This is a genomic window from Flavobacterium saliperosum (assembly GCF_900100625.1).
In the GTDB taxonomy this organism is placed as follows: domain Bacteria; phylum Bacteroidota; class Bacteroidia; order Flavobacteriales; family Flavobacteriaceae; genus Flavobacterium; species Flavobacterium saliperosum.
Genome location: NZ_FMTY01000002.1, coordinates 114,945 through 230,287, shown reverse-complemented (window position 1 = coordinate 230,287; position 115,343 = coordinate 114,945). Strand labels below are relative to the sequence as shown.

110 protein-coding genes and 1 tRNA gene (2 of these 111 cut by a window edge) are annotated in these 115,343 nt (G+C 38.2%); 56 read left to right on the top strand and 55 right to left on the bottom strand.

The window, feature by feature from the left end; genetic code table 11:
* From BLQ05_RS04510 to BLQ05_RS04495, 4 genes are all read left to right on the top strand, one after another.
* Positions 1-1,720: the 3' portion of an acyl-CoA dehydrogenase family protein gene (locus tag BLQ05_RS04510; RefSeq protein WP_023576512.1), read on the top strand. Its footprint begins 77 nt before the window's first position; the window shows 1,720 of its 1,797 coding nt (coding positions 78-1,797); the start codon falls outside the window, past its left edge; the stop codon is at positions 1,718-1,720.
* Between the two features lie 136 nt (positions 1,721-1,856).
* The gene (locus tag BLQ05_RS04505) at positions 1,857-2,381 is read left to right on the top strand and encodes a superoxide dismutase family protein (protein WP_035654560.1); all 525 of its coding nucleotides are present in this window, start codon (positions 1,857-1,859) and stop codon (positions 2,379-2,381) included.
* 2 nt (positions 2,382-2,383) lie between these two features.
* Positions 2,384-2,953 carry a YdeI/OmpD-associated family protein gene (locus BLQ05_RS04500; RefSeq protein WP_023576510.1) on the top strand — a complete coding sequence of 190 codons (570 nt, stop codon included), beginning with the start codon at positions 2,384-2,386 and terminating at the stop codon, positions 2,951-2,953.
* Positions 2,954-3,029: 76 nt separating this feature from the next.
* On the top strand, positions 3,030-4,229 hold the full coding sequence (locus BLQ05_RS04495; protein WP_035654525.1) for an LETM1-related biofilm-associated protein: 1,200 nt from the start codon (positions 3,030-3,032) through the stop codon (positions 4,227-4,229).
* A gap of 31 nt (positions 4,230-4,260) precedes the next feature.
* Here the strand turns inward: BLQ05_RS04495 and can are convergent, their stop codons facing one another.
* From can to BLQ05_RS04475, 4 genes are all read right to left on the bottom strand, one after another.
* Entirely contained in the window at positions 4,261-4,896 is a 636-nt protein-coding gene (gene can / locus BLQ05_RS04490; protein WP_035654558.1) for a carbonate dehydratase, read from the bottom strand.
* A gap of 93 nt (positions 4,897-4,989) precedes the next feature.
* Entirely contained in the window at positions 4,990-6,654 is a 1,665-nt protein-coding gene (locus BLQ05_RS04485; RefSeq protein ID WP_023576507.1) for a SulP family inorganic anion transporter, read from the bottom strand.
* Between the two features lie 84 nt (positions 6,655-6,738).
* Positions 6,739-7,023, bottom strand: coding sequence for a hypothetical protein (locus BLQ05_RS04480; RefSeq protein ID WP_023576506.1), 285 nt, complete (start codon positions 7,021-7,023; stop codon positions 6,739-6,741).
* Between the two features lie 89 nt (positions 7,024-7,112).
* Positions 7,113-7,592 carry a Dps family protein gene (locus tag BLQ05_RS04475; protein ID WP_023576505.1) on the bottom strand — a complete coding sequence of 160 codons (480 nt, stop codon included), beginning with the start codon at positions 7,590-7,592 and terminating at the stop codon, positions 7,113-7,115.
* Between the two features lie 107 nt (positions 7,593-7,699).
* Between BLQ05_RS04475 and BLQ05_RS04470 the strand changes: the two genes are divergently transcribed.
* Positions 7,700-8,641, top strand: coding sequence for a LysR substrate-binding domain-containing protein (locus BLQ05_RS04470; RefSeq protein ID WP_023576504.1), 942 nt, complete (start codon positions 7,700-7,702; stop codon positions 8,639-8,641).
* 53 nt (positions 8,642-8,694) lie between these two features.
* Here BLQ05_RS04470 and BLQ05_RS04465 read toward each other — a convergent pair whose 3' ends face one another.
* From BLQ05_RS04465 to BLQ05_RS04445, 5 genes are all read right to left on the bottom strand, one after another.
* A complete protein-coding gene (locus tag BLQ05_RS04465) occupies positions 8,695-8,895 on the bottom strand; it encodes a hypothetical protein (protein ID WP_035654523.1) in 201 nt (66 codons plus the stop codon).
* A 234-nt stretch (positions 8,896-9,129) separates the two neighbouring features.
* Complete coding sequence (locus tag BLQ05_RS13865) at positions 9,130-9,327, bottom strand: hypothetical protein (protein WP_035118459.1); 198 nt, start codon at positions 9,325-9,327, stop codon at positions 9,130-9,132.
* 130 nt (positions 9,328-9,457) lie between these two features.
* The gene (mnmC2, locus tag BLQ05_RS04455) at positions 9,458-10,120 is read right to left on the bottom strand and encodes a tRNA (5-methylaminomethyl-2-thiouridine)(34)-methyltransferase MnmC2 (RefSeq protein ID WP_023576501.1); all 663 of its coding nucleotides are present in this window, start codon (positions 10,118-10,120) and stop codon (positions 9,458-9,460) included.
* A 3-nt stretch (positions 10,121-10,123) separates the two neighbouring features.
* Positions 10,124-10,567 (bottom strand): hypothetical protein, encoded by a 444-nt coding sequence (locus BLQ05_RS04450; protein ID WP_051365753.1) that lies wholly within the window; start codon positions 10,565-10,567, stop codon positions 10,124-10,126.
* Complete coding sequence (locus tag BLQ05_RS04445; RefSeq protein ID WP_023576500.1) at positions 10,567-11,064, bottom strand: DUF4920 domain-containing protein; 498 nt, start codon at positions 11,062-11,064, stop codon at positions 10,567-10,569. Before BLQ05_RS04445 ends, BLQ05_RS04450 begins: the two co-directional genes overlap by 1 nt.
* Before the next feature lie 304 nt (positions 11,065-11,368).
* Between BLQ05_RS04445 and BLQ05_RS04440 the strand changes: the two genes are divergently transcribed.
* Positions 11,369-12,436 (top strand): branched-chain amino acid aminotransferase, encoded by a 1,068-nt coding sequence (locus tag BLQ05_RS04440; RefSeq protein WP_023576499.1) that lies wholly within the window; start codon positions 11,369-11,371, stop codon positions 12,434-12,436.
* Between the two features lie 141 nt (positions 12,437-12,577).
* On the opposite strand, the gene BLQ05_RS04435 is transcribed toward BLQ05_RS04440, so the two are convergent.
* Positions 12,578-12,961 (bottom strand): pyrophosphohydrolase domain-containing protein, encoded by a 384-nt coding sequence (locus BLQ05_RS04435; RefSeq protein ID WP_023576498.1) that lies wholly within the window; start codon positions 12,959-12,961, stop codon positions 12,578-12,580.
* 74 nt (positions 12,962-13,035) lie between these two features.
* On the opposite strand from BLQ05_RS04435, the gene BLQ05_RS04430 reads away from it, so the two are divergent.
* Both BLQ05_RS04430 and BLQ05_RS04425 read left to right on the top strand, forming a co-directional pair.
* A complete protein-coding gene (locus BLQ05_RS04430; RefSeq protein ID WP_023576497.1) occupies positions 13,036-13,224 on the top strand; it encodes a hypothetical protein in 189 nt (62 codons plus the stop codon).
* 41 nt (positions 13,225-13,265) lie between these two features.
* Positions 13,266-14,339 carry an SRPBCC family protein gene (locus tag BLQ05_RS04425; protein ID WP_023576496.1) on the top strand — a complete coding sequence of 358 codons (1,074 nt, stop codon included), beginning with the start codon at positions 13,266-13,268 and terminating at the stop codon, positions 14,337-14,339.
* A 32-nt stretch (positions 14,340-14,371) separates the two neighbouring features.
* On the opposite strand, the gene BLQ05_RS04420 is transcribed toward BLQ05_RS04425, so the two are convergent.
* The 3 genes from BLQ05_RS04420 to BLQ05_RS04410 form a co-directional block, all read right to left on the bottom strand.
* Positions 14,372-15,088: a tRNA threonylcarbamoyladenosine dehydratase gene (locus tag BLQ05_RS04420; RefSeq protein ID WP_023576495.1), complete on the bottom strand. Its 717-nt coding sequence runs from the start codon at positions 15,086-15,088 to the stop codon at positions 14,372-14,374.
* 49 nt (positions 15,089-15,137) lie between these two features.
* A complete protein-coding gene (locus BLQ05_RS04415; protein ID WP_023576494.1) occupies positions 15,138-15,773 on the bottom strand; it encodes a TatD family hydrolase in 636 nt (211 codons plus the stop codon).
* 104 nt (positions 15,774-15,877) lie between these two features.
* A complete protein-coding gene (locus BLQ05_RS04410) occupies positions 15,878-16,468 on the bottom strand; it encodes a DUF1684 domain-containing protein (RefSeq protein ID WP_035654553.1) in 591 nt (196 codons plus the stop codon).
* Positions 16,469-16,578: 110 nt separating this feature from the next.
* Between BLQ05_RS04410 and BLQ05_RS04405 the strand changes: the two genes are divergently transcribed.
* From BLQ05_RS04405 to BLQ05_RS04385, 5 genes are all read left to right on the top strand, one after another.
* Positions 16,579-17,793 (top strand): MDR family MFS transporter, encoded by a 1,215-nt coding sequence (locus BLQ05_RS04405; RefSeq protein WP_023576492.1) that lies wholly within the window; start codon positions 16,579-16,581, stop codon positions 17,791-17,793.
* A gap of 140 nt (positions 17,794-17,933) precedes the next feature.
* Positions 17,934-18,860 carry an ABC transporter ATP-binding protein gene (locus BLQ05_RS04400; protein WP_023576491.1) on the top strand — a complete coding sequence of 309 codons (927 nt, stop codon included), beginning with the start codon at positions 17,934-17,936 and terminating at the stop codon, positions 18,858-18,860.
* The gene (locus BLQ05_RS04395) at positions 18,850-21,072 is read left to right on the top strand and encodes a redoxin family protein (protein ID WP_162147783.1); all 2,223 of its coding nucleotides are present in this window, start codon (positions 18,850-18,852) and stop codon (positions 21,070-21,072) included. Before BLQ05_RS04400 ends, BLQ05_RS04395 begins: the two co-directional genes overlap by 11 nt.
* A 364-nt stretch (positions 21,073-21,436) precedes the next feature.
* On the top strand, positions 21,437-21,796 hold the full coding sequence (locus BLQ05_RS04390; protein WP_023576488.1) for a BlaI/MecI/CopY family transcriptional regulator: 360 nt from the start codon (positions 21,437-21,439) through the stop codon (positions 21,794-21,796).
* Between the two features lie 4 nt (positions 21,797-21,800).
* A complete protein-coding gene (locus tag BLQ05_RS04385) occupies positions 21,801-23,708 on the top strand; it encodes a M56 family metallopeptidase (RefSeq protein WP_023576487.1) in 1,908 nt (635 codons plus the stop codon).
* Positions 23,709-23,981: 273 nt separating this feature from the next.
* Here BLQ05_RS04385 and BLQ05_RS04380 read toward each other — a convergent pair whose 3' ends face one another.
* A complete protein-coding gene (locus tag BLQ05_RS04380; RefSeq protein ID WP_035654522.1) occupies positions 23,982-24,374 on the bottom strand; it encodes a response regulator in 393 nt (130 codons plus the stop codon).
* A gap of 349 nt (positions 24,375-24,723) precedes the next feature.
* The gene (locus tag BLQ05_RS04375) at positions 24,724-25,395 is read right to left on the bottom strand and encodes a response regulator (RefSeq protein ID WP_035654549.1); all 672 of its coding nucleotides are present in this window, start codon (positions 25,393-25,395) and stop codon (positions 24,724-24,726) included.
* An 82-nt stretch (positions 25,396-25,477) separates the two neighbouring features.
* Between BLQ05_RS04375 and BLQ05_RS04370 the strand changes: the two genes are divergently transcribed.
* The 5 genes from BLQ05_RS04370 to BLQ05_RS04350 all read left to right on the top strand — a co-directional run bounded on the left by BLQ05_RS04370 (position 25,478) and on the right by BLQ05_RS04350 (position 31,510).
* The gene (locus BLQ05_RS04370) at positions 25,478-26,173 is read left to right on the top strand and encodes a LytR/AlgR family response regulator transcription factor (protein ID WP_023576483.1); all 696 of its coding nucleotides are present in this window, start codon (positions 25,478-25,480) and stop codon (positions 26,171-26,173) included.
* 281 nt (positions 26,174-26,454) lie between these two features.
* Complete coding sequence (locus tag BLQ05_RS04365) at positions 26,455-26,649, top strand: hypothetical protein (protein WP_035654520.1); 195 nt, start codon at positions 26,455-26,457, stop codon at positions 26,647-26,649.
* A gap of 137 nt (positions 26,650-26,786) precedes the next feature.
* Positions 26,787-28,727, top strand: coding sequence for a tetratricopeptide repeat-containing sensor histidine kinase (locus BLQ05_RS04360; protein WP_051365751.1), 1,941 nt, complete (start codon positions 26,787-26,789; stop codon positions 28,725-28,727).
* A gap of 619 nt (positions 28,728-29,346) precedes the next feature.
* A complete protein-coding gene (locus tag BLQ05_RS04355) occupies positions 29,347-31,218 on the top strand; it encodes a peptidase U32 family protein (protein ID WP_035654545.1) in 1,872 nt (623 codons plus the stop codon).
* Between the two features lie 151 nt (positions 31,219-31,369).
* On the top strand, positions 31,370-31,510 hold the full coding sequence (locus BLQ05_RS04350; protein ID WP_023576480.1) for a hypothetical protein: 141 nt from the start codon (positions 31,370-31,372) through the stop codon (positions 31,508-31,510).
* Positions 31,511-31,516: 6 nt separating this feature from the next.
* Here the strand turns inward: BLQ05_RS04350 and BLQ05_RS04345 are convergent, their stop codons facing one another.
* Positions 31,517-32,068 (bottom strand): adenine phosphoribosyltransferase, encoded by a 552-nt coding sequence (locus BLQ05_RS04345; RefSeq protein ID WP_023576479.1) that lies wholly within the window; start codon positions 32,066-32,068, stop codon positions 31,517-31,519.
* Between the two features lie 74 nt (positions 32,069-32,142).
* Here BLQ05_RS04345 and BLQ05_RS04340 point away from each other — a divergent pair.
* The 4 genes from BLQ05_RS04340 to BLQ05_RS04325 all read left to right on the top strand — a co-directional run bounded on the left by BLQ05_RS04340 (position 32,143) and on the right by BLQ05_RS04325 (position 35,680).
* Positions 32,143-32,216, top strand: a tRNA-Arg gene (locus BLQ05_RS04340).
* 273 nt (positions 32,217-32,489) lie between these two features.
* Positions 32,490-34,694 (top strand): sensor histidine kinase, encoded by a 2,205-nt coding sequence (locus BLQ05_RS04335; protein WP_023576478.1) that lies wholly within the window; start codon positions 32,490-32,492, stop codon positions 34,692-34,694.
* A complete protein-coding gene (locus tag BLQ05_RS04330; protein ID WP_035654517.1) occupies positions 34,694-35,077 on the top strand; it encodes a response regulator in 384 nt (127 codons plus the stop codon). Before BLQ05_RS04335 ends, BLQ05_RS04330 begins: the two co-directional genes overlap by 1 nt.
* 27 nt (positions 35,078-35,104) lie before the next feature.
* The gene (locus BLQ05_RS04325) at positions 35,105-35,680 is read left to right on the top strand and encodes a pentapeptide repeat-containing protein (protein ID WP_023576477.1); all 576 of its coding nucleotides are present in this window, start codon (positions 35,105-35,107) and stop codon (positions 35,678-35,680) included.
* On the opposite strand, the gene BLQ05_RS04320 is transcribed toward BLQ05_RS04325, so the two are convergent.
* The 6 genes from BLQ05_RS04320 to gyrA all read right to left on the bottom strand — a co-directional run bounded on the left by BLQ05_RS04320 (position 35,677) and on the right by gyrA (position 43,551).
* The gene (locus BLQ05_RS04320) at positions 35,677-36,354 is read right to left on the bottom strand and encodes an ABC transporter ATP-binding protein (RefSeq protein WP_023576476.1); all 678 of its coding nucleotides are present in this window, start codon (positions 36,352-36,354) and stop codon (positions 35,677-35,679) included. The genes BLQ05_RS04325 and BLQ05_RS04320 overlap by 4 nt on opposite strands.
* Positions 36,355-36,356: 2 nt before the next feature.
* Positions 36,357-37,613: an ABC transporter permease gene (locus BLQ05_RS04315; RefSeq protein WP_035654516.1), complete on the bottom strand. Its 1,257-nt coding sequence runs from the start codon at positions 37,611-37,613 to the stop codon at positions 36,357-36,359.
* Entirely contained in the window at positions 37,613-38,701 is a 1,089-nt protein-coding gene (locus BLQ05_RS04310) for an efflux RND transporter periplasmic adaptor subunit (protein WP_023576474.1), read from the bottom strand. The genes BLQ05_RS04315 and BLQ05_RS04310 overlap by 1 nt, the downstream gene beginning before the upstream one ends.
* A gap of 128 nt (positions 38,702-38,829) precedes the next feature.
* Positions 38,830-39,510 (bottom strand): hypothetical protein, encoded by a 681-nt coding sequence (locus BLQ05_RS04305; RefSeq protein WP_023576473.1) that lies wholly within the window; start codon positions 39,508-39,510, stop codon positions 38,830-38,832.
* A 144-nt stretch (positions 39,511-39,654) separates the two neighbouring features.
* Entirely contained in the window at positions 39,655-40,974 is a 1,320-nt protein-coding gene (locus tag BLQ05_RS04300; RefSeq protein WP_023576472.1) for a tetratricopeptide repeat protein, read from the bottom strand.
* An 18-nt stretch (positions 40,975-40,992) separates the two neighbouring features.
* Positions 40,993-43,551, bottom strand: a complete 2,559-nt coding sequence (gene gyrA / locus BLQ05_RS04295; RefSeq protein WP_023576471.1) for a DNA gyrase subunit A — start codon at positions 43,549-43,551, stop codon at positions 40,993-40,995.
* 264 nt (positions 43,552-43,815) lie between these two features.
* Here gyrA and BLQ05_RS04290 point away from each other — a divergent pair, with 264 nt between their 5' ends.
* The 7 genes from BLQ05_RS04290 (at position 43,816) to BLQ05_RS04260 (ending at position 49,969) form a co-directional block, all read left to right on the top strand.
* Positions 43,816-46,365: an ATP-dependent Clp protease ATP-binding subunit gene (locus BLQ05_RS04290; protein ID WP_023576470.1), complete on the top strand. Its 2,550-nt coding sequence runs from the start codon at positions 43,816-43,818 to the stop codon at positions 46,363-46,365.
* Between the two features lie 76 nt (positions 46,366-46,441).
* The gene (gene rimK / locus BLQ05_RS04285; protein WP_023576469.1) at positions 46,442-47,809 is read left to right on the top strand and encodes a 30S ribosomal protein S6--L-glutamate ligase; all 1,368 of its coding nucleotides are present in this window, start codon (positions 46,442-46,444) and stop codon (positions 47,807-47,809) included.
* 71 nt (positions 47,810-47,880) lie between these two features.
* The gene (locus BLQ05_RS04280; protein ID WP_023576468.1) at positions 47,881-48,384 is read left to right on the top strand and encodes a DUF421 domain-containing protein; all 504 of its coding nucleotides are present in this window, start codon (positions 47,881-47,883) and stop codon (positions 48,382-48,384) included.
* A 4-nt stretch (positions 48,385-48,388) separates the two neighbouring features.
* Positions 48,389-48,922 (top strand): TMEM175 family protein, encoded by a 534-nt coding sequence (locus BLQ05_RS04275; RefSeq protein WP_023576467.1) that lies wholly within the window; start codon positions 48,389-48,391, stop codon positions 48,920-48,922.
* Positions 48,923-48,969: 47 nt separating this feature from the next.
* On the top strand, positions 48,970-49,398 hold the full coding sequence (locus BLQ05_RS04270) for an SRPBCC family protein (RefSeq protein ID WP_023576466.1): 429 nt from the start codon (positions 48,970-48,972) through the stop codon (positions 49,396-49,398).
* A gap of 4 nt (positions 49,399-49,402) precedes the next feature.
* On the top strand, positions 49,403-49,600 hold the full coding sequence (locus tag BLQ05_RS04265; protein WP_023576465.1) for a GldL-related protein: 198 nt from the start codon (positions 49,403-49,405) through the stop codon (positions 49,598-49,600).
* Positions 49,601-49,603: 3 nt separating this feature from the next.
* Complete coding sequence (locus BLQ05_RS04260) at positions 49,604-49,969, top strand: DUF1304 domain-containing protein (RefSeq protein WP_035654515.1); 366 nt, start codon at positions 49,604-49,606, stop codon at positions 49,967-49,969.
* A gap of 28 nt (positions 49,970-49,997) precedes the next feature.
* Here BLQ05_RS04260 and hutH read toward each other — a convergent pair whose 3' ends face one another.
* The gene (gene hutH / locus BLQ05_RS04255) at positions 49,998-51,506 is read right to left on the bottom strand and encodes a histidine ammonia-lyase (RefSeq protein ID WP_023576463.1); all 1,509 of its coding nucleotides are present in this window, start codon (positions 51,504-51,506) and stop codon (positions 49,998-50,000) included.
* Between the two features lie 130 nt (positions 51,507-51,636).
* Here hutH and BLQ05_RS04250 point away from each other — a divergent pair, with 130 nt between their 5' ends.
* Positions 51,637-53,001: a TlpA family protein disulfide reductase gene (locus BLQ05_RS04250; protein ID WP_023576462.1), complete on the top strand. Its 1,365-nt coding sequence runs from the start codon at positions 51,637-51,639 to the stop codon at positions 52,999-53,001.
* Between the two features lie 196 nt (positions 53,002-53,197).
* On the opposite strand, the gene BLQ05_RS04245 is transcribed toward BLQ05_RS04250, so the two are convergent.
* Positions 53,198-54,052 (bottom strand): NAD(P)H-hydrate dehydratase, encoded by an 855-nt coding sequence (locus BLQ05_RS04245; protein ID WP_023576461.1) that lies wholly within the window; start codon positions 54,050-54,052, stop codon positions 53,198-53,200.
* 92 nt (positions 54,053-54,144) lie between these two features.
* Here BLQ05_RS04245 and gcvT point away from each other — a divergent pair, with 92 nt between their 5' ends.
* Positions 54,145-55,227 carry a glycine cleavage system aminomethyltransferase GcvT gene (gene gcvT, locus BLQ05_RS04240; RefSeq protein WP_023576460.1) on the top strand — a complete coding sequence of 361 codons (1,083 nt, stop codon included), beginning with the start codon at positions 54,145-54,147 and terminating at the stop codon, positions 55,225-55,227.
* Positions 55,228-55,370: 143 nt separating this feature from the next.
* Positions 55,371-56,081 (top strand): YebC/PmpR family DNA-binding transcriptional regulator, encoded by a 711-nt coding sequence (locus BLQ05_RS04235; RefSeq protein WP_023571760.1) that lies wholly within the window; start codon positions 55,371-55,373, stop codon positions 56,079-56,081.
* Positions 56,082-56,307: 226 nt separating this feature from the next.
* Here BLQ05_RS04235 and capA read toward each other — a convergent pair whose 3' ends face one another.
* Positions 56,308-57,348, bottom strand: coding sequence for a cysteate synthase (gene capA, locus BLQ05_RS04230; protein ID WP_023576459.1), 1,041 nt, complete (start codon positions 57,346-57,348; stop codon positions 56,308-56,310).
* 82 nt (positions 57,349-57,430) lie between these two features.
* Positions 57,431-59,491, bottom strand: coding sequence for a S9 family peptidase (locus BLQ05_RS04225; RefSeq protein WP_143000910.1), 2,061 nt, complete (start codon positions 59,489-59,491; stop codon positions 57,431-57,433).
* Between the two features lie 138 nt (positions 59,492-59,629).
* Here BLQ05_RS04225 and BLQ05_RS04220 point away from each other — a divergent pair, with 138 nt between their 5' ends.
* Positions 59,630-59,953, top strand: a complete 324-nt coding sequence (locus BLQ05_RS04220) for a YbaB/EbfC family nucleoid-associated protein (RefSeq protein WP_023576457.1) — start codon at positions 59,630-59,632, stop codon at positions 59,951-59,953.
* A 29-nt stretch (positions 59,954-59,982) separates the two neighbouring features.
* On the opposite strand, the gene phoU is transcribed toward BLQ05_RS04220, so the two are convergent.
* The 6 genes from phoU to BLQ05_RS04190 form a co-directional block, all read right to left on the bottom strand.
* Positions 59,983-60,657: a phosphate signaling complex protein PhoU gene (phoU, locus tag BLQ05_RS04215; RefSeq protein ID WP_023576456.1), complete on the bottom strand. Its 675-nt coding sequence runs from the start codon at positions 60,655-60,657 to the stop codon at positions 59,983-59,985.
* A 49-nt stretch (positions 60,658-60,706) separates the two neighbouring features.
* Complete coding sequence (gene pstB, locus BLQ05_RS04210) at positions 60,707-61,459, bottom strand: phosphate ABC transporter ATP-binding protein PstB (protein WP_023576455.1); 753 nt, start codon at positions 61,457-61,459, stop codon at positions 60,707-60,709.
* Between the two features lies 1 nt (position 61,460).
* Positions 61,461-62,339, bottom strand: a complete 879-nt coding sequence (gene pstA, locus BLQ05_RS04205) for a phosphate ABC transporter permease PstA (RefSeq protein WP_023576454.1) — start codon at positions 62,337-62,339, stop codon at positions 61,461-61,463.
* 3 nt (positions 62,340-62,342) lie between these two features.
* Positions 62,343-63,509 carry a phosphate ABC transporter permease subunit PstC gene (gene pstC / locus BLQ05_RS04200; RefSeq protein ID WP_035654513.1) on the bottom strand — a complete coding sequence of 389 codons (1,167 nt, stop codon included), beginning with the start codon at positions 63,507-63,509 and terminating at the stop codon, positions 62,343-62,345.
* A gap of 222 nt (positions 63,510-63,731) precedes the next feature.
* Positions 63,732-64,601, bottom strand: coding sequence for a phosphate ABC transporter substrate-binding protein (locus BLQ05_RS04195; RefSeq protein ID WP_023576452.1), 870 nt, complete (start codon positions 64,599-64,601; stop codon positions 63,732-63,734).
* Positions 64,602-64,778: 177 nt separating this feature from the next.
* Positions 64,779-66,020 carry a porin gene (locus BLQ05_RS04190; protein ID WP_023576451.1) on the bottom strand — a complete coding sequence of 414 codons (1,242 nt, stop codon included), beginning with the start codon at positions 66,018-66,020 and terminating at the stop codon, positions 64,779-64,781.
* Positions 66,021-66,175: 155 nt separating this feature from the next.
* Here BLQ05_RS04190 and BLQ05_RS04185 point away from each other — a divergent pair, with 155 nt between their 5' ends.
* On the top strand, positions 66,176-67,876 hold the full coding sequence (locus tag BLQ05_RS04185; RefSeq protein ID WP_023576450.1) for an RluA family pseudouridine synthase: 1,701 nt from the start codon (positions 66,176-66,178) through the stop codon (positions 67,874-67,876).
* Positions 67,877-68,007: 131 nt separating this feature from the next.
* Here BLQ05_RS04185 and BLQ05_RS04180 read toward each other — a convergent pair whose 3' ends face one another.
* The gene (locus tag BLQ05_RS04180; RefSeq protein WP_023576449.1) at positions 68,008-69,033 is read right to left on the bottom strand and encodes a threonine aldolase family protein; all 1,026 of its coding nucleotides are present in this window, start codon (positions 69,031-69,033) and stop codon (positions 68,008-68,010) included.
* A gap of 47 nt (positions 69,034-69,080) precedes the next feature.
* On the opposite strand from BLQ05_RS04180, the gene prfB reads away from it, so the two are divergent.
* Together prfB and BLQ05_RS04170 are read left to right on the top strand one after the other, a co-directional pair.
* Positions 69,081-70,176 (top strand): peptide chain release factor 2 gene (gene prfB / locus BLQ05_RS04175; RefSeq protein ID WP_143000909.1). Its coding sequence is split into 2 segments (ribosomal slippage): positions 69,081-69,143 and positions 69,145-70,176, totalling 1,095 coding nucleotides; the frame shifts between segments, so codons are not numbered across the junction.
* A 199-nt stretch (positions 70,177-70,375) separates the two neighbouring features.
* A complete protein-coding gene (locus BLQ05_RS04170; protein ID WP_023576446.1) occupies positions 70,376-71,617 on the top strand; it encodes a porin family protein in 1,242 nt (413 codons plus the stop codon).
* A gap of 58 nt (positions 71,618-71,675) precedes the next feature.
* Here BLQ05_RS04170 and glyA read toward each other — a convergent pair whose 3' ends face one another.
* On the bottom strand, positions 71,676-72,950 hold the full coding sequence (gene glyA / locus BLQ05_RS04165; RefSeq protein ID WP_023576445.1) for a serine hydroxymethyltransferase: 1,275 nt from the start codon (positions 72,948-72,950) through the stop codon (positions 71,676-71,678).
* Positions 72,951-73,061: 111 nt separating this feature from the next.
* Between glyA and fahA the strand changes: the two genes are divergently transcribed.
* The 4 genes from fahA to BLQ05_RS04145 all read left to right on the top strand — a co-directional run bounded on the left by fahA (position 73,062) and on the right by BLQ05_RS04145 (position 78,742).
* A complete protein-coding gene (gene fahA / locus BLQ05_RS04160; protein WP_035654509.1) occupies positions 73,062-74,348 on the top strand; it encodes a fumarylacetoacetase in 1,287 nt (428 codons plus the stop codon).
* Between the two features lie 194 nt (positions 74,349-74,542).
* Positions 74,543-75,727, top strand: a complete 1,185-nt coding sequence (locus BLQ05_RS04155; protein WP_023576443.1) for a hypothetical protein — start codon at positions 74,543-74,545, stop codon at positions 75,725-75,727.
* A gap of 157 nt (positions 75,728-75,884) precedes the next feature.
* On the top strand, positions 75,885-76,742 hold the full coding sequence (locus BLQ05_RS04150) for a TolB family protein (RefSeq protein ID WP_023576442.1): 858 nt from the start codon (positions 75,885-75,887) through the stop codon (positions 76,740-76,742).
* A gap of 2 nt (positions 76,743-76,744) precedes the next feature.
* Positions 76,745-78,742 (top strand): N-acetylmuramoyl-L-alanine amidase, encoded by a 1,998-nt coding sequence (locus BLQ05_RS04145; protein WP_023576441.1) that lies wholly within the window; start codon positions 76,745-76,747, stop codon positions 78,740-78,742.
* A 22-nt stretch (positions 78,743-78,764) separates the two neighbouring features.
* Here the strand turns inward: BLQ05_RS04145 and BLQ05_RS04140 are convergent, their stop codons facing one another.
* From BLQ05_RS04140 to ytxJ, 3 genes are read right to left on the bottom strand one after another with little or no spacing between them, the layout of a single operon-like run.
* Complete coding sequence (locus BLQ05_RS04140; protein WP_023576440.1) at positions 78,765-79,334, bottom strand: DinB family protein; 570 nt, start codon at positions 79,332-79,334, stop codon at positions 78,765-78,767.
* 54 nt (positions 79,335-79,388) lie between these two features.
* A complete protein-coding gene (locus BLQ05_RS04135; protein WP_023576439.1) occupies positions 79,389-79,928 on the bottom strand; it encodes a Crp/Fnr family transcriptional regulator in 540 nt (179 codons plus the stop codon).
* A 2-nt stretch (positions 79,929-79,930) separates the two neighbouring features.
* Positions 79,931-80,317, bottom strand: coding sequence for a bacillithiol system redox-active protein YtxJ (gene ytxJ, locus BLQ05_RS04130; protein WP_035654506.1), 387 nt, complete (start codon positions 80,315-80,317; stop codon positions 79,931-79,933).
* A gap of 152 nt (positions 80,318-80,469) precedes the next feature.
* On the opposite strand from ytxJ, the gene clpB reads away from it, so the two are divergent.
* Entirely contained in the window at positions 80,470-83,076 is a 2,607-nt protein-coding gene (gene clpB, locus BLQ05_RS04125) for an ATP-dependent chaperone ClpB (RefSeq protein ID WP_023576437.1), read from the top strand.
* Positions 83,077-83,279: 203 nt separating this feature from the next.
* Here the strand turns inward: clpB and BLQ05_RS13900 are convergent, their stop codons facing one another.
* Both BLQ05_RS13900 and BLQ05_RS13895 read right to left on the bottom strand, forming a co-directional pair.
* A complete protein-coding gene (locus BLQ05_RS13900; RefSeq protein WP_023576436.1) occupies positions 83,280-83,408 on the bottom strand; it encodes a hypothetical protein in 129 nt (42 codons plus the stop codon).
* 3 nt (positions 83,409-83,411) lie between these two features.
* Positions 83,412-83,543, bottom strand: coding sequence for a hypothetical protein (locus BLQ05_RS13895; protein WP_280521607.1), 132 nt, complete (start codon positions 83,541-83,543; stop codon positions 83,412-83,414).
* Between the two features lie 93 nt (positions 83,544-83,636).
* Here BLQ05_RS13895 and BLQ05_RS04120 point away from each other — a divergent pair, with 93 nt between their 5' ends.
* Positions 83,637-84,881: an MFS transporter gene (locus BLQ05_RS04120; protein WP_023576435.1), complete on the top strand. Its 1,245-nt coding sequence runs from the start codon at positions 83,637-83,639 to the stop codon at positions 84,879-84,881.
* Between the two features lie 73 nt (positions 84,882-84,954).
* Here the strand turns inward: BLQ05_RS04120 and BLQ05_RS04115 are convergent, their stop codons facing one another.
* Positions 84,955-85,485: a secreted protein gene (locus BLQ05_RS04115; RefSeq protein ID WP_023576434.1), complete on the bottom strand. Its 531-nt coding sequence runs from the start codon at positions 85,483-85,485 to the stop codon at positions 84,955-84,957.
* 302 nt (positions 85,486-85,787) lie between these two features.
* The gene (locus tag BLQ05_RS04110) at positions 85,788-86,072 is read right to left on the bottom strand and encodes a hypothetical protein (RefSeq protein WP_023576433.1); all 285 of its coding nucleotides are present in this window, start codon (positions 86,070-86,072) and stop codon (positions 85,788-85,790) included.
* 150 nt (positions 86,073-86,222) lie between these two features.
* Here BLQ05_RS04110 and BLQ05_RS04105 point away from each other — a divergent pair, with 150 nt between their 5' ends.
* Positions 86,223-86,771: a GNAT family N-acetyltransferase gene (locus BLQ05_RS04105; RefSeq protein WP_023576432.1), complete on the top strand. Its 549-nt coding sequence runs from the start codon at positions 86,223-86,225 to the stop codon at positions 86,769-86,771.
* A 190-nt stretch (positions 86,772-86,961) separates the two neighbouring features.
* Here BLQ05_RS04105 and BLQ05_RS04100 read toward each other — a convergent pair whose 3' ends face one another.
* Complete coding sequence (locus tag BLQ05_RS04100) at positions 86,962-87,648, bottom strand: OmpW/AlkL family protein (RefSeq protein ID WP_023576431.1); 687 nt, start codon at positions 87,646-87,648, stop codon at positions 86,962-86,964.
* Positions 87,649-87,786: 138 nt separating this feature from the next.
* Between BLQ05_RS04100 and smpB the strand changes: the two genes are divergently transcribed.
* Both smpB and BLQ05_RS04090 read left to right on the top strand, forming a co-directional pair.
* A complete protein-coding gene (gene smpB, locus BLQ05_RS04095) occupies positions 87,787-88,239 on the top strand; it encodes an SsrA-binding protein SmpB (RefSeq protein WP_023576430.1) in 453 nt (150 codons plus the stop codon).
* Positions 88,240-88,304: 65 nt separating this feature from the next.
* Positions 88,305-88,667, top strand: coding sequence for a helix-turn-helix domain-containing protein (locus BLQ05_RS04090; RefSeq protein ID WP_023576429.1), 363 nt, complete (start codon positions 88,305-88,307; stop codon positions 88,665-88,667).
* Here BLQ05_RS04090 and BLQ05_RS04085 read toward each other — a convergent pair whose 3' ends face one another.
* Positions 88,668-89,309, bottom strand: coding sequence for a protein-L-isoaspartate(D-aspartate) O-methyltransferase (locus tag BLQ05_RS04085; protein ID WP_035654502.1), 642 nt, complete (start codon positions 89,307-89,309; stop codon positions 88,668-88,670).
* Between the two features lie 168 nt (positions 89,310-89,477).
* Here BLQ05_RS04085 and BLQ05_RS04080 point away from each other — a divergent pair, with 168 nt between their 5' ends.
* From BLQ05_RS04080 to BLQ05_RS04030, 11 genes are all read left to right on the top strand, one after another.
* Positions 89,478-90,443 (top strand): Gfo/Idh/MocA family protein, encoded by a 966-nt coding sequence (locus BLQ05_RS04080; protein WP_023576427.1) that lies wholly within the window; start codon positions 89,478-89,480, stop codon positions 90,441-90,443.
* A 22-nt stretch (positions 90,444-90,465) separates the two neighbouring features.
* Positions 90,466-91,353 carry a 3-hydroxyacyl-CoA dehydrogenase family protein gene (locus BLQ05_RS04075; RefSeq protein WP_023576426.1) on the top strand — a complete coding sequence of 296 codons (888 nt, stop codon included), beginning with the start codon at positions 90,466-90,468 and terminating at the stop codon, positions 91,351-91,353.
* A gap of 73 nt (positions 91,354-91,426) precedes the next feature.
* A complete protein-coding gene (locus BLQ05_RS04070) occupies positions 91,427-92,647 on the top strand; it encodes a DUF1015 domain-containing protein (RefSeq protein WP_023576425.1) in 1,221 nt (406 codons plus the stop codon).
* A 103-nt stretch (positions 92,648-92,750) separates the two neighbouring features.
* On the top strand, positions 92,751-93,410 hold the full coding sequence (locus tag BLQ05_RS04065) for a YggS family pyridoxal phosphate-dependent enzyme (RefSeq protein ID WP_023576424.1): 660 nt from the start codon (positions 92,751-92,753) through the stop codon (positions 93,408-93,410).
* Positions 93,411-93,511: 101 nt separating this feature from the next.
* The gene (locus BLQ05_RS04060) at positions 93,512-94,873 is read left to right on the top strand and encodes an exonuclease domain-containing protein (RefSeq protein WP_035654496.1); all 1,362 of its coding nucleotides are present in this window, start codon (positions 93,512-93,514) and stop codon (positions 94,871-94,873) included.
* A gap of 120 nt (positions 94,874-94,993) precedes the next feature.
* Positions 94,994-95,833, top strand: a complete 840-nt coding sequence (locus tag BLQ05_RS04055; protein ID WP_035654495.1) for an ion transporter — start codon at positions 94,994-94,996, stop codon at positions 95,831-95,833.
* Entirely contained in the window at positions 95,826-96,752 is a 927-nt protein-coding gene (miaA, locus tag BLQ05_RS04050; RefSeq protein ID WP_023576422.1) for a tRNA (adenosine(37)-N6)-dimethylallyltransferase MiaA, read from the top strand. Before BLQ05_RS04055 ends, miaA begins: the two co-directional genes overlap by 8 nt.
* A 109-nt stretch (positions 96,753-96,861) precedes the next feature.
* On the top strand, positions 96,862-97,662 hold the full coding sequence (locus BLQ05_RS04045) for a CDC27 family protein (RefSeq protein ID WP_218120815.1): 801 nt from the start codon (positions 96,862-96,864) through the stop codon (positions 97,660-97,662).
* A gap of 15 nt (positions 97,663-97,677) precedes the next feature.
* A complete protein-coding gene (locus BLQ05_RS04040; protein WP_035654494.1) occupies positions 97,678-98,409 on the top strand; it encodes an acyl-[acyl-carrier-protein] thioesterase in 732 nt (243 codons plus the stop codon).
* A gap of 58 nt (positions 98,410-98,467) precedes the next feature.
* Complete coding sequence (locus BLQ05_RS04035; protein WP_023576419.1) at positions 98,468-99,148, top strand: peptidase associated/transthyretin-like domain-containing protein; 681 nt, start codon at positions 98,468-98,470, stop codon at positions 99,146-99,148.
* Positions 99,148-99,771, top strand: a complete 624-nt coding sequence (locus tag BLQ05_RS04030; protein WP_074460089.1) for a TonB-dependent receptor — start codon at positions 99,148-99,150, stop codon at positions 99,769-99,771. Before BLQ05_RS04035 ends, BLQ05_RS04030 begins: the two co-directional genes overlap by 1 nt.
* Positions 99,772-99,817: 46 nt before the next feature.
* Here the strand turns inward: BLQ05_RS04030 and BLQ05_RS04025 are convergent, their stop codons facing one another.
* The 12 genes from BLQ05_RS04025 to BLQ05_RS03970 all read right to left on the bottom strand — a co-directional run.
* On the bottom strand, positions 99,818-100,534 hold the full coding sequence (locus tag BLQ05_RS04025; RefSeq protein ID WP_023576417.1) for a response regulator transcription factor: 717 nt from the start codon (positions 100,532-100,534) through the stop codon (positions 99,818-99,820).
* Positions 100,535-100,539: 5 nt separating this feature from the next.
* Complete coding sequence (locus tag BLQ05_RS04020; protein WP_023576416.1) at positions 100,540-102,123, bottom strand: sensor histidine kinase; 1,584 nt, start codon at positions 102,121-102,123, stop codon at positions 100,540-100,542.
* Positions 102,124-102,194: 71 nt separating this feature from the next.
* Positions 102,195-102,779, bottom strand: a complete 585-nt coding sequence (gene coaE / locus BLQ05_RS04015; protein ID WP_023576415.1) for a dephospho-CoA kinase — start codon at positions 102,777-102,779, stop codon at positions 102,195-102,197.
* Position 102,780: 1 nt separating this feature from the next.
* On the bottom strand, positions 102,781-103,779 hold the full coding sequence (locus BLQ05_RS04010; RefSeq protein ID WP_023576414.1) for a glycosyltransferase family 2 protein: 999 nt from the start codon (positions 103,777-103,779) through the stop codon (positions 102,781-102,783).
* A 90-nt stretch (positions 103,780-103,869) separates the two neighbouring features.
* Complete coding sequence (locus BLQ05_RS04005) at positions 103,870-106,416, bottom strand: fibronectin type III domain-containing protein (RefSeq protein ID WP_023576413.1); 2,547 nt, start codon at positions 106,414-106,416, stop codon at positions 103,870-103,872.
* A gap of 110 nt (positions 106,417-106,526) precedes the next feature.
* Positions 106,527-109,649, bottom strand: coding sequence for a T9SS-dependent choice-of-anchor J family protein (locus BLQ05_RS04000; protein ID WP_023576412.1), 3,123 nt, complete (start codon positions 109,647-109,649; stop codon positions 106,527-106,529).
* 123 nt (positions 109,650-109,772) lie between these two features.
* Positions 109,773-110,963: an enoyl-ACP reductase FabV gene (gene fabV / locus BLQ05_RS03995; RefSeq protein WP_035654492.1), complete on the bottom strand. Its 1,191-nt coding sequence runs from the start codon at positions 110,961-110,963 to the stop codon at positions 109,773-109,775.
* Positions 110,964-111,039: 76 nt separating this feature from the next.
* Entirely contained in the window at positions 111,040-112,692 is a 1,653-nt protein-coding gene (gene recN, locus BLQ05_RS03990) for a DNA repair protein RecN (protein ID WP_023576410.1), read from the bottom strand.
* Between the two features lie 37 nt (positions 112,693-112,729).
* Positions 112,730-113,617, bottom strand: a complete 888-nt coding sequence (porD, locus tag BLQ05_RS03985) for a type IX secretion system protein PorD (RefSeq protein WP_035654491.1) — start codon at positions 113,615-113,617, stop codon at positions 112,730-112,732.
* Positions 113,610-114,818 carry a bifunctional phosphopantothenoylcysteine decarboxylase/phosphopantothenate--cysteine ligase CoaBC gene (gene coaBC / locus BLQ05_RS03980; protein WP_023576409.1) on the bottom strand — a complete coding sequence of 403 codons (1,209 nt, stop codon included), beginning with the start codon at positions 114,816-114,818 and terminating at the stop codon, positions 113,610-113,612. The genes porD and coaBC overlap by 8 nt, the downstream gene beginning before the upstream one ends.
* Before the next feature lie 4 nt (positions 114,819-114,822).
* Complete coding sequence (locus tag BLQ05_RS03975) at positions 114,823-115,143, bottom strand: DNA-directed RNA polymerase subunit omega (protein WP_023571803.1); 321 nt, start codon at positions 115,141-115,143, stop codon at positions 114,823-114,825.
* A gap of 6 nt (positions 115,144-115,149) precedes the next feature.
* Positions 115,150-115,343 carry the 3' portion of an outer membrane protein assembly factor BamD gene (locus BLQ05_RS03970; RefSeq protein WP_023576408.1) on the bottom strand. Its footprint extends 601 nt past the window's final position, so only the last 194 of its 795 coding nucleotides appear in the window; its start codon lies off the right edge, out of view — the gene reads right to left on this strand; its stop codon occupies positions 115,150-115,152.

The window sequence follows — 115,343 nt, the reverse complement described above, 5'->3', positions numbered from 1 at the left end:
CAACGAAGAGCAAATCATGATGCGCGATTCTGTTAAAGAATTCGTAGACAAAGAATTATGGGCACATAAAGACCGTTTTGAGAAAAAAGATTACGCTTACACGGAAGAATGCATGAAAAAAGCCGGAGAACTTGGTTTCTTGGGCGTAGCTGTTCCGGAAGAATACGGCGGATTGGGAATGGGCTTCGTAAACACGATGTTAACTTGTGATTACATTTCAGGAGCAACAGGTTCCTTCTCAACAGCTTTTGGTGCTCACACAGGAATTGGTACCATGCCAATCACTTTGTATGGAACCGAAGAGCAAAAGAAAAAATACGTGCCGAAATTGGCAACCGGAGAATGGTTTGGATCTTATTGTTTGACAGAGCCGGGAGCTGGTTCGGATGCGAATTCAGGAAAAACGAAAGCGGAACTTTCTGCTGACGGAAAATCATACAAAATCAACGGACAGAAAATGTGGATTTCCAATGCCGGTTTCTGTCACCTGATGATTGTTTTCGCAAGAATCGAAGACGATAAAAACATTACCGGTTTCATTGTAGAATATGATGCTGCCAATCCAAACGGAATCACGCTTGGTGAGGAAGAGCACAAATTAGGAATCCGCTCCTCTTCAACCCGTCAGGTTTTCTTCAGTGATACCATTGTTCCTGTAGAAAATATGTTGGCTGGTCGAGGCGAAGGTTTCAAAATCGCGATGAATGCCTTAAACGTAGGTCGTATTAAATTAGCGGCTGCTTGTCTGGACGCACAAAGAAGAACCATTTCGGCTTCTGTGAAATACGCTAACGAAAGAATGCAGTTCAACACACCTATCGCAAATTTCGGAGCCATCCGTTCCAAATTAGCGGAAATGGCGGCTTCCTGTTATGCTGGTGAAAGTGCCACTTATCGTGCAGGCGGAAGTGTTGAGGAAAGAATTAATTCTCGTGTTGCGGAAGGAAACTCCCATCAGGAAGCAGAATTGAAAGGTGTGGAAGAATTCGCCATCGAATGTTCTATCCTTAAAGTGGCCGTTTCTGAAGATATTCAGAACTGTTCCGACGAAGGTATCCAAATCTTCGGTGGTATGGGCTTCTCTGAAGACACGCCGATGGAATCCGCTTGGAGAGATGCGCGTATTGCCCGTATTTACGAAGGTACGAACGAAATCAACCGTATGCTTTCCGTGGGAATGTTAATCAAAAAAGCAATGAAAGGTCATGTGGATTTATTAGGTCCTGCGATGAAAGTTGCCGAAGAATTAATGGGAATTCCATCTTTCGATACTCCGGATTATTCTGAATTATTCGCGGAAGAAAAAGAATTGATCGGAAAACTGAAAAAAGCGTTCTTAATGGTGGCTGGTTCCGCAGTACAGAAATACGGTCCGGATTTGGAAGCACACCAACAGTTATTGATGGCTGCAGCTGATATGTTGATTGAAATCTACATGGCAGAATCCACTATTCTGAGAACGGAAAAATTAGCAAAATCAAAAGGTGCTGATAATGTAAAAGAGCAAATCGCAATGGCGCAATTGTATTTGTATCACGCGGTAGACATCATCAATACCAAAGGAAAAGAAGGAATCGCTTCTTTCACTGAAGGAGATGAACAACGCATGATGTTAATGGGATTACGTCGTTTCACAAAATACACAAACATGCCTAACGTAGTAGCTTTACGTGAGACTATCGCTGCTAAATTGGTTGCTGAAAACGCTTACTGCTTTTAATCTTCAGGATTAACTGACTTGAAAATTGGTTTAGTTTGTTTAAAAGCCGCTTCTTGCATTTGCAGAGCGGTTTTTTTATGCTTTTTTAACACTTGACAGGTGTAAAAAATGATTAAATTTGAAAGAAAAAGGAATCATGAGAAAAATTATTTTAGTTGCCCTGGGAGTAGTTGCCTTAACTACCGGATGTAAAACAAAAACCGAAGGAAAAGTCAATGAACTCAAAATTGCTTTAGAACCCAAAAGTGACACCAAAACAAAAGGAACCGTAACCTTCTCGGAAAAAAACGGAACCGTGACATTCACCGCAAACATTTCAGGATTAACACCGGGTATGCACGCCATTCACATTCACGAAAAATCAGATTGTTCTGCCGCAGACGGTTCTTCTGCCGGAGGCCATTGGAATCCAACGTTCAAAAAACACGGAAAATGGGGCGCTGAAGAATATCATAAAGGCGATATCGGAAATTTTGCTGCCGATGAAAACGGAAACGGTAAAATTGTCTTCTCTACGGACGAATGGTGCATTGGTTGCGGAGATGAAACCAAAGACGTTTTAGGAAAATCCATAATCGTTCACCAGGGTGCCGATGATTTTGTTACCCAACCCACTGGAAATGCCGGAGGACGTGTGGCTTGTACGGCTATCATCCGATAACAATGAAAGAAAAAGAGCTGCTCTACTTTAAAAACGATGCCGAATGGCGGGAATGGTTGCATAAAAATCATGACACGTCTGAAGGGGTGCATCTTGTATTTTATAAAGTGGGCAGCGAATTTGAAAGCATGCGTTGGGAAGAAGCGGTTAAAGTAGCACTCTGTTATGGCTGGATTGATTCTACCGTAAGGAAATTAGATGAAGACCGACGCAAACAAACCTTTACACCAAGAAAAGCTAAAAGCGTGTGGAGCAAACTGAACAAATCCTACGTTGAAAAACTCATCGCCGAAAATTTAATGCACGAAAGCGGTTTGGCGAAAATTGAAATCGGAAAACAAAACGGTTCCCGGAATGCGCTTGATCATGTGGAAGAATTAATCCTCCCGGATGATTTACAACAGGCATTTGACAAAAACAAAACCGCTTTTGAAAACTATACCAATTTCAGTTTCACGTATCGGAAAAGTTACCTCTATTGGCTCAACCATGCCAAAAGGGAAGCAACCCGACAAAACCGGATTGCCGAAATCATAAAACTTTGCGAAGCCAACATCAAATCACGGCAATAATTTTTTACGGAAAACTTAACCGTAAGTTTGTATCAGAAGCATAAAAAGGTATAGCTTTGTGGTATAATTCACAACAATGATTAACCCTTCTAGTAACGGTTGGATAGATAAGTTTTTTATGGAGCAAAAACCATTGCTCCTGCCTGTTGTTGTGTATTCGTCTGTCTTTTACACCAATGTTAGAAATACGGGATTCATTTACGGTCATACTGTGGGTTTCGATGTGGAAAAACCTATCAGTACCAAAGGATGGACTTCGGAAGAAATTACCAAAGTTGCGCTATTGAATACGCTTTACGGCGTTTTTGGTTTGGTTACGCATAATGGAAATCCAAAAGATTTTATTGAGCAGACCATTCATTTTTACAGACAAATGAATCCTGAAGGTTTCAGTTTACTGAAAAAAATGCTTCCCGATTCCAGTGCCAGTCATAAATTGGAAGAAATGATTGATGAGCGTGTCCAGACCAACGATAACATCATAAGTAAGAACTTCTCGCATATTTTAACCAATGCCCTGTTGTTTATGGATGTATTGGCATATCGTCAATACCTGCTGCATCAGGAAATCCCTGGAAATTATCTGAAAAAACTGGAAGAGACCATTATCAGTATCGTTTCATTAGCATTAAAAACCAAGTCGGTCAAATCGAATTATGATGATTTACTGATAAAACTTTTCGAATCATCCGTTCGATACACCAAGTTTTCGAAAGTCAACATCGATACTATTGAAATGCTCGAATTGGATTATTTCACTTCCCCTTTAGAAAAAAATTATTTGTTGGATATTGCCGGAATGGCGATGTGGAGCGATGATGTTCTGGAAGAACAGGAAAGTGATTTTTTATACCGATTGGCAGAGTATCTGGAAATTAAAACAGAGTTTGCCACGGAAAGCATTGCATCGATAAATACGTTCATTAAACAATATCAAAAGGAAATTCCGTATTTCAAATATTCCAATCCCGTAAAACATTTCTACGATCAGGCCACGCAAAATGTGGTCGTTTTGATTACGAGAAATAAAAACCGACTGATTAAAGAGCTTTCGCAAAGCGGAGAACTAATGAAATTACTGGCCCTTTCCACAACAAGAGATTTGGACGCCAAAGAGAAGAAAAAAGTAAAGAAACAACTATTGGACATCTGTAAAACGATACCGTCATTAACCATTTTTCTTTTACCCGGCGGTGGCTTGTTGCTTCCGATATTAATCAAATTCATTCCGAAAATGTTACCGTCTGCCTTTAATGAAAATTTAGATATAGAATAAAAAAGTCCCGTGAATCACGGGACTTTTTTATTTAGAATTTCAATTGGTACACATCGTCCAGTTTTTCATTGGAATCGATATTCACGTTCAAATCGGTTACATAACCGGAATTCAATCCGTATACCCAGCCGTGAATGCTTACTTCCTGTCCGGATTTCCAAGCCGACTGAACAATAGAGGTTTTCGCCAAATCGTAAACCTGTTCTTTTACATTGATTTCAACGAATTTATTGAAACGCTCATTTTCATCAATAATGGAATCAAGATACACCCGATGATGTCTGTAAACATCTTTGATGTGACGAATCCAGTTGTCAATAATGCCAATGGAATCATTACCCATTGCGGCTTTCACGCCACCGCAACCATAATGACCACAAACAATTATATGCTTAATTTTCAAGGCATTAACAGCATAATCCAAAACACTTAACATGTTCATATCGCTGTGTATTACCATGTTTGCGATGTTTCGGTGCACAAAAACTTCTCCCGGAGCGGCTCCTATAATCTCATTTGCGGGTACACGGCTGTCGGAACAACCAATCCACAGCAACGGTGGGTTTTGACCTTTTGACAAATCCTTAAAAAAATCTTTGTCAATAGCCAATTTTTCTTCTACCCACTTCTTATTATTATCTAATATTTTCTTATAAAAATCACTCATAACCATAATCTTCGCTTGTATTTATTTAAAACTCATTTAACAAGTCGTTTTACACGACTAATGTACGTTAAATTGTGTAATAGTTGTTGGTATTTAATTTGATGTTAATTCCTCGATTACTTCTTTATGGGAAGAAATTGAGTTGTTTCTGTATTTAATTACCGCATCATGTTCCATAAAAACGTGGTTGTTTTCATTTTTGGAATTTTCCAGTTCATAGGCTTCCTTAAAGCCTATCAGGGAAACTTCTATGTTTTTTTCAACCGCATTAATGGTTCGGAATTCTTTGATTAAATCCAATACATCATGAGCAATGTAAACCGTATCCGAAGCGTTAATAACCACTTTCGAATCTTCCGGAAGATTGCTCAACGTCAGTTTAATGGCCGCTTTGTTTAAAAACGAAACTTCCTGAGCCAAATCGATATGAATCACGTCGCCGTCTTCATATTCTTCTTTTCTGAAATAATAGGCTCTTTTCAGATTTCCCCTTAAAACAAAAAGAATACTGATTACCATCCCTAAAGCAACTCCTTTAAGTAAATCAAGGAATACGACTGCTAAAAGTGTGGCGATAAAAGGAGCGAACTGGTATTTCCCTTTTTCCCAGAAATGCTTGATCGTTGCCGGTTTGGCCAATTTATACCCAACAAGCAATAAAACTGCCGCCAAAGTTGCCAAAGGAATTTTATTTAAAACCATTGGTATCGCTAAAACACTGATCAGCAATAAAGCACCGTGCACAATGGTGGACATTTTAGATTTGGCTCCGGCGTTAACGTTTGCCGAGGTACGAACCACTACAGAAGTCATTGGTAAACCACCCAAAAGCGAACTCATAACATTTCCGATTCCCTGAGCGCGAAGCTCGTTATTGGTGTCGGTATATCTTTTTTGCACATCGAGACGGTCAGCCGCTTCGATACAAAGTAAACTTTCAATTGAAGCTACTATGGCAATCGTGAATGCCACTATCCAAACCTGAGGATTTGTAATGGACGTAAAATCAGGAAAAATAAAAATACTCTGAAATTCGGCAATGGAAGTTGGCACCGGTAAGGAAACCAAGTGTTCTTTTCCAATAGCCAGCGAACTTCCCGTTGCGATAAACACTTCATTTAACAGTACGGCAACTATTACCGCAACCAAAGCACCCGGAACCAGTTTCAGTTTCTTTAAAAACGGAAGTTTATCCCATGCAATCAGAATTATCAATGAAATTACCGTTATCAGTACAGCTCCGAATTGAATATAATCCAAAGCGCCTAATAAAGTTGAAAATGTATTTCCTCCATCAGCCTGAACAAAAGCCTCATCCCCTTCAAAATCTGCATCATACCCCACAGCATGCGGTAGTTGTTTTAAGATAATGATAACGCCAATACCTGCCAACATTCCTTCAATAACATTGGTTGGAAAATAGTTAGAAATACTTCCCGCCTTCAGAAAACCCAATACAATCTGGATTAATCCGGCTAAAAAAACTGCGGTAAGAAAAATATTGAACGCACCAAAATCGGTGATTGCCGTAAGTACAATGGCAGTTAAACCTGCTGCCGGTCCGGAAACGCTAACGTGTGATTTACTTAAATAACCTACCACGATTCCTCCGATAATTCCCGCAATAATTCCGGAAAAAAGAGGTGCGCCGGAAGCCATAGCAATACCCAAACACAACGGTAAAGCTACTAGAAAAACAACCAAACCTGATGCGAAATCAGATTTCAGGCTGCCAAAAAGATTTGTTTTTTTTGTCATAACCCAATAAAATATAATACAATTAATACTTCAAACATCTCAAGATATCTGACTGATAATCAAAACGATTACTTTAAAAATGCATTATATGAATTCGGGTGGAGGAGAGAATATTTCTTCAGAAACGTTATCATGTTTCTGTTCATTATCAATGTTTATGATAACTGACTTTTTATTAAAAATTATAGCCGGAACCTGAAGTATGTCGCCAATACTAAGCGGAATTTCCTTAACTTCTTTATGGATCTCTTCTTCCGAAAAAGAATAGACAATGGAAGTGTCCGCATTACTTTTCATCAACCCAATAATCGTTGGTGTTGCCAAAAAAGTAATGAAAAGTATAAGAACTATGTTAGCTAAAATTTTCACTCTGCGAATGTAGAAAATTATAAGTTGGCTTGAAAATTTATTATGATTATTTTAATACTAAATCTGCGCCATCAGATCAAACGAGTTCACTACATTTCTTCTTCCATCCACGCCTTCATCATCCAAATTGTTTTTTCCTGTTCCTTGATGAAATCACTCATCATCGAATTGGTGCCTTCATCGTCAATTTCACCGGATTGCTTTAAGATAACCCGCTCAATTTTAAGCAATTCCGCTAAGGATATGATAACCAATTGAATGGCTTCTTCATCGTTCGAAATACTTTTACCGACTTGTATCCGTTTGTTCCTAACATAATCTTCAAAAGTATGCAATGGTGTTCCTCCCAAGGTTAGTACCCGTTCGGCAATCAGATCAATTTTTAGCTGACTATCGTTGTATAATTCTTCGAATTTCAAATGCAAATCAAAAAAGCGCTTACCGCGAATATTCCAATGCAGACCTCTTAAATTCTGATAATAAATCTGAAAATTGGACAACAGAATATTCAATTCGGCAACCAAAATCTGTGTTTGTTTTATAGGCAATCCTAAACTATTCATTTTCATGGCCTTATACGTAAATTGATTAGTTATACAAATTTATTCAAAAAAAACGCACAACAAGAATAAATTAAATTGATAGATTTTATAATTTTATCGAAAATACTTATCCGATGACTATTACCCAATTATATTATGTTTTAGCTGTTGCCGAACACAAAAACTTTACCCTGGCAGCTGAAAAGTGTTTCGTAACGCAACCGACACTTTCCATGCAGATTCAGAAGCTCGAAGAAGAACTGGATATTCAGATTTTTGACCGAACCAAAAAACCGATCCAACTGACCGAAATTGGGGCGAAAATCGTTTCACAGGCAAAGAATATTGTGAATGAATCGGGCAGAATCAAAGATATTGTAGATCAGCAAAAAGGGTATTTTGGAGGTGAATTTAAAATCGGAATTATTCCTACCGTAATGCCAACGCTTTTACCCATGTTTTTGAATAACTTCATTAATAAGTATCCGAAAATTAATCTGATAATTGAAGAACATAATACCGAAGAAATCATCAAGCGATTGAAAAGCGGTCATTTGGATGCAGCCATTGCCGCTACCCCGTTGGAGGAAGAAACTATCAAAGAAATTGTTTTGTATTATGAACCCTTTGTGGGTTATTTTCCGGAGAATCACCAAAATATGAGCAAAGCGGAAATTGAAGTGGGCGATTTGGATTTGGACAACATTTTGCTGCTTCAGGACGGACATTGTTTCAGAGACGGAATTTTAAATCTGTGTAAAAATGCCAATGCCAATCACGATAGCCGTTTTCAAATTGAGAGTGGTAGTTTTGAAACCTTAATCAAACTGGCCGACGAAGGCTTAGGAATTACATTGCTCCCTTATTTACATACGCTGGACCTAAGTGAAAAAAACAAAGAAAAACTGCGCCATTTTAAAGAACCGAGACCGGCCCGCGAGGTAAGTCTAATTTATCCGAAAAGCGAACTGAAAATGCACATTATTGATGCGTTGAGAACCACAATTTCCGGTGTTGTAAAAGGAGCCATTGCTTTTCACAACGTACAAATTATCAGTCCATTGTTAAAAAAATAAAAGGAGCCGAAGCTCCTTTTATTTTGGGTTAAGTTTTAGGTAGGGTTATATAGTTAATTTTCATTGATGAGAATCAAACACTGTCGCAGTTCCGGTTTTTCAGAAGTAAAGTACCTCAACCATTTACTTAGTTGTTCAATTTCATACGGCAATAATGTCTTAATTGCTTTTTTTAATTCTTTCATAAAAAGCAAAGGATCAAAGCTCACTCTTTCAAGCACCGATTTGGTGTAATCATAAATCATTCGCGGCATAATCAATCAGTATTTTTGGTTAACTAGGTAAGAACGTAGAGTAAAAGTAAATAAAAACATTTTTACCACAAAGAAAAAAAACAAAAAATTATCGATTAAATGCAATATATCTCGATTAAAAGCGTTTTTCTTTCAAAATAAGCGTTAAAATACTTACATAAAAACTTTTTCATTATTCGCATTGCCAATGTAAAAGAAGGCAAAAAAAAAGGAGCCGAGGCTCCTTTTTAATTATTATTCATTTACATAAATTAAACATTGTCGTAATTCGGGTTTCTCTTTTGTAAAGCTAAGCAACCACTCTGTTAATTGTTCTAACTCATAAGGCAACAGGATTTTCACGGCTTTTTCCAATTCTTTACAAAATAATATTGGGTCGAAACTTACTCTTTCTAAAATAGATTTGGTGTAAGCATACATTGATCTTGACATAATTGCAACTATTAATTGGTTAATGGGGTAAGAACTTATAGTAAATTTATAAAAATATTTTATTATTTTTTAATTCTGCATTAATTATTTATTAACATTAAATATATATCACATTATTTTAACAAAATAATTACTTTTTAACAGCTCTTAACATTTCGCGTTTTCCTGGAGGTCCGGGCAATTTTTCTGTGGAGAAACCAACTTCTATCATTGCTCTTTTCACACTGCCTCTACAGGCATAGGTAACCAATACTCCGTTCGGTTTTAATGCTTCGAACATTTTTTTAAAAATCTCAACCGACCACAACTCGGGCTGGTATTGAAATCCGAATGCGTCAAAGTAAATCAAATCGAAGCGGTTTTTGTCACTTATTTCGTTAAAGTATTGTTGTCTTTTTGTTAAAGTAAATCCTTTGGAAACTACTGTTTTTACGCCCCATTCGGAAGAATGCATCAACTGAAAATCCGTATCAGACTGATTAGCATTCAGTTGCGAAACATAATTCAGTTTTTCGACTTCTTCCGGCAAAATCGGATAAGCTTCCACGCCGGTATAATCGATTGTCAATTTCAATTTTTCGGCTTCCAATAAAGTAACCAAAGCATTTAATCCTGTGCCGAAACCTATCTCCAAAACAGCAACGGACTGTTCCTTAAAAAGTGACAGTCCGTTTTGTATGAATACGTGTTTGGCTTCCTGAATCGCCCCGTGTTTGGAATGGTAGGTTTCCCCCCACTCCTCCATCAGTAATGAGGAAGAACCATCTTCCGTTTGAATAATTTTTCGTTTCAACGTTTATTCGATATAAAGTTTTTTGATCCTCGGAATAGGGCCGCCGCATTTCACCTCATGGCATTTTAAACAAGCATCTACCCCGTTATTAAAGTGCTCTTTGGCATTTTTCGGATCCTTGTAAATCAACTCCTGTTCCTGGATGAATTTCGCCGCCTGTTCCTTAAAGAAATCGTCGTTTTCGCTTTCATCCGTCATTACCGCTTTATGGATCTTCATGAAATGCTGCGGAAACTGACCAATCGTGTCGCCACTTTTGATTCGCTCCTTCAAACGCTGATTGTCAACATACATCTGTTCCATCAAAGCCGCCATTTCTGACATTTCATACATCTCGAATTGCTTCTTTTCGGAAACTTCTTTTTTGACTTCCTCCTTAACTTCGTCCTTTTTATTACAGGATAAAATCAATACAGAAGTAAGTACCAACAATACTATCTTTTTCATTATTTACTGATTAAAACACCATCTGCCATAAAAGAATAGGTAACTTTAGGTGTGGTGATACTGTCAATGGCAGCCTGAGATTTCCCGCCGTCTTTCGCATAATGTTTTTGATCTTCCACCGATTCTACACTCACAAAGGCTTTCCCATTTACGATAGCTTCCTGTTTTCCGGCATTCATCGGTACAAAAAAGGCATAATCCTTAAATTTAACGAAAGTTTCTTTTCCTTCCGCCAAATCCATCGACATCCAGCAGCCCTTTTTCTGACACACTTCTTTGATTTCTGACTTGAACTTTACATTCAAAGTATCCCCTTCTTTCAGATCCTTGAATTTAGCGAACATTTCCTCTTTTGTCAATGCTTCCGCATCCGAAATACTATCTCCGAAAACCGCATATTCCACTTTTGGAGCTTCCGCAATCTTAGCTTCTTCTTGTTTCTTATTGCAACTTACGACAGCTACGGCCAAAACGGCCAAAACGATAACTTTTTTCATCCTATTTATTTTTTTGTCTTTATTATTTGGAATTTCAAAGAAACAAATTAAAATCGATTGGCAAAACGGGCAACGGTTTTTTTCTGCTTATTCCATTAAAAAATAACATTTTAAAGTCAAATTTTGAATAATTAAAAACAAATTGGCAATTCCGCAATCAATTATGCTATTTTTAATCCGACGTTAAAAAACGTGCATTTTTTTGTTAGATTTGCAATGACACAACAGGTTTATTAGCAATTCTAAAATTCCGAATTCCCTAATAAACAGCGATTTAGTGTTTTTAAATACTAATTATTATTCAATGGAATTAACAGCAACAGGCAACATTAAAATTGTTACTGCAAAAGAATCAAAAATAACTTCGGTTGATTTTGACAACTTATCATTCGGAAACATCTTTACAGACCATATGTTGGTTTGTGATTACGACAACGGTGTTTGGGGAGAACCTGAAATCAAACCGTATGAACCATTTACGATGGATCCGTCATCAAGGGTTTTTCATTACGGTCAGGCAATTTTTGAAGGTATGAAAGCTTACAAAGACGAGAACAATGCTATTTGGTTGTACCGTCCGGATCAAAATTTTGAACGTTTTAATAAATCAGCTGTTCGTTTGGCTATGCCGGAAGTTCCGGAAGAAGTTTTCATTGGCGGATTGAAAAAGCTGATTGAAATTGAAAAAGAATGGGTTAAAAAAGGCAAAGGAAATTCGTTATACATTCGTCCGTTCATGATTGCAACCGGACATGGCGTAATTGCTTCTCCATCCAATCAGTACCGTTTCTGTGTAATCCTTTCACCGGCCAGTGCTTATTATTCGGGTGAAGTGAAAGTGGTTATCGCCGATCATTTCAGTCGTGCAGCTAACGGCGGAATTGGTGCTGCAAAAGCGGCAGGAAACTATTCGGCACAATTTTACCCTACGAAATTAGCAAACGAAAAAGGATTTCAGCAAATTATCTGGACAGACGATGCAACGCATACTATGTTAGAAGAAGCAGGAACCATGAATGTTTTCTTCAGAATTAACGACACTTTATATACCGCACCAACCAGCGAACGTATTTTGGACGGAATTACCCGAAAAAGTATTCTTGAATTGGCACAACGTGACGGAATTAAAGTTGAAGTGCGTCCGGTTTTGGTTTCCGAAATTGTGGAAGCAGCCAAAAACGGAACGTTAAAAGAGATTTTCGGAGCAGGAACCGCTGCTGTGGTTAACCCAATTGCAGGTTTCTCTTATCAGGATACTTATTATGAATTACCAAAAATGGAAAATTCATTTGCAGGGGAAATTAAAGAAAAGCTGACTAACATTCAATACAAACTGGCGGAAGATACTTTTGGCTGGACTGTGAAAATATAGTAAGCAAGATTACAGTCAGCAGTTAGCAGACTATAAATGAAAAAGGGAATCAAAATTTGATTCCCTTTTTTATGATTGGTAATTGGCATAAACCCAATACAATATTTTCTTAACTTTTACTTCCTGCTTTCTACTTCCTGCCTACCTCAATATCTGCTCAAAATTCGGTTTGAAATAATTCGGACCTTTCATCACTTTTCCGTCTTCGCGGTAAATCGGTTTTCCATCTTCTCCCAGCTTACTCATATTACTGCGTTGGATTTCGTCGAAAACTTCTTCGATTTTATGTTGTAATCCGTGCTCCAGAATTGTACCGCATAAAATATACAGCATATCACCTAAAGCATCGGCAATTTCAACCAAATCATCATTCTGAACAGCTTCAAGATATTCTTCATTCTCTTCTTTCATTAGGTTGAAACGAAGCATGTTTACCTGTTCTCCCAAGTGACCTTTTGGCGAAAAATTAACGCCTAAACCAAAGGCTTCGTGAAATTCTTTTACGGAATTGATTTGTTTTTGCATATTTATAAAATTTTGCAAGGAAATTAATCAAAAAGAATATTCAAAAAAACTAATTTTGTATAAAAATTCCAACTATGTTTTCAACAGGCCAGCTGTATTTTGCCATTTTCTTCGTTATTGTGTTTGTCTTGGTTATGATTTACGTTTACCGTAAAGATTTGGCACTCCACAAAATTCATTATAAAGGCAGTTTATGGATACTCTTCTTCTTCCTGCTTTTTATAGGAATTTTATTTATAATCAAGTTGGTCCTGAAAGAATAAATAGTGTTATATTTGAAAATTATCATAATTAGAACCCAATTATGCGAATTGTAAAATACATTTTCCTACTCATACTACTTGCTGCCATTGCAGTCTCGGTTTATATTGGAACCCAAAACGGAAATTTTGATATCCAAAGAAGTAAGGTTATCAATGTCCCTCAACCCATATTATATAATTATGTAGACGATTATAAAAACTGGGAAGACTGGGGACCGTGGGCTGAAGAAGATAAAAGCATTCAATACCAATATGCCGGAAAAACCAAAGGCATGGGAGCTTCCTATTCCTGGAAAGGCAAAGATGGTGAAGGTAAAATGAATACCGTTAAGACCATTGAAAACGATAGTCTTTTCCAAAAAATATATTTTGAAGACAGTGAGCCGAATGATATTATTTGGGGCTTTCAGAAAACAGGAAACGGTACCAAGGTAACCTGGAGAATGAAAGGAAAAATGGATTTTATGATGAAATTTTTCGCTTTCTTTAGCGGTGGTGCTGAGAACATGATGGCACCAATGTTTGAAAAAGGGTTGAAAAACATTGATAATATTCTGGTAGGGGAACTAAAAAATTACTCCGTAACCGTTAATGGTTTAACCCGAAAATCAGGAACATATTATATCAAACAAACCTTAACCTGTAAAATTCCGAGTCTGAATAAAAACATGGGAATACTGTTCCGTAAGATTACGAAATTTACAAAAGACAATAATATTACCGTAAACGGAGCGCCTTTTGCTATTTACAACAAGTTTGATACCGTAAACGGAATTGTTACCTTCTCCGCCTGTTTACCGATTGTGGAAGAGATATTCACCTCTGAAGGAAGTGATATCGAAGGCGGACGTTTCTACTCCCATCTGGCTTTAAAAACTACGCTGAAAGGCGATTACTCCCACAGCAAAGAAGCCTGGGATAAAGCCTATGCGGAAATTGCAAAACACAAATGGCTGGAAAATAAATCCGGAAAATACATTGAAGTATACAAAGTTGGTGTGAACCAAACCAGAAAGTCTTCGCAATGGGTTACTGAAATTTACATTCCAATTGTGGAAAAACCCAAACCGATTGAAGTTCCGTTAGCAGTAAAAGATACTACTGCGGTACAATAACAAACAAAAGTCCCCGTTTAGCGGGGACTTTTTTATTTCTTTAATAAATGTTTGACAACCGTTTCGGCGGCATGTAACCCAAATAAAGCCGGCATCCAGCTGTTGGTCCCAAAAAACGATTTTTTAAAATTAGTGCCATCGGTCATTTTCAAACTTGACTGATCCGGTTTTTCAACTGAAAAAACCGCTTTTACTCCGGTTGAAATCCCTTCTTTTTTTAATCGCTTTCGTATTACTTTCGCAAGCGGACAAACATCGGTTTTACTGATGTCTTTCACCACTACTTTACTTGCCTGAAGCTTTCCTCCCGCACCCATATTACTGATGACTTTCACTTTTTTACGTTTGGCGGCAAGAATCAGATTCAGTTTTGGGGTGATACTGTCGATGCAATCCAAAACATAATCGTACTCTGGCGTTACCAATTCGAAAGCTCTTTCCGGGGAAAGGAATTCTTCGATTCGGGTTAACTGTAATTCCGGGTTGATATCCATTAAACGATCACCCACAATTTTAACTTTCGGTTCTCCTACTGTCGAATGCAAAGCCGGTAACTGTCGGTTAATATTGGTAATATCCACTACGTCACCATCCACAATGGTCATTTTTCCAACTCCGGCACGCGCGATGAATTCAGCTGCAAAAGAACCTACACCCCCCATTCCCACAATCAATACGTTGGAATTCCTTAATTTTTCTAATCCTTCTTTTTTAAACAATAATTCGGCTCTTTCTGTCCATTCTGCCATTTTGAAACATTTTGTGCAATGTGATTCCGGTCGAAAAACCGTTCGTTCATTACGGGTTAAAAACTAACTTAAAATTATCCGAGATAATTTGTTCCACATCAAGCTTTTTGATTGATGTAGCCTTTATATATACATCTGCGATGTTTTCTTTGATGGTGTCGGTTTCCAGAAAAAACCGTTCGTTTGGTACCTGTTCAAACACGGAAGCCAATTCCGGGTTTCGCAATAAATATTTCCCGAACGATAAATAAAATCCGTTGTCCAAAAGCGATTTCGCCACTTGTCCATTTTTTGAAAATCCGTGAATAATCATCGGAACATCAATATTTAATCGCTTTTTGATTTCGATTACTTCCTGATACGCGGAAACGCAGTGCAAAATTACAGGTTTTTGATATTTAATTCCTAATGCTAATTGCTTTTCAAAAACTTCAGTCTGAATTTTCAATGGCTTTTCAATTCGTTTATCCAACCCGCACTCGCCTAACGCCAGGCAGTTTTTCTGTTGCAGTTTTTCTTCAATAATTCGTAAATGTTCTTCAACCTTATCCACATCAATATACCACGGATGAATTCCGATGGAAAAATATGGGACTGACGCGTCAAACTCGTTCGGATACTGATTGACAATTTCCAAAACGTCTTTCTGATGGGTATTTTTATGGGTGTGGATGTTGTATTTCATTCTATTTTTTTATTTACCATATAAGTCATATGAGAATTCTCGAAATCTAATTCTTTCTTTTACAAAACTTAAATGACTTATATGTTTCAAAAAAACTCAAAAAGTTAATCATGAAACTTCTTTACGCCCGCTCTCACTTCCACCAACAAATCGTTTTCTTTCGGTGGAATCGGACAGGAATACCCTTCGTTATAAGCACAATACGGGTTGTACGCCTGATTGAAATCAATAGTCATCGTTTCTTTTTCGGACGCTTCCAAATCGATATAACGGCCGCCGCCATAACTTTCCACTCCGCTGGTTAAATCGGTAAACGGAAGAAATAAATGGTTTTTATACTTTTCCATTTTTGACAATTCGATATTTCGGAACACGTTCAGTTTACATTCTTTGCCTTTTAAAGTGAAATGCAACTCGCCGTATTTTACATACAAAGGCGTTCGGCTGCTGGAGGTTTTCATGGCAAATGGCTTTTCTTTTGGTGTTTTTACCAGTTTTGCTTCCACGCAGAAATCCATGTCAACTGCATAAAAATCAAGGGTTTTGAAATGCTCTAAATCCGATTTTTTAAGAGGTGACTCTTCCGGATTGGCATACTCTTTATTGAGTTGTTCCTGAAAAGCTTTTGAGTTTTTTTCGTTGCATTGTGCTGATGCGAGTATTGGAAACAAAAATGTGAAAAACAGTTTTTTCATCGGGATGTATTTTATGCAAAAATAGGTAAAATTCGTATTCCAAAAATTCACATTCATTTAACAACCAACCGCACAATAAGATTCTTAAATTTGCATTTAACGCTTTCCGTATGCTTCAGCTGGCTTTTTCACGCTATATCAACAACTTTAAAGGTTTTTCGAGGGAAATCTGGATTCTGACGCTGATTACATTTATCAACCGAGCCGGAACCATGGTGTTGCCTTTTTTATCTAAATATCTGAAAGAAGACTTGCATTTTTCTTACAGTCAGGTTGGTTGGGTAATGGTTTGTTTTGGAGTGGGTTCTATGGCCGGGTCCTGGCTTGGAGGTAAATTATCCGACAAACTGGGTTTTTACAGGGTAATGATATTCAGTCTTTTTACCAGCGGAATTGCATTTGTTTTATTGCAATATATAACGAGTTTTGTAGGGCTTTGCATCGGGATGTTTTCGATTATGATTATAGCCGATATGTTCCGCCCCGCCATGTTTGTTTCTTTGAGCGCTTATGCGAAACCGGAAAACAGAACGCGGGCACTGACCCTGGTTAGACTGGCCATTAATTTAGGTTTTGCTGCCGGTCCTGCGATGGGAGGATTGATCATCATGAGTTCCGGTTACAAAGGGTTGTTTTGGGTAGACGGAATTACCTGTATCGTTGCCATTTTGATATTCTCGTTATTAGTAAAAGAAAAGGAAAAAACATCGGAACATAAAGATGCGATAATTGAAACTTCCAATAAATCCGTATTCACTGATACGCCGTTTTGGATTTTCCTTTTCATTTGCATGACTTCGGGGATTTTATTCTTCCAATTGTTCACGACTATTCCGCTCTATCATAAGGTTCAGTTCAATTTGACCGAATTTCAAAGCGGCTTGCTTTTGATGATGAACGGATTAATCATTTTCTTTACCGAAATGGCCGTTGTGGGTTATGTGGAAAGAAAGCAAATCGATAAAGTGCGTATTGTAGGTTTCGGACTTTTTGCGATGACTGTCAGTATGTTTTTATTGTTAATCAACACCTGGAGCGGCATATTGGTAGTGATGATGCTGTTTATGACTTTCGGTGAAATGTTCGCCTTTCCTTTTTCGAATTCGTTTGCCATGAGTCGGGCGCCAAAAGGACATGAGGGTCGGTACATGGCTATTTTTACGATGAGTTACAGCTTGGCCCATATCCTGAGTTCCAAAATTGGAATGGAAATCATTGGACGCTGGGGGTATCAGGCTAACTGGTTTTTCATGGGTACGCTTGGACTTATTGCGTTGGGCTTTTCCATTTGGTTGCGAAAACTGCTTTCGCAGGAAAACGATTAGTTTCTTAATTTTTAGAACGTCGATAACTTAACGTTGTGTATTAACTCGTAATTATTTTCCAACAAATTTTTCTTTTACGGTAATTTATTTAAGTCAAAAAACATATTATTTTACTTACTTTAGTAGGCAAAAAAATAATTATGACCGACTATATAATCCAAACTGAGGCGCTCAATTTTCAATATTCCAAGGATAAGAAAGTTTTGGAAAATATTTCCATCAAAGTGCCAAAGGGTTCAATTTATGGTTTTTTAGGTCCCAACGGAGCGGGAAAATCAACCACGATGCGACTACTAACCGGAATCATTCCGGAACAGGGTAACGCCATTAAACTATTCAATCAACCACTTCAAAAACAATTACCATTCGTTTTTTCAAAAGTGGGTTCTTTGGTAGAATCACCCGCACTATACCTTCATTTGAGCGGGATTGATAATCTGAGATATATTGCTAAACTTCGTGGGATTTCAGAAGAAAAAATCCATGAAACACTCGCATTAGTTGATTTAACCCAAGACGGAAAACGTAAAGCAAAACAATATTCGTTGGGAATGAAACAACGTTTAGCTATTGCCATGGCTTTATTGAGTGAACCCGAATTACTTTTACTCGATGAGCCGGTAAACGGCTTGGACCCCAACGGAATTATCGATATCCGAAAACTACTTATCAGACTCAACAAAGAAAAAGGGGTTACCATTTTTGTATCGAGTCATTTACTTAGTGAAATTGAAAAAATGTGTACACATGTTAGTATCATCAATAAGGGAAAACTACGTTTTGAAGGCACCATGCAGGAACTTTCTAAAGCTGCCAGCTTCTGTAAAATTCAAATCACGATTGACGATGCGGAAAATTGGCTGCCGAAACTCGAAAACAGTTATTCCAATGTAAAGATGATTGCTCAAAATCAAATCGTCTTAAACATTCAAAACAAGGAAGCTATTCCTGATTTTATTAAAAACCTGATTGCCCAAAATGCCGCCATTTATGAAGTTAAAATTTTAGACGGACTGGAAGAATGGTTTATGACACTAACTAATGAAAAACGAACTGATGAAAATTAATATTTCCAACTTTATTACCGCACTAAAAGCCGAACATATCAAAAAAAGAGGTACAGGTATGTATTACACCAGCGCTATAATAGGTGCTATTTCGCCGATACTTTTTTTCATTGTTCTTCTCATTGAAAGTACTGACGAAATTAAATCTGAATTGCCGTATAACTATTATTTAAAATTTATTGAAAATACACTGCAGCCTTTTGCTTATTTCTTCTTTCCGTTGCTTATTATTATCACCGTGAGTCGTATCACACAATTGGACCATAAAAATGGTGGCTGGCAACTAATGGAAACCCAACCAACACAAAAATTTTCGATTTATTTCTCTAAATTCTTTACCGTTCTTATTGCCAATACCATTTCAATAATTTTCTTTGTTTTCGTTTCGATACTATGCGCTTGGTTGCTTAGCTTTTTCGTTACCGTGCCTAAAATGGCTATTATGGAGTTTCCTGTAATTGAAATTATTCATACGGGCACGCGTTTGTTTGTGGCATCACTACTGGTTACGATAATCCAATTTATCATTTCGGTCTTAATTTCAAGTTTTATCTGGTCTGTCATAATTGGTTTTTTCGGATTATTGCTAACCATCTTCCTCAAACCTTTTGACTTGGTACCGGTTTGGTATCCTTATGAAATTCTTTCCAAAATAGCCGTAAATCATAAAGGCAGCGATTTAGGATATTGGTTTACTTTTACCGAATATATTAGTGTGACTCTGGGTATCATTTTATTGTACATCGGCTTTAATTGGTATCGTTACAAAACTTTGAAATTAGCCTTTAACAGCCCTTTAAAAATCTCAAAACTGTTTGTTGTAATTTTCTTTTTTGGAGGATTAACCTATTGGTTATTACGTCCCAATCAGATGCCGGATTATGACAAAACCGTTTTTTGTGGTAGGATTGAAAGCAGTGAGAAATTCCAAAACATCTATATTAAAGACAATACCATTCAGGATACTATTGCTGTAATTCCAATTAAAAACAATGAATTCCATTACGTTTTGAAAGAAAAAGTAATCACTGATAATTATACTTTCATAATCGACCATAAATTTCAAGGCAATGTGTTTTTCGGACAACAAGACAGTATTTACCTGGATGGAAAAATTGCTGAATCAAAGTCAGAATTCAAATTGAAAGGGACCCGTTTGGCTGAAAATCAAATGAATGACAACGCTAAAGTAAATTGGAATATGGCTTCCTATTATTTACAGGAAAACGTTAATCTTGATAAACCTCAAATTATTATTGAGGCAATATATAAAGGATGGAAAAAGGAAACTGAAGCAGCCAACACGTTTAAAACTGTTGATAATTATATTCCGAAAAACGATTATACCGAAAGAAGACAGAAGTTAATCACTACAAATTACCTGAATATGTGGAATGACCTTTTGAAAAAAAGATCTGCTTTATACCCTAATGAAAAAACTAACGGAGGACCGCAAATCGTTGAAATACAAAAAAAACTATCCTTAACCGACGAAAGCCTACTTAGCAGTACTGATTATTTCGATTATGTAAAAAGTCAGCTGATTGCCAAGAACAATCAGGACATCGACGAGAACACCAAAGCTGTTTTAGCCATTTCGAAACTGAAAAACGGATCGTTTAAAGACAAAATGCTCTTTTGGCAAATAAGTAAAAGTATTGAAGAAGCTTCAACCAGCAATGAAAGAAACCAATTTGTCGCAAAGTACAATTCGCAATTCAGCAATAACGATTATCGAAAAAAGATTAACAACCTTAACGCAATTGCCGAAAGTTTAGGAAAAGGTAAACCTGCACCCGTTTTTGAAGCCACAAATGTTGACGGAAATAAAGTTTCACTGGTTGGTCTGAAAGGTAAATATGTGCTTATTGATGTTTGGGCTACCTGGTGTGGCCCGTGCAGACAGCAATCGCCTTACTTTGAGAAATTTGCTTTGAAATACAAAAAGGAGAACATTCAGTTTGTAGCGCTCAGTACCGACGAAAATGTGCAGAAATGGTTTATTAGTGCCAAAAGCAAATCGAAAACGGTATTGCAATGGCATACTGATAATTCTAAACTATTCGCTACGAATTATGATTTGGAAACCATACCGAGATTTATATTAATAGACCCGAAAGGTAATTTCGTCAATGCAAAATTACCATATCCAAGTGATGTTTCTTTTGAAATCCTGTTGCGAAAAGCACTGCATTTACCAGAGGAAGGATAATTAAAAAATGTGGAGAAACTGCAACGACGATAACATTAAGCGCATTCCGTAATAAGGGATGCGTTTTTTTTAAATGCAAAAATACGTTCAATAAAAAAGTTAATTAACACTCTAGTAATCAGCGGTTTTAATTATTTTTACAATTCCCAAATTTGTTAAATAAACTATAAAATTCGTTATTTAACTATAAAAATAGTTGCGTAACTAAAAACATAGTTGTAAGTTTGTTCTGTGCTTGAATAATAAGCACGTTTGCGTTAGGGATAGCAGCGGCATCCTTTTGCGAAACGAAGTGTAGCAAAAGATATAGCGGATAGCCCGATTCGCCTTTTTCGGCGAAAACGCCCACTTAAAACAAACAATCATGCAAAAGTTAACCAACAAAGAAGAAGAAGTGATGCACATTTTATGGAAGCTGGAAAAAGCTTTCGTGAAAGAAGTGATGGCCGAAATTAAAGAAGATCAGCCGCATTACAACACCCTATCTACGATAATCAGGAATCTGGAAGAGAAAGGCTATGTGTCGCATAATGCTTTCGGAAATACGCACCAGTACTTCCCTATCGTAACAAAAGAAGACTACCGTAAAGGGTTTATGAACGTGGCTATTGAAAATTATTTCAATAATTCCTATAAAAGCATGGTTTCCTTTTTTGCCAAAGAAGAGAAAATCAGTGCGAAAGAATTGCGTGAGATTTTAGAGATGATCGAACAGAAAAAATAAGCCTATGGAAGCTTTGGGAATTTATCTGCTGAAAGTGAGTGCCTTGATGAGTGTGTTCTATCTGGCGTACTTCTTATTCCTTCGAAAAGAGACATTTTTTACTTCGAACCGATGGTTCTTGCTTGCGGGATTAATCACCTCGTTAGTGTTGCCTTTCATAACCTATACCAAAATTGTTTGGGTAGACCCTGCTCCGTTTACCGATAACTATAGTGTCGTTTCATCGGTTTCCAATTCTGTTCCGGCTCAGGAACCGGCGTTTGAAATCAATTGGTTTCAGGTAGTCTTGGTGCTTTACGGAATCGGGATCAGTGTTTTTCTCCTTAAGTTTCTAATTGATTGTTTCGCAATCAAACAGTTAATCGAAAAACCGAAAGCCATCAAACGAAGTAATTTTTATTTAATTGATACTGAGAAAGTCCAATCACCTTTTTCATTTTTTAATTATATCGTTTATAATTCCAGCGTGCTGAAAGAGGATGAATTGGAAAACATTCTTCATCACGAGAAAGTGCACAGTGCCCAGAAGCACTCTTTAGACATGCTGGTTGCCCAAATCTTCTGCATTGCGTTTTGGTTCAATCCGATTGTATGGCTGTACAAAAAAGCCATTGCACAAAACCTTGAATTCATTGCCGATGCCGAAGCCACAAAACAAATCGACGATATTAAAAGCTATCAGAAAACCTTATTAAAAGTCACAATGCAGTCGCAATGCATTGCAATCACCAATCCATTTTATCAATCATTAATCAAAAAACGAATCGTTATGTTAAACAAAAATCAATCAAGTAAGAAGAATTACTGGAAGTATTTCGTGGTGCTGCCGTTACTGGCTTTCTTCATGTTCCAATTCCAAATGCGGGTTTTGGCGCAAGAGAAATCACTTCCTAAAGTGGAAAACCGCCAGCAAACCAAAAATGTGATCTCGGTGGAAATCGATAAAAATTCTACCGATGCCGAAATTAAAAAGTATGCCGAAATGCTTAAAAACGAGTACGGTGTAACTTTGAAGATTTCCAAAGTGAAACGAAACAGCAAAGGTGAAATTACTGCCATTAAAGTGGAATACAAAGACAAAGACGGCAGAAAAGGCACTTCGCAAACGGAAAGTGATTCCCCTATTCAACCTATTCATTTCTTTAAAGAGATGGACGAAAACGGGAAAGGCGCCATTGGTTTTGGAGCGCCAAAAGAAGTAGGCCCGAGAGAAGGCTTGGCAAGATTCAAAACTATAAAACACCTGAACGAAAACGGCGAGGCAATTCAGGTAGTTGTAGAAGGTGAGGAAGATGGTTTTAACTGGTCGGACGATTTTGACATTCCCACACCACCAGATGCTCCGGCTTTAGAAGACCTTCCTTCACCACCGGATGCACCGGGAACACCACGAACGCCAAAAATGATTAAGAAAAATGTCGTAATCAAACAAAAAGACGGTAAAAAAGAAGTTTGGGTTAACGGTGAAAAAGTGACCGAAGAAATCTTGGGTGCAATCGATGCCGAAAACATAGACAATGTATTTGTTTATAACACTAAGGGAGAAAAAGGTCCAAAAGGCATAAAAGGCAGTAAAAATATCAGCGCTGATGAGATTAAAATAATTCAGGACGGCGATAAAAAAATTATTATTACCACCAGAAACGAAGACGGAAAAAAAATCGTTGAAACCATCGACGTTAAAAAAATATCCGACGAAGTCAAAGCGGAAATGGAACGCATTCGTCCGGAAATCGAGAAAGCGCAAAAAGAAGGCATGGAAGCAAGAAAAAAAGCCATGGAAGAACATAGAGAAGCCATGAAAGCACATAAAGAAGCTATGGAAGTCCACAAAGAAGCTATGAAAGAACGTGAAAAAGCGTTACTGGAAGCACAAAAAGCCAGAGAAGAAGCGGCAAAAGCCCGAAAATAAATTCAAATACAAATCATCAATCATCATCACCCGAGGCATTTGATATTAAGAAAATTTAATTAATTGGAGCGCAGCGGAAATAATCAAAACCAAAAAGACTGTCTTAAACAAGATGGTCTTTTTTTTATCTGGATTACATTTCTATTATAGGTATCAAACAGATAATTATCCGAAAGTAGTTTAAAAATAACTGCAAAATCCATTACCCTAATCATGCAAAAAGTAACGGTTTAAAAAAGCCATATTGATGAGAAATCGCTTTTTGGGGAGACGTTAATTTTCATTACCCTTCATAATATTTTGAATGCTGTCAACGGTTGGTGGTTTGATTAAATAATCGACAACGTAATTATAATCAAGTGCTCTTTTAAAATCAGAGGGATCGATAGAAGAGCTGAGCATGTATATCCTACAGAAATTTTTAATGGTTTTGGGTAATGAATCAAAATGTTTCAAAAATCCGAATCCATCCATTATTGGCATTCTGATATCTAAAAAAATAATTATTGGAGAAAGAAGGGTTGACGAACTTAAAAAGTCAAGTCCTTTTTGTGCATTATCAATTTCTACAATATTACAAAGGCTATTACAACTTTTTATAATTTCTGTTGCTATAAAACGATCTGTATAAGAATCATCAATAATAAGAATAGTCTTTTGTTTCATAATAATTCTTTTTTTAATTGGTAAAAAAGCCTAATGAAAAAATAGAACAAACCTGAATTGATATTGAAATCTTATAAGATGAACAGATACTGATTGATAATCGGATTTTAGCTCCTAATTAAAAAACATATTTAGATTGATCAAAAGCGTAATTCTTCACTAAACAATAAAAATCCAGATTAATAATCCAAACATCTTAATTGTTTCATCTTCATCCATTTCCAAGTTACTCCTACCACTAACTTCTTTACTTTCAAGAGGTAATATTTTAATGATTTCAGGGCAAAATTAACCTCAAAACACCGATAATGACTACGGTTTTTCAAATAAAGAATTACGGTTTTGGGTACTATATTAATTTTAACACTTTACAAACGCTAATTAGCTCATCATCAGAGGCTTTCTGATCCAGAAGATTTCTTTTAATATTCGCTTTTCGTTTTTCAATCGAACTAAGTGACAAATCTATAAAGCTAGGTAATTCTTTTGTTTTAATGCCTTTATCTAAAAGGATGATAATTTGAGTGTCGTACTCATCCCATTTGACATTTTCTTTCAGAAGCGCATTTAATGAATCTTTTATTGTTTTACTGATAAAAATTTCTCCTTTAAGAATATTTCCAAATAAGGAGGGAAAAGTAGCAAAATCGATATCGTTTTTTGAGATGAAACCTTCAGGATGTATGGTTTTGTATACTCTGTTTAGAATTAAAGATTCAGTATGCATGGTAAGCATAATGATTTTACAATCTGGGAATCTTTTTCGGATAATTTTGGCTAAATCGGTTCCGGACAAAATCTTTTCTTCTTCATAGGGAGGAAGACTAATATCTATTAATGCGACATCAAATGTACTACCACTCTTAAAGTTTTGCTCAATACTTTTAAAGGCCGTTTTTAAGTCGGCAGCTTTTTGAAAAGTAAAACCAATCCCTAAAGATGCACTGGAAATCAGATTAATATAAGCATCTGTTGTCATGGGATGATCATCAACGACTAAAATAGAAAGAGTCTCAAACATAGCGCAACCGTAATAATTAGTTAAAAAAACCGTAAGAAGAAATGTCTTAAGGATACTAAATTGCATCAAATTTAATCACAAAGTGCTGAATTCCTATATTATTATTGATGCCACACAAACTTTAGAAAAAAGTTTGAATGAATTTCAACAATTTGATGAGTTTATTTGCATTGGAATTTTCAACGATTATGCAACTGCCTTAAACGCATTATTAGAAAAGAGACCACAATTGGTTTTTTTCCAGTTTTCAAAAGAAATTCCATTGCGCCTGTTACTAGACTTAAAGCAATATGTAGATACCATTCCTTATGTGATTGCTTTGAATCCGAAGAAAAAAAATGCCTACAATGCTATAAAATACGGAGTGATGGATTATATCTTATCTCCGCTAGAACCTACCGAACTACGAAAAACATTTCTGAAATATACGAAACTTTCCAATAAAGAAAAAACCGAAAAATTATCCATCAAATCAAATGGAGACTATCACTTCATTTCTTTGGAGGATATTGTCTATCTCAAAGCAGATAACAATACCACCGATTTCTATCTGAAGAATGGTAAAATAATTTCAGGATTTAAAACCATGAAATTTTTTGAAAACCAATTACCGTTTTATTTTTTCAGAATACACAACAGTTATGTTGTTAATATACATTTTGTAAGTAGGATAAATGTTGGTAAAGCTAATTGTTATTTATTGGATAATACATATAGTCTTCCTTTTTCACGTACATATAAAAACAATATCGACACTATTATCAGAAGAATAGGATAACGTTTTTGTTCGTTACTATCAAAAACCGGTCAGTCACTCTTCGCGTTTAGTAATCTACTAAAGGAACGGAGAAAGATACTTTAGACTACTATTTACGCACTATTTTTGACTTGTTCAAAACAAGAACATCTGAATTCAGATTCATTTTTCAATAAAGGGAATAACAACAAGTTTTGTTAGTTATTGAAAAACTACCGGAAAAGCACTCCCTGTTTTTTCCGAAAACCTTAGTGATACCCAAATATCACAACTACTAATGTTTAATCCTAAATTAATTTTTTATGAAAATCTACTATTTTGCATGCATTATCGTACTAGGTCTTACTTTTAACTCCTGTACTACCGATGAGATTGAAACAACTAACGGCAAACAAACCCAACATGAAAATGTGAATTCTGCTGATTTCGTTAATAGTCCTACGACTACTACTTTAGATGACGGAGAACCAGTCCCTCCGAAAGGAAAAGATAATTAAACCAATAAAAAAAACTATGCGTTGCATAGTTTTTTTTATTTTTGAATAAATTCATCCCACATTTGAAACGTTTCTTCCTCTTCTGCGTCGTTGCTTTTTTTTTGAATTCATGTAATGATAATGATTCATTATACAATGTGGATTCTGTATTAGGCAAAGCGTATCATGATTTACCCGAAACGAGAAAAAGAGATTATCTAGACTCCATTCAAAAAAACATCCAAGTTATAAGTAACGACTCCATTAAAATACAATTGCTGTATAAAGCGGCTGCAGAGTATTACTATCTGAAAGAGAACAAGAGTTCGTTTAAACTAAGTAACCAAATTTATAAGCTATCTCAAAAAAGAAAAGACTCCTTTAATATGGGAAGGGCGCTTTATTACATGGGGGATTGTTATGAGGATTTTCAAAAGGATAGTGCCTATTATTACTATAAAGAATCCGAGAAAATATTTAAACTAATAAAAAACGATGACAGAACCGCAAAAGCCTTGTTCAACAAAGCTCACCTTTTATTCACGGAAGGCAATTATGTTGAAAGTGAAGTTGAAGTAATGAAAGCTTTACAGAAACTGCGGGGAACTGATAACTATGAGCTTATTTTTAAATGCTATTACTTACAATCATCCATTCATATCGAATTAGAAGAGTTTGATAAAGCACTAGAATATCTGAAATTGGCTCAAAAAGCATTGACAGAATTACGAAAAACCAATAAAAATGCCGACTATTTTCACGATTACGATGTAATTGCGATAGTTGCCCTTTGCAACGTATACGATAAAAAAGGGCAATACAACAAGTCTATCGGTGAACTAGAAAAAATAATAACACCGGAATTAAAATCCAAGTACCCAAAGTTATATTCTTCGGTTATAGGTAATCTTTCTTATTCGAAAATGAAGAGTGGCAATTTTATTGAAGCCAAAAAACTCCTTGACGAATCGATTAATCTAACAAAGAGAAATAAAGATGATAAGGGGTATTTGTATAAGACAATTAATTTTGGAGAATACTATTTACTGCAGCACGATACTGCAAGCGCCAATACTTATTTTAAAGAGGCTTTATTTTTAGCCCGAAAACTTAAAAGTGGCAAAGAGGTCTTAAAAGCACTTCACTTTTTATCTGTTTCAGACTATCCCAAAGCTAATTCTTACAAAGATGAGTATGTAAAAGTAAGCGATAGTATTGTAAAACAACAACGAATCAGCAGAGATACGTTTGCACGTATCGAGTATGAAACAAGCAAAATTGAAAACACCAATAAAACACTGAATGACAAAAATTTATTCCTCATTATTGTAATCACCCTGTCGGTTATTCTATTTTTAGTTATTATCATCATTAAAAACAAAATAGCTCAAAAAAAAGAGACTGCATTCCTGGCTCAAAAAAAAGTGGCCGACGAAGAGTTGTTTAATCTTATTAGTGATTTTCAAGTGCAGTTGGTTAAAACCAAAGAAAAAGAACAAAACCGTATTTCAAAAGAATTACATGACGGAATTATGAACCAAATTTACGGGGTCCGACTAAATTTGGGTTTTTTAAACAACCTGGACAATCCGGAATCCAAAGAAAAAAGACTATTTTATATTACTGAACTCCAACGAATTGAAAAAGAAGTTAGAGAGTTGTCGCATGGATTACATACGGAAACCAATTTCACACAGGCCGACTTTGAGTTTTTATTACACGCATTAGTACAGTCTAATAATGAAATTGCCAGTACAAATTTTAGCATAACAGTGACAGAAAAGGTAAATTGGAATGCTTACTCATCTGTAATAAAAGTAAATATCTACAGAATATTACAGGAATTGTTTTTAAATGTTAATAAGTATGCAAAGGCATCAGAATGTACTTTAACAATTAGTTTGAATAACAATTCAATGATAATAGAACTTGAAGATAACGGTATAGGTTTTGAGGTAGTAAACACAACAGAGGGAATTGGTCTTATGAATGTAAAAGCGCGCGCAGCAACAATTGATGCTGAATTTAAAATTATAAGCAAACCCAACAAAGGAACCAAAATTACCTTAACCTTGCCTTCCCCACCCGAAACAGAGTGATTTTGACAAAATAAAGACACAACAAGAAACAATAATGTTTTTAATGGAACACTTCTAGCACTATCAACAACTAATATTATTAATTTTTCTTCAGATTGCTGGCTGTTTTAAACCATATACAACTTGGCGTTTTGCCTTATTAGGCTTAAAAAGAATATGGACTTGTGTACAGCTGCTTTTTTTCAGAAGCAATAAAGCTGTACTCTGGAGTTACAAATCTATAATGAAATTGAACCATATAATAAACTTGGTTTCACCCTATAAAAGAAAAAACTAAGGCTTATTCTTAATATATGATTGATAAATGTATAAGGTGATTTACTAAGTATTTGAAATTCCCGAGTTCATCTTCAATCCAACAATAATGATGAAAATAAAAAAAACAAAAATAACCTTCTTAACAAGATTCAGGGAATTATAAATAATCGTCTTATCTACATATAATTTCAGAAAAAGAAGGCCGTAATTTACCGCTAAAAGTTTCCTTTAGTAACCAATCACACCCCAATTTAAGTGTTAAACAAAAAAAAATGAATCGGAATTAGAAATCTTTGACTTTTTATAAGAAATTTGCAGACTTTTTTTGGGCAACTTCCAAAAAACCAAAGTTATAGAAATGATGAAAAAGAAGATTGAAATTCTATCGCCTGCAAAAGACATACTTACAGGTATAGCGGCAATAAATGCTGGTGCGGATGCGGTTTATATTGGTGCGCCTCAATTTGGTGCGCGTTCCAATGCGAACAATTCTATTGAAGATGTTGCAGCCTTAGTTGAATATGCTCATTTATATAATGTGCAGGTTTTTGTGGTTATCAATACCATTTTATATGATAACGAACTGGAAACGTGTCGCCAATTAATCTGGAAATTATATGACATTGGCGTAGATGCTTTAATCATTCAGGATATGGCGATCATGGAAATGGAGTTGCCTCCTATCGTATTACATGCCAGTACACAAGCCAACAATCGAGATGCTGATAAAATCAAATTCTTAGCCGATGCGGGAATTAAAAGAGTGGTTTTGGCCCGTGAATTAAACTTACACCAAATCAAAGAAATCAGTCAGGCAACCGATGTGGAATTGGAATTCTTCGTTACAGGTGCATTATGTGTATCGTTTAGCGGAAATTGCTATATGAGTGTGGCGAATGGAGAACGTTCTGCGAATCGTGGTTCTTGTGCTCAAAACTGTCGTTTACCGTATAACTTAATCGATGGACATGGCGAAACGTTAATTAAAAACAGCCATTTGCTTTCGATCAAAGATTTTGATGTTTCGGATCAAATTCCAAATCTGGTAGAAGCCGGAATCGTTTCTTTCAAAATTGAAGGGCGTTTAAAAGATATCGTTTACGTAAAAAATAACGTATCGTATTTGCGTAAAAAATTAGATGCTTTCTTAAACGAGAATAGCGATAAATACACGAAAGCTTCTTCTGGAACCTGTACGTATTCTTTCGATTCCGCTTTGGACAGAACTTTTAATCGCGGTTATACCGATTATTTCGTTAACGAAAGACATCAGTCGATTGGCTCTTGGGAAAGTCCGAAATCGAAAGGACAATACATCGGAAAACTGATTAAAACGGTTGGAAACTCCTATGAAATTGAAAACGGACATTTCTTAAATAATGGTGACGGATTGTGTTTCATCAATGAAAACAATGAAGCGGAAGGAATTTACGTGAACAAAGTGGAGAACGGAATTGTGTATCCGAATGTGCTGAAAGAAATCAAAGAAGGCACTTTCATTTACAGAAATAACGATGCGGCTTTCATTAAATTAGTGGAGAGAGAAGACAGTGCGGTTCGAAAAATCAGTACGACTTTAGTCCTGAAAGAAAACGAAACCGGTTTTGAATTGATTGCAACCGATGAAGACGGAAATGTAAGCGTGGCAACTTTGGTTCATCCAAAAGAAAGAACTAAAAACAACGAATCCATTGCTGAAAATTTCAAAACGAACTTAGCAAAAACCGGATTTACTCCCTACACCGCAAACGAAATCACAATTGAGTTTTCAGAAAACTGGTTCCTTCCCATTTCCAAAATCAACGAAATGCGACGAACGGTATACGAACAATTATCGGAAATTCGTTTGAAAAATTATGTTCGAAAAGAACACCAAATGGTAAAAACATCGCATCCTTATCCCGAAACCAAATTGGATTTCATGTACAATGTGGCCAACAAAACCGCGCGTAAATTCTACGAACGTCATGGGGTAACCGAAATTGAAAAGGCATTTGAATTGCAATGGGACCCCGGAAAATCGCGTGTAATGACTACCAAATATTGTATCAAATACGAATTGGAACGATGCCCTAAATACCATCGTGAAAATATGGACAAAAAACTTAAAGAACCATTAGTGCTAAAACAAGGCGAATTAGAATACAAACTGAAATTTAATTGCAAACCCTGCGAGATGGAAATTTGGGAAAAAGATGCCGAGTTCGAAATTGAAGACGATCATATTCATTAAAAACAAAAATGAGGAATGAAAAGAAAAAGTAATCTTCACAAAAATACCCGCATCGATACAAATAATTCGCGATAATATATCATCAAACACAAAAAGACCATCTTAAACAAGAGGGTCTTTTTTTTATACCTTTGTGGCAAATTACCAATTTATGTTCAAAGTATTAGCCAAAATAAACAAACTGTTTTTACCGAGTTTCACAAAACAACGTCTGGATTTGACCAAAGCCAAAAAATGGCAGAAAGCGCTTATCGCCTGGCGTTATTATGTCACTACACGTGCTTTGGAATAACACGGTTTAGGATTTCATATCAGCTACATGGAGTTTGTCATCTGCACCATAAGTCATTGCTGCAAAAATTTCATGGTTCCCCAATTTCGCTCTTCCGTTAAGATACGATAACTCCATCAGGAAATTACACTGTACAATTTCACCACCTAATTTATCCACCAATTCACAAACTGCCTGTGCGGTTCCTCCGGACGCCAAAACATCATCATGAATTAAAACCCTGTCGCCTTTTTTAATGGCATCCGTATGTATTTCTAAAGTATCCGTGCCGTATTCCAGCTTATAGGAAGCAGAAATCGTAGTAAAAGGAAGTTTTTTCGGTTTACGTACGGGTACAAAACCAACATTCAACTCGTGAGCTAAAAGCGTGGCGAAAAAAAAGCCTCTGCTTTCCACACCCACCACTTTATCAATCTTTTTGCCTTTCAAGCTATTGATTAACAACGCCAAACACTCGTTTGTTCCTTCCGGGCTGGATAAAAGCGGGGTAATGTCTTTAAAAATAATTCCTTCCTTTGGAAAATCCTGAATATCACGTATATACTGATGTAACGACATTTTTTTATATTTTTATTTCGATTTCGGTTTGCAAGTTACACAATTCTTTCTATATTTGCACTCGTTAAAAACAAGGCCTCGTGGCGCAACTGAATAGCGCATCTGATTACGGCTCAGAAGGTTACTGGTTTGAATCCAGTCGAGGTCACAAAGCCCTGCTAAGCAGGGCTTTTTTATTGCCTCCCCCCATCTCTAACTTATTAAACCTACCTTAAAAAATCATAATTTACTGATTTTTAGCTATTTTTGCAACATAAAAGGTTTATAAGTGAGTCTTGATACTAGAATAACAGCCCTTAACAGTTGGTTTTTGTCCCGTCCTAAAACTTCGGGGCTCCTTATTTTTATAATCCTTTTGTCCATACTAAATCTCTCGATTTATTTCAAATATCAGGCTGTAAAACAAAGTGAACAACACAACATGTCCAATATTTTGGGTGTGGTAAAACAAAACGTTGAGCAAACTTTACGCAATAGTTATGTTGCTACCATTACCTTAGCATTAACTATAGACGACTCGGGAAATCCAAAAAACTTTGAAGAAGTCGCAAAACGTTTGGTCAGCAATTACAATTCGATTGATGCCGTTCAGCTGGTTCCGAATGGAGTAATAAAATACACCTATCCGTTAAAAGGAAATGAAGCGGCCACCAATTTCAACATTCTTGAGAGTCCGCTTCACAGAAAAGCCGCATTAAAAGCCATAGCAACAAAGGCTATTTATTTTTCCGGGCCTGTTTCCCTAAAGCAAGGCGGAATTGGCGTTGTTGGCCGTTTACCTGTTTTTAAAAAAGATAAATTCTGGGGATTTTCCGCTGTCGTAGTCCGATTTAATACGTTTTTGAAATCTACCGGTTTCAGCTCGTTTAAAAGTGACAAATATTATTTTCAGATTTCAAAAACAAATCCGATAACCTATAAAGAGGAGTTTTTCCTTGAGAACAAAGCGGATTTTTCAGGAAAAGACTATCAGATGGTTGAAATTCCGGAAGGTGACTGGAAATTGTATATCATCCCTACAAAAAAATCCCATCTGCTTTTAGAGTTTTTTCCGCTAACGTTTATCGCTTTTTTTCTTAGTCTCCTGTGTGGTTTATTTGTGACTACGTTATTAAAGAAGCCTTCGGAACTTCAAAAACTCGTAAAATCGCAGACCTTGAAATTAATGCGAAGCGAATTTCTGTTCAAATCCATTTTTGATCATGCCGGATTGGGAATTTCCCATACCAATTCAATTACCGGAAATTTCATAGACGCCAATGACAAATTCTGTGAGATTATCGGGTACAGTCAGGAAGAAATCAAGGGAATGAATTTCATGATGATTACGCATCCCGATGATTTACAATACGATCTGGACAACATGGAACGCCTTCGAAATGGCGAAATCAGTCAGTACTCCATGGAAAAACGATACATTAACAAATCCGGTGAGACCATTTGGGTCAACATCACCGTTTCTCCTTTATGGGAAAAAAATGAAAGACCAAACAATCACATCACTATCGTTGAAAACATTACAAAGAGAAGGGAATCCGAAAAACTGATTTTAGAATCACAGCAAAAGATCAAGGATTTAATTGACAGTATTGACGGCGTGGTTTGGGAAGGAAATTCGGAAGAACCCGGCATTACTTATATCAGTAAAAAATCGGAAGCGATTTTAGGCTATACTCCGGAAGAATGGATTAGCGATGCCTATTTCTGGAGAAAAATCATTCACCCCGAAGACCGTGATTGGGTTATTGAAAAAAGTGCCGAATGCGCAAGGGAAAGAAAACCTTTTGACAGCGAATACCGTATGATCCACAAGAACGGGAATACGGTTTGGGTTCGTGATATCGTAAGCATTTACCATGAAAGTGAAAATTCGATTAAATTCAGAGGAATTCTTATCGATATTACAAAATCGAAACAATTTGAGCTTGACCTCAATAATTCACTAACCCTTGTAACCGAACAAAACAAACGATTGCTGAATTTCTCCCACATCGTTTCGCACAATTTACGATCGCATACCAGCAATATTCAGTCATTAATCAATCTGATTGAAATGAGTGAAGACGAAAACGAAGAACAGGAGTTGTTGGCATTGCTTAAATCGGTTTCCGAAGCACTTAACGAAACCATCGATAACCTGAACGACGTGGTTTCCATCCAAACGGATATCACGCCTGTAATCGAAGAATTGAACCTGAATAAGTATATTAACCGAACGCTTGAAGTTTTAAGGGATCAGATTGTTAAAAATGAAGCCAAAATCAAAAATAACATTTCCGATGGGGTTACCGTAAAATTCAATCCGGCCTATCTGGAAAGTGTCTTGCTTAACTTTATTTCGAATTCGATTCGCTACAAACATCCTGAAAGAAAACCGGTTGTCGAATTAAATTCGTATATTGAAAATAATTATCAGGTACTGGAAATAAAAGACAATGGCATAGGAATTGATTTAAAGAAAAACGGAGACAAACTCTTCGGTATGTATAAAACGTTTACAAACAATGTGGCATCCCGGGGAATAGGTCTTTTTATTTCAAAAAATCAGATTGATACGATGAACGGAAAAATTGAAGTTGAAAGCACATTGAATGAAGGTACAACCTTTAAAATTTATTTTAAATAATGCCCCAAAAGCGAATTTACATAATTGACGACGACCCCATCTACCAACTCGTTACCAAAAAGCTAATTGAAAAGTCCAATCTTTTCAGTGAAACCAAAGCTTTCGGAAACGGTAATGAAGCGCTGCATTATTTTGAAATTACCGGTGATTTACCCGACGTTATCCTGCTTGATATCGAAATGCCCGGAATGGACGGCTGGGATTTCCTGGATGAATTACTTCGAATTGAAAGAAGTTTTCACAAAGAGGCCACCATTTATGTTGCCAGTTCTTCTATTGCAACCGAAGACAAAATCAAAGCCAAAAACTACCATTGCGTAAAAGATTTTTTGAGTAAACCCATAAATCTTGAAAAATTAAAAGTCATTGCCTCCGAAGAATAATTTATATTTGCATTCAAACCCGCTACAATGAATGCCGATTTTATCTACGACAAAGAATACAAAAACGCTATTTTCGCCGAATACGAAATCAAATTCAAGGAATTTGAAAACTGTACGTTCAACCACTGCGATTTTACCCACTGTAATTTCCTGGGAACCGTTTTCATCGACTGTACGTTTTATCACTGTAACTTTAAGGAAGCTAAAATTGGTCATGTCGGACTTCGGAATGCCATTTTCAACGATTGTAATTTCACTTCGGTGAATTTTGCCATGACCGACCAGATATTACACGAATTTTACTTCAACAACTGTCTTTTGGATTATGCCCAGTTTTATGCCCTAAAACTAAAACGCATCAGTTTTACCAATTGCAGCTTGGTAAGTGTGGATTTTATGAAAACCGATTTGTCGGAAGCCTTGTTCGACAATTGCAACCTTCGCCTGGCGGTATTTACCGAAGCGAATTGTGAAAAAACCGACTTCTATTCGAGTCACGATTTCACCATCGATCCCGAAAAAACAAAACTGAAGAAAGCCATTTTTTCCAGCGACGGCATCAAAGGTTTGTTAACGAAATACAATCTGGTGATTAAAGACTAAGAAATTATTTTTCCGTCTTCCATGGTGATAATACGGTTGGTACGTCCTGCAAAATCAGCGTCGTGTGTTACTACCAAAAGGGTCTGATTGTGTTCCTGAGTCAGTTCTTTAAAAATATCAAACACCAAATCACTGTTTTTCTTATCCAGATTTCCCGTTGGTTCATCGCCCATGATAATCAAAGGGTCGTTTATTAGTGCTCGGGCAATCGCCACCCGTTGTTTTTGTCCGCCGCTCAATTGGTTAGGCATTTTAAGTGCCTGATCCTGCATTCCAAGGGTTTTTAAATGATCCATCGCGCGATGTTCTATCTCAGCTTCTGAATACTGTTGTAATTTCAATCCGGGAAGCATTACGTTTTTCAGTACGGTGTATTCGGAAAGCAAATAATGAAACTGGAATACAAAGCCGATTTTCTCATTGCGAATGCGGGCCAAATCAATATCCGATTGTCCGGTAACCAGTTCTTCATGAATAAGCACCTGCCCTTCATAATCGGTATCCATCGTAGATAAAAGATACAGCAAGGTCGACTTTCCGCAACCGGATTTTCCAACAATAGATACAAATTCCCCGTGATCCACGCTCATAGTGATGTTGTCCAACACTTTAAACTTCGTGGGTTCATAAAAATACTTTGTCAGTCCTATGGTTTCCAATACTTTACTACTCATGGCTATTTTCCTCTAATGATTTCGACAGGGTCAATTTTACTTGCTTTCAATGCCGGTAAAAGTCCTGCCACTGCGGTAGTGAATAACGCGAATGTAATGCCAATCACATAATACATCGGATTGTAATTAATCGGATAGGTTTTAATCGTAGGTAATGAAGAGGTTTCAAACGGAATGGTATCAATGATAGAGGAAAATGCAAACCCAAAAATAAGTCCCAAAAAACCTCCGGCCAAACCGATAATCAGTGAGAGTGTGATGAAGATCCATTTTACATCGTTACCTGAAAATCCCGTGGCTTTCAAAATGGCAATGCTGTCCATTTTTTCATAAATCATCATGTTCAGAATATTATAAATTCCGAAACCGGCAACGATTAACAAAACAATCCCAACCGAATACGAAATGATGCTTCTCACATTGCTACCCGTTTCAAATTGGGAATTAGCCGTTTGATAATCGATGGCATCAATGCCGAACTTGGTACCGAACTCTTTAGCCAATTGCGGCGCCAGATTAATATCATGCAATTTCAACTGAATGTCGGTGATATAGTTGGTGGGCTCACCCAAGAACTTTTGTGCGGTACTCAGAGAAGTCGTGCTCATAACATCATCAATTTCAGCAATTCCGATTTGGGAAATCCCTACAATTTTTAACGATGCCAAATTGCCCTTGGGTGTGGTTACTTTTATGATATCTCCTTTGGCAAGCATCATTTTTTTAGCCAATCCGGAGCCTATGATAATACTGTTGTTTTGTTCTAAATCGGCTATATTTCCTTCGGTAACATAATCACTGAATTTGAAAAGTTCCTCTTCGGCAGCTACCGAAATTCCATTAATGATTCCGGATATTTCAATGGTTCCCGAATTGAAGAATACCGGTGTGGTTACTTTCGGTGCCACATCCACTACCCGTTTGTCTTCCTTTAGAATTCTGATAATGGTTTTACTGTTGTAAATGGCCTTTCCTCTGTCTTTGGGTTTGATGGAGGTAATGAAATTGGTAGCGTTTTTATAATCATCCGATAAATTAACCGGTTGATTTTCTGCCGGTTTGATTTCGTTATATAACCTAACATGGGGCGTTCTGTTGAGCATCAATCCGTCCAGCAAATCGTTCAACCCGTTCATGAAACCCAACAGCGTAATAAACATCGCGATACCGAACGTTACGCCCACAGCCGCCACAACCGTTTGTTTCAGTCGGGCCCGAAGTAAGTGAACGGCGATATTCAATATCAGTCGATAATTCATTATTCTTCGAGATAAATGGTTTCGCCTGCTTTTAATCCTTCCAGGATTTCCACGTGCTGATAGTCGGAAAGTCCGGTTTTCACTTTGCGTTTTTCGTTACCGTTTACCAAAACATATTCCTTGTTAATCAAGTATTTTTTCGGAATGGTGATGGCCTGCTTTTTCGTTTGGATAACAATATTGGCTTCTGCCGTTAAATTGGGGTATAACTTCTCCGGGGTTTTTATAAAATAAGCTTCAATTTTAAAAGTTCTGGAGCGCTCGTCCATTATTGGATAGATTTTACGTACTTCGGCTTCAAAAACCTGTCCTTTGTAACTGTCCATCGTTACCAACACTTTTTGCCCGGCTGTTACCTGAACCATATCGTTTTCATCGACTTCCAATTCCAGCAAAAAAGAATTCGCTTTACCGATTACGGCCAAAGGCGTTTGCGGAGCAACTAAAGTTCCCTCTTTAACCAAAACATCAAACAATTGTCCGGAAAAAGCGCTTTTCACCGTAAAATCACTTTGCGACTTTTCGCTTAAACGGAGATTCACATTGCTTCGGGATTGCTCGTTTTTCAATTGGATTCGGAATTGGTTTAACCTGTTTTGTGCCGTTGCATATGCTGATTTGGAACTTTTATACGCCAGTTCCACCCTTTCGAAATCCACTTCCGAAATTCCGCCCTGGTCTTTTACTTTTACATTACGGTTGTATATGGATTCGTCTAGTTTGAGTTTATCTTTTGCGTTTTGTACAGCAAGTTCCATTTCGGCTATTTTATCCTGGATGTACCTGTTGTTTTCGTTACTCAACTGGTAAGCCAAACGGGCATTTTCTGTAGTTAATGCTGCTTTATCGCTGTCCAATTCAAACAACGATTGCCCTGTTGCAATTGTTTCTCCAACAGTAACGTGTATTTTTCGGAGCACACCGCTGGCAGAAGGATAGACAATATATTGACCGTCAGCTTTAACAACACCCGAAGCATATACGCTTTGCGTAATATCGCCAACGGTTGGCCGAATACCGGAATTTTCATTTTTGCAAGCCGTTACTAACAGAATAATGCCAACAGAAATAATTGCTTTTAACCTCATCTTAATTGGATTTGATTCAGAGAACAAGTAACCCGTTCGCTTCTTATTATCAAATTTACTGGAATTTTATGAAGGAATTACTGATAAAGGTCATAAAAAAACCCCAAACCGGAATTTGGAGTTTACGCTTACTTTTCTTTGATTATCATCAATCGGGCTTTAAATCCTGTAGAAAGCCCCCATTGATCAGCTTTCAGGACTTCGCCTTTGTCATCCAGATAAATGAACTCCCCGGTATTTGGAGAACTTGTCCCCTCATTTAAGGCTTCAATCTCAAAATAATTAAACCCTTCAACCAAACCGATTACTACCGAGTTACGATACTCTTCCAGACTAATTCTTGGTGTATAAACAATGTTATTCACCGTTATTTTCACGACATCACCATCAATGGCACCATAATCCCTCAAAAGGATCTTGATACTGTTGCCTTTTGTTCTGATTTCCCCAAAATCCTGATTTCTTCTGAAATCTTTCGAATGTCCGTCGCCTTCCGATTTTGGCAAAGCGTTTTTGGGGATTTCATAAGGGCTGGCAAACTTCTCCTGTTTGGTCTCCGGAAGCTGTCCTATCTGAATCGGTTTTTTCCCTTCCTTCGGAAATGTCAACGGTTTGTCCTTATCTAAAACGGAATCGCTGAAATCCATGGATTTAAAACGCGGCGCATCCGATTTTGCAGGTATCCTGTTTGCCGGAACCTCAGGGTCTTTTATACGCGGAATAACAACGGTTTTCTTGCCATTGTCAGGTTGCGAAAAGCCGCTTACTGAAAAAAACAGTACGATTAATAAAGCGTAAAAAAATCTCACGTTTCGTTTTTTAATTTTTCAAAAATAGTAAATCAAAAACCATTCCAATATCAAAAAGAACAAAGAAAGCGTTAAAAAAGATTGAATTATATTTGAAACAACATTCTTATAAAATAAAAAGTCCCTCAATTGAGGGACTTTTTATTATTTTTTTGCTTTAAGTGCCTTGTATTTGGCATCCATTTCGAGCACCTGATAGGAATTCAGTAAAATTGATTTTACACTTTCGTTTGCAGGCTGCAATTCCAATGCTTTCTCAAAATAAGGAATTGCTCCGGTAAACATTTTCTTTCTTTTAGCTTTCAGTTCATCATAACGTTTGCTTTCTTTTGGAGTCATTCCCAAAGAATTCATTTCTTTTACAATTTTCTCATCCCCTAAAAGATAGATAGCTCCTAAATTATTATAGGCATTAAAATACTTAGGGTCAATTGAAATTACTTTTTCGTAATACTTTTTAGCTTCTTCGGTTTCACCGGTATTTGTGCTAACCACTCCTAAATTGAAATACAAATCGGCGTCATTTGGTTTTTTAGCGATAACTTCGTTAATCAGCTTTTTATAGGTTACCATATCTTTTGCCTCATAATAAAGATTCGCTTCCGCTAAAATCAAATCAGTATCATCAGGATTAAGAGCTTTCGCATCTGTGATGGCCTTTTTTGCTTCTTCCACTCTCCCTTTATTCAATAAAATAGAAGCGTAGTTTTTGAAAATTTCACCTCTTTTGGAAGGTATTTTTTCATCACGCGGTTTTTCGTGCGTACCTATTTTAATAGCCGCTTTTCTGTCGGAATCAGTTGCAAACGGTTCTTCCTGACCGTTCACTTTGTTTACGGCAAGATAACTGGTTCCTTCACCTGTATAGTTTATGTTTTTTAACTCTTCATAATACTTCAAAGCCCCATCATAATCTTCAGCCTGAAGTGCTAAAACAGAGGCATTGTATAAATTAGAAGCGTCACTTTTATCGAATTGATAAATCGCTTCAAATACCTGACCTGATTCCTTAAACTTAGATGCCTGATTCAAACCGTAAGCATATTGCAGCATCATTGGTTTAAAACTCGCAATGGTTTCCTGGATATCAGTAGTGTAAATTGGCTTACCTGATTTTTTTTCAAAATCCAAAACATCATTTAACCCTTTTCCAAGCATTTTGATATTAGCCGGTGAAAGATTTTTTGCCAATGCCTGAACATCATTGGGATTTTTAGTCATGGCGTTGTTCAGTTCCAAAATTGGCAACATTGATTTATAGAAATTTACATAAACCAAATCCTGCTCAGCTAAGCCGGAAATTGCTGCTGCTTTGTTTACCGTTAACTTATACTCGGACATGTCATCTGCCGATAACTGATCTTTTGCGTACAGTTTTTTTAACGTTTTTAGCTCGTCTTTCTGCGCGAAAGAGGCTACTGAAAGCATCAGTGAAGATGCCAATAAAACATATTTAATTTTCATTTTATAGTTCAGTTTTAATTATTCCTGTGTTTCGTTGTCCTCTGAAGAAATTTCCGGATTATCGATTTCAGCATTGAAATCTTCACCGTTTTCGCTGTCTTCTTCCTCTTCATCTTCACGCATTACTTTGGCAACTGCTGCAATGGCATCGTTTCCTTTGATGTTGATCAGACGAACTCCTTGTGTGGCACGTCCCATTACGCGTAAATCGGAAATTTTCAAACGAATCGTTAAACCGGATTTGTTGATAATCATCAAATCGTCTTCATCCGTAACGTTGTTAATGGATATTAACGATCCCGTTTTCTCTGTCAGATTCAATGTTTTAACCCCTTTTCCTCCACGGTTGGTAATACGGTATACATCTTCACCGTCATCATCTACCAATTTGGTACGTTTCCCGTAACCGTTTTCGGTAACCACTAAAATCTGAGAATCATTCACATGATCTCTGTCTATAGATACCATACCGATTACTTCGTCACTATCATCCGCTAAGGTAATTCCGCGTACTCCCGAAGCCGTTCTTCCCATCGGACGGGTTTTTTCTTCCTCGAAACGTACCAACTTACCGGATTTCACTGCAATCAGTACCTGACTGTTCCCTGTAGTTAATTTCGCTTCTAACAATACGTCGTCCTCTTTAATGGTAATAGCCGCCACTCCGTTCACACGTGGTCTTGAGTATTGCTCCAAGGATGTTTTCTTCACCTGACCTTGTTTGGTCACCATGATAACGTAATGGCTGTTGATGTATTCCTGATCTTTTAAGTCCTGCGTACAGATGAATGCTTTTACTTTATCGTCGTTTTCGATGTTGATAAGGTTCTGAATCGCACGTCCTTTGCTGGTTTTGCTTCCTTCCGGAATTTCATACACACGCATCCAGAAACATTTTCCTTTTTGTGTGAAGAACAACATATACTGATGGTTTGTTGCCACATACATGTGCTCCAGGAAATCCTGATCTCTCGTTCCGGCTGATTTTTGTCCGACTCCGCCTCTGTTTTGTGTTTTGTATTCGGAAAGCGGCGTACGTTTGATATAACCCGCATGAGAAATGGTAATTACCACTTGTTCATCGGCAATCAAATCTTCGATACTTACATCACCACCGGAATATTCAATTTTAGAACGACGCTCATCGCCGTATTTATCTCTGATTTCCGCCAATTCGTCTTTAATTACCTGCATTCTCATTTCCTTGCTGGCAAGTAATTCTTTCAAATACGTAATCAATTTCATGATTTCATCGTATTCCGCTCTTAACTTATCCTGTTCCAGACCGGTTAACTGACGTAAACGCATCTCAACAATCGCACGTGCCTGAATTTCTGACAAATTGAAACGTTCAATCAATTTGGTTCTCGCCTCATCGCCGTCTTTTGAAGAACGGATCAATTGGATTACTTCGTCGATATTATCAGAAGCAATAATCAAACCTTCTAAAATGTGGGCTCTTTCTTCCGCTTTACGCAAATCAAACTGTGCACGACGTGTTACCACTTCATGACGGTGCTCTACGAAATAATGGATTAAGTCTTTCAGATTCAGCATTTGCGGACGCCCATTTACCAATGCGATATTGTTCACACTGAAAGACGACTGCAATTGCGTATACTTAAATAAGGTATTCATTACCACATTCGGCACCGCTTCCCGTTTCAGAACGTAAACGATACGCATACCGTTTCTGTCCGATTCGTCACGGATAGTGGAAATACCTTCAATTTTTTTATCGTTAACCAACTCGGCAGTTTTCTTGATCATTTCTGCCTTGTTTACCTGATACGGAATCTCGGTCACGATGATGGATTCACGTCCGTCCACTTCTTCAAAATTCGCTTTCGCACGCATTACGATACGCCCACGACCGGTTTTGAATGCTTCACGAACGCCTTCATAACCATAAATCACACCTCCCGTTGGGAAATCCGGTGCTTTAATATGGTGCATTAATTCGTCAATCTCGATATCGTTATTATCAATGTACGCTAACGTACCGTCGATAACTTCTGTTAAATTATGCGGCGCCATGTTAGTCGCCATACCAACGGCAATACCCGATGCACCGTTAATTAAAAGGTTCGGGATTTTTGTCGGCATTACTTTCGGCTCTTCTAAGGTGTCGTCAAAGTTCAATTGGAAATCAACTGTTTCTTTATCGATATCTGCCAGAATTTCTTCCGAAAGCTTCTTCATTCTTGCTTCAGTATAACGCATTGCTGCCGGACTGTCACCGTCAACCGAACCGAAGTTACCCTGTCCGTCTACCAAAAGGTAACGCAAACTCCATTCCTGTGCCATACGAACCATGGCATCATATACTGAACTATCTCCGTGCGGGTGGTACTTACCAAGGACCTCCCCTACAATTCTCGCTGATTTTTTATGCGCTCTATTGGATAATACTCCTAACTCATACATCCCAAACAAAACTCTTCGGTGTACCGGTTTCAAACCATCTCTAACATCAGGAAGCGCTCTGGATACAATTACCGACATCGAATAATCGATATAGGCTGATTTCATTTCGTCCTCAATGTTAATAGGAATTAACTTTTCTCCTTCAGACATAAGTATTTATATTAAAAAATTATAGATATTTCAAAACGTGCCAATATACACAATTTTGAGGTAACGAAGCGGTAATTTATTCACAATTTTAGGGATTTTATTAACATTGAAAAAGTTTTAAAAAGTTGAAAAAACCTGACCTTTTGTCTTTCATTTCTCATTTTTTATTCGTCTATTAGCAATACAAGTAAAATGATTTTATCAGGTATGATTTTTGCACAGGCTTTATAGAATTAGTAAATTTACAATATAAAGATTTTTGTAATGGATGATAATTTTTCACCAAGGGTTAAAGACGTGATTACCTACAGTAAAGAAGAAGCTTTACGACTGGGGCATGACTTTATTGGCACAGAACATTTAATGCTGGGGATTTTAAGAGACGGTAACGGAACCGCAATCAATATATTAAACAATCTTTCGGTGGATTTGGAACATTTACGCCGAAAAATAGAAATCGTTAGTCCCCCAAATCCTAATGCCGACAGAAGTAACGACAAGAAAAACCTACATTTAACGCGTCAGGCAGAACGTGCGTTGCGTACCACTTTTCTTGAAGCTAAAGTTTTTCAGAGTACTTCTATCAGTACCGCGCATCTATTGTTGTGTATTCTCCGCAACGAGAACGACCCGACAACCAAGCTTTTAAACAAATTAAAAATTGACTACGAACTTGTTAAAGAACAATTTATAGCTATGACATCAAACGAAGAAGATTACATCGATAACTTACCGAAAAACGAGTCATTCAACGACGATTCCGGACAAGATGACAGTATGCGCGATGCAGGATTTAACAATCCGGGCGCCGCAGGTAAAGCCAATAAAAAATCGAAAACACCGGTTTTGGATAATTTTGGTCGTGATTTAACAGAGTTGGCCGAAGAAGGAAAATTAGATCCTGTTGTGGGACGTGAAAAAGAAATTGAGCGTGTTTCACAGATTTTAAGCCGAAGAAAGAAAAACAATCCGCTGCTGATTGGTGAACCGGGTGTGGGTAAATCGGCCATTGCCGAAGGTTTGGCCTTGCGTATCATTCAAAAGAAAGTATCCCGTATTTTATTCAACAAACGTGTAGTTACGTTGGATTTGGCAAGTTTAGTAGCCGGAACAAAATACCGTGGCCAGTTCGAAGAAAGAATGAAAGCCGTGATGAACGAATTGGAAAAAAACGACGACATCATTCTTTTCATTGACGAGATCCACACCATTGTGGGTGCAGGAGGCGCAACAGGCTCTCTTGATGCTTCCAATATGTTTAAACCGGCTTTAGCAAGAGGTGAAATCCAATGTATTGGCGCCACTACTCTTGACGAATACCGTCAGTACATCGAGAAAGACGGTGCTTTGGAAAGACGTTTTCAGAAAGTAATTGTGGAGCCGACTTCCGTCGAAGAAACCATTACAATTCTGAACAACATCAAAAATAAATACGAAGACCACCATAACGTAATTTACACTCCGGAAGCTATTGAGGCTTGTGTGAAACTTACAAATCGTTATATGTCGGAACGCTTCTTACCGGACAAAGCCATTGACGCTTTAGACGAAGCGGGTTCGCGTGTACACATCACCAATATCGATGTTCCGAAACAAATTCTGGAACTGGAAAAACAATTGGAGGAAGTGCGCGAACTGAAAAACTCAGTCGTTAAAAAACAGAAATACGAAGAAGCAGCCAAACTTCGTGATGACGAAAAACGTATTGAAAAAGACTTAGCCATCGCCCAGGAACAATGGGAAGAAGACGCTAAAAACAATCGTATCGTAGTAACCGAAGACAATGTTGCCGATGTGGTTTCCATGATGACCGGAATTCCTGTAAATCGTATCGCCCAAACGGAAAGCAACAAATTGGCGCATTTGCCGGAGCTTATAAAAGGCAAGGTTATCGGTCAGGACGAAGCGGTGATGAAAATTGCCAAATCCATCCAAAGAAACCGTGCAGGATTGAAAGATCCAAACAAGCCAATCGGTTCGTTTATTTTCTTAGGTCAGACCGGTGTGGGTAAGACACAATTGGCAAAAGTTATCGCGAAAGAATTATTCGATTCGGAAGATGCGCTGGTTCGTATCGACATGAGTGAATACATGGAAAAATTTGCGATTTCAAGATTGGTGGGAGCGCCTCCGGGATACGTTGGCTACGAAGAAGGCGGACAATTAACTGAAAAAGTAAGAAGAAAACCGTATTGTGTGGTATTGTTGGATGAGATTGAAAAAGCGCATCCGGATGTATTCAACATGATGCTTCAGGTATTGGATGACGGCCATTTAACCGACAGTTTAGGACGTAAAATCGATTTCCGAAACACGATTATCATTATGACATCCAATGTGGGTGCACGTCAGTTGAAAGATTTCGGAACCGGAGTTGGTTTCGGAACCGCTTCAAAAACGGCTCAGGCTGATGATGTTTCCAAAGGAATTATCGAAAACGCACTGAAAAAAGCTTTCGCACCGGAATTCTTAAACCGAATTGACGATGTAATAGTCTTCAACGCACTGGAAAAATCAGACATCGATAAAATTATCGACATCGAAATGGATAAGGTATATGCCCGTGTTGCCGATTTAGGATACAAACTTCAATTATCCGAAAAAGCAAAAGACTATATCGCCGAAAAAGGTTTTGACAAACAGTTTGGTGCAAGACCGCTAAAAAGAGCGATTCAGAAATACGTCGAAGACGAATTGGCAGAGGAGATTATCACCTCCAAAATTCATGAAGGCGACGAAATTTTCATGGATCTGAACGAAGAGAAACAAGAGCTCTTCGTAACCATCAAAAAAGCTGAAAAACCTACTAATTAGTAGGTTTTTCCTTTTTTACACAAATTTGTTTTGCATTCCAAAAAAAGTAGTACTTTAGTTTACTAAATCTTTTATAATGCTGGACAAAGTAATCGTAGGGAGCGAAGAATGGTGCTCCTTCCCTGCTCTGGGAATTCCAACAATTAAAGCTCGTGTTGATTCGGGAGCAAAAACATCCGCCTTACACGCTACAAACATTACTCCGTTTGAAAAAGACGGTGAAAATTGGGTACGTTTCGACATCAACCCTATTCAGAACAACTTAAAAGCCGTCATTCATTGCGAGGCACTTTTGGTTGATAAACGTGTGGTAAAAAGTTCCAGCGGTTACCGTGAACAACGTTATGTAATCAAAACCACTTTAGAAATCGGTGGAACGCTTTGGGAAATCGAAGTAACGCTGACCAATCGTGACTCCATGGGATTCCGAATGTTGTTAGGTCGCGAAGCCATGTCAGGACGTATCTTAGTCGATCCGGAACAAAAATACCTATTGGGCCAACCCACCAGCGAAAAATTAAAAGAATACTATTATAGCGAATTACCTTCTACAAAAGGATTGCGCATTGGTTTATTAGCCAGTAATCCGGAATTGTACAGTAACAAACGAATCATCGAGGCGGGTGAAATGCGCGGACACGAAATGCATTTCCTGAACCTGAAATACTGCTACATGAAACTCGATGCCGATACACCGGAAATCCATTATCGTGGCGGTCGTGTTTTAAATGATTTTGACGCGGTTATTCCGAGAATTCGTCCGAGTATGACCTACTATGGTTGTGCCTTGACCCGTCAGTTTGAAGCGCTGAAAGTGTTTGCCCTGAACAACTCGGCAGCCATTAGTCAGTCAAGGGATAAATTATTCTCCCTGCAATTGCTTTTGAACAACGGCGTGGATATTCCTACTACCGGATTTGCCAATTCACCCTTGGACACCAACGATTTGATTAAAATGGTTGGCGGTTCTCCCCTCATCGTAAAATTATTGGAAGGCACACAAGGGAAAGGTGTTGTTTTGGCCGAAACCAAAAAAGCAGCCGAATCCGTTATCAATGCTTTCAAGAGTTTAAATGCCAACATCTTGGTTCAGGAATTCATTAAAGAGGCAAACGGAAAAGATTTACGTTTGTTTGTAGTCGACGGAAAAGTAGTTGCCGCCATGCAGCGGGAAGCCTTACCGGGTGAATTTCGGGCCAACATTCATTTGGGAGGTACCGCATCGGTGGTGAAAGTCACTCCGGAAGAAAAACGTATCGCAATTAAAGCGGCAAAAGCCATGAATTTAAAAGTAGCCGGTGTGGACATCATACGTTCTTCAAAAGGACCTTTGTTACTGGAAGTGAATTCCTCTCCGGGACTGGAAGGTATTGAAGGCGCTACTCACAAAGATATTGCAGGCGAAATGATTAAGGCCATTGAGAAAAACTTTAAATGGAAATAACGCAGTTAGCAGTTATCAGTTAGTAAAATTAAATTTTAATCGAGCATAAAATCTTTAATTCAAAAAAATAATTGCATCCCTATCTCGACATAGTCATCCGAAGCGTTGCCGTATATTTATTTATGGTTATCGCTCTGCGTGTGTTTGGGAAAAAGGAATTGTCACAACTCAATACAGCGGATGTCATTCTGATTTTATTGATAAGTAATTCGGTTCAAAATGCCATGGTAGGAAACAACACTAGTCTTTGGGGCGGATTGGCAGCTGCTCTGGTACTGTTTCTCATTAGCTATATCTTAAAAAGACTGATGTATCGTTTTAAAAAACTGAGTGATTTTGTACAGGACAAACCCGAAATTTTAATTCATAACGGAAAAACCGAGTATAAAACGCTGGCAAAACTAGGCATCACATCAGACGAAATGGAAGAAGCGATGCGGGAACACGGTGTGGAACATTATAAAGAGGTAAAGTTGGCCATGCTTGAAATTGACGGCAACATCAGTATTATTTCGGGAGAAACCGAATTGAAACAATCTCATCATAAAAGAAGAATTCATAAAACCTTAAGTTAACTTTATGAACAAAACCCGACTGGAAGCCTTTAGCGACGGTGTGTTAGCAATTATCATCACCATCATGGTTCTGGAACTTAAAGTACCTGAAGGAATGGATTTTGACGCATTAAAACCATTATTCCCGAAATTTTTCAGTTATATCCTTAGTTTTATTTATGTCGGCATCTATTGGAACAACCATCATCACATGATGCATACCGTAAAACAGGTCACGGGCGGTATTCTTTGGGCTAACCTACATCTTTTGTTTTGGCTTTCGTTGATTCCCTTCGTAACAGCATGGATTGGTGAAAATAATTTTGCTTCATTTCCAATGACCATGTACGGTGTCATTCTTTTGATGTCGGCCATCGCCTATTTTATTTTACAATCGCAAATTCTTAAAAAACACGGACCCAACTCGGTATTATCAAAAGCTATCGGAAGTGATCTTAAAGGTAAAATTTCACCGATTTTATACATTATTGGGATTATTTGTGCTAACTTTAATCCTCTTATTTCAGGTTTGATGTACATCGCAGTAGCCTTAATGTAGCTGATTCCTGACAAACGTATTGAGAAAATTATTGATTCCGAATAGTTATGAACACCATCTATCATGATTTTTGGATTAATATCCCAAAACAAAAGGTTTTTGAAACGGTTGCCACGCCAAACGGATTAAACAATTGGTGGACGTTACGCTGTAGCGGAAAACCGGGCTTGAATGAAAAATACAACCTCAATTTTACCGACGAATACGATTGGTATGCTGTGATTTCAAAGTTCAAAGAAAATGAAGAAATTGAATTCACCATGACCGAGGGGATGGAAGAATGGTTACCAACACGTTTCGGATTTATTTTGTCGGAAGAAGAACCTAATGTAACCACTGTTCAATTCTACCACACGAACTGGAAGGAAATCAGCAAAGAATTTCGGGTAGCCAGTTTTTGTTGGGCTGATTTATTAAGACAGTTAAAGCAATATTTAGAAAAAGGTATTATAACTCCATTTGAAAAAAGAAACTAAAAAAATGACAAACAAACACATTTTAATCGCATTTGTTTTGGGCTGTATTATAACAATTGTTGGCGCCTTATTCAAAATAATGCATTGGCCCGGAGCTTCCCTTTTATTGATATTAGGAATGCTGAGCGAAGCTTCAGCCGGAGTAATGCTTATCGTTAAGATTTATAAAAATCAAAATCCAAACGGGTTTTTAAATAAATAAAACATGACCATACTATCAAAAATACTCATCGGCTTTGTAGTCTTCATTCACCTCTATATCGTATGGTTAGAGATGTTTGTCTGGACTACTCGAGCTAAAAAAGTGTTTCGAAGCGTTCCTGCAGACATGTTTGAAAAAACAAAACAAATGGCCGGAAATCAAGGTTTGTATAACGGTTTTTTGGCAGCCGGTTTACTTTGGTCGTTTTTAATTCAGGATACCTATTGGAGTATCAACGTGGCCGCTTTTTTCCTTTGCTGCGTAGCTATTGCAGGAATTTACGGTGCGGTTACGGTTCAAAAAACCATTTTTTATGTGCAATCCGTTCCGGCGCTTATGGCGTTAGCGAGTTTCTACTTCATGAAATAAAAAAAGCCTCTTGAATGAGGCTTTTTTGTTATTCCAACACTTCAGTGTCAAGTTGTAAACTATTCAGGAAAGCGATTGATTTTTCAATATCATAATGCAGGATTCTGTCTTCTTCCACCAAAGGAACTTCTTCTCTGAAAGACTTAATAAACGTCTCCAGAAACTCACTTGATTTTAAAGGTCTTCTGAATTCGATGGCCTGAGAAGCATTCATCAACTCGATGGCTAAAATACGTTCCAGGTTTTCCATAATTTTCAGGCATTTCGTCGCAGCATTAGCCCCCATACTCACGTGATCTTCCTGTCCGTTTGAAGAAACAATACTGTCGATACTGGCCGGCGTTGCCAATTGTTTGTTCTGACTTACAATACTAGCCGCCGTGTATTGCGGAATCATGAATCCGGAATTCAATCCCGGGTTGCTTACTAAAAATGCCGGCAACTCTCTTAATCCAGAAATTAACTGATAGGTTCTTCTTTCGGAAATACTACCTAATTCTGCTAAAGCTATTCCTAAAAAGTCCAAAGCTAAAGCTAGAGGTTGCCCGTGGAAATTCCCTCCGGATATGATTAAATCTTCACCCACAAAAATATTCGGGTTGTCGGTTACCGAGTTGATTTCGGTTTTAAATACTTTCTTCACATAATCAATGGTGTCTTTAGAAGCGCCATGCACCTGAGGAATACAACGGAACGAATACGGATCCTGAACGTGTTGCTTCGGCTGAGCAATAATCTCACTATCTTCCAGTAATTCATTAAAACGTCTTGCCGTATTAATTTGTCCTTTGTGCGGACGAACCATATGAATTAATTCGTTAAAAGGCTCAATTCGGCCATCAAAACCTTCCAGAGAAATCGCTCCGATTACATCAGCCAAATAGGAAAATTTCATTGCTTTTAAAAGAATGTAACTTCCGTAAGAACTCATAAATTGCGTTCCGTTTAACAATGCCAAACCTTCTTTTGACTGCAATTCAATCGGGTTCCAACCCATTTTCTCCAATACTTTTTTAGCTGGCTGACGGAAACCATCAACATATACTTCTCCTTCACCGATTAACGGCAATGACAAATGTGCCAAAGGAGCTAAGTCACCGGAAGCGCCAAGTGAACCTTGCGTATAAACAACCGGTAAAATATCGTTATTGTAAAAATCAATTAAACGCTCTACAGTTTGCAACTGCACACCGGAATGTCCGTAACTCAACGATTTGATTTTCAGCAACAACATGATCTTCACAATCTCCTGCGGCACTTCCTCTCCGGTACCACACGCGTGCGATTTCACCAAATTCTCCTGAAGTTTGGTAAGATTCTCGTTTGATATCTTGATATTACACAGCGACCCGAAACCTGTATTGATTCCGTAAATAGGGTCACCGTGCGATTGCATTTTGTTATCTAAATAAGTACGGCACTTTTCAATATTGATACGTGCTTCTTCGGATAATTCTAGAGTTTTATGTTGGGAAATGATTTCTTCAAGTAATTCTAAAGAAAAAACATCAGAACTTATATAATGTACTGTATCCATTTTCGTGGTTAAATTAAGACCTCAAAATTCAACAAAATGCACTTAAAATGCAAGATTTATTATTAGTATTTCATTAAGACATACTTTAGAGTACAATTCTTATATTTGGGCAACTAAAAAACCATTAAACATGAAAAACACACTTTACCTTTTGTTGGTTGTATTTTTTGCTTCATTTACAACGCCAAAAGAAACCATTACCCTTTCCGGAAAAATTCTGAATACAGAAGACGGAAAATTGAAAATTAAAGGGGAATCGTTCGAAAAAGAAATCACACTTAAAGCGGACGGTTCGTTTTCCGAAACATTTCAGATTGATTATTCCGGCACCTACAATTTTGCCACAAGAAGTAATCGTTCCTCCATTTATTTAGCAAAAGGAACCAAACTGGTTATAAATGTTGACGACAAGAATTTCGCAACTACTTTAAAATTTACCGGAAAAGGAAGTGCTGAAAATCAGTATTTCATGGACAAAACGGATACCGCCAACAAATTGATTGGGAATCCGCAAGTCTTTTATGCTTTGGATGAAACCGCTTTTTTGGCAAAAATCAAAGAAGTGAAAACAGCCCTGACCGATTTGCTAAACAAGTCTAAAATTACCGATGCGACTTTCAAGAAAAACGAATTGAAAAGTATTGGTTATTTCGAGCAACTACAACTATTGAATTACCCTGAATATCATGCGCATTACGGAAAAATTGAAGGTTTCAAACCATCGGCAACATTCCCGCAATTTGATGCTAAAATCGATTTAGATAACGAACAGGACTTTTTATTTTCTTCGCCCTACAAACAAATCGTTGCCACAAAATTCAATAAAAACATCTTTGCACAATTAGGTGAAAATGAGGAATACACATACAAATTGGCCTTGCCCGAAATTAAAAAAGTAAAAAGTGCTTTCATCAAAAATGCTCATATACAAAATTTAGCGTATGAAGTGGGTGCCGGAAATCCGGAAGCTGCACTGCTTTACAATGAATTATTGGCCCTTTCTTCGGATGCGAAATTCAAAGAAGAATTGACCGCCAAATACACTAAAATCAAAACATTAACTATAGGAAATCCATCTCCGAAATTTGATTACGAAAACTTCAAAGGCGGAAAAACTTCTCTGGAAAGTCTAAAAGGAAAATACGTTTATATCGATGTTTGGGCTACTTGGTGCGGACCTTGTCGTCGTGAAATTCCGAGCTTACAGAAAGTGGAAGAACAATACCACGGTAAAAACATTGAATTCGTAAGTCTTTCCATTGATGCGAAAAAAGATTACGAAAAATGGAGAAAATTTGTGGAAGAGAAAAAATTAGGTGGTATTCAGTTATTCGCGGATAACGACTGGAATTCGAAATTTGTTCAGGAATATGCCATTGAAGGTATTCCGAGATTTATTTTGGTGGACCCGAACGGAAATATCGTTTCTGCTGACGCTCCTCGCCCATCCGATCCTAAATTGGTAGCTAAATTTGAAGAATTAGGAATCAAGTAATCACATCCTAAAAACATATTTTAATTTTTAACCGCAAAGTCCGCAAAGAAAAATCGCTAACGTTCGCAAAGAAAATCCAAAAAATCTTTACGACCATTGCGAAAACTTAGCTCTCTTTGCGGTTATTTTTTTCTCTTAACTTAAGGAAATCAATAAAATCTTTGCGCCCATTGCGAAAACTTAGCGCTCTTTGCGGTTATTTTTTCTTCTCCAAACTCAAAAAAGCTCTCCCAAGATACGCAATGATATCCGAAGCAATAAACGCATGATGTCCCATTTCCGGAACTGCAAGATCGGCGGTCAATCCGTGAAGATAAACACCCAACACTGCCGCATCCAAAGGAGTGTAACCCTGTGCGAGTAATCCCGTAATGATTCCGGTTAAAACATCCCCGCTTCCGGCGGTTGCCAGGGCTTGGTTTCCTGTTGTGTTTTCAAAAACCGAATCCGCATAAACAACAAATGTCGGCGCATCTTTTACCACTACAATCACATCAAATGCCTTCGAAAACGATTGCACTTTTTCCATCCTATCCGAATCGGAATGCCAATTGCCAATCAGTCGCTCCAATTCCTTCAGATGCGGTGTTAAAATGGCTTTTTTGGGCAACATTTCCAGCCATTCCTTATTTTCCGCAAGAATGTTCAACCCATCCGCATCAATAACCATGGGAAGCACATTCATCTTAAAAAAATGGTACATGGCCTGATGCGTATCCGGATTTTGACCGATTCCCATCCCGATTCCGATGGCCTGCAATTTCAGTTTATGGTTCACTGTTGTGATGTGATCGGCATAATCATCCGTTATCACCATGACTTCGGGAACGACGTTTTGCACCACCTCATAACCGCATTTCGGAACATACACCGTCACCAAACCTGCTCCCGATTTCAAACAGGCTTTCGCCGAAAGGCAAACGGAACCGATTTTCCCATAACTTCCTCCTACAATCAAAGCATGCCCCTGAATTCCTTTATGAGCGTCATCCGGAATTGGTTTAAATCGCTTCAGTACTTCAAATCTGTCAGATAAAATATAATTTTCCATACCTTAAATTTACGAAATATGTCTGATGTATGGCTTTGTCACTCCGTAAAAAATCAATACATTAGCGTCCTAAAATAAACAATCAACATACAATGAAAAATACAGCATTAACGCACGTTCACGAAAGTTTAGGAGCTAAAATGGTTCCGTTTGCAGGTTATAATATGCCTGTTCAGTATGAAGGAGTTAACCTTGAGCACGAAACGGTTCGTAATGGCGTGGGTGTTTTTGATGTTTCACACATGGGGGAATTCTTTCTGAAAGGTGAAAATGCATTGGCTTTGATTCAGAAAGTAACATCAAATGATGCTTCGAAATTAGTAGACGGAAAAGCACAATATTCCTGTTTACCCAATAACGAAGGTGGCATTGTAGACGATTTAATCGTGTATAAAATTGCTGACAACCACTACATGTTGGTGGTTAACGCTTCGAATATTGAGAAAGACTGGAATTGGATTTCTTCACACAACGATTTGGGTGTAGAGATGCAAAACCTTTCCGACAGCTACTCTTTATTGGCTATCCAAGGACCTAAAGCTGCAGAAGCAATGCAATCACTAACTTCCATCGATTTGACTAACATGCCGTACTATTCTTTCCAAATCGGAGAATTTGCCGGTTTAAAAGACGTAACGGTTTCAGCTACGGGTTATACCGGTTCAGGTGGTTTCGAAATTTACTTTAAAAACGAAGATGCCGAAACAATCTGGAACAAAGTTTTCGAAGCCGGTGCAGCCTTCGGAATCAAACCAATCGGATTGGCGGCTCGTGATACCTTACGTTTGGAAATGGGCTTCTGTTTGTACGGAAACGACATTAACGACACCACTTCTCCATTGGAAGCAGGTTTGGGATGGATTACGAAATTCGATAAAGAATTCACCAATTCCGAAAACCTGAAAAAACAAAAAGAAGCGGGTGTTTCCAAAAAATTAGTAGGTTTTGAAATGGTGGAAAGAGGAATTCCACGTCACGATTACGAAATTGCTGATGCTAACGGAAATAGTATAGGTGTGGTTACTTCCGGAACACAATCTCCATCATTGGGAATTGCTATCGGAATGGGCTATGTTCCAACCGAATTATCCACTCCGGATTCCGAAATTTATATCCGAATCAGAAACAAAGACATTAAAGCAAAAGTGGTTAAAATGCCGTTTTATAAAAAATAACACAAGTTACCGAGTTGCTAAGTGACTAAGTCGCTGAGTTTTTTTTAAAATTCAAGTTAAAGAATTATTTTTGCAGCCTCACAGTTGCACACTCAGTTACTCAGAAACTCAGTTACTTTATACATAATAAACTCCGAATAGAAATGGGAAGAGCGTTTGAATTCAGAAAAGCACGTAAAATGAAACGTTGGTCGGCAATGGCTAAAACGTTTACTCGAATAGGAAAAGACATTGTAATGGCCGTTAAGGAAGGTGGTCCGAATCCGGAAACCAACTCCCGATTAAGAGCCGTTATCCAAAATGCGAAGTCGGCCAACATGCCAAAAGACAATGTGGAACGTGCGATTAAAAAAGCATCGGATAAAGATACTGCCAACTTTAAAGAAGTATTGTTTGAAGGTTATGCCCCACACGGAATCGCGATTCTGATTGAAACGGCAACCGACAACAATAACAGAACCGTTGCCAACATCAGAAGTTATTTCAACAAATGCAACGGAACCATGGGAACACAAGGTTCGGTAGAATTCATGTTTGACCATACCTGTAATTTCCGAATTCCGGCTGAAGGTCAGGATGTGGAAGAGTTAGAATTGGAAATGATCGATTTTGGTGTGGAAGAAATTTTCGCTGACGAAGATGGTATACTAATGTATGCTCCTTTTGAAAGTTTTGGAGCCATCCAGAAAGAACTGGAGAACAGAAACATTGAAATCTTATCGTCAGGATTCGAGCGTATTCCGCAAATCACCAAAGAACTGACTCCGGAGCAAGTGGCTGACGTGGAGAAATTGTTAGAGAAAATTGAAGAGGATGATGACGTGATGAATGTATATCATACCATGCAGGAATAATTAGACAACTTAGACTTTTTTAGAATATTAGACTTCTTAGAATGTTAGATTTCTTAGAATGTTAGACTTCTTAGATAAATAAAAACTCCGTCTTATACGACGGAGTTTTTTTATATCCATAACCTTAAAATATGAAACCTATGTAAAATAAAAAACTCCACTTTTCAGCGGAGTATCTTTATTTCTATCAATCTAAGATGTCTAAAAATCTAACATTCTAAGAAGTCTATTTTATAAATTCAATCTTCTGAGCTTCTTCGGCATTTACGCTGTCAAAGAAACCTTGTTCGTTCATCCATTCGTCACTGAATACTTTGCTCATATAACGCGAACCGTGGTCAGGAAAAATAACAACGACATTACTGTTCTCGTCAAATTCACCGTCTTCGGCAAACTGTTTTATGGCCTGCATGGCAGCTCCGGAAGTATATCCTACAAACAAACCTTCTTTTTTGGCAATTTCACGGGCCGTATGTGCACTTTCTTCGTCGGTTACTTTGGTGAATTTATCAATCGCATCAAAATCGGTTGCAGTTGGGATTAAATTTTTACCTAAACCTTCAATTCGGTATGGATAAATTTCATCGTTGTCAAATTCTCTGGTTTCATGATATTTTTTCAATACCGACCCAAAAGCATCAACACCTAAAACCCTAATATTCGCATTCTGTTCTTTTAAGAAACGAGCCGTTCCGGAAATAGTCCCTCCAGTTCCGCTACAAGCGATAAAATGGGTGATTTTTCCATTGGTTTGTTCCCAAATTTCGGGACCTGTTGATTTATAATGTGCGTCAACGTTTAAGTCATTAAAGTATTGGTTAATATAAACCGATCCCTTAGTTTCTTCGTGCAAACGCTTTGCGACATTGTAATACGAACGTGGATCGTCTGCAGAAACATGAGCAGGGCAAACATAAACCTTTGCTCCCATCGCCCGAAGCATATCAATTTTATCTTTTGATGACTTGGAGCTCACTGCCAAAACACAATCATACCCTTTAATAATACTTACCATCGCGATACTGAAACCGGTATTCCCGGAAGTAGTTTCAATAATGGTGTCACCAGGTTTCAAAATACCGCGTTTTTCGGCTTCTTCAATGATGTATAATGCAATTCTGTCTTTAGTGGAATGTCCGGGATTAAAGGCTTCTACTTTAGCGTAAAAGTTCCCTTTTAATCCTTCTGTAATCGTATTGAGCTTAATAAGAGGTGTATTTCCTATTAATTCCAATACGTTATTATAGGCTTTTATTTCTTCTTTCATAAAAAATAAATTTCTGCGAGATGTGAATATAATCCTTATTTGAAAAAGTCACAACCTTGCAAATGTATAAAAAATTCTTTATCTACTTTTTAATTCCTTCTAAATCTAACAAAAAAGTATACTCTTTTGTCACTTCTTTAATGGCTTCGAACCTGCCGGATGCTCCTCCGTGTCCCGTGTCCATATTCGTATCTAAAAATAACTGACTGTCTCCCAGCTTCATAACTCGCAATTTAGCTACCCATTTTGCCGGTTCCCAATACTGAACCTGTGAATCATGCAGACCGGTTGTAACCAACATATTTGGGTATTTCTGTTGCTTTACATTGTCATAAGGTGAATAAGACAACATGTAATCGTAGTATTTTTTATCGTTTGGATTCCCCCATTCGTCATATTCTCCTGTTGTAAGCGGAATCGAATCGTCCAACATGGTCGTAACCACATCCACAAACGGAACCTGAGCAATCACACCGTTATATAACTCGGGTGCCATATTAATGATAGCTCCCATCAATAATCCTCCCGCAGAACCGCCTTCTGCATACAAATGCTTCGCGGAGGTATATTTCTGCTCGATTACATATTTCGAACAATCGATAAAATCGGTAAACGTATTTTTCTTTTTCAGTAATTTCCCGTTTTCATACCATTCGCGCCCTAAATCTTCACCTCCGCGGATATGCGCAATGGCGTAAATGAAGCCTCTGTCCAACAAACTCAATCGAATCGATGAGAAATAAGGATCCATGGAAGCTCCGTAAGAACCGTAAGCATACAACAAGAATGGATTTTTACCGTCTCTCTTGATTCTTTTTCGGTACACCATGGAAATCGGTACTTTTGTTCCGTCTTCTGCGGTTGCCCAAATACGTTCTTCCGTATAATTGTTCTTATCAAATTTTCCACCTAAAACTTCCTGCTCTTTTTTGATGGTTTTTTCTTTGGTACGCATGTTAAAATCAATCACCGAAGAAGGCGTGGCTAACGATTGGTAACTGTAACGCAGCACTTCGGTATCAAAATCAACATTCGTAGTCGTATAAGCCGTGTACGTTTCAATATCAAACGGCAAATAATACTCGCCTTTTCCGCTCCATGGCATGATTCGGATTTTATTCAAACCGTTATTGCGCTCCTCAACTACCAAATAATCTTTGAAAATCTCAATCCCTTCCAGCAAAGTCTCTTTTCGGTTCGGAATCAAATCTACCCAATTCTCTTTTGCAGTAGCCGTTTCCAGTGTTTTCATCAGTTTGAAATTGGTCGCTTTGTCTTTGTTGGTCACCACGTAAAAACTGTCTCCGAAATGCGAAATCGAATATTCCAATCCGCGTGTTCTTTTCTGAAACAATTCGAATTTACCATCAGGATTGTCTGATTTTAAAATCTGATACTCCGAAGTTAACGTACTGGAAGAACCGATTACAAGGTATTTTTTTGATTTTTCTTTGTAAATGAATGTCGAAAACGTATCGTCTTTTTCATGAAAAACCACCTGATCTTCTTTTCCATCCGAACCTAATTTATGCTTGTAAATTTTATCGGAACGCAAGGTTACCAAGTCTTTACGGGTGTAAAACAAGGTTTCGTTATCCGCTGCCCAGGTAGAGCCACCGGTAGTTTTCTCCAACTTTACCGGAAGAATTTCACCGGTTTCCAGATTTTTTATCTGAATGGTATATTCTCTTCGGGAAACCGTATCGACTCCAAAAGCACACCATTTATTGTCTTCGCTGACATTCAGTCCGCTCAATTGGAAATAGGAATGTCCTTTTGCCATTTCGTTGCAGTCGAACATAATTTCTTCTTTCGCGTCGAGACTTCCTTTTTTACGGGAGTGAATCGGGTAATCTTTCCCTTTTTCAAAACGGGTAATGTAATAATAGCCGTTGTACAAATAAGGTACAGAGCTGTCGTCTTCTTTGATTCGTGACTTCATTTCTTCAAACAAATCCGCCTGGAATTGCTTGGTATGCGCCGTCATGGCATTGTAGTAGTCGTTTTCTTTGTTGAGATAATCAATTACCTCGGGGTTTTCCCTTTCATTTAACCAATAGTAATTATCGGTGCGGACATTGCCGTGTTTTTCAAGTTGTTTTGGCTTTACGGCTGCCAAAGGAGCCTTTATTTTTTCTACCATTTTTGGTTTATTGTATTGAGCAATTGCGGATGTAAAAGTAAGACAAACGCAACTCAAAAGAAATTGATTTTTCATTTTTGGATATATCTACCTGCAATTTAATAATTTTGCCTTTGAATAACCATTAAATTTATTAACATGTTTGGAGATATCATGGGCATGATGGGTAAACTGAAAGAAACCCAGCAAAAAATAGAGGAGACAAAAAAACGTTTGGACACTGTTTTAATCGACGAACAAAGCAACGACGGGCTTTTGAAAGTAACTCTGACCGCTAACCGCAAAGTTAAATCCATTACAATTGACGACAGTTTACTGGAAGACAAAGAACAACTGGAAGATTACCTGGTTTTAGTTATGAACAAAGCGATTGAAAAAGCGACTAATGTAAACGAGGCCGAATTGGGCGCGGTAGCCAAAGACGGCATGCCAAACATTCCGGGATTGGATATGTTTAAATAAAAAGGTGGTTTTAAACCACCTTTTTATTCTTATTTCTTTTTATTCGATTTTGATTTGTGTTTCAACACTTTTGCCTCGATATAGAAAATCGTTTCTTCGGCCATATTTTTGGCATGATCCCCTACACGCTCCAATTTTCTGATTATCGACAAAAGATATAAAGCCTGCTCAATATTATCCGGATTTTCCCTGCAGTAATTTGCTATAACTCCGTTTGCTTTTTTATTGATTTTATCGAGCGTTTCGTCTTGTTTGAAAACCTTACGGGCCAATTTGGTGTCTTCTCTTTCGAAGGCCTCCAGAACATTTGACATCATGTAAACGGAAGTTTCAAACATCTCATTGATATTCGTAATTTCCAACAATGATTTATCAAAGTCATTCGCAATTTCCTTAACGAATTTCGCAATTCCTTCCGCTATATCCCCGGTGCGTTCCAGATTGGAATTGATTTTTAAAACAGCCAGAACAAATCGCAAATCCATAGCGACCGGATTAAAAAGTGCAAAAACATTTTCGCAGTTACGGTCCAATTTCAATTCATAGGAATTCACTCTTTTCTCATTGGCAATTACTTCCCTTGCCAAGTCTTTGTCCATTGAAATTAATGACTCGTGCACTTTTTCCAGTTGCAGGTTTACCAGAAGCCATAATTCAATTAATTCCTCTTTTAAATCTTGTATTTCGTTATCTAATTGTGTCATGTGTTCTACTTTTAATACTTATAAACAGAAAATGATGTGGTCTTTAATATTAACCGAAACGGCCTGTAATATAATTTTGCGTTCTTTCTTTTCTTGGATTTGTAAACAGATTCTTTGTTTTATCGTATTCCACCAGCTCGCCCATATAGAAAAAAGCCGTGTTATCACTTACACGTCCGGCCTGCTGCATATTATGTGTAACGATTACGATGGTATAATTATTTTTCAAATCATAAATAAGTTCTTCCACTTTAGCGGTAGAAATTGGATCTAGTGCCGAAGTTGGCTCATCCATCAGCAACACCGAAGGCTGAATGGCAAGCGCACGGGCAATACACAAGCGTTGTTGCTGACCACCCGACAATTCAAATGCCGATTTGTTCAGTTTGTCTTTCACCTCATCCCAAAGCGCTACCTGCTCGATTGATTTAATCACGCGTTCTTCAATCACTTTCTTATCCGTTATTCCGTTCACTTTCAAGCCATAAGCTACATTCTCATAAATGGATTTCGGGAACGGATTCGGTTTTTGGAAAACCATCCCCACGTTCTTTCTCAAATCATCTACATTCGTGTTTTTGGCATAAATATTATGTCCGTCGATATAAATTTCACCGTTAAGATGCGTTTTATCGATTAAGTCATTCATTCGGTTAAGCAAACGCAAATAGGTCGATTTCCCGCATCCGGACGGCCCAATCAAAGCCGTAACCGTATTCTCTTTCATCGATAACGAAATATCGTGTAAAGCTTGAGTCTCGCCGTAGTAAAAATTTACGTTTTTAGATTCTATTTTATGCATGCTAATTCATTTTTACTTTTTTTCCGAAATATTTACGAAGGGCATTCGCCAGTAAATTGGAAATTAATACAATTATAATTAAAATAAGAGCCGTTCCGTATGCCATCGCTCTTGAGGCCTCAATATTGGTTCCGCTGGTTGAAATCACATACAAATGATACGGAAGCGCCATCGCCTGATCGAAAATAGACGTTGGTAATTTAGGCAAGAAATAAGCCGCCACCGTAAACAAAATGGGCGCTGTTTCGCCTGAAACCCTCCCGATGGAAAGAATTAAACCGGTTATGATGTTTGGAAAAGCTATCGGGAAAACCACTTTACTTGTCGTTTGCCATTTGCTGGCACCCAATCCTAAACTGGCTTGTCTGAAAGTATCGTCAACCGCTTTCAGGGATTCTTCTGTAGTACGTATCACTACCGGTAAAACAAGCAATCCTAATGTTAAAGACCCCGCTAAAAGGGAATCACCAAATTCTAATTTATTTACGAATAACGCCATCCCGAATAAACCGAAAACAATGGAAGGTACTCCGGCAAGATTATTCGTCATCTGTTTGATAATCCGTTTAGGCCATCCGTCTTTTACATATTCATTCATATATATCGCAGCCAAAACTCCGACAGGAAAAGCAAAAAGCATGCTTCCGAAAACCAAACAAAGTGTTCCCACTATGGCCGGGTAAATTCCGCCTTGCGTCATTCCTTCTTTAGGCATCTCGGAAATAAATTCCCAACTGATAACACCAATTCCTTTAACTACGATAAAAGCCAATATAATAAATAAAAGAGCGACAATGGAATAACTGATAAGCTGAAACAATCCGAAAGCGATGTTTTGATTCCTTCTTTTTCTCTTTGCCAGGCGATTTTCTTTCTTCATAATTTAATGTTTTTTATGTGAGTTTCTATTGGTAACCAATTCAACCAACATATTGATACAAAAAGTAATCAGGAATAAAATACAGCCCAATGCAAATAATGCTTTATAATGCATTCCTCCACTAGCCGCTTCGCCTAACTCTGCCGCAATTGTTGCAGGAATGGTACGAACCGGTGCCAAAAGTGTATTCGGAATTACCGCAGCATTTCCGGTAACCATCAACACGGCCATCGTTTCACCGATAGCGCGCCCAATTCCAAGAATCGCTCCGGCAGTAATTCCGGAAGCTGAATACGGGACAACCACTTTATAAATGGTTTGCCACTGACTCGCGCCCAAAGCCAAACTGGCCTCTTTCATAGCACGCGGTGTATTGCTCATGGCATCTTCTGAAATCGTAATAATGGTAGGCAGGGCCATGATAGCCAAAACAATACTTCCTGCTAAACCGGTTTCTCCCACCGGTAAATTAAAAACATCCTGAACCAATGGCACAATAACCACCAAGCCGAAAAATCCGTAAACAACTGACGGAATACCCGCTAACAATTCGATTAAAGGCTTGAGTATATTTCGGGTACGTTTTCTGGCGATTTCACTTAAGTAAATTGCAGCGGCCAAACCAATAGGCAAAGCGATTAATATGGCTCCGAAACTCACCCATAAAGTTCCTAAGATCAAAGGCTTCACTCCCATTTGAGCAACTGGTTGTGCCGTTGGAAACCATTCTTCTCCGGAAAGAAATTTATAAACAGTGATTTTATTGACGTCCAGTTCTTTTCCGTGAAAGTCTTTGGATTTGTATTTATCGGAAAAAAAAGCGATGACCCCGGGAGTCCTGGTTATGTACTCATCAATCTTTGCCGGAAAATGTTCAAAATTTTCACCTAATTCTTCTTCCGAATAAAACTCGGTTATATCTTCGGTACGGAACAGAACTATGGGTTCATTTTTACCTCCTAATGCCGACCAATTCGTGATTTTTTTATCAAAAATATCTTTTATCTGGGTAGGTTCCAGTTTTTGTATTGTGTTGGACGGATGTACAGCCAATAAAAAGCCTTCTTCAATTGGTTTCTTGGAAAAAACCCCAATACCTTCAACAAAGAGAAAAAACACTATCAAAATAACCGTGATACTCGTAGAAGCACTACTTAGCATCAGAATCATTTCTATTATTTTTTCCTTTATTTGTTTAAAATTTGTTTTCAAATCTATGGTTTTATTTTCACCGCAAAAGTACGGGAGAGCGATTTTCAGGATGTATTTTCTACATTAACCTTATGTTAAGTTAGTGTTAAGTAAAGACTTATAAATTTACTGATTTCTTTCCATAAAAAAAGACAACCTGTATCAGATTGTCTTTTTTTTCAGTATAATAATAACCTTTTCTTAATTTAATGGTATGTATCCGATTTCCGAAACAACTTTCTGACCTTCCGGTGATAATGCATAATCAACAACCGCTTTTACTTTTGCAGCATTTGCTTTATCGTACATATAAAATAAAGGTCTTGCAATTGGATATGTTTTATCTTTAGCCGATGCAATGGAAGGGGTAACAAATGTTTTACCCTGATCATAAGAAACTGAAATCGGTTTTACTTCTTTAGTTTCGTATGCCAATCCAACATAACCGATAGCACCTTTAGTCTGACCAACTGCTTGTACAATAGCACCTGTAGCAGGCATACTTAAGATATCAGTTGCATAATTCTTTTTATCCAACACTTCTTCTTTAAAGAACTCATACGTACCGGAAGAGGATTCTCTAGAGTAAGCAACAATTTTCTCATCGGCTCCGCCAACTTCTTTCCAGTTTTTTATTTCTCCTGTGTATATTTTCTCAATTTGCTCACGGGTTAACTGACCTACTTTATTAGCCGGGTTAACAATTACAGCTAAGGCGTCAAAAGCAATGGTAACTATCTCAATTTCTTTTTTTGCTTCAGAAAATTTTAATTTTTCTTCTGTTTTCAAATCTCTGGAAGCCATTGCAATATCTGTAGTTCCTTCTAAAAGCGCCGTCATACCAACACCGGTACCACCACCAACTACAGTTACACTAACCTCTTTATTCGTTTTCATCATTTCTTCTGATTCTTTTTGCGCCAAAGGCAAAACAGTATCACTACCTTTTATGGTTACTGTAGTTGTTGCTGAAGTAGTTTCTGCAGTAGTCGCTCCTTCTTCGTTTTTTCCTTTACCACAACTTAACATTCCAATTAAAGGCAACATTAAGAATAATGCTTTTTTAGTCATTTTATGTTTTGTTTAAATTTTAATACAAAAGTAGTTTGCTAATATTATCTTATCGTTAAGTGAATATTACTGTATTATTATATTGCACTTGTAAATATATTGCTGTAACAGTCTGGTAACAAAAAAGGTGCAAAATCAAAACAATGATTTTGCACCTTTTTAGCTAACAAATTCGGTTTAGAAATTAAACTGAGCCTGTAATCGCAATAAACTCCCGCTTTGAGAATTAACCGGTAACTTGGCATCTTCGTATCTTCTGCTGGAAATTGTATAATCTGCAGTAAGTTCGAAATTTTTAATCGGTTGCCATTCAACACCAATCTCAACATCGTTTACCTTATATTCTCTTGCATCCGTTTCATGTTTTTTACCCCCTTCATACCATTGGTATTTCACAAAAGGAAATAACACATGGTTCTTGATTTTCGTGTTAAACATAATCTGAGCATAAGCACCCTGAAGCTGTTTTTGTTCAATCGTATTGGTTTCCGGATTATATTGAGGTCCTGTACCGATATTCGCTTCAGCCTGAATACCGAAAGGTTTCGGATACCATACAAAACTTGCGGCGGCTCTTTGATCTAAAAATTCAGGAGAACTGTTTTCTAAAGTAACTCCAGACGTTAGTGACGTTAACACATATTTTCCGGTGTAACCCTGAATACTGGTTTCAAAAACCTGACCATTTGACAACTGAAAAGGATAGGTAAATCGGGCTACAAAATGTTGGTTATTATTAGCTTCTGGTTTGTTTGCCGTTTGACCGTTATAAATCCCCAAACCTAACAATCCGTAATCTCCCGATCCTTTCAACCCACTATCAACCAATTCCTTAAACAATTCTCTTTTTTCTTTGGTTGCCCAATAAAAAAACACCCCCAAATCACGTTCATTGGCTACCGCACTGTTTAAAGCATCATTACGATCTAACGTTAATCTGTTTTGAGACGACTGCATATTTTCAAAGCCAAAAGGAACCTTACTCTGACCAACTCTGAATCGGAATTCCTTGTCTTTATCCAAGGACAAATCAAAGTAAGCATCTCTTATATTAAAGTAGTGTTTGTTTGTGGAGGAAGCATCCGTAGCAAAATCCGGTTGAATATAAATATAAACCCTATCATGAACATTTCCGGAAAAAACAAGACGTCCTCGTCTGATTGCGAAACTGTTATCCCCGCCCCATGATTTATCACATTGTTCGCAACCCAAATCCGAATTAGTTTCTAAAAGCTTATTGTATCGGATTTGCGCATAACCTCTAAGTGAAATTTTATCATACCATTTTTTTTCAGGACTGGTAACTTCCTTTTTTTCCTCCTTTATAGGAGTTTCTTCCACTTTGGTTTCTGTTACCTGAGCACTTACAATGTGTAGTGATGCAAATAAAAGAATTGTGGAAAATCCAATTTTCTTCATGACAAATTTAGTTGTGTGTTAATTTTGCGCAAAACTAATGCTGATTTAATGTTACTACGTTAAGTTAATGTTATCATTACGAAAACTTAATGTCATTATTAATTCATTGCAATTTAAGCCATAAACAGTACTTTTGCACCTAATAATAAAGAAAAATGAATTCATCCGAAACCTCGACAACGACTTGTTTTATTCCTTTTAAGGAAGCGATTGATTCGTATGCGTTACCGGAGCGGTTCACTTTTCCTTTTTATTACGAGCCACATCCGTTAAGCGTTTTGGCGGCAAAAGAACTTCAGGAATATCTGGAACAACAAACGGATTGGGAGCACAATTTCGGATTGGACGATAATCAGGAAGGTTTGGTTATCGGAAAAATGTTCGGTGTAATGGTCGTCAGAAACGAGCAGAATGAAATCGGATATTTAGCCGCCTTTTCAGGGAAATTGGCCGAGAAAAACATACATCCTTTATTTGTTCCTCCGATTTTTGACATGTTGGAAGAAGACAGTTTTTTCATTATCGGAATTAAAGAACTGACTCAAATTAACAACACGATTGAAGCGTTGGAAAACAATCCGGAATTTTTAGAATTATCCCGACTTTTAAAAACCGAAACAGAATCGGCAACAAAAAAGTTAGAAGAACAAAAACTGAAAATGAGCGAGGCTAAAAAAGTCCGCAAACTCCTTAGAAAAAAAGCACAGGAAGAAATTACCGATGCCGTTGCTCTGGAAATTGAAATGAATAATCTGGTAAGAGAAAGTCTGAAAGACAAGTTTCTCTTGCGGGAACTTACGGAATATCTGGAAGAACGAATTTCGGTTATCCATCAAAAACTAAATCGCTTCACTACTGAAATTTCAGCTTTAAAAGAAGAACGGAAATTAAAATCGGCCGATTTACAGCAACTGCTTTTCGATCAGTATCATTTCCTCAATAATAAAGGTGAAGCCAAAAGTCTGTGTGATATTTTTGAAGCGACTGCTTTATTGAAACCACCGGCGGCTGCAGGAGAATGTGCCGCACCAAAACTTTTGCAATATGCGTATCTCAATAATTTACAACCTATCGCGATGGCCGAATTCTGGTGGGGCGAATCGCCAAAATCGGAAATCCGGAAACATGGTCAGTTCTACCCTGCCTGTCGCGGAAAATGCGAACCCATTTTAGGGCATATGTTAGAAGGATTGTCCGTGGATGAAAATCCGCTACTTGTAAATCCGGCTTTGGGTGTGGAAATTGAAACGATTTATGAAGACGATTGCCTTGCCATAATCAACAAGCCAGCCGAATTTTTATCGGTTCCGGGTATCAATATTATGGATTCGGTATACGAACGCATGAAACTGAAATATCCTTTAGCAACCGGACCACTAATTGTACACCGATTAGATATGGCGACTTCGGGCTTGATGCTGATTGCCAAAGACAAAGACACCCATAAACTTTTACAGAGTCAGTTTATCAAACGAACGGTAAAAAAACGTTATGTTGCTTTGCTGGACGGAATAGTTACGGATGCTGAAGGTGAAATCGATTTGCCGTTACGTATTGATTTGGAAGACCGACCACGACAATTGGTTTGCTACGAATATGGCAAACGTGCGGTTACTAAATTTAAAGTGATTGAAAGAACCGAAAAACAAACCCGTATTCATTTTTGGCCCATTACCGGACGAACCCATCAGTTACGCATGCACGCCTCGCATTTTTCGGGATTAAATGCTCCGATTGTGGGTGATGATTTGTACGGAACAAAAGCCAACCGATTACATCTTCACGCCGAATGGCTTGAGTTCAAACATCCGGTTACTAAAGAAACGATGACTTTCGAAGTTGCTGCTGAATTTTAAAATGATTGCAGCAGATCAGCTAATAGTGATTTTTTGAAACCATATAAGCCATTTAAGTTTTTAGGATGCATAAACTTATATGTTTATAAATTAAAAATGGTCGCTACGTCTTTTTCTAATTGCCTTATAAATTAAAGCTCAATTTTCATCAAAGCTTCCAACACATAATCATGCATTACCTGTTTGTAATCCAAATGGGTAACAATACGCAATTTCCCTTTCCCCATCGAACTGATAAAGATGTTTTTCTGCTTCAGTTTTTCAATCAGTAAGGCTTCGTCAAACTGAGGTTTTACGGAGAAAATCAGAATATTGGTTTCAACCGGCTCCACTTTATCCACCCAATACAATTGCTGTAATAAAGCACTAATTTCTCTGGCCCGGCGGTGGTCTTCTTCCAATCGGCCCACATTATTCTGCAAAGCATATAAACCTGCGGCTGCCAAATAACCAATCTGACGCATGCCTCCACCTAATATTTTTCGGATTCGTAACGCTCTGTGAATGGTTTCCTTATCTCCCAAAAGTAACGAACCTACCGGAGCACCCATTCCTTTGGACAAACAAACCGAAATCGTATCAAACAAATCGCCATATTGTTTCGGATGTTGGCGTTTGGCCACCAAAGCATTCCACAAACGCGCGCCGTCAAGATGATATTTCAGGTTATTATCGACACAAACCTGCTTGATTCTTCGCAATTCGTCAATATCATAACAAGCGCCTCCGCCTTTATTGGTGGTATTTTCAATGCAAACCAAAGACGTTTTCGGGTTGTGATAAAATTCGGGATCTGTAATATGTTCTTCCACTTGGAGTGATGTAATCATTCCGCGATTGCCATCCACCAACGAACAGGAAACCCCACTGTTAAATGAAGCACCGCCTCCTTCATACAAATAAACATGTGCCCATTTATCACAAATCAATTGGTCTCCGGGTTGGGTGTGTAACTTAATTGCGGTCTGGTTCGCCATCGTTCCCGAAGGAAAAAACAACGCTGCTTCCATTCCGAATAAATCGGCCACGGTTTCTTCCAATTCCACAGCCGTAGGATCCTGACGGTAAACATCATCACCTACTTTTGCGCGAAACATGTGTTGTAACATTTCAGGGGTTGGTTTGGTAACCGTATCGCTAATTAAATTTATTTCCATATTCTAAAAAGGAATGTCTATTTTTGCGGGATAAAACTACAATTTTTATGGTAAATACCGAACAGATTAAGGATATTATTGAGCGCCTTGGTGCGTTAAGGAGGTATCTTTGACGTCGACAGGAAACTTATAGAGATAGCCAACGAGGAAGAAAAAACCTTTGCACCGGATTTTTGGAACAACGCCAAAGAAGCCGAAGTTATTGTCAGAAACCTCCGTTCCAAGAAAAAATGGGTCGAAGATTATGAAAAAGGGAATAACATGGCCGAAGAACTTCAGTTAATTTATGAATTCTTCAAAGAAGGTGATGCTACCGAGGAAGAGCTTGATCAGCAATACCATACCACGATTTTACATATCGAAAATCTCGAATTCAAGAACATGCTTTCTGATGAAGGCGACAACTTGAGTGCGGTACTTCAAATCACTGCCGGAGCCGGAGGGACAGAAAGCTGCGACTGGGCGTCGATGCTGATGCGTATGTATCTGATGTGGGGAGAAAAGCAAGGCTATAAAATCAAGGAACTGAACTTTCAGGAAGGTGATGTGGCCGGAATTAAAACCGTGACATTGGAAATTGAAGGTGATTATTCTTTTGGCTATTTAAAAGGCGAGAACGGCGTGCACCGATTGGTGCGTATTTCTCCTTTTGACAGTAACGGAAAACGTCATACTTCATTTGCTTCTGTGTATGTTTATCCTTTGGTGGATGACACGATTGAAATTGAAATCAGTCCTGCCGATATTGAAATTACGACAGCCCGTTCCAGTGGTGCTGGTGGTCAGAATGTAAATAAGGTGGAAACGAAAGTGCAGTTATTGCACAAGCCCACCGGAATTCAGATTCAGTGTTCGGAAACGCGTTCGCAGCACGATAACCGCCAGCGCGCAATGCAAATGTTACGTTCCCAGTTATACGAAATCGAGCTGAAAAAGAAATTGGCGCAACGTGCCGATATCGAAGCCGGTAAAATGAAAATCGAATGGGGATCGCAAATCCGAAATTACGTGATGCATCCGTATAAATTGGTGAAAGATGTTCGAAGCGGCTATGAAACCAGCGATGTGGATGGTGTAATGAACGGTGAGATTGACGAATTCCTGAAAGCCTATCTGATGATGATGGGGCAGAAAGAAGAATAATCATATTTTTAGCAGGCATAATTACCGAAAACGCGTATTTCTGTCCGTATTTTAAAGGAGGAACTCATGATTATTTATGAGATTCCTCCTTTTTTTTCTAACAAAAAAAGATTTTTTTATGAAAAAAAATAAAAAAAATAATACAAAAAATTACAACAAACATCTTACTTTTATTTTTTTTAAAACTAATCAATAAAAAATGAAAAATAAATTTTACTTTATTATTTTCTTAGTTGTTTCCAACTTTGCCAACGCTCAGACAAATTTTGAAAAAGGATTTTACATTAACAATAATAACTCCAAAGTTGAAGGGTTTATCAAAAACACAGACTGGAAAAACAATCCAAGTTCATTTGAATTTAAAGAATCAGAAAACAGTGATGCAAAAATTGTTTCTATAGATTATGCGAAGGAATTTGAAATATCTGAAATATGTCGATATGTAAGAGCGGATATTGATATAGAAAAATCAAGCAATAAACTTCAATTTATAGGATATGACAAAGACCCTCAGTTTACAAACGAAAGACTTTTTCTTAAACAATTAGTATACGGCTCTTCAAATCTTTACAAGTTTGAAGAAAATGGTTTAGAGAAATTTTTCTATTCTGTAAATAACGCTCCTATCAAACAATTGATTTTTATCAAATACAAAGCAACTTCCGAAAATAATCAAAACGGGAAGTACAGTTCCGGCGATGTTTTAATAAACGATTTGTTCCGAAGACAATTATGGACTGACGTAAAATGTGAAACAATTACACAACAAAACATCAAATCAACGAATTATACTGCAACTGACCTGACAAAGTATTTTACAAAATACAATGCTTGCAAAGGTGACCTGGTATCGACTAAAATAAAGACAAAAAAAGTCATGCATAACCTTAAAGCTGCAGTTATGTACAATAATTCCACCCTGAGTGTTGAATCATACAACCCAAGTTATTCCACAGATTTCAAAAATTCCGGATTCGGATTCGGATTGGAATATGAATTGATTTTGCCGTTTAATAACAATAAATGGGGAATTACTTTTGAACCAAATTATACTACTTTTAAGAACGAGCAAACATTACCTGCATCCAATATGGGGGGATCACCAGTCATTGCAAAAACGGAAATCAAGTATTTTCAAGTTCCATTAGGAATAAGACACTATTTTTTCCTTAACAGCAATTCTAAACTATTTTTAAACGCCGTTGCAAACGTAAGAATGATTCCAAGAAAAAAATATTTAGTTGAGTACAGCGACAGAAACTTCTATGAATTTGCACCAACCTCTTTTTCTGCAGCTTTCGGTATTGGATATACGTACAAAAAAATAACGGGAGAAGTCAGATATTATCCGTCCACAAACATCTCTCAACACGCATACATTCCTATGAATTTCAGCAATACAAGTTTCATACTTCGCTATGAAATTTTCGGAAAAAAGTAAAACCATAAAAAAATCCCTCGATATCGAGGGATTTTTTATTTTATATGTAATCGAAGTATTAGAATACAAACATGGAGCGCTCGCTCATCATATCGTTTACCTCATCCGCAACTTGTTCCAGAACCGCTTCTTCGGTATGGTTCATGATTACTCTGTCGATTAAATCAACAATGGTTTCCATGTCAGCTTCCAATAAACCGCGAGTTGTAATTGCAGGCGTTCCTACACGGATACCTGAAGTCACGAACGGCGATTTATCATCAAAAGGAACCATATTTTTATTTACCGTAATTTCAGCTTTCACTAATGCGTTCTCCGCTTCTTTACCGGAAATGTTTTTGTTTCTCAAGTCGATTAACATCATGTGATTGTCTGTTCCGCCAGAAATAATGTTATAACCTCTTTTCACGAAAGCTTCTGCCATCGCTTTGGCGTTTTTCTGAACCTGCATCGCATAACGGAAAAACTCATCGGTTAACGCTTCACCGAAAGCCACAGCTTTAGCCGCAATGATGTGCTCTAACGGACCACCTTGATTTCCAGGGAAAACCGACATATCCAACACGTGCGACATCATTCTGATTTCTCCTTTTGGCGTTGTTAAACCCCATGGATTTTCGAAATCTTTACCCATCATGATCATTCCGCCTCTTGGTCCACGTAATGTTTTATGTGTAGTTGTTGTAATAATATGACAATGAGGAACCGGATCGTTCATTAATCCTTTGGCAATTAAACCGGCAGGATGCGCGATATCGGCCATTAAAATAGCACCAACCGAATCCGCGATTTCACGGAAACGTTTGAAATCCATATCACGGGAATACGCCGAAGCTCCTGCGATAATTAATTTTGGTTGCTCTTTCGTAGCGATTTCCTGAATTTTATCGTAGTTCAAACGACCTGTCTCCTGCTCTACGCCGTAAAAAACCGGGTTGTATAATTTTCCTGAAAAGTTTACAGGAGAACCGTGCGTCAAGTGACCACCATGCGATAAATCGAAACCTAAAATTTTATCACCCGGTTTCAAACATGCAGAAAGAACTGCTGTATTTGCCTGTGAACCGGAGTGTGGTTGTACGTTTACATACTCGGCACCGAATAGAGCTTTGGCTCTGTCGATAGCGATTTGTTCGATAACGTCTACTACTTCGCAGCCACCGTAATATCGTTTTCCGGGATAACCTTCCGCATATTTATTGGTTAACACCGAACCTGCAGCTTCCATTACCTGGTCGCTTACAAAGTTTTCTGATGCAATAAGTTCTAATCCGTGGATTTGTCTGTCTTGTTCTTCAAGAATTAAGTCGAAAATTTGTTCGTCGCGTTGCATTTTCAAATATTTTGTTAAATCGAGTTCAAAAATACGAAAAGTGTTTGGTAAAATCACAATAGAAAGTATATTTGATGATTGAAATACAAACCGACAAAAAAACACAACATCATGCCAATTACAGCAAACGATCCTCATAGAAAATCATGGTTACAGGTTTCTGAAAACAGTGATTTTCCCATTCAAAATATTCCTTTCGGCGTTTTTATTACCAAAGAAGATGTAGTCACTATCGGAACTCGAATTGGTGATTTCGCCATCGACATGGGTGCTTTACAGCAATTAGGCTACTTTGAAGGTATCGAATTAACAGACGATATGTTCATGCAGGACACCTTAAACGATTTCATTTCCGACGGTAAAAAAACCTGGAGATTGGTTCGTAACCGCTTAGCCGACATTTTCGATGCGGAAAATTCCGCATTAAGAGATAACAAATCACATCGTGATGTTGTGGTATTCAACATTCAGGACGTGGAAATGCAATTACCAGTTCAGATTGGGGATTATACCGATTTCTATTCCAGCAGAGAACACGCTACCAATGTGGGTAAAATGTTCCGTGATCCGGAAAACGCTTTATTACCGAACTGGTTACACATTCCGGTGGGTTACCACGGAAGAAGTTCTACAATTGTTCCTTCCGGCATTCCGGTACACCGACCAATGGGACAAACCTTACCAAACGGCGAAACACAACCGGTATTCGGCCCGTCACGTTTGGTGGATTTCGAATTGGAAACGGCTTTCATTACTACCGATGCTAACCTTATGGGCGAAAACATTCCTGTAAACGAAGCGGAAGAATATATTTTCGGAATGGTATTACTGAACGACTGGAGTGCGCGTGATATCCAGAAATGGGAATATGTGCCGCTTGGACCGTTCTTAGCGAAAAACTTTGCTTCGTCGATTTCGCCTTGGATTGTAACGATGGATGCTTTAGAGCCTTTCAGAACGGCAAGTCCGAAACAGGAACCGGAACCGCTTCCTTATTTACTGCAACACGGAAACCACGCTTTTGATATTAATTTAGAAGTGTCGATTGCGCCCGAAAGCAAAGAAGAAACCATCGTTAGCAAATCGAATTTAAAATACATGTATTGGACGATGAGTCAGCAATTGGCACATCATACCATTAACGGATGCCGAATCAATTCGGGAGACATGATGGGTTCGGGAACCATTTCAGGACCAACGGAAGATTCTTTCGGTTCAATGTTAGAGCTTACTTGGGGTGGACAAAAACCGCTTACACTGAAAGACGGTACCGAGCGTAAATTCATTAATGATGGCGACACGGTAATCATCCGCGGTTTCTGTGCAAACGATCAGGTACGTATCGGATTCGGGGAAGTATCCAGTAAGCTGTTACCTCCTATTCCCACGAAATATTAAAAATATCCAAAACTCCGAAACTCAACCTTCGGAGTTTTTTTATACCTGAACATCAAATCCGGCCTAGCCCTGTTCCGATAGCTATCGGAAGAAACGGCATCCTTTTTGCTTTGTTTTTCAAACAAAACAAAAAGATATAGTGGACAGCGGGAAAAGCTCCCGAAAAATTATATTTTTACAAAAATTTACAGTTTATGAAGAAAATTACTTGTCTATTCGTATTAGTAACCTTTGTGTTTTCATGCGGTGTAAAGCAAACACAAAGCATGTTGAGCGACGGTGATTACGACGGTGCTATCCATCGGGCAGCCGAAGGTTTGAAAACCAACAAAAACGCTAAAGGGAAACAGGATTATGTGTATTTGATGGAAGAAGCTTTTGCTAAAGCCAAGGAACGTGATTTGAGAAACATCGATATGTTGTCCAAAGACACGAATCCGGCAAATTTTGAAAAAGTATACAATACCTATCTTCAGTTGAACAACCGTCAGGAAAAAATACGCCCTTTGCTTCCTTTAAAATTACTGAAACAAGGCCGTGATGCTTATTTCCCTTTCGACGATTATTCTGCTCAGATTGTAAACAGTAAAAATGCGCTATCGAAATACCTTTATGATAACTCTAAATTATTATTGAAAACCAATGATAAAATGAGCTACCGTCGGGCGTATGATGATTTCGCGTATCTCGAAAGCATTAATCCGGGATATAAAGACGTGAAACAATTAATGGATGAAGCCCAGTTTAAAGGCACCGATTTCGTGAATGTGTTTACCAAAAACGAAACCAACATGATAATTCCGGCCCGTTTGCAAAGCGATTTATTGGATTTCAGTACGTTTGGTTTGAACGATAAATGGACGGTATACCACAGCAACCGTCAGAAAGGAATTAACTATGATTACGGAATGATTGTAAATTTCCGTCAGATTAACATTTCTCCTGAGCAGATTAAAGAGAAAGAATTCATCAAGGAAAAACAGATTAAAGACGGAACAAAAACCTTGGTGGACGCCAACGGAAATGTGGTAAAAGACAGTTTGGGTAATCCTATTAAAGTGGATAATTTCAAAACCATTCGCGCCAACATTTACGAGTTTCGTCAGTTTAAGGCTTGTCAGGTAACCGCTAAAGTGGATTATGTCGATTTCAGAACCAATCAGCTTATTGAGACCTTCCCGTTAACAAGCGAATTTAACTTCGAATACATTTACGCCAACTACAACGGAGACAAACGTGCCTGCGACGATAACTATTTGATGTACTTCGACAGAAGAGCCGTTCCGTTCCCAAGTAACGAACAAATGGTTTTCGATACGGGTGAAGATTTAAAAGCAAAATTGAAAAGCATTATTACCCGCAATAAATTCAGACGATAATCTTTTTTTTCGAAAACAATACAAAAGCACTTTCTTATTGAAGGTGCTTTTTTTATACATTAATTAAAGATTTTACTTACTAATAATTTGTTAATAATTTTTTATACTTTGTAATCAAGAAATAAATACATTTGTAAGTATCTAAAATTAATTATGTATGAAAAAACTATTACTTACCTTTTCATTATTAACGGGGCTTTTTGCAAATAGTCAGGTTGTCACCGATTATAACCGTATTGAGATTGAAGGTTTTTACACCAATCCGGTAGTTTCTCCCGACAGCAAGTATGTTTTACTTTCCGGTGAACATTTAAAAGGGGTTTTTCTGTTAAATCTGTCCGACAATTCGATTGCCACCATTTCATCGGCAGACGGAAGCGGTTATGCCTACTCCTGGAACAAGGACAGCAACTCATTTTATTTCAAAGAGAAAGGCAGTAAAGAGTACTTTACAGATGCAAAGGTGTATCAGTATAGCCTTGCGGATAAGAAAAAATCGGTGGTTGAAGAAGTAAATCACAATTTCCTTCCTTCCTATAAAGGATTTGAAAAAGATACCGAAAGACAAATCGTAATTTACACCAATACGGCCACGCTAAAAATTGAAGCAAAGGATTTGAAATCTTCAAAATATTGGACGGTTACCAATGATGAAGGGCAATTCTACAATGCTATCCTTTCGCATGACGGAAAAAAAGTGGCTGTACACAATGGCGCCGACATTTATGTATATCAAACTGACGGAAGCGGCAAAGGAATAAAAATAGGAAGAGGATTGGCCACTGGCTGGTCAAAAGATGATACATTTTTAATTGGTTTTCTAGACGAAAGTGATGACGGACACCGAGTAACCAATTCGGAAATTTACTGGTATGATGTTACAAATGCCAGAGCTAAGAAAATAACGACTTCGGAAGTCATTTCTGAAATGTTTCCAAGCCTTTATGATGAGGACAAAGTTATTTTCTCCGACGATAAAACTGGCCGAATTTATACTGCAACACTAAAAATGTAATCATGAAGAAAATGCTGAAACTATTGTTTGTCATGTTATTCAGTGTAACGGCAAACGCACAGATAATTGTTATTGATCCCGGACATGGTTATGGTGCTTCAACAAGTGATAATCCCGACGGAAGAACCGCTACCGAAATCGAAACTTCTCTCGAAGTGGGATTAAGAACCCGAAATCTAATACAGAACAGTTGTACCTGGACGGTGCACATGACCCGAACCACAAACCTCAACAGTTGGATATCCGTAACCCAACGCGCACAGATGTCCAACAACTGGAATGCGGATCGTTTATTAAGTATCCATTGTAACGCCGGCGGCGGAACAGGAACGGAAACGTTCTATTGTACCGACAGCGATACCAACACAGCACCCGATATTGCTTTTGCACAAAAAATCCAGGCCGATATGGTAACGCACGGTTCCTGGAACAACAGACGTTGTGTGGAAGACAACAGCTTCCTTGCTTATCATCTCGGAGTACTGAAATATTCTTCGGCGACAGCCTGTTTGAATGAAATTGGTTTTGTCGATTCTGCGGATGCCACGAAATTGTTGAGTTCTACCTGGAGAGACAGTTTTGCCTTGTCGTATTTCAATTCTTTCAAATCCAATTTGAATTTAACCTGCTCCACCACTCCGCCTCCCGGCAGTTTTACTCTAACCCCTACTCCGGAATGTAGTGGAACCAGTACAAGAATCCGATTGAACTGGACGGCTTCCACAAACGCTACCGGATATGATATTTACCGAAACAATTCGCTTTACGCGAGCAATATCACCGGAATCCAATATACCAATACTGCCGTAACAGCCGGCACTTCATATACGTACTATGTAAAGGCAAAAAATGCTGCCGGAACCACCAACAATTCAAACGGAACATTGACTGCCGTTGCCCTAAATTGTGCCGCGCCCGGAATTTTTACCTTAACGGCCACTCCGGAATGCAACGGAACGCAAAGCAGAGTGAACTTATCGTGGACGACTTCCGCCAATGCCACAAATTATGATATTTACAGAAACAGTTCGTTATATGCCAGCAATATTTCCGGAACACAATATCTGAATACTGCGGTTACTGCAGGAACAGCATATACGTATTACGTTATTGCCAAAAATGCAAACGGCAATACAACCAATTCAAACGGAACTTTATCTGTTACCGCAGTAAACTGTACTGCTCCGGGCGCATTTTCAATAACAGCGACTCCGGAATGTAACAGCACTGCCAGCAGAATCAACCTGACTTGGACAGCATCTGTAAATGCTACTAGTTACGATATTTACCGAAACGGGAATTTATACGCTTCGGATGTTGCAGGTACCCAATTCCTGAATACTTATATTACTCCGGGAACCAATTATACCTATTCCATGGTTGCTAAAAACAATATTGGCACTACAAGTAATTCAAACGGAACGGTTTCTGCCACCGCTTTGGTTTGCCCTCCCGGTAGTTTCACATTAACCGCTTCGCCAACTTGCAGCGGAACTGCAAGTGCGATAAATTTAAGCTGGACAGCCGCTGCTAATGCAACTAGCTATGATATCTATCGAAACGGTAATCTTTATGCTTCGGATATTACCGGAACAACGTTTTTAAATACCTATCTGATTACTGCCGGATCAACTTACACCTATTACGTTAAAGCAAAAAACAGTGCGGGTACACTAACTAACGCCAATGGAACACAGTCGGTAACCGCAACAAGCTGTACGGCTAAAATATCCGAAGACGATACGGCACAAAAAGAACCTGAATTTATAGTTTACCCTAATCCTGCCAATGAATTCATAACGGTGGAATTTACGGGAAGTGCTTCTGAAAACTTCGAGCTAACATTGACAGACATGACCGGAAAGTCGGTTTTTCATGAAAAGATTTCATCAGACAAGCAAAGCAAAACAATAAACATTAGTGATTTTGCTTCCGGTGTCTACTTTCTGAAAGCGAATATCAAAGGAAAACAGTATTTCAGGAAAATCATTAAAAAGTAATCTAAAAAAAAAAATCCGGAGCCTAAACTTCGGATTTTTCTTTTGTATTCATCTGATACGCTAAAACCCGTTCCGCCTGAAGAACATGCCTTTGGTTGTGATAGATTACAAAACGGAACGTATCACCCAATTTGATACGAATCCATTTGGCAATACTTATTCCTGTTTTCAGTTTGTTCAGATTTACCTGTTCGGAAGCTTCCAATAATTCCAACATTGTATTTTGTTGGGCAATAAAAGTGGCGACAACGCTGCTGTCCATTTTACTTCCGATGGGATTGGTTTTCTTAAGCGTTTTCATTTTGTTCAGCTTTGTTTTCGGCTGCATGCTTTTCGCAAAATAATCACCTAAAAAACCGGGATGAAATTCCAAATCAGGCTTATCTTTAGACCGCAGCATTACACTTTCCATTTCAGGAAGGTAAAAATTTCCGTATATATTGAGGTGTTCAAGACATTCCAAAACGCTCCAGCTTTGCACATCATTTCTCCAATTCAGTACCGCAACAGGTAATTCATAAAGTTGCTGAGCAAAATCGATATGCTGATAGGTAATCGTTTTTAATTCCGAAATTAAATCTGTAGTTTTCATTTTTATTTTTTATACAAATTTCGATATCCTTCGGGAAATAAAAATTGATTCAGATCAAGACTTTTTCAAACGCGATAACGTCTCAGGAGTCATGCGAAGGTAATTGGCAATGTACTTATGCGGAATTTCCTGAAAAAGACGCGGACTTCTTTTCAAGACCCTGGAATAACGCTCATTCACGGAAGCAATCAGCAAATCTTTTTCGCGCTCCATCTGCTGGAGGACTAAGTTTTCAAGAATAGCGTTCCATAATTTCAGGTTGTCTTCATTCTCAGTAATGAATTCAAAAAATGTTCTTTTGGAAATAACCTTTACGGAAGTTTTCTTAATCGCCTGAATGTAAAAATCGGAAGGTTGCTCAGTCAAAAATGAATCCAAAGAAACAATTAAATCATTCTGATAACCAAAACGGATAATCTGTTCCTCCTGCGTTTGACTGATGTAGACTCTCAAACTTCCTTCTTCAATAAAATAAATATTGGTATCAATGGTTCCGGCAACCTTTAAGAATTCGTTTCTTTTCAGCAGCACTTCTTTTTCAAACAAATTGTTCGTTTTAAGTGTTTCTAAAATTCCTGAAGGTCCTCCCGCCATTTTTAAAGATAGTTTTTCAAATCCTCCGCATCAATATCACTGTGCGAAGCATCGTGAACCGCTTTGCCGGCTTTAACAACAATCAGTTGCGGCGACTGATGTACCACTTCAAACATGGCAGCTATCGCATTGGAAATTTCCCTGTGATTCAGTAAATCCAAAAAATAAGGCGTAACTTTATCCTTCAGCGTAAATTCGTTTTCAAACTGCTTTAACGCCATTCGGCTGATGCTGCAACGCGTACTGTGTTTGAAGATTACCACCGGATTTTCATGCGACAAATCGGTTATTTCATGTAACTGTCCCAAATCGGTAAGAGAAACCCAATCCATTTTTGATTGTGGATTTTCATCACCTGAACCACCGAAAATATTTTTGATAAAACTCATTTTGTCTTGTTTTACGACATTTTGTCCTGATTTATTCTCCGAAAAAGAACAAAACAAGTCATTTTGTCCTGATTTTAACATTGGAATACAAATTGTCCACTGCAATACAAAGCTAAACAAAATACAACATAGAATAAACAGCATTTAACATTATGAATTTAAATAACTTTACCATCAAATCACAGGAAGCCATTCAGCAAGCACAACAGATTGCGCAAGGCTTCGGACAACAACAGCTCGAAAACGAACACTTTTTTAAAGGTATTCTCGAAGTTGATGAAAATGTTGCGCCTTTCATTCTGAAAAAACTGAATGTTAATCTGAACCTGTTCAAACAAATTCTGGACAGCACGATTCAGAGTTTCCCAAAAGTATCCGGCGGCGACATCATGCTTTCCAGAGAAGCCAACAACACCCTTTTGGAAGCCAACAACATTGCCAAAAAAATGACCGATGAATACGTTTCAGTCGAGCATTTGATTCTGGCTATATTCAAATCGAAAAGCAAAGTGGCCCAAATTTTAAAAGACCAGGGCGTAACCGAAAAAGGTCTGGAAGCCGCTATTGCCGAAATCCGAAAAGGAGAACGAGTAACCTCAGCTTCAGCCGAAGAAACTTACAACGCCTTAAACAAATACGCCAAAAACCTCAACGAATTAGCCAAAACCGGAAAACTGGATCCTGTTATCGGTCGTGATGAGGAAATCCGTCGTGTGTTACAGATTCTTACCCGAAGAACCAAGAACAACCCAATGTTGGTAGGAGAACCCGGTGTAGGTAAAACCGCAATTGCCGAAGGTTTGGCACATAGAATCGTAGACGGCGACGTACCCGAAAACCTGAAAGACAAAATCGTTTTTTCCTTGGATATGGGTGCGCTGATTGCCGGTGCGAAGTACAAAGGGGAATTCGAAGAACGTTTAAAATCGGTAGTAAAAGAAGTGACTTCTGCCGAGGGCGACATCGTGTTGTTCATTGACGAAATCCACACCTTAGTGGGTGCCGGCGGTGGCGAAGGCGCAATGGATGCCGCCAACATCTTAAAACCCGCGTTAGCCCGTGGTGAATTAAGAGCCATAGGAGCCACTACGCTTGACGAATATCAAAAATACTTCGAAAAAGATAAAGCTTTGGAACGTCGTTTCCAAAAGGTAATGGTTGATGAACCGGATACCGAAAGTGCGATTTCCATCTTACGTGGTATCAAAGAGAAATACGAAACCCACCACAAAGTACGAATCAAAGACGATGCGATTATTGCGGCGGTGGAATTATCACAACGTTACATTACCAATCGTTTCCTTCCGGACAAAGCCATCGATTTAATTGACGAGGCTGCTTCCAAACTGCGCATGGAAATCAACTCCAAACCCGAAGAACTCGACGTTTTGGACCGAAAGATCATGCAGCTGGAAATCGAAATCGAAGCCATCAAACGCGAGAACGACGAGAACAAATTAAAGATTCTCGGTATGGATTTGGCGAATCTGAAAGAAGAACGCAACGAGATTTTCACCAAATGGAAATCGGAAAAAGATGTGGTGGATAACATTCAGACCGTAAAACAACAAATCGAAGATTTCAAAGCCGAAGCCGAACGTGCCGAACGCGATGGCGATTACGGTAAAGTAGCCGAAATCCGTTACGGAAAAATCAAAGAAGCCACGGAGAAACTGGAAGTATTGCAAAAACAACTTCAGGAAAACCAAGCCGGAACTTCCTTAATCAAAGAAGAAGTAACCCACGACGACATCGCCGAAGTGGTAGCCAAATGGACCGGCGTTCCGGTAACCAAAATGCTGCAAAGCGAACGCGAGAAATTATTAAAACTGGAAGACGAATTACATCATAGAGTTGTAGGTCAAGAAGAAGCGATTCAAGCGATTAGTGATGCCGTGCGTCGTAGCCGAGCCGGATTGCAGGATCCTAAAAAACCCATCGGTTCCTTCCTATTCCTTGGAACAACGGGTGTGGGTAAAACGGAATTGGCAAAAGCCTTGGCCGAATATTTATTCGACGACGAAAATGCCATGACCAGAATCGACATGAGCGAATACCAGGAACGTCACAGCGTAAGCCGATTAGTTGGTGCGCCTCCGGGATATGTAGGTTACGATGAAGGCGGACAGTTAACCGAAGCCGTACGACGCAAACCCTATTCTGTAGTGTTATTGGATGAGATCGAAAAAGCACATCCCGACACCTTCAACATCTTGTTACAAGTATTAGATGAAGGGCGTTTAACCGACAACAAAGGACGCTTGGCCGATTTCAAAAACACAATCATCATCATGACGTCCAACATGGGAAGCGCCATCATACAAGAGAAATTCGAGAACTTAAAAGGCGGAATTGAAGCGGCTACAGAAGCAGCAAAAACCGAAGTCTTAGGCTTGTTAAAACAAACCGTTCGTCCCGAATTCATCAACCGTATCGACGAAATCGTGATGTTCACCCCGCTAAGCAGCGACAACATCAAAGAGATTGTAGGCTTGCAGTTAAAAAGCGTTATCAAAATGCTGGCACACCAACACATCACGATGGACGCCACTCCGGAAGCAATCGCCTATCTTTCCGAAAAAGGATACGATCCAACTTTCGGCGCAAGACCGGTAAAACGAGTAATCCAAAAAGACGTTCTCAACGAACTCTCCAAACAGATTCTCTCCGGCAAAGTCAAAACCGACAGTATCATACTGTTAGACAGCTTCGACGGTCAACTGGTTTTCAGAAACCAATCCGATGAAATTAAAGAGTAAGTAGTTTTTCATATATTTTTGGTTATACCCGACTGGTTTCAAAGCATCAGTCGGGTATTTTTTTTGGAGCGAAGCGTTGGTGATCTCTTGGAATCCCTATTCCTGCTGTCCGTTACAATCTGTCATTGCGAGCCTGCGAAGCAATCTCCCAATCACAGGATTTCTCTCCCATCAGGGCTATACGGTAATGGTCTTACCAAAAATCAGTGTTTCATAAACCAATTCGCTTTAGTATTTGCCCTGTCCACCATCTGCATTGCCTTGCCCAACTCCTGCATCAGTTTACCGAACTCCTGCATCGACCTGCCCAACTCCTCTATTGCCTTGTCCAACGTCTACATCGGCTTGCCCAACTCCTGCATTGCCTTGCCGAACGTCTGCATCGACCTGACCAACTCCTGCATTGCCTTGCCGAACTCCTGCATTGCCTTGCCGAACTCCTGCATTGCCTTGCCGAACGTCTGCAAAGTCAGGCCTTCAAAAAAATTCCATCATAAACAGTACAAAATTTTACTACTAACTATATTTTTCTATTTTTGGCATCCTAACCAAAACCAAAAATGAAAGAATTCACCTTTAACGAAAAACTGAAACACCTCTTCTCCTTTCCGGTAATCGTCGCGGCCCTAGGCTATTTCGTAGACATTTACGACTTACTTCTGTTCGGCATTGTACGTGTTCCCAGTTTAAAAGACATGAATTTAGATGTAGACACTGCCGGCACGTTAATCCTAAATTATCAAATGGTTGGCTTATTGTTGGGCGGCATCCTTTGGGGTGTTTTAGGCGATAAGAAAGGAAGGCTTTCTGTTTTATTCGGTTCCATCTTAGTGTATTCTTTGGCCAATATCGCCTGTGGCTTCTTACCCCAAATGCCTTTTGAAGACAAAACCACCGTTTATGCTTTATTGCGTTTTATTGCCGGTATTGGTCTGGCGGGAGAATTAGGCGCCGGAATTACGTTGGTTTCCGAATCCTTACCAAAACAATTACGCGCCATCGGAACTTCCATCGTAGCCGGTTTCGGGTTATTGGGTGCTGTTGTGGCACAGTTAACCGTAGAATTGGCCGGCGATTGGACGATTGCCTACTTCATAGGTGGCGGATTGGGGTTAATGTTACTATTACTCCGTGTAAGCGTAGTGGAATCGGGAATTTACAACGACATCAAACAAAACTCCGAGATTAAAAAAGGGAACTTCTTTTCGTTCTTTACCAATTGGGACCGTTTTGTGAAATACATGAAATGCATCGCTATCGGTTTACCCACCTGGTTCTGTATCGGGATTTTAGCCATGATGGCCAATCAGTTTGCGCCGGTCATGGGCATCACTTCCATCACTCCCGGAAAAGCCATTATGTGGGCGTATGTGGGAATTTCGGCAGGAGATTTTGCCAGCGGTTTCATTTCCCATTGGCTGCATTCCCGAAAAAAAGCAATTTTATACATGATGATTTTTACCATTATCGGCGTAATGCTATTACTCTTTTCCGGTAAGATGTCTGAGAACATGTATTATTTCTACTGTGCGTGGCTTGGTCTTGGTACCGGTTATTGGGCTATGTTTGTCACGGTTGGCTCGGAACAGTTCGGAACCAACATCCGCAGTACGGCAACCACAACCATTCCTAACATGGTGCGCGGTTTGGTTCCGGTAATGCTAATAGCTTTTGACGGATTGAAAGTTAACAGCGGAGTGATTATTGCTGCTGCCACTGTTGGTTTCTTTGCTTTCACACTCGGCATTTATTCTACCGTAACCATTGAAGAAACGCACAATAAAGATCTGGATTTCAACGAATAATTTCAAATAAAAAAGCTATCCCGAAAAAGATAGCTTTTTATTTATGATTAGTTTTAATACTCTTCCTAATTTATCATCCTTTAAGGATTTCTCCTTTTGAATTCACAACAATTTTTTTAGTTTCCTTGTCTTTTGTGAGCTTCAAATTGTACTGTTTTTTCGTTATATCCCCATCTTCTTGAGAATACAAGTACTTATCATTAGTAATTTTCCAACCCGGATAGGTTTTGTAAACTCCATAGATAACATCCATAGGAAGTTTTACATTATCATATTTCTCAACAACTCGGGTTAATTTTCCGTTTTCATTGTAAGTCGCAACTAAAGAACCATCTTTTACGCGCATGGTAACCAAATAATTCTCAAAACCTTCATAATCTTTACCTAAATCATAAGCTATAAAGGATTCCTGCAATTTTTTGATTTTCTCGTCTTGATTTTCATATTCCGGAAGATAGACCGAAAAGTCGTTACCGGCTCTTTTAATAACGATCTCAGGTAATTTTTTTAAACTCATACTCTCATCACGGTAAGTGTTTTTGTCCTGAGAATATCCCGTTAAGGCGAAGCCCACGAGTACTAATAAACAGATAATTGATTTCATAATGTTCGATTTTTGATTTATAAATATTAAATATCATAATGCACAAATCGTAAGGCTTTCAATTACTTCCCCTTTTTGTTATGTGAATTACACATTATTCAGATTCAAAAAACAGCATTAGCAATCAATTCTTCTTATTACAGGCAATTAACCGCACAAGAATTCAGTAGTATGGAGATGGAGTTTAATAGTGTAAAGTTAGTTGATTAATCAACTAACCTTTGTTAAAGATATCAGTATATTTTGTTATATTTTCAGTTGAATTTGACCTGAACAAATAAAAAAAGCTATCCTAAGATAGCTTAAATTGTTTTGTAAATTCTTTTTATAGGAATAACCACACCTTGTTTTAAAATTATTCTTTCTTCGGTCAATCCCCAAACTGTGGTATCCACCATTTTTTTGGAAGTGTCGTCTTCAAAATAAATCTTAATTTTCAAATGTTCCAGGTTTCCTAAAGTCAGCGCTCTGTCTAACTCTTCTTTTCGTTGTTTGATAGCCTCTTTATCATCTTCCAAAACATCACTGTTCGGAAAAAGCAAACTTCCGATTTTTTCTTTGTCAATAGTTTCAAAATTGTAATTCATGGTAATTAATAGTTAGTTAGTTTGATTTTGGTTTTTAAATTTATTAAAAAAAATATTAAAAAAGTAATCTTAATGGTGTTTTTTTACTAATTTCCTGAAAATTTTACAATCACTCCTTTTTTAACAAAACTTAACTTTCTGATACTAACCATGCTGATTTTCGATTTTACCGATTTCCCGATTCTTCAAACCGAACGATTACTTCTCAGACAGATAAATAAAGACGATGCCGACGAAATGTTTGCTTTGCGTTCCAATCCGGAAATCATGAAGTACATTCCCCGTGAAATGCCCAAAACAATCGATGATGCCATTAAGCACATTGAATTTATGCAAGGGTTATTGGAAAGCAGTGAATGCATAAATTGGGCAATCTGCTTGAAGGAAGACAATAAACTCATCGGAAACATTGGCTATTTCAGAATGCAGCCGGAAAACCACCGCGCCGAAATCGGATACATGCTTGATACCGGGTTCCATGGAAAAGGAATTATGCAGGAAGCATTAACTGAAATCATAAAGTATGGCTTTGAAACCATGAAACTCCATTCGATTGAAGCCGTAACCGACCCCGAAAATTATGCTTCTTGGAAACTGCTGGAGAAAAACGGTTTTATCCGTGAAGGACATTTTAAAGAAGATTGCTTTTGGCAGGGAAAATACCTGGACAGTTTTGTGTATTCGCTTTTGAACAAATAAACCACTATAAACCAAAATTCACAGTTTGGTTATATGGCCACGAATAAAAGACTTTATAATTTATAAAATCGTCCATTCGCGGCCTGTAGTACGTTTTTAGAATCTAAAAGGCATATACTAAAGTGTATCCTTTTTAAACAAATAAAAAAAGTCCGCTTTGCAGCGGACTTTCAAACCAAAAAACCATTAATTAAAACTTCATTCCCACACCCATTCCTATAATCCACGGATTGATATCCACTTCTGCAGGAATGCTTAAACCCGGTGCCAGGTTTGAAGCGTCTACCGTAACATCAGTTTTCAAAAACAATCGTTTCACATCGGCATTGATAAAGAATTTATCCGTTACCATTAAGTCAAAACCGGCCTGTGCCGCATAACCCAATGCATTATCATAACTTACGCCTTTAACCACGTCGCCGGGTTTCACATCGTAAAAAACAGTATAGTTTACACCAGCGCCAATATAAGGTTTAAGCACATTGTCACAAGATTGATTAAAATGATATTGTACCGTTAATGTAGGCGGCAGTAACCGAACCGAACCTAAATCGACATTATAGCTTGTTGGTCCTCCAATGGCCGAAATATCAGAACCAACGGTACTTACATCGTGTTTTGTTGTACCTAAAATTAATTCGGCCGCAATGTTTTTAGTGAAAAAATAGGTGAAATCCAACTCAGGAACCAATGCGGTAGAAATGGAAACATCACCACCAATTGTTCCGATAGACGCACTTTCGTTAGGAACCACTCCGATTCCTCTTACACGTACTTTCCATCTTGAAAAGTCGGCTGATTTGTTTTCTGTTTTCTCCTGAGCCAATCCCACGTTTAAAAAAGACATCGCTAATAGGGCAAATACAATTCTTTTCATTTTTGTTTGTTTTTTAATTACACTTCAAAAGTACCCTTCAAAAACCTCCAAAAGCCTGATAAAAATCATAGCCGAAAAAGTATTTTCGCTTTATTTAATCTTTAATATCTGACTAATTGTTCATACATTTGTCGTCCTATGCTAAAAACGGTCAACATACTTAACAAAAGAGCCAAATTCGATTATGAGATACTCGAAAAATATACGGCTGGCATTGTATTGACCGGAACCGAAATCAAATCCATACGATTAGGTAAAGCCGGAATTGCTGAAAGTTTTTGTGAATTTCACGGAACCGAGCTTTTCGTAATCAATTCCCATATCGAAGAATACCTTTACGGAACACATTACAACCACAAAGCGAAAAGTGAGCGTAAACTGCTATTGAACAAACGCGAACTGAAAGGGCTTTTGAAAAGTGTTCAGAATAAAGGACTTACGATTATTCCGCTACGTCTTTTCACCAACGAAAAAGGATTGGCTAAATTGGACATCGCCTTATGCCGCGGTAAGAAAACCTATGACAAACGCGAATCCCTTAAAGAACAGGACACCAAGCGTGATTTGGACCGAATTAAGAAATCGTTTTAATCTCCTTCTGTAATTTTGTTTTAAATTTCAGACTGCATTCGGCTTGAAAAATAACGTCTTTTAAAATGAAAACACTGCTCAAAAACGCACGGGAACAAAAAGGATTCAAAACTACGGAAGTAGCCCGTTTGCTCTCCATTGACAAAGCATTGATCAGTAAGTTTGAAAGCGGACAACGCATTCCCACCGAAATACAAATCCAAAATTTATCCAAATTGCTTGAAATCGATTTGGCCGTGCTGATGGTGGCCTGGTACAAAGAAAAACTGCTGCACAATCTGGATTTCAACACCTATTCCGTTCAGGCGGTAACGGAAATACTGGCAGAAAAAGGTATTAAAATCGCTCAGGAAGAAAAAAAAGAAATTCAGTTGGCCGACATTCTTTCGGAAATCGACAACCTTAAAAACAAACTTTCCAATCTGTAATTAGTTTTTGTCTTCCAACAAAGGAACAAAGCGGAAATCACCGAATTCGTGTTTTTCAAACTGGGTTTCGTTTTTACGGACAAGCAACGTCATCACCTGAACGTCTTCACCTACCGGAATTACAAGTCTTCCTCCAATTTTCAATTGCGCCATTAACGGCTGCGGAATAAACGGTGCGCCCGCCGTTACAATAATACTGTCAAACGGAGCGTAATTCGGTAAGCCTTTATAACCATCTCCAAAAGCCAGGTGTTTCGGACGAATACCTAATTTCGGCAGTAAAAGAGACGTTGTTTTAAACAATTCGTTTTGTCTTTCCACAGAATAGACTTTCGCGCCCATCGTACACAAAACCGCAGTCTGATAACCGGAACCGGTACCAATTTCCAATACTTTATCGTCTTTTTTTACCTGAAGTAATTCGGATTGAAACGCCACGGTATACGGTTGAGAAATGGTTTGCCCAGCGCCTATCGGAAAAGGTTTGTCCTGATAGGCGAAATCTTCAAAACTCGAATTCAGAAATAAATGTCTCGGAATTTTTCGGATGGCTTCCAATACGTTTTTATCTGTGATGCCTTTCTTTTCCAAAATGGTTACCAACTGATTTCGAAGTCCTTGATGTCTGGCTAAATCTCTCACTGTCTGGGCGTGTTTTATTTCGTAAAAATAGGCTTTAAATTCACAAAAATCAAATTCAAAATTCCAAAAAACCACTAAATTTTGACATTAAACTTTAAACAAATAATATTACATTTGTTCACTCGAGGCTGTAAGCCGAACTGTTATGAAATAAAAAAATAGATTTCTATGCTAAAAGTAGGCGTTTTAGGTGCCGGTCACCTTGGAAAAATACATTTACGATTACTCAATCAATCTGAAAAATACGAATTAGTAGGCTTCTACGATGAAAATCAGGAATATGCCGAAAAAATCGCTGCCGAATTTGGCTATAAACGTTTCGACACCATCGCCAAATTAATTCATGCGGTTGATGTTGTGGATATAGTAACTCCTACCCTTTCCCATTACAAATGTGCCAAAGTGTCCATCAAATCCGGGAAGCATGTATTCATTGAAAAGCCTATTGCCACAACTGTGGAAGAAGCGGAAGAAATCATAGCCTTAGCCAACGAATACAACGTTAAAGGTCAGGTGGGTCACGTCGAGCGATTTAATCCGGCATTCAAAGCAGTGAAAGACCGAATTCAGAATCCGATGTTTATCGAGACGCATCGTTTGGCCGAATTCAATCCGCGTGGTACGGACGTTCCTGTGGTTTTGGATTTGATGATTCACGATATCGATGCCATTTTAAGCGTGGTAAAATCAAAAGTAAAAACCATCAATGCCAGCAGTGTCGCCGTAATTTCCGATTCACCGGACATCACCAATGCGCGTATCGAATTCGAAAACGGTTGTGTGGCGAATATTACTTCGAGTAGAATTTCCATGAAAAACATGCGGAAATCGCGCTTCTTCCAAAAAGACGCTTACATCTCTGTTGATTATCTGGATAAGGTATGCGAAGTGGTTCGTATGAAAGACGCTCCGGAAACACCGGGTGATTTCGACATGATTCTGCAAAATGCGGAAGGCGTTAAAAAACAAATCTATTACGATAATCCGACTGTGGAACCGAACAATGCGATTTTGGATGAATTGGAGTCTTTTGCAGATGCAATAAACAACAATACAAAGCCAGTCGTAACCTTGGAGCAGGCTACGGAAGCTTTAAGAGTGGCTTATCAGATAATCGATTGCTTTAAAAAGTAAAACAAAACAAACTAACATAAAAATGAAACACATAGCTGTAATTGGAGCGGGAACTATGGGTAACGGAATTGCGCATACTTTTGCACAATCCGGATTTACCGTAAAACTAATTGATATTTCCGAAAAATCATTGGAAAAAGGTATGGCCACTATCGCTGCAAACCTTGATCGTATGGTTGCAAAAGGAACCATTTCCGAAGAAGACAAACACAAAACCATCGGAAACATTATCACGTATACCGATATCAAAGACGGTGTGACCGGATGTGATTTAGTGGTGGAAGCGGCTACAGAAAATGTAACCCTTAAACTGAACATCTTCAAACAATTGAGTGAGGTTTGTAATCACAATGTGATTTTGGCAACGAATACCTCTTCCATTTCCATTACACAAATTGCAGCACAAGTAGTTCATCCGGAAAGAGTTATCGGAATGCACTTTATGAATCCGGTGCCGATTATGAAATTGGTGGAAATCATCCGCGGATACAATACGTCCGATGAAGTGACGAAAATCATCATGGATTTATCGGTGAAATTAGGAAAAACGCCAACCGAAGTGAACGATTACCCAGGTTTCGTAGCGAACAGAATTCTTATGCCGATGATTAACGAATCCATCGAAACTTTATACAACGGTGTTGCCGGTGTTGAGGAAATCGATACGGTAATGAAATTAGGAATGGCACATCCGATGGGTCCGTTACAATTAGCTGATTTTATTGGTCTTGACGTATGTTTGTCGATCTTAAACGTAATGTACGACGGCTTCAAGAACCCTAAATATGCTCCATGTCCGTTATTGGTTAACATGGTTATGGCCGGAAAATTAGGCGTGAAATCCGGAGAAGGATTCTACGATTATTCGGAAAGTAAAAAAGCAGAGAAAGTTTCTAAACAATTCGTATAAATGTAAAAGGGAAAAGAGAAAAGGGAGAAGTCAATAGCTTATCCCTTTTCTCTAATCACTTATCCCTCAATAAATGGCAAAAATTATTCCTTTTAAAGCGGTTCGTCCCATTGCAGATAAAGTGGCTTTGGTAACCTGCAGAACGTATGACGATTACAGTCCGGCCGAGCTTGCTGCCTGGTTGAATTTTAATCCGTATTCGTTTTTACACGTTATCAATCCTGCTTATGCCAATTTGCAGAAAATTTCGACGGACAAGCGTTTTAGAGGCGTTGCCCATAAATACCAGGATTTCAAACAGGAAAACATTCTCATTACCGAAGAACAGCCTGTTTTTTATCTTTATGAGATCCAGACAAAATCCCAAACGTTCACAGGAATCATTGCCGGAACTTCCGTTAAGGATTATCAGGAGAACGTCATCAAGAAACATGAAGATACGCTGCAATACCGAGTGGAGCTTTTCAAAGATTATTTGCATCAGACGAATTTCAATACGGAACCGGTACTGATAACCTATCCGGACAGTATCGAAATCAACACCTTTATCGGATTACGAAAAAAAACGAAACCGATTTATGAATTTTCCACCACGAACAAAGAAAAACATACGTTGTGGAAAATTGATACCCAAAGTGAAATCGACTGGCTTCAGGAACATTTTGAGAAGATTCCGAATCTGTATATTGCCGATGGTCATCATCGTTCTGCATCTGCGGAGTTACTTTATGAAGAGGATAAACATTTAGGAAAAGAAAACCTGCAGTATTTCATGAGTTTCCTGATTGCCGAAAGCAATGTCAAGATTTACGAATTCAACCGTATCATTCGCGATTTGAATGGAATGTCGAAAGAGGAATTCATCCAAAAACTGTCCGAAAATTTTAATATCGAAACAAAAGATCAGGAATTGTGGAAACCTCATCATAAAAACGAATTCGGAATGTATCTGGACGGATCTTTCTATGCTTTGCATTACAAAAAAGAAAACCACGAGGAAAAAAACATTTTGGACAATCTCGACGCCCAGATTTTATACGATAAAGTACTGCATCCTCTATTGGGAATCGGGGATTTGAGAAACGACGAACGTATTGATTATGTTCCCGGAAAACAATCTGTTTCGATAATCAAAGATTTGATTGACGGTGGCGAATTTGAAGTGGGTTTCATGCTTTATCCAATCGATATCAAAGAAATCAAAACCATCGCAGACGAAAACCTGATTATGCCTCCGAAAAGCACTTATATCGAACCTAAGTTTCGAAGTGGTTTGGTGGTGTATGAGTTATGAAGTTAGAAGTTAGAAAACAACACAATCTTGTCATTTCGACGAAAGAGAAATCCCATTATTTTTTAGAAATGAAGAGTTAATGACAAAATTTAAATAAAACAGAATGTCAATCCAATCCAACCTTCAGCATATAAAATCCACTTTACCCTCAAATGTAACGCTGGTAGCGGTTTCCAAAACCAAACCCGTTAGCGATCTGATGGAAGCCTATGAAGCCGGTCAGCGCATTTTCGGGGAAAACAAAATCCAGGAAATGACTGAAAAGTGGGAACTAATGCCCAAAGACATTCAGTGGCACATGATTGGTCATGTTCAGACGAATAAGGTGAAATACATGGCCGAATACGTGAACTTGATTCATGGGGTGGACAGTTTGAAATTATTGCAGGAAATCGACAAACAGGCTCAAAAACACAACCGCGTAATTGACTGTTTGCTTCAGATTTACATTGCGGAAGAAGAAACGAAATTCGGATTAGACGAAAATGAATTACAAGAATTAATATCTTCTGAAGCGTTCAAACAAATGAAAAACATTAAAGTTATCGGTTTAATGGGAATGGCCACTTTCACCGATAATCAGGACCAAATCAAAAAGGAATTCACACATTTAAAGGCGATTTTTGAAAAAGTAAAGCCGCTTTCGACTTTCAACTTTCAACTTTCGACCTTATCCATGGGAATGTCCGGCGATTACCATCTCGCAATTGCATGCGGAAGTACGATGGTTCGCATAGGAAGTAGTATCTTTGGCATAAGATAAATTAAACCGCAAAGCACGCAAAGAAATTACGCTATGTTCGCTAAGATTTTTTTGCGACCTTTGCGAAAACTCAGCGCTCATAGCGGTTAAAAAGAAATATTATTTACGCAATTCTCGACATAGAAACCACCGGAGGTCAGTATAATGAAGAAGGAATAACCGAAATCGCCATCTATAAATTCGACGGCCATGAGGTTGTAGATCAATTTATTAGCCTGGTGAATCCGGAAATTCCGATCCAGCCTTTTGTGGTGAAGCTTACCGGCATTAACAATGCGATGTTGCGTTCGGCTCCGAAGTTTTATGAAGTGGCAAAACGCATTATCGAAATCACTCAGGACTGTGTTATCGTAGCGCACAATGCTTCCTTTGATTACCGAATTTTACAAACCGAATTCCGCCGACTGGGGTTTGATTTCAAAAAGCCAACCCTTTGTACCGTAGAACTTTCTAAAAAATTACTTCCCGGACATCATTCATACAGCTTAGGTAAATTAGTCCGTGCTTTAGGGATTCCTATGGCCGACCGACACCGTGCGACCGGAGATGCTATGGCGACCGTAAAACTTTTCAAAATGCTTTTGGCCAAAGATCTGGAAAAAGAGATTGTGAAGAGTTACATCAAAATCGAAATCAAATCGGGAATTTCACCGAAATTAATGGATATTGTCGAAGGAATTCCATCCAAAACCGGAATTTACTACATCCATCGCGAAGACGGAACAATTATCTATATCGGGAAAAGCAAGAACATGAAAAAACGTGTCAATCAGCACTTTACCGATACAGCGCGTAAATCCAAAAAAATTCAGAATGAAGTTTTCGCCGTGACTTTTGAAGAAACTGGCAGTGAACTTATCGCGCTTCTAAAAGAAAGTGAAGAAATTAAAATCAACCGACCGATATACAATCGGGCACAACGCAAAACCATTTTCCCATGGGCATTGTATGCCGAAAAAAACAAGGACGGTTATATTGCTTTGACTCTTCAGAAAACAGATGGCCGTAAGAAAGAAATCACTTCTTTTTCAACGCTTTTGGAAGGGAAAAACATATTGCATAAAATTACCGAAGAACATCAGTTCTGTCAGAAAATCAACGGATTATACGACACCAAAAAAAGCTGTTTTCAATACGATTTGAAACAATGTTTCGGTGCTTGCATAGGAAAGGAATCGCCCGAAGACTATAATAAAAGAGTTACGCACTTTCTAGAAAACAACCAATTGCAAAATCAGAGCATGGTAATTGTGGATCATGGAAGAAATGTAAACGAACGCAGCGCGGTTTTATTTGAAAACGGTGTTTACAAGGGCTATTGTTTTTACGATTTGAATTATCAGATTAACAATATCGAGATTCTGAGAAACATCATTATTCCGATGCAGAACAACCGCGACAGCCGCAACATCATTCAGAACTACATCCGAAAAAAGAAAGTCATTAAAATTGTCCGGTTTTAAGTAACTTTGAAGTATCACTTACATTTTATGAAATCGCCATTAACAACGAGTTTGCGTAAGCAATCAACAATAAATAAAGACGATACCATATATGACCGCTAAAAAATAAATTTTGCATATATGAAAAAATTTAAATCGGAATATGAAATTCTTCGGCAGAAAATTTATATCATCATTTATGGTTCAAATACTGTAGCGGGACGTCTTTTCGATTTGATTCTTTTAGGCATTATTCTACTGAGCGTACTATTGGTAATGCTGGAATCGGTGGAAAAACTCGATGCCAAATACCATTCGTTCATTATCGTATCCGAATGGATTATCACGATTTCCTTCACTTTGGAGTATCTATTACGAATTCTTTGCAATAAAAAACCACTCACCTACATTTTCAGTTTCTATGGTATTGTCGATTTGATTTCGATTCTGCCCATGTATTTGTCGTTTTTCATTCCGGGTTCGCGCATGTTGTCGGTAATTCGGGCATTGCGTTTACTGCGTTTGTTCGGGATATTGAATTTAGTGCATTTTACGGGTCAGGAATCGCAATTGAAATTAGCCATCAAAGCTAGCCGAACGAAAATTATCGTGTTTGTCTATTTCGTATTGATTGTTTCCATTTTACTGGGTGCTGTCATGTATGTTGTTGAAGGAAAAGAAAGCGGTTTCACCAGTATTCCCACCAGTATTTATTGGTGTATCGTTACGCTAACGACTGTGGGTTACGGCGATATTGCACCTGTTACGACACTCGGACAAATTATCGCTTCCTGTATCATGATTATGGGTTACGGTATTATCGCAGTCCCTACCGGTATTGTAACAGCTGAATTTGCAGCGGCGAAAAGAATTCAGAAATCCAATGAAACCATCAGAAAATGCTCTTCATGCACTACTCTAATTGATAATGAAAACGCCCGATTCTGCCATCATTGTGGTGAAAAATTAGACCATGAATAATTACCTTATTACCATAATCGGGCCAACAGCCATCGGAAAAACAGCGTTGAGTATTAAATTGGCGCAACATTTTGGCTGTGAGATCATTTCTTGCGACAGTCGGCAGTTTTTCAAAGAAATGAGCATTGGCACCGCTGTTCCGAATCCGACTGAGTTAGCCGCTGCCAAACATCATTTTATCCAAAACAAATCGGTTTTTGAACCGTACTCCGTGGGTGATTTTGAAACCGAAGCACTTGCCAAATTGGACGAACTTTTTAAAGAAAACAACGTTCAGATAATGGTTGGCGGTTCCGGTTTGTATGTGGATGCCGTACTGAAAGGTTTTGATGATTTTCCGGATATTGAAGCCTCGGTACGGGAAGAAATCAATGCAAAATATGATGTGTTAGGAATCGCGTATCTGCAAAACACACTGAAAGAACTTGATTCGGATTACTATAACAAATTACTTTCCGAAAACCCGCAAACGCTTCAAAACCCACAGCGCATGAAACGTTTTGCGGAGGTTTGTCTCGGCACCGGAAAACCGTATTCGTCTTTTATCGGTTTGCGAAAAAACAAGCGCAACTTCACTCCTGTCGTGATTGGTTTGGAAGCCGACAGGGAAAAAATGTACGAACGCATTAACCTGCGCGTCGATTTGATGCTAAAAGAAGGATTAATCGAAGAAGCGCGTGTACTTTATCCAAACAAGCACTTAAATGCCTTACAGACCGTGGGTTACCGCGAATTGTTTGATTATTTCGACGGAAAAACCACTTTGGATTTTGCTGTGGAAGAAATCAAGAAAAACACGAGACGATTTGCCAAGCGCCAGATTACCTGGTTTAAGCGAACCGAGAACGCCAGATGGTTTGATTATCAGACGGATTTCTCCGAAATAGTACAATTTACAGAATCACAATTTTCCAACTAAACACATGAAACTTAAATACATTACAGCATTTCTATTTTGTTTCGTGCTATTAACCAGCTACCAAAACGATTCCTGCAATTGCGATTATACAAAAAATTATTACCAATTGGTGTACCAAGCAGAAATACATTATCTAAGCGATGAGTTTTCCGAAGCGTATGCACTTTTAAAAAAGGCGGAAAGCAATTGCGGAGGCTTGTTGAACCAAGAGGAAATTAATGAACCCCGAATAATGGCAGAATGTTGCATGAGGTTGGGTAAGGAGAAGGAAGCGATCCATTATCTTAAAAGTTATGTTGATCATGGAATGAAACTAAGCAATGTGGAAAGTAGTGATATCTTTGCCCCACTGAAAAAAAATCCGGAATGGAAAAATTTAGTAGTTTATGCAAGTGCGGCCAATGCGGCCTTAGACAAAAAAATCAATAAGGAGCTTCGTGAAGAAATAATTCAAATGAAAATTGCTGATCAAAAAGTGCGTCAAAAACCAATAAACTGGCAGGTGGCGCAGAAAACGGACAGCCTGAACGAAATTCGTATTAAAGAAATAATTAAACAATACGGTTACCCAAATGCAGATTTAATCGGACCTTCGACATGGGAATCAAGAACGGACATCACGGTTATGCTCATGCATTTTAACGACACTACCTACTTTAAACCCGTTTTATTAGATTTCATTCGGAAGGGACAGGCCGATCCAAACTTGTTAGCCAACATGATAGATAGCAGGTTAAGGTTTGCAGGGCAATATTCATATGGAATCTATGATAATGTTGATTCCACACAAATCAAGGACTTTCATAAAATAGATGAGCGCAGGATGGCTATCGGCTTACCTCCTTTTAAACTGCGGAAAAAAAAGATGGAAATACTACGAAAAAAATACCCAGGACTATTTAAGAACTAATCCATACTATACAAAATGCCAATATCCCCAGATTTCACTTCCATATATTCCCACCGATGGGAAATCAATTTTACACAATGCGCTCCAAACGGCTATTTGAAGTACGTTGACTTGTGCAATTTATTACAACTCACCGCTGCGGAACATTCCATTTTGGGTGGACTGAGTTTTAATGACATGCAGGAACATCATCAGGCTTGGGTGTTGAGCCGTATTCGGGTGGAAATTGATGTCTTACCGAAATGGCAGGATAAGGTGACCGTTAAAACCTGGATTGAACTTTTGGAAGGCAACAAATCAATCCGAAATATTGAGATGTATCTGGACGGAAAGAAAATTGTGGGAGCGACAACCTATTGGGTGGTTTTCAATACCCAATTGCGCAAGTCGGAACCGTTAGCCCTACCGCACGAACATTTTGAAAAATTTGCCGAACATAAAGCCACGGACGAGAATTTTTCAAGGATTAACATCTTGCAGGAAACTAAAAAAATTGCCGACCGAACCGTGGTTTTATCGGATTTGGATATTGTCAATCATGTGAATAACACCAAATACCTTGAGTGGTGTCTGGACACTTTGAATCCGAAAATGATTCTGAAACAGGGACTTAAAAATTTCGAAATGAATTTTCTGCGCGAATTGAACTGGAATGACAACGTTGAAATTCACACGGATGAAAACAACGATTTCTTTACCGTAACCAAAGACGAGAAGGTTTGTTTTGCTTTAATCTTAGAAAAATAACATTTTCGCAATTTAATTTTTACAAAAAAATACTACATTTTGAAAACACATTTTTCAAATGAAAAAAGCATTTCTCTTATTTGTACTCTTTTCTTTATTGGGTTGTACACTTCAATATGAAGGCGAAGAACGACTTGTCGTAACAGGAAAACTAATCGATAAGTACAACAACCCTATCCAAAGCAACAACGTAGAAGTCTGGATTCACATGAACGAGCAACAGGGAGGCATATATCCTTCCGGAGGAGATCAGGATTTAATTTCGTTTACGCAAACGGATGCCAACGGCAACTTTAGAATGCTCTTCCCCAAGCCAATTAATGAAGATGAAATTGAATTGAAATTTTACGATAAAGACAATATCTATCAGAATAAAAGTTACATAAATATTAAGAAGTCAAATTTCATTGATTACACCTTTACCGCCAATACCATTACGTTATACAAAAAGGAAGATATTACCCTTCTGAAAGTAATCCTAAACAATGTAAATCCGGCCAACCAAATCGAAAGAATCAGTCTGATCGGACAAACGGCAGAAAGTCTTTTTTGGGTAAATCCTCTTGAAAATAATGAGAATTTTTATTACTATGACAGCTACTTCCATGAGGTTGCCAAAAATCAAACTCTGATTATGGAATATGACGTGAAAGATTTCGCGACACAACAAATAACAACACTGCAACAAACCATCAATATAGGTACTGACAACGAAACTGAATTTACATTAGACTATTAATGATGATGAAAAAAACACTTCTAATTGCCCTTTTACTTTCTCAAACACTATTTTCACAAGAAGAAACAACAAAAAAAGATCGTGCTTTTTCTTTCAATCATCAGTTGTTTTTCTTTTTAAACAATCATACAAATTTTGGAGACAATTTTCTCTCAAAAGCTAACGAACCGCAATTTATTGGATTTGGAACGCAGTACAATTTCATTAAATATTATGATTTTAAAGTTGGTGTGGGCTATGACATTATGAAGTATAAGGTAACCGACGAATCCCTAGCAGGAAACATAAGTACCACAAATTACAGCAACCTGTTTCTTAAAATACAATATGAGTACAATTTAACCCCTAAATGGACTGTTGAACCAAACATTAGTATTGGAAGACCTTCAATTCATCAGAAAACCGGTCAGAAAAGCTATGGCCGTTTTTATGGCACAAGTTACAGTTTAGGCACCAACATAAGTTATGAACTGATGGATCATGTTGCCGTATTTGGCGGAGTAAACTATAATTATTCCAGTTTCAAAGTAACCACTGCAAAAGAGTATATGGATTTTTTTGAAAAATCCAATCAGATTCAGGTGGCATTGGGTCTGATTTTTTCTGTACAAAAAAAGCCCTGATTTCTCAGGGCTTCTTAACCAATATAATGTATTAACTAATAACTATCTATTCTGCCGCTTTGTTTTTCACTACCAAACGGAAACCTTCGCCGTGGATGTTTAAAATCTCGACATCTTCGTCCAATTTCAAATATTTACGTAATTTGGCAATGTATACGTCCATACTTCTGGATGTGAAATAGTTATCATCTCTCCAGATTTTGGTCAACGCCAATTCACGTGGCATCAAATCGTTTTCATGTAATGCCAACATTTTCAATAATTCGTTTTCTTTTGGCGACAATTTGATTGGTTCGTCACCAGGATACGTTAGGAAACGTAATTTTGAATTCAGGTGAAATTTTCCGATTTCGAATTCGAATTTGGTATTGTCGGTTTTGGTTTCCGAAGCTTTACGCATGATAATCGCTTTGATTTTCATCAATAATACTTCCGAATCAAATGGTTTGTTCAAATAATCATCGGCACCCACTTTGTATCCTTTCAGCACATCTTCTTTCATCGATTTTGCGGTAAGGAAAATGATAGGCACTTCTTTGTTTTTTTCGCGGATTTCACGTGCTAAAGTATACCCGTCTTTGTAAGGCATCATTACGTCAAGAATACACAAATCGTAATTGTCTTTCTTGAATTTTTCGAAACCTTCCATTCCGTTTTTAGCTAAAGTAACGTCGAAATCATTTATAAGTAAATAATCTTTTAAAACCGCTCCGAAATTTGGATCATCTTCTACTAATAGAATCTTTTTGTTAGTTGCGTCCATATCTTTTAATTTATTAAAGGCATTTTTATGGTAAAGGTACTTCCCTTTCCTTTTTCACTTTCTACAAATATCTGACCGTTATGGTCTTCTACAATTCTTTTTACATAAGCCAGTCCTAAACCGTGTCCTTTGACATTATGCAGGTCTCCGGTGTGCTCTCTGTAAAACTTTTCAAATATTCTTTTTTGGGCTATTTTGCTCATTCCGGCGCCATAGTCTCTTACTTTAATCAGGATAAAATCTTTTACATTTTCCGTGGTTACATCAATAATTGGTGTTTCCGGAGAATATTTTATGGCATTATCCAATATGTTTACCATCACGTTGGTAAAGTGAACGTCATTTAGTAAAATGGTGGTTCGCTTCGCATTCAGATGATTGCGGATTACCCCTCCGCGGTCTTCTATAATCAGGTTAACGTGTTCGATGGCATCTTCAATAATATCGTGAACGTTCGTTGGTTCTTTGCTAATTTCTAACTCTTTACGCTCCAGTTTTGAAATCCGGAGAACGTTTTCGACCTGTGCGTGCATTCGTTTGTTTTCGTCCCGAATCATTTGCAGGTAACGCTGTACTTTTTCTCTGTCTTCTATGATTTTAGGGTTTTTAATCGCGTCTAAAGCAAGATTAATGGTTGCGATAGGCGTTTTAAACTCGTGGGTCATATTGTTGATGAAATCGGTTTTGATTTCCGAAATCTGTTTTTGCTTTATTAATTGGTTCAGCGCACTGAAATAGGCTACGATGATTACCAGTGTAAAAATCAGCGACAGTGATGTGATTCCGACCAATGATGAAAACAGGAACTTCCCTTTTTGTGGGAAACTGACCAGTAACTGGTACTTGTTTTCGTTGTCATTGTCGGTAAAAACCGGAATACTATACGTTGATTTTTTATCGTAATTGAAATTTTCCGATTTCACTTTAGTGGCCAGTCCATTACTGTATATGCCGAATTCGAACGGTGTTTTCACTCCGTATTGACGCAATTCGTTTTCCAGCATGGCATTTAACCGCTCTTTCGAAATCCTGTCCTGCAATGGTTTTAAAGCCACAATGTCTTTGAAATAAATCTCAAATTGCGCTTTATCCAAAATGTCCAGATTTCCTGATTTTTCAATCGTTACATCGGGCATACTTTTTTTCTGCATACCGGAATTATCAAGGACATTTCCGTTAAAAATTTCGGTTTTTCGCTTGGCCACAAAACTTTTCAGTGGTACCGAGTCAGCATTTTTATCAAAGAACGAACGGTTTAAATTGTAATCTTCTGAAATAATCGTATTCGAATAAATGATTTGTTCATTTGTTTTGGGATCGCGCTCCACAAAGAAATACTCTTTTAAGTCACTTTGTTTGGGTGCTTTCCCGATACTGTCTTTCAATTTGTTGTATTTTCTGTAAAACTCAAAGGCTTCCTGCTGTTGCAGTTTGTTTGCCACATTACCCACAACCTGCTGAACGTGGTATTTGAATTGCTCTTCGTTATTTTTATACGAAGTTTCAATCCAATACAACTGCACAAGGATTATCCCCAAAAGGGATAAGCTCATCAAAACAACAAGTAATCGGAAACGCGTTTTATTCATCAAAACAAAATTAACATTTTAACATTTAGACCTTAAAAACATTAACCAAAGATTAACATCTGCCCCTCTTTTTACATTTTATTCAATTCTTTAAGAATTTCGCTTACTTTTTGTTTCGATTGTTCCAAATCGGTGTTTTGAATTACAAAATCACTCATTGCTGTTTTTTTTTCCTGCGGCCATTGGTTTTTCATACGCTCCAAAACCTGCTCTTTGGTAACTTTATCGCGATTCATAACCCTATGAATCCTAACCTCTTGCGGTGCGGCAACCGTAATTATCTTATCGCAGTCTTTATAACTTCCGCTTTCAAAGAGGATTGCAGCTTCCTTAATGACAAACGGGAATTCTTTATGTGCTTTAACCCATGACAGGAAGTGCTTTTTCACTTCCGGGTGGATAATACTGTTCAGCTTTTTCAACTTTTCCGGTGCTGAAAAAACGAGTTCAGCTATTCTCTTTCGGTTTAACGAATTATTTTCAATTACATTTTCGTCGAAAACGGCTTGTACTTTCTGAACGATTTCCGGTTGGTCCATTAATTTCCGTGCTTCCTCATCGGCAATGTATACCGGAACTCCGAGTGCTTTAAAATAGCCGGCTATGGTTGATTTCCCACTTCCGATACCACCTGTAAGTCCGATTATCTTTGTCATATTATTTCTTAAAAAACAGTTCCGGGAAAGCCGCTTCCGGTTGTTGCTTCATCAGTTTCACTTTAAAAAACGATTGAAGGAAACCAACACCATACCCCACGAACTGAAATATTGCAGCAAAAACGGTTAAAAAGCCAATCCACAAACTCATATTTTCAACAGAACCTATCCAGAATAACAGCAGAAAATAGGCGATGTATACTTTAATTGCAATTGTAAACCCAAAGGCATACAAAATCAATGCAATTACAAATCCTACTATAAAAAGCGTTGGAAACCAAAATGTAATCTTACTGTGCTTAGGATACCATGAATCCAAAACAGGTCGTGCTTTTCCGAATTTATTGACCTGCGTATAGAACTTGCTGAAATCGATTCTTCTTTTATGATATACGTACGAGTCTTTGAACAATTTGGTTTTGAATCCCAACTTCCAAAGACGAATGGACAAATCCGGGTCTTCACCGGGATGAATATTACCGAAACCGCCGGAAGCTTCAAAAGCGGCCTTAGACAGTCCCATATTAAAACTCCTTGGCTGGAACTTTCCTATTTTTTCCGATCCGCCTCGAATACCTCCCGTAGTTAAGAACGAGGTCATGGTAAAGTTTATTGCTTTTTGAACCGAAGAAAAAGAATCCAAGGCATTATCGGGTCCGCCAAAACAATCCACAAACTGTTTTTTTAGGTTTTTATCAACCGAAGTCAGATAGTTTTCAGGCAGAATACAATCGGAATCCAAAATTAGGAAGTAGCTTCCCATGGCATGTTTCATTCCGAAATTTCTGGAATCACCGGGGCCAGAATTGGGTTTATTGAAATAGGAAATGAATAATTTTCCCTCATATTTTTTTACTACTTCCCTACACGGAACAGTCGAGCCATCTTCCACGATAACTACTTCAAAATCTTCATGATAATTCTGCTCTGCTAGGCTTTTTAGCAGTTCTTCTACTTCATCGGGTCGGTTATACACCGGAATAATAAATGAAAAATACATCGCTGCAACTTAAATTTTAACAAAGGTAATGCTATAAAAACAAAAAAGCCACTTGAAAAAGTGGCTTTTGAATTATTTTGAATGAAATTATTATTCTTTCACAACCTTAATTGTCTTTACTAATCCGTCAACATTTACTTTTACAACATAAGTTCCGGCGGAAAGATTTGACATATCCAACTGGCTTTGTGCAGCGTTTAGATTTTTTGACATTACTTCCTGACCTACTAGATTGTAAACAGCTACTGAAGCAATTTCAGTGGTGTATGCTAAATTCAAAACGTTTTTAACCGGGTTTGGATACGCTTCAAATGAATCCGCATCGAAAGAAGCGGCACTTAATGCCCCACCACAAGTAACGGAACGCGTTCTGCTTACATCCTCAGAAGTACACTGATCGTCTAAATGAGTATAGAAACGAATCGGCCCGGTAACTGTAGAAGTCCAAAGAACCGGAGTGGTACCATAAGCGTCAGGCGTTACACCACCATCAGAACTGATTGTGATAAAATCAGTAGCGTTCGAACTTTCAAATTTATAGGTTTCTCCAGCAGTTACATTAACCAAAGAGTACTCACCTGCCCAACCATTAGTTGTAACATTATTCACAGTAACACCATCACAAGTTGCAGGCGTATATGTAGTACCCGGCCATTGACCGTTTACAGCTGAAAGACAATATCCCGGAGCCGCTCCCGTTGTAAAACTCCAGATAGCACAACCGGTAGCTTCACCACCTGCATTTACTGCTTGAATTGTCCAATAAAAAGTAGTATTAAAATCGGTTACATCAATATTAGCAGATGTTGTTAAAAAGTTACCCACTAAATTTGTAACATCTCCCGGCGTAGTACCATAATACATATTATAAGAAACTGCAGGGTCTCCTGTTGTTGGGGCATCCCATGAAAACACTATTGTGCCAGCTGGAACGTCAATCGCACCATCAGCAGGACTGATTACGGTTGTACAACCTGGTGTTTGCGTTGTGTCAAAAAGGAATGGACCTACCCAAACACTTGTATCGCCAGCACCACAATCTGCCTGAACATAATATTCGTATTCTGTTGCAGCTGCTAAACCATTCAATACATAAGGATTAGACACACCACTCTCTACAGTACCTGTACCTTGTGTGAAACCACTTGGACCATATTCGATATTCCAAAGAGATTCTCCTGCACCTGCTGTCCATGATAAACTAACCGAATCCGAAGACAAAACCGTAGCATTTAAAGCAGTTGGAGCAAAACAAGATGGGGAAAGATCAACAACAATGTTATCTAAGTTCAGATAAAACATATCTGCATCAGAATAAGCATTGAAACCAAAATAATAAACCCCGCTTGCCGCTGGCGTAAAATCCACAAAGGCATTGGTTGCCGTATCTTCCATAATATTAGGATAATCCGCTAAAGGAATTGTCATGGCAGCTGCTGAAGCTGAAGTTCCATAGGCAACTTTCATTTTTTCAGCATAAAAACCTGTACCTCCGTAAACATACGATACTCTATATGAAGTTCCAGCTGTCAAATTAACCCCTTGGGTAAAAAACCATGAATTTGCAGGATTCGATCCATTGTAAGTGTATCTTAAAATCTTACCGTTAAAACCATAAGAATCTGTTACTGTAGTGGTTGCCCAATTATTTCCGGTTCCTTCGTTAACGATTAAATTACAAAGTGGTGCTGCAGGTGTCGTTGCACTTTCAAAATCCTGAGTATAAGGAACATCCGCTGCATTACACGGGGTAGTAAAACTATATGGACCGCTCCAAGTACTTAATCCAGATCCGCCACAGTCAGCCTGAACATAGAACTGGTATGTGGTTGCGTCACTTAATCCATTTAATGGATGAGGATTTGTCACTCCGTTAACTACCGTACCGGTACCTTGAGTAAAACCAGACACTCCCCATTCGATATTCCATAAAGATTCGCCTGCACCCGGAGTCCATCCCAAACTGGCACTCATTGTAGTAACAGAAGATGCCGTTCCAGCTGAAGGAGCCAGACACGATGGTGGCGTTCCGTCAACATAATCAAATTGAATTACCGGTCTGTTCGCATTCGTAGTGCTTGTATTTACACCACAAGCCGTTCCGCCATCTACTCGGTAAAATCTTGATCCGTTTGCAACACTGGCGGTAACCCTAACTTCTCCGTAAGGAGCCGTATAAGCATTAGGACCATCAGAGCAGATTTCAATAATTACGTTATCAACCCCGTTCCATACGAATGGCGTATCAAATACGATCATATCAAATGCTCCAACCGCGGTAACTGTCGGATTATAATTAAATGGCGATTTAACCACGGTTGTGGCTAAATTACTATGTGTGGCAGCATCTGTAGCAGCGGTATGTCCCATTTTAATGGTGTACCCTAACAAATCACCTCCTGCGTAATCAGCCGCAATGGAAAAACCTAAAGCTGTTATCTCATCATAAGGTGTCATAGAGGCGCTTAGTTCAGATGCGGTGTACACAACCTGATACCTGAAAGCTTCATAATACCCATCGATAGGGTCGTTGCCCGTACTTGTAGTGGTGCCCGTATCTGCACCAACCACTATTGACTGCGCATTAATTTGCAGACCAATAAAAAACAAAAAAAGTAAAAAAGTAATTTTTTTCATAGTATTTATTTTATAAAACCATGACAATTTACATGAAATAAATAAAATTGCAAGAATTTTAACAAAAAAAGGTGGTCAATTGACCACCTTTTTGAATTATAATGAAAATATTATTGTTTTACAACCTTAATTGTTTTTGTTAAACCTTCTGAAGTAACTTTTACAATATAGTTCCCTGAAGTAAGATTTGACATATCAATTTGTCCTTGTGCAACATTTAAATTTTTAGTAATAACTTTTTGACCTAACATGTTATACACTTCCACTGAAGAAATCTCTGAGGAATAGGATAAGTTCAACACATCTTTAACAGGGTTAGGATACGCTTTGAATGAAGCTGAATCGAAAGAACCCGTACTTAACGATGCGTCATACGCTGAAATTCCGAAGTTTCCGACAGTGTCATTGTTATATTCGTAAGCTCTGATTAAAATTGTAGCACCAGGAGTTTGAGCGGTTAATGATAATCTTGAGAAACCTACTGCTGTTTCAGTTGCACCGTCATCATCACAACCAACTTGTACCGGAGTAGTACAATCACCTGTGTAAGCAGTGATAACAGTATCAATACCTGCACCGCCACCTACAGGAGTTCCTGTTTCAATAGTGATACTTCCACTGGCTGGTACAACAACGCTATACCAAACATCTCTTCCGCTAAATCCGAAACAAGTAGTTGGAGCAGTCTGACTTGAAGTAGTAGCTCCAGCGTTAGTTCCGTCAATTGGATTGTCACTATACACCCCGCCCGGAGTTAACGCGATTGCATTTGTACAATCATCATTTGCAGGAGGTGTTGCCAAAGTTGTAAATGAAACGGTAGACCATGTACTGTACGTTCCAGCGCCACAATCTGTTCTCACATGGAAATAATAAGTAGTTGAAGGCGTTAAAGAGGAAGCATTGTATACTTCTCCTGCTAAATCGGTACCTGCTCCTGCTGGATCTAACGGGTTATTGTCTAGCACATACTGATAATTTCCTGTAGTTGCAGTCCAAGTTAAAGCAGCTGAAGAATCAGTTACTGAATTCGCAGCTAATCCTAATGGTGGTGCACATGCCGGAGTTAGATCGATAGAAATATCATCTAAAGAAATATACCAAGGTGTGCCGTTCATGAATCCTTTAATTCCTACATAATAAACTCCGGTAGCAGCTGGAGTAAATGAACCAATAATTTGCTGGTAATCGCCATTAATAATACCTGTAGCCGGTACAATTACGTTAGTCATTCCCGCAGCTGATGCTGAAGTTCCGTAACTAATAGCCATGTTTGAATTTGCAGCAGTTGCTCCATCCTGACGAGCATATAAAGAAACCGTATAGCTGGTACCAGATGTTAAATCAATAGGAATAAACAACCAATCTTCATTAGAATATTGCAAGAAAGCATTCCATGCTCCTGTTCTAGGTGTTCTATTGTATGTTGTTAATGTATTGTTTGCTGTCCAAGTTGCCGCTCCCGTTACAGAAGCTTGTGACAAACATCCGGCAACAGTAACGTTATGAGTATACCCAGCTTCGAAACCTTCAAAATAAGGAATGGAATATGGAACACATGGTGTAGTAAAACTGAAAGGCCCTACCCACAAACTTGCTCCTGAACCACCACAATCAGCCTGAACATAATATTGATAAGCTGTATTTGGCGTCAATCCGTTTAAAACATGTGGATTTGCCACCCCGTTCACAACTGTTCCTGTACCTTGAGTAAATCCGGTTGCACCGTATTCGATATTCCAAGTATTCTCAGAACCACCGGCTGTCCAAAACAAATTCGCAGAATCAGATGTAATTGTATTTGCGCCTAATGCGTAAGGCTCAGGACATGCCGGAGTTAATCGAACTTCAAAATCATCAATAAAGAAATCGATATTAGCACTACCGTTATCCACACCTTCAATACCTCTGAAAGCGAATCTTACATTCTGACCTGCATAAGCACTTAAGTCAAATGTATTGGATGTTCCCGAGAAAGACGGCACATTCGTATCATTGTAAGTATGCAAAACTGTCCAGTTAGCTGTTCCTGTTGAAACCAAAAGCTCAACAGAATCATCTGATTCCCATGCTGGCGATGGAGCTCCTGTCCCACCATTTTGTGTGGCAGCAACGGAATATCTTAATTCATAACCTGTTGCAGGAATACTAAAAAGTGGCGATATGATCCAATCATTATCAGTAGCACCATCAATTTGAATTTTCATTGCTCCGGTAGTACCGCTGTTTAAAAACCCGTCAGCCGCCCATGAACTAGTACCAAATGTCGCAGGTCCTAACGTAGTATCACCGTTATCCGCTTCAATCCAACATGTAGGGACATAAGTCGCAAAGTTTTCAATTGAAGGTACGGCATTTACATCACATGTTGTAAAAGAAGACTCTGTACAACCTGAGGCTTCACCATTATCATTGTATGGTATAACCGTTACGTAATATGTTGTTGCAGGATTTAATGTACCCAAATCGTAAGATAAAACATTACCTACATCCTGATTGTTCAATACATCTGTAGCACCGGAGGATGTTCCTACATTAACCAAATAACCTAATGGAGAACCTGAGGCGCCAGCCCATGAAACAACACTTCCAAAAACATTAACCGCTCCGTTTGCAGGAGTCGTTAAAGCAGTACAAACAGGCGGGTTTGTTGGCACAATGCCTCCCAATATAATGTTTGCAATAGTACTTGTTCTTGTACCTGTAGGAGGTGTAACCGGATCAGGGTTGGTAGTATCATTTCTGTAGTAAATACCCCTGTTTGTGGCGGCAAAACCTTTGAAATTAACCGAACAGGTATAATCAGCAGTATTTTCGTCTACAGCCACCACTAGATTATCCGATCCGTTATAATTGAATGGAGTATCCAGTGTAATGGTCATCCATCCTGGAGCTCCGGGATAAGTAACCGTACCCGTATAAGCCTGAGTTAAGTTTGCATACGGTTCCCAATCTGTAGTGGAAGAAAAGATAGTTTTTGTGGTATGGCCAAGATAAATTGTCCACCCCGTACTGTTAGCAGCCGGTCCTCCCGACTCATAATAAAAACTTAGTTCCGTAATATTACCACTGGTATTTATTTCGGAAGCTAAATACAGCTGTTGGGTATAAGAATATCCCCAACAAGAAGATACAGGAACCGTTGTAATATTGGTTGTTCCTGAACCTACCTGCACTTGCGCATTCGCTAAAAATGAGAAGAGCGCAAAGAAAAGTAAAGTAATTTTTTTCATGTTGCTTTTTTTGAATTAAAGTATAAATTTAATAACAAAAAACATAACCTTAACATAAAATAGACATAAAACACAAAACTCACGACAAAGCGTGAGTTTTATAACATTTAATACGGTTTTTACTTACATAATACTATGTACCTGAACCATTTCGTCTGTATCTGCAAGATAATCCACCCCTTCAAATCCAAATCCGAACAGGTTTAAAAAGTCTTGTTTATATCCAGCAAGATCGCCAATTTCAACAAGTGACTCTGTAGTGGATTCTGTCCATAATTTTGCGATTTGTTCCTGAACATCAGCGCGCATTTCCCAATCGTCAATTCGGATTCTGCCTTTTTCATCTGTTGGAATTGCGGTACCGCTGTATAATCTTTCGCTGAATAATCTTTGTATCTGCTCAATACAACCTTCATGAATTCCTTTCTCTTTCATAATCTTATACAACAATGAAATATACAATGGAATAACTGGGATGGCTGAACTGGCTTGTGTTACCAAGGCTTTGTTTACCGAAACATATCCTTTTCCGTTAATATCCTTTAATTTGTCGGTGATTTCGAACGCTGTAGCTTCCAAATGGTCTTTGGCTCTACCGATAGTTCCTTTTCTGTATACGGCTTCTGTAACTTCAGGCCCAATATAAGAATAAGCAACAGTGGTCACGCCTTCTGCAAGAACACCGGCTTCTTTCATGGCATCCATCCACATTGACCAGTCTTCACCGCCCATTACCACAACAGTATTATCGATATCCTCCTGGTTAGCTGGTTCAATGGAAACCTGAGATACATTTCCGGTATGGAAATCAACGGTTTTATTGGTGAAAGTAGTTCCAATTGGTTTCAAAACCGAACGGTGTGTAACTCCCGTAGTAGGATGCACGCGAACCGGCGAAGCCAAACTGTAAATTATCAAATCAACCTGACCCAAATCGGCTTTAATCATAGCGATGGTTTGCTCTTTCACTTCATTGGAAAACGCATCACCATTGATACTTTTAGCATACAACCCAGCTTTTTGGGCCTCCTGTTCGAAAGCGGCAGAATTGTACCAACCCGGAGAAGCGGTTTTACCTTCCATTGGCGGTTTTTCAAAAAACACACCTATTGTAGAAGCGTCGGAACCAAAAGCGCTTGTAATTCTCGAAGCCAAACCAAATCCGGTGGAAGCACCAATAACCAATACACGTTTTGGTCCGTTAATTTTACCTTTTGATTTTACATATTCTATTTGATTTTTTACGTTTTGTTCGCACCCTTTTGGATGAGCGGTCAAACAAATAAATCCTCGCATTCTAGGTTCTATAATCATGTCCTAATTTTTTATTTTTTCTATTTTCGGTTTGTTGTTTGCGTATACTAAAGCGTAACAAAAGTAAGTTAAAAAATCAATTTAACAAGGCTTTTGCATGATTTAGCGCCGAATCGGAAATGTCTTTACCGGAGAGCATTTCGGCAATTTCCACTATTCGTTCTTCGTCGGATAATAATTTCAATTCGGAGACGGTATTTTCACCCTGGATGGATTTGAATACTTTATAATGTTGCTGTCCTTTTGCTGCAATCTGGGGTAAATGGGTAATGGCAAACACCTGCATTTCCTTACTCATTCCTTTCATGATACCGCCCATTTTATGTGCAATTTCACCTGATACCCCGGTGTCGATTTCATCAAAGATTATGGTTGGTAATTTGGAATACTCCGCTAAAATGGCTTTTACTGCCAACATGATTCGGGACAATTCCCCTCCGGAAGCCACTTTCTTAAGCAAACCAAAATCGGTTCCCTTATTCGCTGAGAATAGCAAAACCACTTCGTCTTTACCAAGAACAGTATAGGTTTCCGTCGCTTTCATATCAAACTGAAAACGGGCATTGGGCATTCCGAGTTGTGCTAAAATAAAAGTAATCTTATCCGTTAAAACCGGTACCGCATTCTTTCTGTTACTGGAAATCGCTTCGGCTAACCGATCTAAATCACTACTAATTGTCAAAATTGTGTTTTCCAATTTGTGAATGGTGTTTTCCAAATCATCGGCCAAAACCACTTTGCTATCCAAATCGGTTTGAATTTCCAATAATTCTTCTACCGAATTGACCTGATGTTTTTTCTGTAACGAATAAATGGTTTGCAGTTTTTGGTTCACCAATTCCAACTGTTCCGGATCGTTAACCAGTTTCTCGGATTGATTGAAAAGTTCGGTTGCAATATCATCAAACTCAATCAGTACGCTGGAAACGCGTTCAGATAATTCATTGAATTCCGAAGACAATCCGGCAATTTTCTGCAATGACGCTTTAACCTCTTTTAAGTTTTGAATGATTCCGATTTGCTCTTCATTTGACAGAGCCAATGATTTGTCCAGGGCTTCTTTGATGAACTCCACATTATTAAGTTTCTCAAAAATGCTTTCGAGTTCCGATTGTTCTCCGGATTTTAAATTGGCAGCCAATAATTCCTCCTGCAAAAACGAATTGTAATCCTGTTCTTTGGTTAATGCTTCTTTTTCGGAAATCAGTTTTTTTAACTGACTTTTGGTTGATTTATATTCCGAAAGTTTATTTTTATACTCCAACAAAACTGCTGAATTTCCGGCAATCGCATCCAAAATCTGAATCTGATAAGCTTCTTCCGATAATTCCCTGGTTTGATGTTGCGAATGAATGTCGATTAAAAATTCACCCAATTCCTGCAATTCATTCAGATTTACCGGACTGTCATTTACAAAAGCACGTGATTTACCGGACGGGAGAATTTCTCTTCGGATGATGGTTACGTCTTCATAATCCAGATCACTTTCAGCGAAAAACGATTGTAAATTGTATTTGTCGATTTGAAACTGTGCTTCAATCACACATTTCTGTTCCTTATCTTTCAGTGAGGTCAAATCTGCTCTTTTCCCTAAGACCAAGCCTAAAGCGCCTAAAAGAATGGACTTCCCTGCTCCTGTCTCACCGGTAATAATAGACAACTGATTGGAAAAATTCATTTCCAACTGTTCTATCAAAGCGAAATTTTTAATGGATAATTGTATCAGCATAATTTGTGTCTTTGGAAGAATGGTCTAAAACACAAATTTAGAATTTTATGTTATTCCATTTTGCAGAATTTAATGGCGAAACCTTATTTAGTGTTTCCGATAATTCCACAACATTTACGTTGGGACCACCGGAAAAAATCGAAACAATTTCATCAGCTTTTGCGTCAAAAAAGATTCTGGTTATAAAAGCATTGGGGCGAACACTGTGAATTTTGGAAACGGTTTGAACTGCTTTCACAATATTCTCCTTAGCGATTTTGGTATTTTCCGCCATTTTATCCATTCCCAAATAGTGGTACTCGTATAAAGCTTCGCGGTAAGGCGTAAAAGTATTGGAAAGCAAATCGTTGATTAAGTAATAACGGTTTTGTTTTTTTTCGGTTTGTGTCCAACCGGCTGTACCACTTGACTGCGCCAAATTGGCAACATTGGCGGCGCCTTCGAGAAACTTGGTTCCTCCCTGATTGGAAAACGTATCGGCATCCAACCCAACTATAACATTGGCATAGAAAGCGATAACTGCTATTAAATTGGAATCGTAACTGTTTGGATTGTAAACAAAGTTTTCGAACTCCAGGTATCTGAAATTAAACTCCTTATCGTTAAAATTAAACACTGGTGAGGAATAAGTCGAATTATATACCGGCCTTGAAGACTGCACTTGTAGTGTACATTGAAATTCATTCGATTCATAGGACTGAATCGTGATAAACATACTGCAATCGATACGCTCGTTATTCGCAAAATTTCGGGTGGTCCATTTGGTATTGTTGACAAATTCACCAAGGGAACGCTCCAATGTTTTGAATATCTGAACATTGGCCGCTGTAATCTGATCGTAGCTGACTTTTACCGAACAATTTAATTCCTGGCTGAATCCAAAAGATGAAACGAATAAAAGTCCTGTTATAATCCAATTACGCATAATGTTCTACTATTTTATTAACGATATCCTGAGCTACTTCTTCTTTCGATTTAAGATTCATGGGTTCCATCGAAAAGTTCTTATCGATAAACGTTACTTTATTGGTAGACTTACCAAATCCGGCACCTTCATCGTTTAACGAATTAAGAACAATCAAATCTAAGTTTTTTTTCTGAATTTTTTGCTTGGCGTGCTCAATTTCATTCTCGGTTTCCAATGCAAAACCTATTAAAAACTGTTGCTTTTTTATTTCACCAAGCGAAGCAAGAATGTCTTTTGTTTTTTCCAGCTCAACGGATAACGTATCGTCTTTCTTTTTTATTTTCTGTGAGGCCACATTTTTAGGGCGGTAATCCGCTACGGCAGCTGCGGCTACGGCAACATCCATTTCATTAAAATAACGATGACAAACCTCATACATTTCCTGTGCTGAAGTCACCCTTTCTATTGTAACCAAAGAATGTTTCAATTGCAAATGCGTAGGTCCGGAAACCAAAATCACTTCGGCGCCCAAATCGGCAACCGCTTTGGCGATATCAAACCCCATTTTACCCGTGGAATGATTTCCGATAAAACGGACAGGATCAATCGCTTCATAAGTTGGTCCGGCAGTAACCAATATCTTTCTGCCCTTTAAAGGCAGTTTACTTTCCAAATCTTTTTCCAGAAAGGCGACGATATTTTCAGGTTCCGCCATTCGGCCTTCTCCTGAAAGTCCGCTTGCCAATTCACCGGTTTCTGCAGGAATGATAATATTTCCGAAGTCTCTCAGCGCTTTAAAACTGGCTAAAGTGGAACTGTGTTTGTACATGTCCAAGTCCATTGCCGGAGCAAAATAAACAGGACATTTCGCCGATAAATAAGTAGCAATTAAAAGATTGTCACAATTGCCGTTCACCATTTTGGAAAGCGTATTGGCAGTTGCGGGAGCGATGACCATTAAGTCGGCCCAAAGTGCAAAATCCACGTGGTTGTTCCATTCGGCGTTTTCTCCTTCTTCGCTTAAAAAAGTAGAATAAACCGGATTCTTGGAAAGTGTGGATAAGGTTAACGGAGTAACAAAATCTTTAGAAGCAGGTGTCATGATTACCTGAACCTGAGCACCTGCTTTTATAAGTAGTCTAACTAACGTTGCTGTTTTATATGCGGCAATTCCTCCGGAAACACCGAGTAATACTTTTTTACCGCTTAAAACAGACATAGTTTTATTGTTTATTTGAATCTCTGTAATAGATTTTACCTTCCAACCACTCTTGTACTGCTAAAGCATGTGGTTTAGGCAATTTTTCGTAAAACTTAGAAACTTCAATTTGTTCTTTGTTTTCGAAGATTTCTTCAAGACTATCATTGTAAGTAGCAAACTCCTCTAGCTTGTCAATCAATTCCTTTTTGATTTCAGAGTTGATTTGATTAGCTCTTCTTGCCATAATAGTAATCGCTTCATACACATTCCCCGTTGGCTCTTCGATTTTACTCTTATTGTAGGTAATTGTATTTACAGGAGCTGTAGTCTTCTTTAAATCCATAGGTAATTATTTAGAAAATTTTTGTAATTCGGTTTCGATATTTGCCAATTTTTCATCGGCTTCTTTTTTGTATTTGGTATCCGCTTTAAAACGCATTAATCCGGAATAAGCCGTTTTGGCAATATTTAAACGCTCCTCAACTTTTGAAGGAACACTGTTTAACGCTAGCTTGTATGCGGAATCAAATTTATAATATAAAG

Bases quoted from the DNA above. Each gene is read 5' to 3' on its own strand.
- BLQ05_RS04300 (WP_023576472.1), bottom strand. From the start codon at position 40,974: ATGAAAATTAAATATGTTTTATTGGCATCTTCACTGATGCTTTCAGTA.
- pstA (WP_023576454.1), bottom strand. From the start codon at position 62,339: ATGAAGAAAGAAAATCGCCTGGCAAAGAGAAAAAGAAGGAATCAAAAC.
- BLQ05_RS04450 (WP_051365753.1), bottom strand. From the start codon at position 10,567: ATGAAAAAGATAGTATTGTTGGTACTTACTTCTGTATTGATTTTATCC.
- BLQ05_RS04150 (WP_023576442.1), top strand. From the start codon at position 75,885: ATGAAAAAACTATTACTTACCTTTTCATTATTAACGGGGCTTTTTGCA.
- BLQ05_RS04310 (WP_023576474.1), bottom strand. From the start codon at position 38,701: ATGAGGTTAAAAGCAATTATTTCTGTTGGCATTATTCTGTTAGTAACG.
- BLQ05_RS04410 (WP_035654553.1), bottom strand. From the start codon at position 16,468: ATGAAAAAACTGTTTTTCACATTTTTGTTTCCAATACTCGCATCAGCA.
- BLQ05_RS04430 (WP_023576497.1), top strand. From the start codon at position 13,036: ATGTTTTCAACAGGCCAGCTGTATTTTGCCATTTTCTTCGTTATTGTG.
- hutH (WP_023576463.1), bottom strand. From the start codon at position 51,506: ATGGATACAGTACATTATATAAGTTCTGATGTTTTTTCTTTAGAATTA.
- fabV (WP_035654492.1), bottom strand. From the start codon at position 110,963: ATGATTATAGAACCTAGAATGCGAGGATTTATTTGTTTGACCGCTCAT.
- BLQ05_RS04115 (WP_023576434.1), bottom strand. From the start codon at position 85,485: ATGAAATCAATTATCTGTTTATTAGTACTCGTGGGCTTCGCCTTAACG.
- BLQ05_RS04425 (WP_023576496.1), top strand. From the start codon at position 13,266: ATGCGAATTGTAAAATACATTTTCCTACTCATACTACTTGCTGCCATT.
- ytxJ (WP_035654506.1), bottom strand. From the start codon at position 80,317: ATGAGTTTTATCAAAAATATTTTCGGTGGTTCAGGTGATGAAAATCCA.
- BLQ05_RS04075 (WP_023576426.1), top strand. From the start codon at position 90,466: ATGAAACACATAGCTGTAATTGGAGCGGGAACTATGGGTAACGGAATT.
- BLQ05_RS04000 (WP_023576412.1), bottom strand. From the start codon at position 109,649: ATGAAAAAAATTACTTTACTTTTCTTTGCGCTCTTCTCATTTTTAGCG.
- BLQ05_RS04180 (WP_023576449.1), bottom strand. From the start codon at position 69,033: ATGGAAATAAATTTAATTAGCGATACGGTTACCAAACCAACCCCTGAA.
- phoU (WP_023576456.1), bottom strand. From the start codon at position 60,657: ATGACACAATTAGATAACGAAATACAAGATTTAAAAGAGGAATTAATT.
- BLQ05_RS04020 (WP_023576416.1), bottom strand. From the start codon at position 102,123: ATGAATAAAACGCGTTTCCGATTACTTGTTGTTTTGATGAGCTTATCC.
- rimK (WP_023576469.1), top strand. From the start codon at position 46,442: ATGCTGGACAAAGTAATCGTAGGGAGCGAAGAATGGTGCTCCTTCCCT.
- gyrA (WP_023576471.1), bottom strand. From the start codon at position 43,551: ATGTCTGAAGGAGAAAAGTTAATTCCTATTAACATTGAGGACGAAATG.
- BLQ05_RS04475 (WP_023576505.1), bottom strand. From the start codon at position 7,592: ATGAAAATGAATAGTTTAGGATTGCCTATAAAACAAACACAGATTTTG.
- BLQ05_RS04035 (WP_023576419.1), top strand. From the start codon at position 98,468: ATGAAAAAAGCATTTCTCTTATTTGTACTCTTTTCTTTATTGGGTTGT.
- BLQ05_RS04505 (WP_035654560.1), top strand. From the start codon at position 1,857: ATGAGAAAAATTATTTTAGTTGCCCTGGGAGTAGTTGCCTTAACTACC.
- BLQ05_RS04385 (WP_023576487.1), top strand. From the start codon at position 21,801: ATGGAAGCTTTGGGAATTTATCTGCTGAAAGTGAGTGCCTTGATGAGT.
- BLQ05_RS13865 (WP_035118459.1), bottom strand. From the start codon at position 9,327: ATGTCAAGATCAATGTATGCTTACACCAAATCTATTTTAGAAAGAGTA.
- recN (WP_023576410.1), bottom strand. From the start codon at position 112,692: ATGCTGATACAATTATCCATTAAAAATTTCGCTTTGATAGAACAGTTG.
- BLQ05_RS04245 (WP_023576461.1), bottom strand. From the start codon at position 54,052: ATGGAAAATTATATTTTATCTGACAGATTTGAAGTACTGAAGCGATTT.
- BLQ05_RS04375 (WP_035654549.1), bottom strand. From the start codon at position 25,395: ATGTTTGAGACTCTTTCTATTTTAGTCGTTGATGATCATCCCATGACA.
- BLQ05_RS04080 (WP_023576427.1), top strand. From the start codon at position 89,478: ATGCTAAAAGTAGGCGTTTTAGGTGCCGGTCACCTTGGAAAAATACAT.
- BLQ05_RS04135 (WP_023576439.1), bottom strand. From the start codon at position 79,928: ATGGCGGGAGGACCTTCAGGAATTTTAGAAACACTTAAAACGAACAAT.
- BLQ05_RS04320 (WP_023576476.1), bottom strand. From the start codon at position 36,354: ATGAGTAGTAAAGTATTGGAAACCATAGGACTGACAAAGTATTTTTAT.
- BLQ05_RS04250 (WP_023576462.1), top strand. From the start codon at position 51,637: ATGAAAAACACACTTTACCTTTTGTTGGTTGTATTTTTTGCTTCATTT.
- coaE (WP_023576415.1), bottom strand. From the start codon at position 102,779: ATGACAAAGATAATCGGACTTACAGGTGGTATCGGAAGTGGGAAATCA.
- BLQ05_RS04355 (WP_035654545.1), top strand. From the start codon at position 29,347: ATGAAAAAGAAGATTGAAATTCTATCGCCTGCAAAAGACATACTTACA.
- BLQ05_RS04055 (WP_035654495.1), top strand. From the start codon at position 94,994: ATGAAAAAATTTAAATCGGAATATGAAATTCTTCGGCAGAAAATTTAT.
- BLQ05_RS04395 (WP_162147783.1), top strand. From the start codon at position 18,850: ATGAAAATTAATATTTCCAACTTTATTACCGCACTAAAAGCCGAACAT.
- pstB (WP_023576455.1), bottom strand. From the start codon at position 61,459: ATGCATAAAATAGAATCTAAAAACGTAAATTTTTACTACGGCGAGACT.
- BLQ05_RS04185 (WP_023576450.1), top strand. From the start codon at position 66,176: ATGAATTCATCCGAAACCTCGACAACGACTTGTTTTATTCCTTTTAAG.
- BLQ05_RS04100 (WP_023576431.1), bottom strand. From the start codon at position 87,648: ATGAAAAGAATTGTATTTGCCCTATTAGCGATGTCTTTTTTAAACGTG.
- BLQ05_RS04345 (WP_023576479.1), bottom strand. From the start codon at position 32,068: ATGTCGTTACATCAGTATATACGTGATATTCAGGATTTTCCAAAGGAA.
- BLQ05_RS04445 (WP_023576500.1), bottom strand. From the start codon at position 11,064: ATGAAAAAAGTTATCGTTTTGGCCGTTTTGGCCGTAGCTGTCGTAAGT.
- BLQ05_RS04495 (WP_035654525.1), top strand. From the start codon at position 3,030: ATGATTAACCCTTCTAGTAACGGTTGGATAGATAAGTTTTTTATGGAG.
- BLQ05_RS04315 (WP_035654516.1), bottom strand. From the start codon at position 37,613: ATGAATTATCGACTGATATTGAATATCGCCGTTCACTTACTTCGGGCC.
- BLQ05_RS04005 (WP_023576413.1), bottom strand. From the start codon at position 106,416: ATGAAAAAAATTACTTTTTTACTTTTTTTGTTTTTTATTGGTCTGCAA.
- BLQ05_RS04030 (WP_074460089.1), top strand. From the start codon at position 99,148: ATGATGATGAAAAAAACACTTCTAATTGCCCTTTTACTTTCTCAAACA.
- BLQ05_RS04110 (WP_023576433.1), bottom strand. From the start codon at position 86,072: ATGAATTACAATTTTGAAACTATTGACAAAGAAAAAATCGGAAGTTTG.
- BLQ05_RS04190 (WP_023576451.1), bottom strand. From the start codon at position 66,020: ATGAAGAAAATTGGATTTTCCACAATTCTTTTATTTGCATCACTACAC.
- BLQ05_RS04010 (WP_023576414.1), bottom strand. From the start codon at position 103,779: ATGTATTTTTCATTTATTATTCCGGTGTATAACCGACCCGATGAAGTA.
- BLQ05_RS04105 (WP_023576432.1), top strand. From the start codon at position 86,223: ATGCTGATTTTCGATTTTACCGATTTCCCGATTCTTCAAACCGAACGA.
- BLQ05_RS04090 (WP_023576429.1), top strand. From the start codon at position 88,305: ATGAAAACACTGCTCAAAAACGCACGGGAACAAAAAGGATTCAAAACT.
- BLQ05_RS04070 (WP_023576425.1), top strand. From the start codon at position 91,427: ATGGCAAAAATTATTCCTTTTAAAGCGGTTCGTCCCATTGCAGATAAA.
- BLQ05_RS04275 (WP_023576467.1), top strand. From the start codon at position 48,389: ATGAACAAAACCCGACTGGAAGCCTTTAGCGACGGTGTGTTAGCAATT.
- BLQ05_RS04405 (WP_023576492.1), top strand. From the start codon at position 16,579: ATGCTTCAGCTGGCTTTTTCACGCTATATCAACAACTTTAAAGGTTTT.
- BLQ05_RS04235 (WP_023571760.1), top strand. From the start codon at position 55,371: ATGGGAAGAGCGTTTGAATTCAGAAAAGCACGTAAAATGAAACGTTGG.
- miaA (WP_023576422.1), top strand. From the start codon at position 95,826: ATGAATAATTACCTTATTACCATAATCGGGCCAACAGCCATCGGAAAA.
- glyA (WP_023576445.1), bottom strand. From the start codon at position 72,950: ATGCAACGCGACGAACAAATTTTCGACTTAATTCTTGAAGAACAAGAC.
- BLQ05_RS04195 (WP_023576452.1), bottom strand. From the start codon at position 64,601: ATGACTAAAAAAGCATTATTCTTAATGTTGCCTTTAATTGGAATGTTA.
- BLQ05_RS04380 (WP_035654522.1), bottom strand. From the start codon at position 24,374: ATGAAACAAAAGACTATTCTTATTATTGATGATTCTTATACAGATCGT.
- BLQ05_RS04220 (WP_023576457.1), top strand. From the start codon at position 59,630: ATGTTTGGAGATATCATGGGCATGATGGGTAAACTGAAAGAAACCCAG.
- BLQ05_RS04400 (WP_023576491.1), top strand. From the start codon at position 17,934: ATGACCGACTATATAATCCAAACTGAGGCGCTCAATTTTCAATATTCC.
- BLQ05_RS04290 (WP_023576470.1), top strand. From the start codon at position 43,816: ATGGATGATAATTTTTCACCAAGGGTTAAAGACGTGATTACCTACAGT.
- smpB (WP_023576430.1), top strand. From the start codon at position 87,787: ATGCTAAAAACGGTCAACATACTTAACAAAAGAGCCAAATTCGATTAT.
- BLQ05_RS04335 (WP_023576478.1), top strand. From the start codon at position 32,490: ATGTCCAATATTTTGGGTGTGGTAAAACAAAACGTTGAGCAAACTTTA.
- BLQ05_RS04390 (WP_023576488.1), top strand. From the start codon at position 21,437: ATGCAAAAGTTAACCAACAAAGAAGAAGAAGTGATGCACATTTTATGG.
- BLQ05_RS04025 (WP_023576417.1), bottom strand. From the start codon at position 100,534: ATGGACGCAACTAACAAAAAGATTCTATTAGTAGAAGATGATCCAAAT.
- gcvT (WP_023576460.1), top strand. From the start codon at position 54,145: ATGAAAAATACAGCATTAACGCACGTTCACGAAAGTTTAGGAGCTAAA.
- BLQ05_RS04140 (WP_023576440.1), bottom strand. From the start codon at position 79,334: ATGAAAACTACAGATTTAATTTCGGAATTAAAAACGATTACCTATCAG.
- BLQ05_RS04040 (WP_035654494.1), top strand. From the start codon at position 97,678: ATGCCAATATCCCCAGATTTCACTTCCATATATTCCCACCGATGGGAA.
- BLQ05_RS03975 (WP_023571803.1), bottom strand. From the start codon at position 115,143: ATGGATTTAAAGAAGACTACAGCTCCTGTAAATACAATTACCTACAAT.
- capA (WP_023576459.1), bottom strand. From the start codon at position 57,348: ATGAAAGAAGAAATAAAAGCCTATAATAACGTATTGGAATTAATAGGA.
- fahA (WP_035654509.1), top strand. From the start codon at position 73,062: ATGCCAATTACAGCAAACGATCCTCATAGAAAATCATGGTTACAGGTT.
- can (WP_035654558.1), bottom strand. From the start codon at position 4,896: ATGAGTGATTTTTATAAGAAAATATTAGATAATAATAAGAAGTGGGTA.
- BLQ05_RS04420 (WP_023576495.1), bottom strand. From the start codon at position 15,088: ATGGCAGAATGGACAGAAAGAGCCGAATTATTGTTTAAAAAAGAAGGA.
- BLQ05_RS04350 (WP_023576480.1), top strand. From the start codon at position 31,370: ATGTTCAAAGTATTAGCCAAAATAAACAAACTGTTTTTACCGAGTTTC.
- coaBC (WP_023576409.1), bottom strand. From the start codon at position 114,818: ATGTCTGTTTTAAGCGGTAAAAAAGTATTACTCGGTGTTTCCGGAGGA.
- BLQ05_RS04065 (WP_023576424.1), top strand. From the start codon at position 92,751: ATGTCAATCCAATCCAACCTTCAGCATATAAAATCCACTTTACCCTCA.
- BLQ05_RS04225 (WP_143000910.1), bottom strand. From the start codon at position 59,491: ATGGTAGAAAAAATAAAGGCTCCTTTGGCAGCCGTAAAGCCAAAACAA.
- BLQ05_RS04415 (WP_023576494.1), bottom strand. From the start codon at position 15,773: ATGAAATACAACATCCACACCCATAAAAATACCCATCAGAAAGACGTT.
- porD (WP_035654491.1), bottom strand. From the start codon at position 113,617: ATGCGTAATTGGATTATAACAGGACTTTTATTCGTTTCATCTTTTGGA.
- BLQ05_RS04465 (WP_035654523.1), bottom strand. From the start codon at position 8,895: ATGCCGCGAATGATTTATGATTACACCAAATCGGTGCTTGAAAGAGTG.
- BLQ05_RS04330 (WP_035654517.1), top strand. From the start codon at position 34,694: ATGCCCCAAAAGCGAATTTACATAATTGACGACGACCCCATCTACCAA.
- BLQ05_RS04260 (WP_035654515.1), top strand. From the start codon at position 49,604: ATGACCATACTATCAAAAATACTCATCGGCTTTGTAGTCTTCATTCAC.
- BLQ05_RS04485 (WP_023576507.1), bottom strand. From the start codon at position 6,654: ATGACAAAAAAAACAAATCTTTTTGGCAGCCTGAAATCTGATTTCGCA.
- BLQ05_RS04500 (WP_023576510.1), top strand. From the start codon at position 2,384: ATGAAAGAAAAAGAGCTGCTCTACTTTAAAAACGATGCCGAATGGCGG.
- BLQ05_RS04470 (WP_023576504.1), top strand. From the start codon at position 7,700: ATGACTATTACCCAATTATATTATGTTTTAGCTGTTGCCGAACACAAA.
- BLQ05_RS04325 (WP_023576477.1), top strand. From the start codon at position 35,105: ATGAATGCCGATTTTATCTACGACAAAGAATACAAAAACGCTATTTTC.
- BLQ05_RS04365 (WP_035654520.1), top strand. From the start codon at position 26,455: ATGAAAATCTACTATTTTGCATGCATTATCGTACTAGGTCTTACTTTT.
- BLQ05_RS04440 (WP_023576499.1), top strand. From the start codon at position 11,369: ATGGAATTAACAGCAACAGGCAACATTAAAATTGTTACTGCAAAAGAA.
- BLQ05_RS04120 (WP_023576435.1), top strand. From the start codon at position 83,637: ATGAAAGAATTCACCTTTAACGAAAAACTGAAACACCTCTTCTCCTTT.
- BLQ05_RS04435 (WP_023576498.1), bottom strand. From the start codon at position 12,961: ATGCAAAAACAAATCAATTCCGTAAAAGAATTTCACGAAGCCTTTGGT.
- pstC (WP_035654513.1), bottom strand. From the start codon at position 63,509: ATGATTCTGATGCTAAGTAGTGCTTCTACGAGTATCACGGTTATTTTG.
- BLQ05_RS04155 (WP_023576443.1), top strand. From the start codon at position 74,543: ATGAAGAAAATTACTTGTCTATTCGTATTAGTAACCTTTGTGTTTTCA.
- BLQ05_RS04145 (WP_023576441.1), top strand. From the start codon at position 76,745: ATGAAGAAAATGCTGAAACTATTGTTTGTCATGTTATTCAGTGTAACG.
- BLQ05_RS04265 (WP_023576465.1), top strand. From the start codon at position 49,403: ATGACAAACAAACACATTTTAATCGCATTTGTTTTGGGCTGTATTATA.
- clpB (WP_023576437.1), top strand. From the start codon at position 80,470: ATGAATTTAAATAACTTTACCATCAAATCACAGGAAGCCATTCAGCAA.
- BLQ05_RS04270 (WP_023576466.1), top strand. From the start codon at position 48,970: ATGAACACCATCTATCATGATTTTTGGATTAATATCCCAAAACAAAAG.
- BLQ05_RS04170 (WP_023576446.1), top strand. From the start codon at position 70,376: ATGAAAAATAAATTTTACTTTATTATTTTCTTAGTTGTTTCCAACTTT.